Source organism: Halopelagius longus, assembly GCF_900100875.1.
Lineage (GTDB): Archaea > Halobacteriota > Halobacteria > Halobacteriales > Haloferacaceae > Halopelagius > Halopelagius longus.
In genome coordinates this window covers 276484-386574 of record NZ_FNKQ01000003.1, presented here as the reverse complement: position 1 = coordinate 386574, position 110091 = coordinate 276484, and the positions used below count along the sequence as shown (strand labels likewise).

Here is a 110091-nt window from a genome sequence, read left to right as displayed (position 1 = left end):
CCTCGACCGAGACGTCGCCGTCACGAAGGAGGCGGGAGACGTGGTGGACGCGCGCATCGGCGGCCGCGCCCAACGCGTCCTCGTCTGCGTCCACCCCGCGGCGACGCTGTACGACCGGAGTCAGGAGGAGACGTTCACCGACACCATCGCGAAGGCCGCCGACCTCGCGGACCTGACGGACGGCGCGGGCGGGCAGGCGAACCTCGGCGACTTCTGATCCGTCTCGCCGCCCCGCGCCCCGTCGAAATCGCCCGGAGGGAAAGTCACTTTGCCGCCCTTTGCGGACTGTTCGGTATGAGCGCGCCGAACCCCGCCGCGGCCGAACAGTCGCTCGCCTCGGTGGTCATGGTCGATTACGGACTCGGGAACCTGCGGAGCGCACAGCGCGGCCTCGAACGCGCGGGCGCGGACGTGACGATAACCGACGACCCCGACGAGTTCGCCGACGCCGACGGCATCGTCCTGCCGGGCGTCGGCGCTTTCAGCGAGGGGATGGAGAACGCCGGCCCGTTCCGCGAACCCCTCGCGGCGGCGGCCGACCGCGGCCAACCCGTCTTCGGCATCTGCCTCGGCATGCAGATGCTTCTGACGACCAGCGAGGAGGCCGACTACGAGGGCGAGGGCGAGGTGACGGGCCTCGACTTCGTCCCCGGGACGAACGTCAAGTTCTCGCAGGGCCAGAAGGTGCCGCACATGGGCTGGAACGAACTGAACGTCGAACGCGACCACCCCCTCGTCGAGGGAGTCGACGGCGAGCACGCCTACTTCGTCCACTCGTACTACGCGGTACCGGACGACGAGGACGCCGTCGTCGCGACGGCAGACTACGAGGTGGAGTTCCCGGCCATCGTCGCCAACGAGGCGGGCAACGTGTTCGGCACGCAGTTCCACCCCGAGAAGAGCGGCGAGACGGGACTGCGGATTCTCCGCAACTTCGTGGAACTCTGCGCCGAGCAGTGATCGGACGGGACGTTCGTCCCCGACGACGGGCTTTTCAAACTCGGGACTGAACGTCGCCGCATGCAGGCAGTTACGCTGGGTCCCGCCGGCACGTACTCCCACCGCGCCGCCCGGGCCGTCGCCGACGACGTCGAGTTCCGCGAGTCCGTCTCCGCCATCATCGACGCGGTGGAGGACGGCGCGTACGACCGAGGGGTCGTCCCCATCGAGAACAGCATCGAGGGGAGCGTCACGGAGACGTTGGACGCCATCGCCGAGACCGACGTGGCGGTCACTCAGGAGATAGTCACGCCGATTCGCCACGCCCTCCTCGCGCAGACCGAGGAGTTCTCGGTGGTCGCCTCCCACTCGCAGGCCCTCGCGCAGTGTCGGTCGTACCTCGAAGAGAACTATCCGAACGCGAAACTCGAAGCCGTCGCCAGCACCGCCCGCGGCGTCGAACGCGCCCGCGACGACCCGAACGTCGCCGGCATCGGCCACCCGGACAACGCCGGCGGAACGCTCAACGTCCTCGCGGAGGACATCCAAGACCGCTCTTCGAACGCGACGCGCTTCTTCGTCATCGCGCCCGCGAGCGAACGCTCCGACGCGGGCGGGAAGTCCACCATCGTCGTCTACCCGAACGCCAACTATCCGGGGCTCCTGTTGGAACTGCTCGAGGCGTTTGCGGACCACGACATCAACCTCTCGCGCATCGAGTCCCGCCCCAGCGGAAACCGCCTCGGCGACTACCTGTTCCACATCGACTTCGAGGCCGGCCTGTACGAGGACAGGGCCAAGGACGCCCTCGAAGACGTCGAGGAGATAGCCTCCCGCGGGTGGGTCAAGCGCCTCGGGTCCTACGACATGCAGCACGTCCTCTACTAGGCGTTCGCCCTCGACCCGTCGGGCGGCCGCGAAAATCTTGAAGGTCTGAGAGACCGAACTTCGGACCGATCATGGCGCAGTCGAACCCCTTCGAGGACGTAGAGAAACTGCTCGAACGGCTGAACGGCGAGTTCGAGGCGAACGTCGGACGCCGCGAAGTCGACGTCGACGTGGCCGACCGCGGCGACGAGTTCGTCGTCGTCGCCGACCTTCCGGGCTACGAGAAGGCGGACATCGACGTTTCGCTGGCGGACCGACGGCTCACCGTCTCGACGGAGCGAACCGCCGTCCACGACGCCTCCGACGCGCAGTTCCTCCGGCAGGAACGGACGCGGGAGGCCGTCTCCCGGAGCGTCACGCTCCCGAACGCCGTCGTCGCAACGGAAGCGACGGCGACGTACGAGAACGGCGTCCTCACCGTCACGCTCCCGAAGGCGTCGCCGACGCCCGGAGACGAGGGGACGGAAATCGAAGTCGAGTGACCGTTCGGCGAGGTGCGGGTCGGGGTGACGCCCCCGTTCGATAGGAGGTCGTCGCCCCTCGCCGGTGAGACTCCCGTCGGCGACTCTCCCGTTCCGTCGCGTCCTCTCCCGCGGCGTCCGTCCCGCCTCGACCCCTCTCGGCGAGACGCCGACGCCGCACACCGTGTCGGCGGCCACCGGGTCGACTGCGCCGAGGACGTGCGGTCGGGCGGTGAACTGTCCCCGTGCGTTCGTGGAACCGAGAGCGTCGATTTCGGACGAGATACGCTTTGTACCGTGCGTACTGCGCACCTAGTTACAACTAGTTTATGCTCTCGGGCGACGTTAGTAGTAGTCGGAGACTATCACATGATGCCACGTTCTTCCCCCTTCGACGATGTCGAGACGCTGTTCGAGCGAATGTCCAAGCAGTTCGACGACGTGAGCCGCCAGTTCGAGCGTTCGAACGTGGCCGGCATGACCTCCGGCGTCGACGTAGACGTCGCCGACGAGGGCGACGAGTTCGTCGTCGTCGCCGACCTCCCGGGCTACGAGAAGGAGGACATCGACCTCGCGGTGACGGAACGCGTCCTCACCATCGAGGCGACGCACGAGACGAGCGCGGAACACGACTCCGAGGAGTACATCCGCCGCGAACGCCGCCACGAGTCCGTGCGGCGCGACGTCCGCCTCCCGGAGGCCGTCGTCTCGGACGAGGCGTCCGCCTCGTACAACAACGGCGTCCTCACCGTCACCCTCCCCAAGGAGACGACGGACGATGACGACGACTCCCACCGAATCGACGTCGAGTGAGGGCGATAGCCCGCCGACGCTGACGCCGACGCGACGCAGACTCTACCGACGACGTAGTAAGCTCACGTTCGTTTCTCTCCTCCGTTTTTCCGTCTCCCGCCCGCCGAGCGGTTCGCTCCCCCGGCAGAGTACTTCCCTCTCCGCTTCGAAACTGACCGTATGGCTCCCTCGAACGTGTTGGTCCCGCTGGACGGCTCTCCGCTTTCGGACGACGCCTTGGTCCACGCGCTCGAAACGTTCGACTGTCCCGTCGCGGTGTTGAACGTGGTGACGCCGCTCGACGCGTCGATGAGCGAAGGCGGTATCCTCGACCCCGGCGAAGAGCGACGGGACGAGGCGAGAGCGAGAGCGGACGAGGTGGTCGCGCGCGCGGAGCACCGGGCGGCGGAAACGGGCCGGAGCGTCGACGTGACCGTAGAGACGGGGGACCCCGCCGAGACCATCCTCGACTACGTCGACGCGAACGACGTGGACCACGTGGTCATGGGCGGCCACGGGGGCGAGCGAAACGCACTCGCCCGCCGCCTCCTCGGAACCGTCGCGACGGTAGTCGTCGGCGAGGCTCCCGTGACGGTGACCGTCGTTCGGTAGTGCGCCTCGTTCGGTCCCTCTGAGGGGGGACTACCCGCCGAGAACCGCGGCGAGCGCCCTGTAGACCCCGAACCCGACCGCCACCGACGTGACGAGCGTGATTATCCAGAACGCGAGGGTCACTCCGATTTTCCGGCGAGAGACGCCGGCGGACCCGCCCGCGAGTCCGCCGCCGATGACGCCGGAGATGATGATGTTGTTGAACGAGATGGGGATACCGAGCGTGATGGCGAGTTGGGCGATGACGAAGCCGGGGACGAGGGCGGCGATGGACCGACGAATCCCGAGTTGCGCGTACTCGCGGGAGGTCGCTTGGAGCAGTCGCGGTGCGCCCATCCACGCGCCCGCGAGGATGCCCGTCGCGCCGATGGCCAAGAGCACGATTCCGGGGAGGCCGAGTTCGACTCGGTAGAGGTTCTCCAGCGGTCCGGTCGCCAGCCCGACCTGACTCCCGCCGCTCGAGAACGCGACGATGCTCCCGAGTGCGACGAGAAACGTTCTGACGCCGCCTTCGACCGACGCCTGCGTTCGGCGACGGATGAACTGGAAACTCGCGGCCGCGGCGAGTACCGACACGACGACGACGCCGAGTTCGACCCCGGCGACGGCCGGCGTGTCGACGAACCCCGAGAGGAACCTCGCGAGAGAGCTTTGTTCCTCGCCGGGCGGAGCGGGGATGACTCCCAGTTGGACGTTGGCGACGATACCGCCGACGAGAGCCGCCAACACCGGGACGCCGACCGTCTCGGGGATGTCGTCGCGGCGGAGTATCGTGGCGGTGAGGTACGCCAAACCGCCGGAGACGGGCGGGACGAGTACCCAGAACGTCGCGATTCTGCGGTACGTCTCGAACGCCGGCGTCCCGCCGAGAGCGAGTCCCACGCCCACCATCGCACCGGTCGTCGCGAACGCCGCCGGTACCGGATAGCCGGTGTAGACGCCGAACGCCATGAACGCCGTGGCGGTCAACAGGCCCGCCGTCGCGGCCAGCGAACTGAACGCGACGCCGTTTATCAGTCCGGACCCGACCGTCTCCGAGATACTGCCTCCCTGCGTGAGTGCTCCGAGCGCGGCGAGGAGACCGATGAGGAACGCGGCCCGCATCGTCGAGATGGCGTTCGCGCCGATGGCGGGGGCGAACGGCGGGGAGTTGCTGTTCGCGCCGAGCGCCCACGCGGTCAGGAGGCCGGTGACGGTGGCTAAGAGGACGAGAACCCAGAAGACGACGGCGGTCATCGTCGCAACAGTTCTCCGAGGCGGTGAATCGGACCGCCGACCACCGCACCGTCTCTGGCGAGGATAATCGTCTCGTCGGTCCGCCTGACGATTCGTCTCGCCACCGACCCGACGAGTCGACGCCGGAGTGCGCCGCGTCGGGTCGCACCCAATACGACCACGTCGTGGTTCGCCGCCTCCTCGCCGACGGCGTCCGTCGGGTTCGCGGCTTCGCGGACGACAGTCTCGACCGCCGGTTCGACGCCGGAGACGGTGGCGAGCGTTCTGTGACCCTCCTCGGCGAACTCCGTCGCCGCCGCCACGTCGGTATCCGCGTCGGCCACCGAGAAGACGACCACCCGAGCGTCGTTCCGAACGGCGATGGCCGCCGCCATCATCGCCGCTACGTCGACGTGTGGGCCGCCCGCGACGGGGAGGAGGACGGAGTCGACGCCGTCGGCTTCGCGGCCGACGCGTTCGACGTACAGGTCACACTCCGCCCGTTCGACGAGTGCGTCGACCGTCGTTCCGAGGACGGCGTCGCTCCGCCGCGAACGCTCCCGCCACCCGACGAGGAGCGCGGACGGATCGGTCTTCTCGACCGCTTTCAGGAGGCCGCGCGTCGGTGACCGCGCGACGACCACGTCGCGTTCGACGGTGACGTCCGCCGGAGCGTCCGCCCGTTCGACGAGTTCGCGGCTGTCGCCGCCGTACTCGCGGACGATGGTCTCGTCGTCGAACAGACCGAACGGCGAGTCGTGCGGCTTCACCACGACGGTCACGAGACGCACCGTGCCGTCACCGAGGCGAGCGAGGTCACCGGCGGTGCGAACTAACTGCTGGACGTGCGCCGGATCGTCGAGTCCGACCAGCACCGGGCCGCCAGTTCCGTCGTCGGCCATAGGCGCGTACCTTCGGCCCGGCCGAGCAAAAGTGTTCACACGGCTCTAGGGTCCGGGAGACGGTGAACGACCCGTCGGCGACTGCATCTGAGGCCCCCGAGAGGGACGCCCCGTCGAACGCAGTCGTCCTTCGCGCGGAGAATCGGCGGCGGAAGCGCCATCTGACAGTACGCGAGTCGGGTATAGGAGATATTTTAGGTCCGCACCCCTGACGACACAGACATGGAATACGACCCGCAGGAACTCGAAGAGCGATGGCGGGAGCGGTGGTCCGAGACGGGGCGGTACGAGGCCGAACCCTCCGAGGACGACGAGGACCCCACGTTCATCACGGTTCCGTACCCCTACCCCAGCGGCGGGATGCACATCGGGCACGCGAGGACGTACACGGTGCCCGACGTGTACGCGCGGTACCGACGCCAGCAGGGGGACAACGTCCTGTTTCCCATCGCGTGGCACGTCACGGGGACGCCCATCATCGGCGCGGTGGAGCGCCTGAAGAAGGGCGAAGAGAAGCAACTGTCCGTCCTCCGGGACACCTACGACGTGCCCGAGGAGACGCTTCAGGACCTGGAGACGCCGATGGGCTACGCCCGGTACTTCATCGAGGAGCACTACAAGAAGGGGATGAAGAACCTCGGGTTGTCCGTCGACTGGCGGCGCGAGTTCACCACGAACGACGAGCGCTACTCGAAGTTCATCACGTGGCAGTACGAGACGCTGAAGGACCGCGGCCTCCTGGAGAAGGGTCTGCACCCGGTGAAGTACTGCACGAACGAGGAGCAACCCGTCACGACCCACGACCTGTTGGAGGGCGAGGAGGCGGAGTTCCAAGAGTACACGCTCGTTCGATTCTCCCTCGGCGACACCGTCGTCCCGATGGCGACGCTCCGCCCGGAGACGGTCCGCGGCGTCACGAACGCATACATCGACCCCGACGCCGACTACGCCTACGCCGACGTGGACGGCGAGGAGTGGTTCGTCTCCGCCGCCGCCGTCGAGAAACTCGACCTGCAGGGCCACGACGTGACGGTCAAACGAACCGCCGCCGGCGAGGAACTCGTCGGCGAACGCGTCGAGAACCCCATCACGGGCGACGAGGTGCTCATCCTGCCCGCGTCGTTCGTGGACGCCGAGAACGCGACGGGCGTCGTCATGTCCGTGCCGGCGCACTCGCCGGACGACTACGTGGCGTTGCAGGAGGCGAAAGCCGACGACGACCGGATGCGCGAGTACGGCATCGACCCCGACGAAGTCGAGGCCATCGAACCCGTCCCCATCCTCTCCGTCGAGGGCTACGGCGAGATACCCGCGAAGTCCGCCGTCGAGGAGGCGGACGTCGAATCGTCCGAGGACCCCGCCTTGGAGAAAGCGACCAAGGACCTGTACAACAAGGAGTTCCACGCGGGCCGTCTCAACGACGAGTACGGCGAGTTCGCGGGCGAACTCGTCGAGGACGTCCGCACGAAGTTCCGCGACGCCCACCGCGACTCGGGGGCGTTCGGGACGATGCAGGAGTTCTCCGAACATGTCGTCTGCCGGTGCGGCGGCGACGTCGTCGTCGCCGAACAGGACACGTGGTTCCTGCGCTACAACGACGAGGCGTGGAAGCGGGAGGCCCACGAACTCGTCTCGCAGATGGAGGCCATCCCGTCGAACACCCGCGGCGAGTACGACCACACCATCGACTGGTTGAACGAGTGGCCGTGCATCCGTAACTACGGCCTCGGGACGCGCCTGCCGTGGGACGACGACTTCGTCATCGAGCCCCTGTCGGACTCGACCATCTACATGGCGTACTACACCATCGCCCACCGCCTGCAGGACGTTCCGGTCGAGGAGATGGACCGCGACTTCTTCGATACGCTGTTCTACGGCGCGGAGGCGACCGACGACCCCGACGAGACGGCCCTCGAACTGCGCGAGGAGTGGAACTACTGGTACCCCGTGAACTACCGGTTCTCCGCGAACGACCTCATCTCGAACCACCTCACGTTCTACCTGTTCCACCACGCGGAACTGTTCGACCCCGCCGAGTGGCCCGAAGGCATCGTCATCATGGGCATGGGCCTGTTGGAGGGGCAGGCGATGTCCTCCTCGAAGGGCCACGTCGTCCTCCCCGGCGAGGCCATCGAGAACTACGGGGCCGACACGGTTCGCTTCTTCCTGCTCAACTCCGCGGAACCGTGGCAGGACTACGACTGGCGGGCCGAACAGGTCGAGTCCGTCCGCGACCAGTTAGAGCGGTTCTGGAACCGAGCCGACGAGATTATCGAGGGCGAGGTGCCCGAGGAACGGCCGGAACTCGCCGGCGAGGACCGCTGGTTGCTGTCGAAGCTCCAAGGCACCGTCCGCACCGTCACCGAGGCGATGGAGCAGTCGGAGACGCGCACCGCCAGTCAGGCCGCCTTCTACAACTTCGAGGAGCACCTGCGCTGGTACCGACGGCGGACCGACTTGGACCGCCCGGCGGCGCGGTGGACGCTGGCGCACGTCTTGGAGACGCGCCTGCGACTCCTCGCGCCGTTCGTCCCGTTCATGACGAACGAACTCCACGAACGCCTCACCGGCACGCCCGCCGAGGACGCGCCGTGGCCCGAACCCGACGAGGAGTTCGAGAGCCTCGCCGTCGAAGTCGAGGAGGGGCAGGTCGAACGCCTCGTCGAGGACGTTCAGGGCATCCAGCAGTCACTGGCGAACGCCGACGAACCGATTCCGGAGGCCGACCCCGACCGGATTCGAATCACCGTCGCCGCCGACTGGAAGCGCGACGTCCTCGAAACCGTCGCCGACGTCGGCACCGACCAAGGGGCCGTCATGGGGAAGGTCATGCAGGACCCCGACCTGCGCGAACGCGGTAACGAGGTCAACGACCTCGTGCAGGAGCTCGTCGAGTTCGCCCGCGGACGCGACGAGGAACAGCTCCGAGCGCTCTCGCGGATAGACGAGGCGGCGACGTACGAACGCGCCGCGGCGTTCCTCGGCGAGGAGTTCGACGCCGACGTGGTCGTCGAGATCGAAGGCGAGGACGCCGAGGAGACGAAGCAGGCGATTCCGCTCCGCCCCGCGATAAACCTCGAAGTCGAGTAACTCGCGCCGCCTTCCGACGCCGCGACGCTCCGCTCTTTCTCCGCTTTCCGTCCTCCGCTCTCCGCCGCCGGCTTTCTCCCTCTCCGCCCTCCGCCTCCGTCCGACCTGATGCGCTTTCCGCGGGCTATCAGCCGTGATACTCCCGATGCTCCGACTCTCCGAACGGCGACCCGAGTCCCGAACTGTGTAGTTCGAAGTGAAATTCCCCTAGATTTACATTATCAGCCGAGAGAATGGATGCATGCACTGCCGTGACTGCGAGGTGGAGATGCGACGGGCGGACGACAAAGTCGGGTCCGACTGCGCGGACAGGCGGACGTACGAGTGTCCAGAGTGCGGCCAGACGCGGGAGGCCGCGCGGTGGCGTTCACTGTAGTTCGATAGCGGTCCGTCGGCCAGTTTTTTTCGTGCAACCGCCCGTAGCGACCGGTACGAGCGACGAAAACCGGCCCGGACTTCTGACGCGCGCGTACAGAACGGCCACGCCCGGTTACGCCTCCCACGAAGACAGAGAGATGGACTCGCTGGGGTGGACGATGTTCCTCCTCGTCGTCGTCCTCTTCATCCCCTTCTTACCGCTCCTCATCGCCGTCTGGCTGGTTACGAAGGTTCTCGACGCCGTCGCCGGGCGCGGCGGGGCGGAGGAGTAACCCGACTCAGTTCTCGCCCGCGAGGCCCAACAGGTCGAACGGGTAGCCGTTGTCGTTCTCGTCTGCGTGTTCGTAGACGACGTGGGCGGCCGCGACGTCCTGAATCGCAAGTCCCGTCGAGTCGAAGACGGTGATGCCGTCGTCGTCGGTGCGGCCCGCTTTGTCGCCGACGACTATCTCGCCGATAGCGCCGTAGATGTCGTCGTCGGTGAGGACGCCCTCGTTGTAGGGGACGTTTATCTCGCCGGAGTGGGTCGTCTGCTCGTGGTCGTCGATGACGAGTTTGGCGTCCAGCAGTATCTCGTCTTCGAGTTCGTGTTTCCCCTCGGCGTCCGCGCCCATCGCGTTGATGTGGGTCCGGTCGCCGACGGCGTCCCGCGGGACGATCGGCGATTCGACGGGCGTGACCGTCGAGAGTACGTCGCAGGCGGCCGCTTCCTCGATGGACCCCGCGCGCACGTCGAATCGGTCCTCGAAGGCGTCGATGAAGTTCGCGACGCGTTCCTCGTCGACGTCCGAGATTACGACGTCTTCGATGTCGCGGACCGTCGAGATGGCCTCCAACTGGGTGTACGACTGGACGCCCGCGCCGACGATGCCCATCGAGGTGGCGTCCTCGACGGCGAGGTGGTCGGTGGCGACGGCCGCCGCCGCGCCCGTTCGCTTCATCGTCAGTTCGGTGCCGTCCATGATGGCGAGGGGGAACGCCGTCTCCGGCGAGGAGTACACCATCGTTCCCATGACGGTGGGGAGGCCGTGTTCGTCGTTGTCGGTGTGGACGTTGACCCACTTGATGCCCGCGGCGTCCCAGTCGCCGGCGTCCATGTAGGCGGGCATCGACCGGAAGTCGCCGTTGTACCGCGGCAGGTCGATGTAGGACTTCGGCGGCATCTGCGCGTCGCCGCGTTCGAAGGCGGCGAACGCCTCCTCGACGGCGGGGATGAGGTCCGCCATGTTCGCGTTCTCGTGGACGTCGTCGCTGTTCAGGAGTAGCGTCTGCATGATGGCGTTCTGTTTCTGCGACCGCCACTTAGTTCATACCGAAATCGGACTCGGAGCCACAGAACCGGGAACTTTTCGAACACAGTCCGTATTCTATCGTGTACTTCGGATGGCGGACAAGGTGGTGTCCGCGGAGCGACGCGATTGCGCCACTCGACGCTGGCGGTGAGGAGTCGGCGAAAAAACGGTCGGTCGTACGGTCGGCGCGCGGTGCAGTGAGGGTCGGGAGTCGGCGTGTGAGTGTGGCTGTCGGCCTACTTCACATCGCGCCGCCCATGCCGCCCATGCCGCCCATGCCGCCGCCGGGCGCGCCGCCCTCGTCGTCGTCGCCGCCGGTGCTGAGGTCGCCCGCGGCGATGATGTCGTCGATTTTGAGGACGAGGTTCGCGGCCTCGGTGGCGGAGGAGACGGCCTGCTCCTTCGCGTGGGCGGGTTCGACGATGCCCGCCTCGAAGGTGTCTTCGACGTCGCCGCTGAAGACGTTCAGACCGGCGCGCTTCTCGCCGTCCTCGTGGGCCGCGCGGAGGTCCACGAGCGTGTCGATGGAGTCGAGACCGGCGTTCTCGGCGAGGACGCGGGGGACGAGTTCGACCGCGTCGGCGAACGCCTCGACCGCGAGCTGTTCGCGGCCGGAGACGGAGTCAGCGTAGTCGCGGAGGCGCGAGGCGAGTTCGACCTCGATTGCGCCGCCGCCCGCGAGGACGCGGCCGTCGGAGACGGTCGTCGCGACGACGTTGAGGGCGTCCTCGACGCCGCGTTCGAGTTCGTCGACGACGTGGTCGGTCGAACCGCGCAGCAGCATCGTGACGCCGTGGAAGTCGTCGCCGACGCCCTCGACGTAGAACAGTTCGTCCTCGTCGTCGCGGCGGACGCTGCCGGTGCCGAGGTCCGCGGCTTCGAGGCTGTCGAGGTCGGAGACGACGCTGCCGCCGACGATGTTCTTGAGGAAGCCGATGTCGGACTTCTTCGTCCGGCGGACCGCGAGGATGCCCTGCTTCGCGAGGTAGTGCTGGGCGAGGTCGTCGATGCCCTTCTGACAGAAGACGACGTCCGCGCCGGCCTCGGCTATCTTGTCGACCTTCTCCTTCAGCTGTTTTTCCTCTTGGTCGAGGAACTGCTGAAGCTGGTCGGGGCTCTCGATGCTGACCTGCGTGTCCACGTCCGTCTCCTCGACCTCGATGGGTTCGTTGAGGAGGAGGATGCTGGCGTCCTCGAAGGTGACGGGCATGTCGTCGTGGACGGGGTCCTTGTCGATGACCGCGCCGTTGAGCAGTTCGGACTCGGCGGCGGAGCGCCCCGTCTGCGTCTCGATGGAGACGTTCTCGAGGTCGACGACGTAGGACCCGTCGTCGGCTTCGACGGTGATCTGCTGGACCGCTTGGACGATGATGTCGGCGAGAAGCTCCTTGTTGAGTTCGGAGCTCTTGCCGGTCATCGACGTCTCGGCGACCTTCTTGATGAGTTCTTCGTCGTCGGGTTCGACGTCCTCGGCGATGTCGTCGATCTCCTCGCGGGCCTGCTGGCTGGCGAGGTGGAAGCCCTTGATGATCGCCGTCGGGTGGATGTCCTGTTCGAGGAGGTCCTGGGCGTTCTTCAGGAGTTCGCCCGCGATAGCGACGGCCGTCGTCGTCCCGTCGCCGGCCTCGTCCTCTTGGGTCTCGGCGACTTCGACGATCATCTCGGCCGTCGGGTTGTCGATGTCCATCTCCTTGAGGATGGTCACGCCGTCGTTCGTGATGGTGACGTCACCCATCGAGTCGACGAGCATCTTGTCCATCCCCTTCGGGCCGAGTGTCGAACGTACGGCCTCCGCCACAGCACGGGCGGCAGTGATGTTGTACTCCTGCGCGTCGCGGTCCTTGACGCGCTGGGCGTCCTCTCCCATGATGATCATGGGCTGACCCTGCTGCATTCGCTGACTCATAGTTCACCGAGAGATTGTTTGTGATTCTATATAAAATTTGGGTTTCGGATAACCGAGAGGGTTGTCACCACCGCGCACGGAGTATCGCAGAACCACTCCGTCGTCGTGGTTACCTCCCGATTCGACCGCCTCCGTCGTACTCGGCGACCGTTCGGTTCTCGCGAATGCGGGGGTAGATTTATGTACGAGAGTTCGAGTCGGCGGCGGGACGGGGCGGCGGCAAAAAGGTCGTGTGTCGGGGACGCGGCCTGCGGCCGGGCGGCCTCACTCCTCGTCCGGAAGATCGTCCGTCAGAAACGGCGTCTCGGGAGTCGCCTCGAACGGCGGGAGTTCCTCGTCGGACTCCACGGCCTCTATCTCGCGCGAGTAGAGACGCTCTTGGAGCTGATTCCTCTTGTTGCGGCCCTTCCGCTCCCGGCCATTCTTTGTGTCTGGCATTGTCAACCGTGGCAAGGACACCCGTGTTGATGAATGTTTGGGTGACCGACGCACACCTCCGCGAGAGGCGGCAGTTCGCGCGTTCGTCCCACCTCGTCCTCCCTTTCTGCCGTTCACCCGCACGTTCTCTGTCTCCGGAACGACAGGACTCGACGTTCGAACGGTTTTCGTGAGTAAGTAGATTTATTACGTATCTGATTTCGTATAGTTCTGTATCCTATGTTTGTACATTCCACCGGAATGTGCTTCAAACGTAGGATTTCGAACAACAAACCAAATGACAAACTCTAATCAACTCAGTCGTCGCCGGCTCCTCACACTCGCCGGCGCGGGAATCGGTATCGGAACTGCGGGGTCGGGCGTCGCAAGCGCGTCTCGGGGCCGTTTCGTCGTCGGCACCGCCTCGAAGGGGGCGGCCCGAGAGGCGCGCAGGCGCGCGTCGTCGGTGAAGCGCGTCTTCGACTTCGGCGACATCGGTCACGCCGTCGCGGGCACCTTCCCCGAAGAGGCCCTCCGCGGACTGTCTCGACGCCCCGACGTGCGCTACGTCGAACCCGACGGCGTCGTCCGCGCCATCTCCGGGCCCGCGGACATAGATGCGAGTTCGAGCGAAGTGCCGTGGGGCGTAGACCGGGTGGACGCCGAGAAGGTCGCCGACGCGACGACGGGGTCCGGGTCCCACGTCGCCGTCATCGACACCGGCATCGACAACGACCACCCCGACCTCGCGGAGAACCTCGGCGAGGGCGTCGCGTTCACCGTCGGGAAGGACTGGCGCAACGACTCCAGTACGGACCCGAGCGACTGGAACGACGGCAACGGGCACGGGACCCACGCCGCGGGCATCGCCGCCGCCGTCTCGAACGGCGAGGGCGTCGTCGGCGTCGCGTCCGGGGCGACGCTCCACGCGGTCAAAGTCCTCGAAGACGACGGTAGCGGAACGTACTCCGACGTGGCGGCCGGCATCGAGTACGTCGCCGACAACGGCTGGGACGTGGGCAGTCTGAGTCTCGGCGGGACGCTCTCCTCGACCATCGAGGACGCGTGCAACTACGCCGCCAACAATGGCGTGCTACTGGTCGCCGCGGCCGGAAACGAGGGCGCGGACGTCGCCCAAACGGCCCCCGCCGCGTACGACTCGGTCGTCGCGGTCAGCGCCACCGCCGACGACGACTCCGTTCCCGAGTGGTCGAACTACGGCGACGAAATCGAACTGGCGGCCCCCGGCGTCGAAATCACCTCGACGTACAGCGACGGCAGGTACGCGGTGCTCTCCGGCACGTCGATGGCTTGCCCGCACGTCGCGGGCGCGGCGGGCCTCCTGATGGCCGCCGGCCACTCGAACGCGGACGCCCGGACGCGCCTGCGCGACACGGCGGAGGACGCCGGTCGGACCGGACACGACGTGCGCTACGGGTACGGCATCCTCGACGTGGAGGCGGCGGTCGGCACGACGACGGACGACGGCACGACGGACGACGGAAGCGGCGACGACGGGTCCGCGGACACGTCGCCGCCGTCGGCGCCGGCGAACCTCTCGTCGCCGGCCCACACCGACGCGGCGGTCGAGTTGGCGTGGGACGCGGCGTCGGACGACACCGGCGTGGACCACTACGACGTCTACGCGGACGGGACGCGCCTCGGCGAGGTGGCCGATACCGCCTGTACGGTCACGGGACTCGACGCCGGGACGACGTACGAGTTCTTCGTCACGGCGACGGACGCGGCGGGCAACGAGTCCGACCCCAGCGAAACGATTACGGTCACGACGGACGCCGCGGGCGGGACGGCACCGGTCGTCGATACGTTCGCCGTCGCGTCGGCCAGTCCGAACAACCCCCACGCCGAAGTCGAAGTCGAGTGGGGCGTCTCGGGCGGCCCCGACTCCGTGACCGTCGAACTGTACCGCGGGAGCATCAGCACGGGCGAGTCGCCCCTCGCGCGGTGGTCCGGCGCGACGGGAAGTCGCTCCTTCACGGAGAAGTTCGGGTCGCCGGCGGAGTACACCGTCCGATTAGTCGCGTCGAACGCCGCGGGCGAATCCGTGGCGACGCGTCGCCTGACGGCCTGAACCGACCCTACAGCTCGCTCTGCGTCTCGTATTTTTCGATATGACGGATGCGTCCCGTCTCCGGGCGCTGCCCCGCCGCCATCTCAGATAGTAACTGCCGAGAGAACATCCGAGTAGTATTACTTTCTAATGTACTTAATAAACTATTATGGTATGTGGTTGCCATTTTCACCCATGGATGGGCAATCCAGAGAGAATGTAGACGTATCACGATTTGTCGAACAGACGCGGCGACAGTTCCTCGGCGTCGCCGGGGCCGGTCTCTTGGCCGCGGGGGGTGCCGGCGGCGTCGCCGCCGCGGACGACTCCGACGGGGATGGGGCGGACGTCGAGAGCCTCCTCGAATCGCTGTCGCTCGAACAGAAGGTCGGGCAGATGCTCCAAGTGAACGTCGGGAGTCTCGACCCCGCGGAGGTGGGCGACTATCTGACGAAGTACCACGCGGGGTCGCTCCTCTCCGGCGGGGCGAACCCGCCGACGAACGACCCCGAAGAACTCCGGAAGCAACTCGACGAACTCCAGCAGTTCGCCGCCGACAACACCGACCACGGGATTCCGTTCGCCTACGGTCTGGACGCCGTCCACGGGAACGTCACGGTGGACGGCGCGACGGCGTACCCCCACAACCTCGGATTAGGTGCGACACGAAACCCCGAACTGACGAGGAAGGCCGCAAAGCAGACGGGGAAGTCGGTCAGAGCGGTCGGGGCGCACTGGAACTTCGCGCCGGACGCTGACCTGCAACGCGACCCCCGGTGGGGTCGGTTCTACGAGGGATTCAGCGAGGACCCGCACCTCGCCTCGGAGATGGTCTCGGCGGCGACGGAGGGAATGCAGACGCGCGAGAACGGTTGCGTCACCGTCGGCGCGACGGTGAAGCACTTCGCGGGCTACTCCGAACCGGAGAACGGCAACGACCGCAGTCCGGCGCACATCCCGATGCGGATGCTCAGACAGAAGTTCTTCCCGCCGTTCCGCGCCGGCGTCCAGTCGCAAACGGAGAGCATCATGGTCAACAGCGGATCGGTCAACGGCGTCCCCGCGCACGCCTCTAAGTTCCTCCTCACCGAGGTGCTCCGCGAGTGGTGGGGGTTCGAGGGCGTCCTCATCTCCGATTGGGACGACTTCGACCGCATGATGACGATCCACGAGTACGTCCCGACGTTCCGCGACGCCGTCCGCGAGGGCATCAACGCCGGCGTGGACGTCTACATGGAACCGGAAGAGCCAGAGCGGTTCGTCACGACCCTCGTGGACCTCGTGGAGTCCGGCGAAGTCGAGACGTCCCGAATCGACGAGGCGGTAAAACGCGTCCTCCGGTTCAAGAAACACCTCGGCTTGCTTGACGATAGCGGGCCGGACTTCTCGGTGAGCGAGCAGGTCGGCGCGGGTCGAGACACGGCTCGGAAGGCGGCGACGGAGTCGATGACGCTCCTGAAGAACGCCGAGGAGACGCTCCCCATCTCGGACGCCGACACGGTCCTCGTGACGGGTCCCAACGCCGACAACGTCCGAAACCAGATGGGCGGGTGGACGCTCGGGTGGCAGGGGCTTCCCGAAGATTCGGAGGCTCAACCCGCCGCGGTGACCATCGTCGAGGGGATGAAGGAGGCGGCGTCCGACGGCACCGAAATCGTCTCCGTGCCGACCGGACACACGTTCAACCCGTTCGCGCCCGACGAGTTCCCCTTCGACAACGAGTCCGAAGTCGTGGACGCCGCCGAGAACGCCGACGTCGCCGTCGTCGTCGTCGGCGAAGGGCCTTACTCCGAGGGCTTCGGCGACACCGACACGCTCGAACTCCCCGGCGAACAGCCCGAAATCGTCGACGCGGTGGCCGAGACGAACACCCCCACCGTCGGCGTCGTCGTCGCCGGTCGCCCGCGCGGGCACCCGGAGACGATGGAGAAGTTCGACGCGGCCCTGATGGCGTACCAACCGGGGACGGAGGGCGGTACGGCGGTCGGTCGCACGCTCTTCGGCGACGTTGACCCCAGCGGGCGACTCCCGTTCACGTGGCCGCACACGACGGGCGACCTCATCAACGTCTACAACCACCTGCCGCCGGCGAATCGCGGCGACGAGGAGTCGCAGTTCCCGTTCGGCCACGGCCTGAGTTACACCTCCTTCGAGTACGAGAACCTCCAGATCAGTCCCGGCGAGTCCGCGGGCGACGGCAGTCTCGGCACCATCGAGGTGTCGGTGAAGGTGACGAACACTGGCGACAGGGCGGGCACCGACGTGGTGGAGGCGTACAACACCCAGTCGTTCGGGTCGGTCATCCACCCCGACGAGCGACTGATGGGGTACACGCGCGTCTCCCTCGACTCCGGCGAGAGCAAGACCGTCACCATCGACGCGCCGTTGGAGACGCTCTTGGTCCTCCCGGGCGACGTGCCGGGCAACGCGGACGAACTGACCATCGAGGACGGCCAGTACGCCGTCACCGTCGGCGAGATGACGGAGACGTTCACCGTCGGGTCCGGCGGCTACACCGACTGGAAGGTCGGAGTGATAGAGGAGATGCAGGAGTAGACGCGACTCGCACCCCACCGTCGCGAGTCGTCCGTCCGGTGCTTCGCGAACCACCCCGTTTTCTTTCGGCGCGGTCGGTCCGACGCGTCGCTCCGTCTCCGGTCGCCGGGTTGCATACTCGTGGTTGACATTTATTCCCCGCTCGCGTGTTGCGTGTCCGTATGGCGGACACGACCGAAGGCTCGGCCGACCACCGTCCGATTACGGGACTCACACGGTGGTTCCTGCTCTCGGGTGATCGACTCCTCGTTTCGCTCGTCTTACTCTTCGGGGTCGGCGCGGCGTTTTTCGCGGTCGGGATTCTCGACCTCGCCACGGTGACGACGCCGAACCGGGTGATGTGGTACCTCAACGGCACCGTCAACGGCCTCCTGACGCTCGTCCCGATTACGGTCGGCGTGAACCAGATCGTCCTCTCTCACGAGTTCGGCTCCGTACAGGACCTCTACGAACGCCGGACCGACATCACGGACTTTCGAGAGCGCGTCGAAGACCGAACCGGGACCTCGGTGAGTTCGCCGCACGCGTCACCCTTCTTCGGAACGCTCCTCTCCGCCGTCTCGGACGCCGCCGGAACGGCTCAGGACCGATTCGACCGCTCGCGGGCGGACGAGCGAGTGGCGAACGACGTCGCGGAGATAACCCAGTCGGTCATCGAAGAAGCGGAACGGACGAACGACGAGTTGGCGGCCGACGACACGAGCATGCTCCGGACGTTCCTCACGATGCTCGATTACCGTAATTCGGGGCAGTTCCACGACGTTCGACGAATTCAGGCGGAACTCTCCGATTCCGACGCGGAGACGGCCGAAGAGCTACAACGGATCACCGAACTGTTCGTCGAAGTCGACGCCGCGCGGCAGTTCCTCAAAACGGTGGTCGTCGAACGGCAGTTGGCGCGTCTCTCACGACTCCTCGTCTACACCGGCGTCCCCGCGGTGACCGTCGCCACGATAGGTATCTTCTCGTATCGAGACATCGCCGGTCTGACGCTGCCGCACGCCGCACTCGTCGGTGTCGCGGGGGCGATAATCGTCGCGACGCTCGTCCCCCTCGCGATACTGAGCGCGTACATCCTCCGCGTGGCGACGATCGCCCACCAAACGGCGGTGTACGGACCGTTCATCCCGGAATCCGACGACTGACTCGTCGCTTCGTTTTCGGCGAGACGCCTCGATCAGGGGTTAGAGAAGCGCCGGGACAGGGATTTGAACCTCACTCGCAAATCGAAGATCTGCTCGTTGGCTCAAATCCCGTCGTAACCGCTCGCAAACTTCTACTCGCGTACTCGCGGCGATGAAACGCCTCGCTGGGGAGTTAGAAGTGAGAGAAGCGCCGGGACAGGAATTTGAACTACGGTCGCTCCTTTCAGTCGCTCCCTAGTTCGAATCCGTCCGTAGACGTTCACCGAACTCGACCGGCGTCGCTCGGCGACGAGACGCCTCGCTCGGCGGTCAGTTTCCGAAGAAGCGCCGGGACAGGGATTTGAACCGAAACCAGACGTGCTCGCTCACTACGTTCGCTGCGCGCGACTGGTAGGGTTCAAATCCCGTCGTAATCGCTTGCAAACTTCTACCGCGTACGCTCGGCGATAAACGCCTCGCTCGGGGGTTAGAAGTTAGAGAAGCGCCGGGACAGGGATTTGAACCCTGGATCCCAAAGGGAACACGCTTTCCAGGCGTGCGCCTTACCACTCGGCCATCCCGGCTTACAGTTCAACGTATCCCGTTGAGTAGTTTAAGTCCTTCCTTTCGTGGCGATACGGCGCTCGGTGGCGTACGTCACGCCGGAGACGACGCCGCCGACGACGACGGCGACGACGAGAGAGCCGAGGACGCCGAACGACAACGGACCGACGAGGAGCCGATACCCCTGCAGGGCGGCGAGAAAGCTGAAACAGCCGATAGCGCCCCACAGGAGTGCGGACTTCGTTCGCGGCCGCACGTTCACTCGGCGTCGGCGATGGCCTCTATCTCGACGCCGACGCCCTTCGGCAGGTTCGCCACCTCGACTGCGCTTCGGGCCGGGGGCTCCTCCTCGAAGTAGCCCGCGTACGTCTCGTTCATCTCCTCGAAGTCCTCGATGTCGTCGAGGAAGACGCTCACCTTCAACACGTCCGCCGCCGTCGCGCCCTCGGCGTCGAGAATCGCCATCACGTTGTCGAGGGCCTGTTCCGTCTGCGTGGCGATGTCCTCGTCGTCCAGCAGTTCCCCGTCGGGCGTCAGCGGAATCTGTCCCGCCGTGAAGAGGAGCGACCCGTTCGTCGTCGCCTGACTGTACGCGCCCACCGCGGCGGGTGCCTCGTCCGTGCTGATGATGCGCTTCATGTCCGGGGCGTCGGCGTCGGGCGACTTAAATCCGGGAGAACCCTCAGGGGTGCGCTACTCTCCCTCGAAACCGAACGTCTCGGCTCCTGACGCGGCGACACGCTCAGATTGATACCGCTCTCGCCCGTCAGTGTCCCACATGGCGGACCCCGCTACGGTAGAGTTCGGCGCGGACGACGTACTGGTTTTAGAGGACGACCGCTTCGGCCCCGAGAGCGTCTGTCTCGTGACGGGCGCGGCGTCCGGTATCGGCCGGGCGACGGCCGCCGCGATGGCGACGAACGGCCTCACCGTCGTCGGAACCGACGTGGACGGCGACGGACTCGCCTCGATGAAGGCGTTGGTCGAAGACGAGATGGACGCGCCGGGCGAGGTGGTCACCGTCGAGGCGGACCTGACCGACGACGACGAGATGCGGGCGTTGGTGGAGGAGGCGGCGACGCACGGCGACGTGCGCTACCTCGCGAACATCGCCGGGATGCAGCACATCTCGCCCCTCGAGGAGTTCCCGATGGACGTCTACGACACGATGCACGAGGTGATGGTCCGCGCGCCGTTCCTCCTCTCGAAACTCGTGATGCCGCACGTTCGAGAGACGGACGACGGCGTCGGCGCGATAGGCAACATGTGTTCCATCCACGGTCACGTCGCCACGCAGGACAAAGCGGCGTACATCACCTCGAAGTTCGCCCTGCGCGGCCTCACGAAGTCCATCGCCGCCGAAGGCGAGGGGGCCCTCCGCGCGTTCACCGTCTCGACCAGTTACGTCTCGACGCCGTTGGTCGAAGGCCAGATTCCCGACACCGCGGAGGAACGCGGCATCTCCGAGGAGGAAGTCGTCGAGGACGTGATGCTCGGCGGGTCGCGCGTGAAAGACATGATGCGTCCGATTCAGGTGGCGAACCTGTTCGCCTTCGGGTTCTCGAAGCACGGCCAACATCTCGACGGCGCGGACATGACGTGGGACGGCGGCCACCTCGGCACGTACGAGTAGAGGCGAGGACGCGGAGCGTACGACCGGCGTTCAGGCGAGGACGTCCACCTCGTACCCCCGTTCGCGGAGGGCCGCGAGGAGTTCCTCGACGTGGTCGTGGCCCCGCGTCTCTAAGTCCAGTTCCACGTCCGCCTCGTTCATCGAGATGTTGCGCGAGGTACGGTCGTGCTGGATGGCGTAGATGTTCGCTCGGGTGTCCGCGAGGACGGAGACGAGTTCCTGTAGCGCCCCCGGGCGGTCCTTCAGCACGGTCCGAATCTTCAGGTACCGCCCCGTCTCCACGAGGCCGCGCATGACCACCGTCGTCAGTTGGTTGAGGTCGATGTTCCCGCCCGAGAGGAGGGGGACGACGGTTTCGCCCTCCTCGTAGTCGAACGCCTCGAACAGGAGGGCCGCGAGGGCGACGGCCCCCGCGCCCTCGACGAGCGTCTTCGACCGTTCGAGCAGGTACGTCAGCGTGACGGCTATCTCCTTGTCGGAGACGGTCACCACCTCGTCTACGTGCTCTCGAATGACCTCGAACGGCGTCTCGCCGACCCGTCGGGTGGCGATGCCGTCCGCGATGGTGTCGACGCTGTCGAGTTCGTAAATTGCGCCCTTCTGAAGCGAATCCGCCGCCGAGGAGGCACCGTCCGACTGCACGCCGACGACGCGCACGTCGGGGTTGCGGGCCTTCACCGCGGTTGCGATGCCGGCGATGAGGCCGCCGCCGCCGATGGGGACGACCACGGTGTCGAGTTCGGGGCAGTCCTCGACGATTTCGAGGCCGATGGTCCCCTGTCCGGCCATCACCGAGGGGTCGTCGAACGCGTGGACGTACGTCCGGTCCTCCGCGCGTTCTATCTCGTGGGCCTTCGCCTGCGCCTCGTCGTAGTCCGCGCCGTGGAGGACTGTCTCGCCGCCGTAGCGTTCCGTCGCCTTCACCTTCGAGATGGGGGCGTGCTCCGGCATCACTATCTTCGAGTTCACGCCCGCCCGCGTCGCCGCGAGTGCGACGCCCTGCGCGTGGTTCCCGGCACTCGCCGTCACCACCCCCGCGGCCTTCTGTTCCTCCGAGAGGGTGGCGATGCAGTTCATCGCGCCGCGAATCTTGAACGCCCCCGTCCGCTGGAAGTTCTCCAGTTTCAGGTACACCTCCGCGCCCGTCATCTCCGAGAACGTGTGCGAGTAGTCCAACGGTGTCCGCCTCGCCACGTCTTCGATTCGGTCGCGCGCCGCAGTAACATCCGAGAGCGAGAGCATGCTTGCGGTTCCCAGTGGTCTCGGTTAATCGTTTTGGGGCGTCGGGTCGGGGACGGGAACCCGCCTCCGCGCCGTCGGCCGCCTGGCCGAGACGAGGCCGCCGCTAAGGAGTGTAGAAGGGGGGAAAGGGGGGGAATGCACGCGTGTGACGTGCATCTGTTTTTCGTTCCGCGCACTATATAAACGTCATGTACCCGGAGCGAAAGTGAAATCGAAGGACGGCGTCGGGGCGAACGGGGCGTCTGACGGCTGTCGTTCACGCGTCGGATACTTTCTCTTCAGGGTGGACGACGACTCGCTCCTCGGCGACGAATCGGCGGACTCGGGAGGCGAAGTCCCCCGAATTCGGCCATTCGGCGTCCGCCTCGACGCCGAGGCGTGCGGGGTCGCCGACGTACACGATTGCGGAGTCGTCCGCGCCGCGGCGCGCGCCCGCCGAGTCGCCGTCGCCGCACGCGTCCCACCCGTCCGCGTAGGGGACGCTCACGCGGACGTAGAGGCCGGAGGCGACGCCCTCGTACCGGTCGAGCGTCGAGAGTTCGTCCGTCCGGAGGATGCGCCCCTCGACGGACCCGCCGGGGAGGAGCGTCGGGTACTCCCCCTCGACGCGGTGGAGTCCGCGGAGGCGGGCGCCCGGTCCGAACGACCACTCTTCGAGGAGCGATGCGACTCTGTCGGAGTCGGTCAGCGTCCCGTAGACGAACACGTCGGTCACGGCGGGGGCGTCGTCGTCGACGGACAAAGTTCGCTCGGCCTTCCCCTTTCGGTAGGGTCAAGCGTCCGACAGCACACGTTTCTCCATGGACTTCGAGCGACTCCGCGGCGTCTGGCGTCGCGTGTTCTCGCTCGCGTGGCCGGTGATGGCCGAACAGACCACGCGGACGCTGATGCGGACGGTGGACATCCTCGTCACCGCCGCGCTGTCGCCCGCCGCCGTCGTCGCCATCGGTCTGGCCGACCTGTTCGCGCGGTTCCCGCTCAGAATCGGCCTCGGACTCGGCGGGGCCGCCATCGCCCTCTCCAGTCAGGACACCGGAAGCGGTGCCGAGGCGAACCGCGACGAGGCGGTGACGCAGGGCCTCCTCATCGCCTTCCTCACCGGCGTCCCGTTCGTCGCCTTCGGCGTCCTCTTTTCGGAGTGGGCGGTGGGGCTGTTCCCCGCCAGCGACGAGGCGGTGCGCCTAGGCGGGACGTACCTCGCCGTCGTCTTCGCCACCGCGCCCGCGCGCCACGTCGCTCTCGTCGGCGCTCGCGCGTTGCAGGGGCTGGGCGACACCCGGACGCCGATGTACGTCAACGTCCTCGCCAACGGCGTCAACGTCGCTCTGTCGCTCGGACTCGGCTTCGGCGTCGCCGTCCTCCCGGCGTGGGGCGTCTTCGGCGTCGGCCTCGCCACCTCGGCGGCGAACGTCCTCTCTGCGGCACTGCTCGTCGCGGCCATCTACCGCCCGGACTCGCCCGTCGCCTTCGCGCGCCCCACCGACCGAACGGTGGCGGTGCAACTCGTCCGCGTCGCCGTCCCGCGGGCGGCGGAGGGGTTCGCCACCGAACTCGCGGAGTTCCCGTTCAACGCGCTGTTGCTCTCGTTAGGAAGTGCGAGCGCCGCAGTCTCGGGCGATGTCGTCAACGCCGGCTTTCAGGTCGGTCGCCGGGTGTACCAGCAGGTGACGAGTCCGCTCTCCCGCGGGTACAACGTCGCGGGGAGCATCCTCGTCGGGCAGGCGTTGGGACGCGGCGAGGAGTCCGTCGCCCGGTACGAGGGGTGGGCCACCGCCGCCCTCTCTCTGTGTTCCGTCGGCGGCATCGGACTCGTCCTCGCGGCGTTCGCGGACCCCGTCGTCTCCGTCCTCGGGTTCGGCGGGTCGCCCGGAGCGCTCACGTACGCGGCGGAGTTCGCCGTCGTCTACGGCCTCTCCGCGCCGATGCTCTCGGTGTTCGTCGCGCTCTCGGGCGCGCTACAGGGCGCGGGGGCGACTCGGCTCCCGTTCCTCGCCCGCGTCACCGGCATGTTCGGGTTCTTCGTCGGCTTCTCCTACCTCGCCGTCGAGTGGTTGGGACTCGGCCTGTTCGGCGTCTACGCCGGCGTCTTCCTCGCGTACTGCTGGATGGGCCTGTTCGCCGTCGCGGCGTTCGCCCGCGCGGACTGGGCCGGGACGGCCGCGGGACTCCTGCGCGAACGGGGGAGCGTCGACACCGACGACTGACGGCCGTCCGCCGGCCGTCGCCGTGGCTGTGATGATAACGGGGGCCGAGAGGCATTTTCCGCACGCGTCCGCACGGTGGAGTTGATGGCCGACGACACGCCGGAGAACGAGACGGTACGCGAGGCGATAGAACAGTCGAGGCGCGGCGCGCCCGCGGTGGGGAGTGTCGTCCGGGACCAGTTCGAGACCCACGAGGTGTTCCAGCGCATCGTCGCCGCCGCCGACGAGGAGGCCACGACCGGGCTTCGAGAACTGTTCTTCAGCGCACTCGCCGCCGGGTTCGCCATCACCGTCACCTACCTGCTGTACGCGTCGATGACGGCGGCCACCGGCCGCGACCCGGTTCTCAGCGCCCTGCTGTACCCGCTGGGGTTCGTCTTCATCATCCTCGGCGGCTACCAACTGTACACCGAGAACACGCTCCCGCCGGTCGTTCTCGTCTTGGAACGACTCGCCAGCGTCCCCCGACTGCTCACGATCTGGACCGTCGTCGTCCTCGGCAACTTCGCCGGCGGCGGACTGGGGGCGCTCGTCCTCGCGCGGGGCGGCGTCCTCTCTGCGGACGGCGCGGAGGCCGCCGCGTACCTCGCGACGAAGGGTATCGAGACGGCGTTCTGGAGCCTGTTCTTCAAGGCGGCGTTCGCCGGACTCATCGTCGCGGGCGTCGTCTGGTTGGTGTACGCCGTCAGCGACAACACCACGCGCCTGGTCGTCGTCTACATCGCGTTCTTGGCTATCCCGTTCGGCAACCTCTATCACTCGGTCGTCTCGTTCACCGAACTGATGTACCTCGTCTTCACCGGACGGGGGTCGCTCGTCGCCGGTCTGGGCGGGTTCGTGCTGCCCGTCCTCCTCGGGAACACCGTCGGCGGCGTCTTGCTGGTGACGGTGGTCAACTACTTCCAGACGACGGAGGAACGCCTCGACATCGCGCGCAAGGACGGGGCCGAGCGAAAACTGACGACGCGAGAGTGGGTTCTCGGCAGAGGTGCCGGGCGGTCGTACGTTCCGGTGCGGGAAGAAGACGAGTAGCGTCGGACCGACCGGACAGAGCGTCTCTTACCGCTCGTCCACGTCGGAGAACGTCTGGTCCGTCGGGCCGACGTAGCGCGCACGCGGGCGGATGAGTCGGTTGTCCTCGTACTGTTCGAGGACGTGCGCCGTCCACCCCGAGACGCGGGACATCGCGAAGATGGGCGTGTAGATGTCGACCGGAATGCCCATCTGGTAGTACGTCGACGCGGAGTAGAAGTCGACGTTCGGCGCGAGACCCTTCTCCTCGGTGATGTACTCCTCGATTGCGACCGAGTAGTCGTACCACTTCGTGTCGCCGGACGCCTCGGCGAGTTCCTCGGACTTCTCGCCGAGAATCTTCGCGCGCGGGTCCTTCACGTTGTAGACGCGGTGGCCGAACCCGGGGACGCGACGACCCTCGTCGAGGGCGTCTTTGACCCACTTCTTGGGGTCTTTGTCGCTTTCGTCTATCTCCTTGAGCATCTTCATCACGTTCGCGTTCGCCCCGCCGTGGAGCGACCCCGCGAGCGTGCCGACTGCGCTCGTGACGGCGCTGTGCATGTCCGACAGCGTGGAGGCGGTGACCATCGCCGAGAACGTCGAGGCGTTCAGGCCGTGGTCGGCGTGGAGGACAAGCGCCATGTCGAACGTCTCCGCGAGCACCTCGTCCGGCTCCTCGTCGTTGAGCATGTAGAGGAAGTTCGCGGCGTGGCCGAGGTCCTCGCGCGGTTCGACGGGCTCTTCGCCGTTGCGGAGCCGATTGAACGCGGCAAGCGCCGTCGGAATCTTCGAGGTGATGCGGCGGGCCTTCCGGATGTTGGCCTCCTCGTCCGTCACGCCCTCGAAGGTGGCGTCGTCGTCGTGCGCCGACAGCGACGAGACGACGGTCCGAAGCGCCGCCATCGGCACCTCGTCGGCGTCGGCGAGCTTCCGAATCTCGCCCAACACGTCGTCGTCGAGCGTCCGTTCGGCGCTCATCTGCTCTTCGAACGTCTCGAGCTCCGACCGTGTCGGGAGTTCCCCGTGCCACAGGAGGTAGACGACCTCCTCGTACGACGCGTTGCGGGCCAAGTCCTCGATGGTATAGCCCCGGTAGACGAGCTTCCCGGCATCACCGTCGATGTGACTGAGTTCCGACTCGGCGACGAGAACGCCTTCCAGCCCCCGCTTCAGGTCGTCTGACATACCCAAACGGTTCCCGTCCCTCTCAAAAAAGCGTTATCGTTCACCCCAAACTATTTCCTTTTGTCTCTTTTGGGTCATAGACCAACGTTAACTTATAGCACACAAAGGAGACGACGGCGACATCCCAACGTCCGTCCACCGCGCGGGGTGCGGGTAACGCGTCGCTACCAAGCCTTATCACGGTCCGCCGCCCATCCCGACACATGGACCCAGCGGACGTGGAGTACGAACCGGTCAGCGTGAAGGAGGTGCTCTCGGAGATGAAAGACACCGCAGAGCTCCTCATCGACCTCTCGTACTCCGCCGTCCTCAACGGGAGCGACGACATCGCGCGGGAGGTTCTCGCGCTCGAAGAGCGGATGGACATCCTCCAGTTGCAGGGGCGGATGAGCCTCCTGATGGCCGCGCGCAACCCCGAGGACGCCGAGCAACTCGCGCCCGTCCTCGGCGTCATCGGCGCGGCCGAGAAGATATCCAACGCGGCGGGCGACATCGCCAAGGTCGTCTTGGAGGACATCGGCCTCCCCGACGCCATCCGGGCGGCCCTGCCGGAGGCCGCCGAGATGCTGGTGCGCGCCACCGTCGCCGCCGACTCGCCGTACGACGGCCGCACCCTCGGCGACATCAACATGGAGACGGAGACGGGCGTCCGCGTCATCGCCATCCGCCGCCGTTCCGCGACGGGCAAGCGCCGGTGGATAACGAATCCCGACCGGGAGACCCAACTGCGAGAGAACGACGTGCTCCTCCTCCGCGGCGCGCAGGAGGGCGTCGCCGCCGTCTACGAGACGGTGGCCGGCGTCCCGTACGAACCGCCGGCGGTCGCCGACCCGCCCATCGAGGACCTCGAACGCGCCGTCGACTCGATAATCCTGATGAAGGACATGAGCGAACTCGCCGTGGACCTCGCGTACGGCGCGATTCTGTTCGACAGCGAGGGCGTCGCCGAGGAGGTAGACGAGTTGGAGGCGGAGGTGGACGCGCTGAAGTCGCGCTTCGAGGCGTGGGTGCTCCGGGCGGCGAGCCGCGTCGAAGACCCGGTTCAGCTCCGCGGACTCGTCCACCTCGCCTCCGCGACGGAGGTCATCTCCGACGCCGCACTCGAAATCAGCGAGGGCGTCCTCCGCGGACTCAACGCCCACCCCGTCGTCGCCGTCGCCGTCGAGGAGTCCGACGAGGTCATCGTCCGCCTCACCGTCGCCGAGGGGAGCACCCTCGCGAACGCGACGCTGGGAGAGAAGCGGGTGAAGACGGAGACGGGGATGCGCGTCATCGCCGTCCGGCGGGAACGCCCCCCGGCCGCCGACGCGCCGAACGACGCCGACGAGTGGGTGATTCAGCCCGGCCCGGAGACCGAACTGCTCCCCGGCGACGTGGTCATCGCGAAGGGCACCCGCGCCGGCGCCGAACGACTCGGCGAGGCCACCGGCGACCCGCAACTGTTCGACGAGTAATCGTCGCCTCGAACCGTTTTCGACGGCCCTTTCGTCGCCACTTCCGACCGTATCTTAAACACCTGGACATAGAAACGCCCAACTTATTGTAGCTCGTCTGCTTGCTCAGTACCAATGGACAGGGTGGATTCTTTCGTTACTCGCGGTCGGAGACAGGGACGGGCGTACCGCGCAGGACGACGCGGACGCGAGATGAGGTGTCGAGGCGAGTGACCGAACCCGGCGGCACGTCTTCGGGTACGAGCGGGGCGGACGACATCGGCGTGAGAATCGTCCGCGAAGTCGCCGCCGAACTCGACCGAAGTCCGATGGAGTTGGAACCGCTCGCGGGACTCGTCGATATCGACGCGCTCTCGTCGCTCACGACGACGCAGTCCGTGAACGTCTCGTTCGAGTACGAGGGTCTCCGCGTCACCGTCCACCGCGACGGGTCTGTCGGCGTCGAACGGCTCGACGACCGGTCGATGCGGTAACTCACACGTCTTTTGCGAGGCGGTAGACGGAGACGACGGTCAGAAGCGTCGTCACCAGAAGCGCCGTCGAGGTGGCGAGGACGAACGCGAGGATGCCGAACCAGCCTTCCGGCCCGAGAACCGGGTACGCTCTCGTCCCCGCGAAGGGGCCGAACAGTTCTAACACGCGGAACAGGTACGCGCCCGCCGCGAGGGTAACGCCGGCGGCGACGCCGACTGCGGCGTTCCGCGGCACGTCTAACGCCTCGACGAGTCCGCCCGACGGCGGACGCTCCGGAACCTCGTCACTCACGAGTGTGGGTTGTTCTCGGTCCGTCAAATCTCCATCGCCGTCGCCGCCGACGCCGTTCACGCGTACGCCGGGAACTCCCGGCCGAAGGCGAGGAAGTAGCCCGTCCCGAGGAGGCCCACCGCCGTCGCCGCGCCGAACGCCAACTCCGGCGACGCCGCGTACAACCATCCGCCGACGGCGGCGGAGGGGATGACGACGACGTTGCGGACGAGGTAGTACGAGCCGACGACGCGCCCGCCGGCGTTCTCTTCGGCCGGTCCGACGATGAGCGCCTTGTGCGCCGGGAGGCCGGCGAACCGGAGGCCGGAGAACGCAAAGAGGAGAGCGACGACGGCGGCGTTCGCGGGCGCGTTGACGAGCAGCACCGGGAATATCGCGTAGACGGCGAACCCGACGGCGACGACGGGTTTGAGGCCGACGCGCCGCGCGAGTTTGGCGACGGGCACCATCGTGAGGAGGGCGATAGCCATCTCGACGGCCAACAGGACGCCGAAGTACGCGTCCGGCGAGAGCGACCCCACGGCGGGGAGGGTGACGCCGACTTCGAGGAACTCGGTGACGACGATGACGAAGAAGACGTACACCATCCCGTTGGCGAAGCGGACGAGGGTGTCGCCGACCAGCAGGGGTCGAAGCTCCGGCGGCATCGACTGCAGGTCGTCGAGCACCGAGTCGAGGCCCTCGAAGGACTTCCCGAACGAGTCCCTGGACGCGTCGTAGAGGGCGTACTGCGCCGCCGTGGCGACGAGGCCGAACAGGGCGGCGACGGCCAAGACGACGCGGAAGCCGAACTCGAACTGATAGAGCGTCAACACGCCCGCGGCCAGGAGGGGCCCGAGCAGAAAGGCCGTCCGGCGGAACGTCTCCGTACTCGCAAAGCCCGTCGCCAGACGGTCCGCCGGGACGCTCTGTTTCACTATCGCGAACGTCGCGCCCAGCCCGAACGATTTCCACGCCTGCGCGAGCAGGAGGCCGAGGAAGATGCCGACGGGGAGGACGACCGGCTCCGCCGCGTACCGCCCCACCTCGAAGGCCGGTATCGTGAGGACGCCGAACGCGTCGGCGAACAACCAGACGACGAACCCGAGCGTCGAGGCGACGCCGAACGCCGTCAGCGCCGTCCGGGACCCGATGCGGTCCGAGAGCGCGCCGCCGGGGTACGGGTAGACGGCGCTGATGAGGTTGCCGAAACTCCCGTACAGCCCGATTGCGAGGCTCCCCGCGCCGAGGACGCTCATGTACCGCGGCATGTAGCGTCCGGTCATCTGGAACCCGAGGCTGAACGCGAACATCGCCGCCGAGAGAACCAGTACGTCGCCGTCGAGGGCGAAGAAGCGTCGGAACGACGAGAACGCGTCCGGTTCGGCCGTCTCCTCGCGCGCCATGTGCGTCCCCTCTCCTGCGTCCGTCAAATCAGTCCCGGTCGGCGGAACCGCCGAGGCCCCTCCGCGGCGGGTGACCCACTCGCGGCGGCGTACGTCGCCGTCTGCGGTGTCACAGACCGAACCCCTAAAGGGTGGGGGTGCCGACAGACGAGTAATGACCACGCTCGGAAGTGCGAGCGCGGCCCCGGGAGAGATTGCGACGGGTCGGCTCGAAGTGGGAGAGGCGCGAGACGGAAGCCCGGTCGCGCTCCCGGTCGCCGTGATAAACGGCGCGCGAGACGGCAAGACGCTCTACCTGCAGGCGGCGTCCGACGGCGACGAACTGAACGGTGTCGGCGTGATTCAGCGCGTCGTCCCCCAACTGGATCCGAACGACGTCGTCGGCGAGATACTCGTCGTCGGCATCGTCAACTACCACGCGTTTCAGGTCGCAGAGCACAGAAACCCCATCGACGACACGAAGATGAACCGCGCGTACCCCGGCGACGAGAACGGCACGTCCTCCGAGCGTATCGCCGCGGCGACGTACGACGTGGCCTCCCGCGCGGACATCATCGTGGACCTCCATCAGGGGTCGACGAGTCGGATGATAGACGAGGTTCGCGTCCGCTGCGGCCGCCACCACCGCCTCCACAGCGAGTGTCTCCGACTGGCGAAGACGTTCGGGTGCGGCTACATCCTCGACCAGAAGGGCCCGGACGGACAACTCGCCCGCGCCGGCCCGGACGACGGCATCCCGACCATCGACCCCGAACTCGGCGGGGCCGTCGGGTGGGACGAAGAGAGCATCCGGAAGGGCGTCGACGGCGTCTACAACGTCCTCCGCGGGTACGGCTTCCTCGACGGGTCGGTCGAATCCACGTCCCAGACCCGCGCGAAGGGGTTCGACCAGTACGGGTCGCCCTCGGGCGGTCTGGTGCGGTTCAAGAAGGACCTCGGCGACTCCGTCTCCGTCGGCGACGTGCTGTTCGAGGTGACGGACGTCTTCGGCGGCCTGAAGGCGCGCGTCACCGCCGACGGTCCCGGCATCTTCTGGCGGTGCCGCCGCCTCCCGCAGGTCGCCACCGGCGAGTACGTCTGCTCGGTCGGCACGGACATCGACACCGTCTGACGATGGCGCTGCCTCCCGAACTCCGACTCCGCTGTTCCGACTGCGGTAACGAACCCGCCGAGTGGACGTGGCGCTGTGACTGCGGCGCGCCGTTGGATTTCGCCGCCGACTTCCGACCCGACGGCCCCGCGCCCGCCCCCGACGCGTTCGACGCCCGCCGGGGACTGTGGTCGTTCGACGACTTTCTCCCGGTCGGTCCGAACGTCACCCTCGGCGAGGGACTGACGCCCCTCGTGGACGCGCCCGAGTGGGGCGCGTCGTTCAAACTGGAGTACGTCTTCCCCACGGGGTCGTTCAAGGACCGCGGGGCGACGGTGACGCTCTCCGTCGCCGACGAACTCGGCGTCGAACGAGTCGTCGAGGACTCCTCGGGCAACGCGGGGGCGGCCATCGCCACCTACGCCGCCCGCGCCGGCATCGACGCCGACGTGTACGTACCCGCGGCGGTCAAGGCGACGAAACTCCGCGCCGTCGAACGCGCGGGGGCGACGCCGGTCCGCGTCGAGGGGTCCCGCGAGGACGTGACCGACGCCTGCCTCGACGCCGTCCGCGCGGGCGACGGCTGGTACGCCTCCCACGCGTGGAACCCCGCCTTCTTCGCCGGGACGGCGACGTTCGCCTACGAAGTCGTCCTCCAGCGAGACTGGTCGGCCCCGGACGCCGTCGTCTCGCCCCTCGGCCACGGGACGCTGTTTCTCGGCGCCTACCGCGGCTTCCGTGCCCTCTCCGACGCTGGCTGGATAGACGAGATGCCGCGCTTCTTGGGCGCGCAGGCCGCCGGATACGCCCCTATCGCGGAGGCGTTGCACGGACGGGACGCGGCGGCGGGCGAGAACGACGCGGCCGACGGCATCCAGATACGAGAGCCCGTCCGCAAAGACCAGATTCTCGACGCCATCGAGGAGACGGGTGGCGACGCCATCGCCCTCTCGGAGGGTGCGGTGGAACGCGAACTCGACGCCCTCCACGGCCGCGGGTTCTACGTCGAATCCACCTCCGCCGTCGCGCCCGCGGCCCTCCGGGAGTACCGCGAACGGGGCGTCATCGACGCCACCGACGACGTGGTGATTCCGCTGACGGGAAGCGGGATGAAGACGTAGCGTCTGGCGACGGTACTCGCCGGGACGGGCTTCGTACACCGTTTCGGGGGAGTAAATTCTTAAGCGGGAGAAAGCGTATTTCGAGTATGGTCTCGCCGACGAAAGCGTTCCTCGTCTGCGGCGCGTTCCTTCTCGGCGCCGTCGGTCTCTTCGGACTAACGGTGTATCCGTTTCAGTACGGCCTCGTCGAGAGCGCCATCCTCGCGGGCGCGTTCGTCCTCGTGGCCCTCTTCGAGACGGCGCTGGACGACACGTCGTTCTGAGGAGGACTACCGCCGCCGCCGCTGTCGTCCGCTCAGCCGTTCGTCCCAGTCTATCCACTCCTGTTCCCACCCGCTCGGCGCGAAGTAGCCCGAGTCGGGTTGCGCCCGTTCGGCGTCCTCGCGTTCGGTGCGGTTGCGCGTGGGACCGCTCCGCTGTTCGCCCTCGACCAGGAGGGGTCGGAAGGCGACGGGTCCGTGTTTCTCCTCGATTTCGCCCTCGTGGGTGACGGAGACGAGCGTCTGCTCCGGGCCGCCCATCGGCATGACGAGGCGGCCGCCGTCGGCCAACTGCGCGACGAGTTTCCGCGGGGGGTTGATGGCCGCGGCTTCGACGAGGATGCGGTCGAACGGGGCGTACTCGGGGAGGCCGTCGGCGCCGTCGCGGCGGTCCACGAGGACGCCGCCGTAGCCCGCCGATTCGAGGTTCGAGCGGGCGGCGTAGACGAGTTGGCGGTCGATATCGACGGCGTGGACGTACCTCTCGCCGACGAGTTCGGCCAAGACGGCGGCGGTGTAGCCGACGCCCGCGCCGACGACCAACACCTCGTCGCCGTCGGTTGCGTTCAGTGCGGAGAGCATTCGCGCGGCGAGGGCGGGGGCCAGCACCGTCGTCCCCTCGTAGTCGGAGGCCCGGTTGTCGTACGGCGTCTCCTCGACGAACGGGTGTCGAGGGACAGTTCGCATCGCGAGGCTCACGGACTCGTCGACGTCCATCGAGTGTTCGATGCCGTCGACCATGTCCTCGCGCAATGCGGCGGTATCCATACTCGCCCTCGGGCGTGCGCCCTAATCAACCGCACGCTCCGGCCGGTGGGCGATAACCGCCGTCCGGGCGTCTCCCGGCACGGATTTACAAGCAACGCCCGCGAACCCGGCGTCCTCCAACCACTCGCGGTAGGTCGCCTCCGGGTAGGCGTCGCCCCGTCCGACGCCGAGGGCGCGCACCCGCGCGCCGACCGATTCGGGCGACCCGTCGCGGAGGACGTCCACGATGACGAGCGTCCCGCCCGGTTCGAGGGCGTCGAACGCCGCGTCGAACAGCGCGCGGTTCTCCGCGGGGTCGAGCCGACTCGTCGCGTCGGCGGCGAACGCGAGGCCGAACGACCCCGAGTCGAGGCCCAACTCGCCCGGAACGTCGGCGGCGACGGTTCGGACGCCGCGGTGGCGGACCATCGGTTCGACCGCCTCGACGCACGCTCCGTCGTCGACCAGCGTCGTCTCGAACCCGCGGGCGGCGAACTCCGTCGCGTACGTCCCCGACGCGCCGAGGAGGTCCGCGACTCGCTCTGCGTTGGGTCGTTCGCGCACCGCCGCGGTGACGCGGGCGCGCACCGCCGCGTCGTCCGTCGCGGCGTGCGCCCCGAGGCGGTTTCGCGTCCAGTCTTCGGGTAACTCGGGCGTCTCGCCCGTCGCCATCGTCTCCGGCAGGTCGCTCCAGAGGTCCAGCAGGTCCAACGCGTGCGGCAGACGACCGATGGAGCGCACGTCTCGCTTCGCTAAAAATCCGAGCGCGCGGTTCGTAATCTCGTACTCGCCGCCCACGTCGCGGACGAACCCGAGGTCCGCGAGCGATTCGACGACGACTGCGGCCGCCTCCTCCGTCACGTCCGCCGCCTCGGCCGCCTCCGCGGGCGTCCCGGCGGTGTCGAGAACGGCGTCGAGGACGCCGCTCCGGCGGGCGGCCCAAAGCAAGACGAGTTCCTCCACGTCGCGCGACGAACTGTCTCGGGTCGGCATGTCTCTCTCGACGCCGCCGACCGGCAAAGTCGGCCCGGTTTCCCCTACCAGCCGCTATCCGCCGCTCATCGTGACGAACCTGACGCCGCCGTGTTCGGACCGCTCGACCGTTCCGTCCTCCCGCTTCTCGACGGTGACGAGTCGCTGGCGGCCCCGCCCGACGGGCGCGACGACGACGCCGCCGGGTTCGACCTGTTCGCGGACGGCCGGCGGAACCTCCGGCGGCGCGCAGGTCAGGTACGCGCCGTCGTACGGGGCGTGTTCGGGCCACCCATCGTGGCCGTCGCCGGTGCGGACCGAGACGTTGTCGTAGCCCAGCGATTCGAGCGTCTCTCGGGCGCGTTCGGCCAGTTCGGGCTCGTACTCGACGCTGTAGACGCGGCCCTCGGGCACGAGTTCGGCGGTCACCGCGGCGTGGTAGCCGCACCCCGTCCCGATTTCGAGGACGCGGTCCGTCGGGTCCGGGTCCAGCAGGTCAGCCATCACGCCGACCATGTGGGGCGCGCTGATGGTCTGTCCCTGCCCGATGGAGAGCGGTCTGTCCGCGTACGCGGAGCGTCGGGACCCGTCGGGGACGAACTCGTGGCGGGGGACCGACCGCAGGGCGTCGAGCGTCCTCGGATTCTCGACGTGTCCCCGACGTTCGAGTCGTTCGACGAGTTGCCGTCGCTCGTCGGTTCTATCGTCGGTCATGCGTCGCAATTCGCGGCGAGAACAGTCGAACGTTGCGGCGGGTGGCGGATTCGACCCGGTAGTTCTCGGTTAGGTGTCTATCCAGCAAACGGGCGCTCTTCGTTCTTGCTTCCGGCTGACGAAACGACCGGTGGGTCGGGCTCCGTTCTAAGCAGAAATATTATCGATAGATGTTCCAATTATTGTCAGTATGATAGAGGAATATGGATACGTTGTGAACGTCGATGGTGTCGTCGTTCAAAACGACGAGTATCTGTTCATCGAACGCGGACCGGAGGAAGACCACGCCAGCGGGTCGTTAGCGTTTCCGGGTGGCAAAATTGAGCAGCCGCCCGGAGGTAATGATCCGATCGAGAAGACAGCCATCCGCGAGCTTGACGAAGAGGTCGGCATCGAGATCGGAGATGTCGAGTATGTCCTCAGCACGACGTTTGAGGCCGACGATGGGACTCAATGCATCAATATCGTCACGTTGTGCGAGCATGTGAATGGCGAAGCCTATCCGCGCGCGTCGGACGAAGTCGCTGCGATTCACTGGTTTTCCTACAAAGAGGTCAAAGAGCGTGATGATATTCCTTCGTACATCGAACGATTCGTGGATATAGTTGAGAATTTTCGCAAGTCCGATTGAGTATCCGCGAGCAAAGCGAGACGGCTTCGCCATCTCGCCGGCCATTCAGGTGGCTTAGAGCCCTCCCGAAGACGAAGCGAGCAGTTCACCGGCGACGAGTGGCCGAAGGCCGCGACGTCGGCGGCTTTTTCCCTCCAGGTTTTTCGAGGAGGGTACCCGCAGCGAACGCAGTGAGCGAGGAAACCCGACGACGAAAAAGGTGGATTACCAGGCCGACCACGCGGTGGACGTCTCGTCGCGGCCGTACAGGCGGTTGAGGTCCTTCGCGTACACCATGTCGCCGTCGTGGTCGAGTTTCCCGTGGCGGTACTCCGGGGCGTCCTCGCGGACGTGGAGGGCCTTGACGGTGAACTTCTCGTCGCCGAACTCCTCCGTCTCGCCGACGACGAACTCGTAGTCGCCGGGGACGTGGACCTTGAAACTCCGCGTCTTGTCGTGTTTACCGTCCTTCGGGTTGACGGTGACGTTGACGGAGACGTTGTCCACGGCGCGGGTCCAGATGGTCGTCGCGTCCTCCACCTCCGCGGACTCGGTTCGTTGCTCGGGGCCGACTTCGATGCCGGTGATGCGGACGAGCATGATGGCCTCCTCCGTATCGACGATGAACTCCTCGCCGACGGCTATCGTCTCCTCGGCGGGGGCGTCGACGGTGGTCTTGAACGACTCTTGGTCCTGCGAGACGATGACGTCCCGTTGGACTTCTCGCTCCTCCTCGATTCGAACCTTGTGGACGTGACTGCACTCCGTACAGCGAACGGTGGCCTGCCCGCCCGGTTTCAACACCTCGTGGACGGTCGGTTCCTCGGGCGAACAGGAGGGACACGCGACGGCGACGCGGTCCTGTGGCGTACTCATACCTCCATCTATCCGACGACGCCGTAAAAAGTCGCCCTTCCGCCCTCGGGCGCGTGATACCGCCCCGTGGGAGCCCGTGCCTCGACCGGTACGTTAGGGTTCTTATACGAAGCGGGCGCACTCCGTGACGATGCCCTCCCCTCGTGCGACCCCTTCCCGCCGCGCGTTCCTCGCCGCCCTCGGTAGCGCCGGCGTCGCGGCGACGGCCGGTTGCCTCTCGCTTTCGACCCCCTCCGCCGCCGGAACGTGGCCGCGACGGTCCTACGACGCGGCGAACACCGGCCACGCCGAGATAGCGGGGCCGACGACCGACCTCCACGCCGTCTGGCACGCACAGAGGCCGCGAGGCGGCGGGACGACGTGTTCGCCCGTCGTCGGCGACGGCCGACTCTACCTCGTCTACTCCGAGGAGGCGGGGACGCGCGACGGCCCCGGCGGGTCGTGGGTCGAGGCGTTCGACGCGGCGACGGGCGAGTCCGTCTGGACGACCGAACTGTGGCGCACCGACGAGTTCTACTACTTCTATCACTCGGACTCGGTGGTTCTCGATTCGGCGACGGACCGACTCTACGTCCAGACGCACGAGGGACTGAAGGCCGTCTCGACGGGCGGCGACGCCGACGCCGGCACCGTCGCGTGGACGTTCGACAACTTCGGTCCCACCCAACCCATCCCCGACGCGGTGCCGCCGATAGTTCGCGACGACGTCGTGGTCACGGGGTCTTACGAGACGCACGAGAACCACGGCGACGAGAGGACCGAACCCGAGGTACTGTACGGCGTCGACCCGACGGACGGGAGCGAACTGTGGCGGCGCGAATTCGCGGACGCGACGGGGATGTGGCAACTCGGCGCGTCCGACGGCACCGTCTACGTCCCGATGTTGGACGGCGACGGCGCACTCGTCGCCGTCGATAGCGCGACCGGCGAGGAACGGTGGCGTCGTCCGATATCGGCCGACGGGACGCCCGCCGTCGCGGACGGTACCCTGTTTCTCCCGCTCCGAATCGACGACGGCACCAGAATCGGACGGCAGTTCGTCGGCGCGTTCGACGCGGAGACGGGCGAGGAACGCTGGCGCGTGGAAGTAGGGCCGCGGTGGACCGACAGTTGCCTCGCCGTTTCGGACGGGAGGCTCTACTACGTCGCCGACCGGAGTCTCGTTGCCCGCGAGGCGGACACAGGCGAACGCCTCTGGCGAGCGTTCGGCCGGAACGCACGCGAGCAAGTCGGTCTGCGGACGACGCCGGTCGTTTCGGGCGGCGTCGTCTACGTCAACGGCCGTCGGGAACCCTCCGGCGACGAAGGCGGCGCACGGGGCCGACTGTTCGCCCTCGACGCCGAGACGGGCGAGAGGCTGGGAACGGCGAAACTGGGGGAGAACCAGAGCGCCACGAGTGCACCCGCCGTCACCGAGGAGTTGGTGTTTTCGCACCGGAACACGGGCGATTTGTACGCCATCGGCGAGTGCGAGGTGAGTGCGGCGGGGCGGTGCCTCATCGGCTGAGCGCGGTTCGCCTCCTCCGTCGGGCCTATCGGACGTACCGGAGAGGGCGGGTGAACGGAAGCGCGCGGTGACGAACCGCGGACTTCGGCCGTTACAAACCGGATAACCCCGTCTATCGAGGGAGTTCCACTTCCTCCCCGTCCGCGTACACGGTCGGGTCCTGAATGATGCCGTCCAGATGGAGAGGCGCGTCCGTGTCGCCGCCGATGCCCGCGTCGTCGCCGATGGCGATGTGGACCGTACCGGCGGCCTTCTCGTCCAACAAGACGGATCCCACGAGGTCCGTCACCCCGACGTTCGTCCCGATGCCGAGTTCCGCGAGGTTGTACGCGTCCCGCCCGACGTCCTCCGCTCCCGCCTCGACCTGTTCGCGCACGTCGTCGTCCGAGATGTCGGTCACGTAGCCGTCCTCCACCTCGAATCGGAGTTCCTCGCCGTCTAAGAGTCCGTGCGGCATCATCGTCCCGTCGACGACGTACGTGCCGTTCGCGTTCTCGGGGCTGACGAACACCTCGCCCGCGGGGAGGTTCGAGAACGCGCCCGCGTCGTGGACGATGCCGGTGTCCGAGAGCCAGTCCCTGTCGCCGGGTTCGAAGGTGATGTCCGTGCCGCGGTCCGTCGTGACGCGAACCTCCTCGGCGTCGTTGACCTGCTCTAACACCGACAGCGAGTGCGACGCGATGGCGTCGTAGTCGGCGTCTAACCCGGTGGTGAACACCTCCTCGGTGATGCCCGGAAGCGTCGCGCCGCGCGCGCCCGCCTCGCAGGCGTCGCCGCGGGCGCGGGTGTGACTGAGGCTCTTGGTCGTCGGTGCGAGGAACACGTCCGCCTCGGCCATCGCCGCGGCGACGGGCGCGGGCGGTTCCTCGCCGTGTTGGTTCCCCGGCGGGTACCGGAGCAACGTCGCGTCCTCCGTCACCGCCCGCGCCGCCTCGTAGAGTGCCTCCCCGATGGGCAGTCGCTTGTCGTCGGTGACGACGACGCACGACTCCGCGTCGTCGAGTGCCACGCACTGGCGCACCGCCGTCTCCGCGGCGGCCGCTACGTCACTGTCGCTCATACGTCCACGTGCGTCGCCGCGGGGTTAGGCGTTCCCATCGGCGTCCGGTCGGTCGGTTCCGCCGACTCCCTCGTACGGAGGCGGAAGTTACTCGCCCGCGTGGAAATCCGCCTCGTTACTCGGGATGGAGTTAATTTCTTAACTGTGAACGCCGAAATAACTATGGCGCTCCCCCTTCGACTGACGCGTAATGATACGAGTCGGTGTCAACGGCTACGGCACGATTGGTAAGCGCGTCGCCGATGCGGTCGATTCCCAACCCGACATGGAACTCGCCGGCGTCGCGAAGACCCAGCCGAACTTCGAGGCCCACACCGCCGTCGAACGCGGATACGACATGTACGCCGCCATCCCCGACCGCGCCCCCCTGTTCGCCGAAGCCGGCGTCGAAATCGCCGGCGTCGTCGACGAACTCGTCGCGGACGCGGACCTCATCGTCGACTGCACCCCCTCCGGTATCGGCGCGGAGAACAAGTCCCTCTACGAGTCCCACGACACGCCCGCCATCTTCCAAGGCGGCGAAGACGCCGACGTCGCCGACGTGAGTTTCAACGCCCGCGCGAACTTCGACGAGTGCGTCGGCGCCGACTACACCCGCGTCGTCTCCTGTAACACGACGGGGCTCTCGCGCATCATCGCACCGCTACAGGAGGCGTACGGCGTCGAGAAGGTGCGCGCGACGCTCGTCCGCCGCGGCGGCGACCCCGCGCAGAACTCCCGCGGTCCGATAAACGACATCCTGCCGAACCCGATAGAGATTCCGAGTCACCACGGCCCCGACGTGGAGACCATCTTCCCCGACCTCGACATCGACACGCTGGGACTGAAGGTCCCGGCGACGCTGATGCACGTCCACAGCCTCAACGTCACGCTCGAATCCGACGTGACCGCCGCGCACGTCCGGCAACTGCTGGAAGGCGAGGACCGCGTCTACGTCATCCCCGAGGGCCTCGGCATCGACGGCGCGGGGAAACTGAAGGACTTCGCACTCGACGCCGGCCGCCCGCGCGGCGACCTGTGGGAGAACTGCGTCTGGGGCGAGTCCATCGCCGTCGAGGGACGCGACCTGTACCTCTTCCAAGCCATCCACCAGGAGTCGGACGTCATCCCCGAGAACGTCGACGCCATCCGCGCGATGCTCGACGTGACCGACAAGGCGGAGAGCATGGCCCGGACGGACGAACACGTCGGCATCGGCATCGAGGGCGACCCCGCGGGATTTAGCCGCGAGGACGACCACGTCGAAGCCGAACTCGCCGACGACTGACGCGTCCCCCCGAACAGACCTCCGTTTTCGACCGCTGCGGCGTTCGCAGGGGCTTTATCCGCGGAGTTCGCGTGGTCGGACAGATGCCCGACGAGACGCCGCCGGAGGACCCGTTGGAGGACCCGCCGGAACGACTGGACCGACTGTTCGACGAGTTAGAGGAACTCGAAGACGCCGTCGAGACGCCGGAGGCCAGACAGCAGGTGCGCGAGGTGATGCGCGCCGCGATGCACGTCTCCCGCCCGCCCGGCGCGTTCGGCAACGTCGTCAAGGGGTTCGGTCGGGAGGACCTCGCGGAGGCCCTCCTCGGGAGCGTCCTCTTCGGCATCCCGATGTTCGTCGAGGGCGGCACCCAAGAGGTCGGCGAGTATCTGGCCGGCCATCCGCTCTCGTTCGTCGGGACGCTCTGTTTCGCCGTCGGGATGGTCGTCGGCATCCTCTACGTCGCCGACATTCAGGACGTCCGCGTCAGCAACCCCATCCTCGGCGTCGTCCCCCGACGACTCGTCGGCGTCGTCGGCGTCTCGTTTCTCACCGCACTCCTCCTGATGACCGGGTGGGGCCGCGTCGATTGGTCGACGCCGGGGTTGGCGATAGCGGACGTCGTCGTCGCGTTCGTCCCGATGAGCATCGGCGCGGCACTCGGCGACATCCTCCCCGGAACCTGACTCACACCTCGTGGAACGCCAGTTCGTCCGTGTCGGTGTCCAGCGTCGCGACGTAGTAGGCGTCGTCGGCCCCCGGAATCGGCAGGCCGCCGGGGTTGACGTGGACGGTGTCGCCCCACTCCTCTCGGTGTCGTTCGTGGGTGTGGCCCCGGAACACGTAGTCGTACGCGCCGCTTTCGAGCAACCCCTCGACCAACGTCTCGTTCGTCCCGTGGTAGACTGCCACCTCCGTCCCCTCGAACGAGAGGTCGGCCGCTTCGCCGTGGTACGTGCCGAACGTCGAGACGGCGTTCTGGAGGTTCCACTCGCCGTCGTTGTTCCCCCGAACCGCGTGGAACTCGAAGTCGGCGTCGAAGACGTTCGCCGTGAACGGCGCGACGATATCGCCGCAGTGAACGACGGCCTCTACGCCCTCGTCTTCGAACAGTTCGACCGCGCCCTCTGCGAGGTCGAGATTGTCGTGCGTGTCCGAACAGATGCCGAGTTTCATGGCTGTACGTTCGACGGAGGCTCGCAAGAAAGTACTCACTCGCCGAATCGGAGTCCTTATTCTGTTCGTGAGTAAGACGTGATAGAATGTCTACCGCTCGTCGAGCCTCCACAGAAATCGCCGTCGGAACCGCTCTCTCGGCGACTGCGGTGTTCTTTGCGTTAGAGTCGCTCGCGCTACTGGCCTCGGGAAGCGCCACAGTACCGTCGACGGCCGATTCGGTACTCTGGTTCCTCGCCGTCGTCACCGGCGTTCTGTTGTTCACCGACGGCGCGGCGACACTCGTCGCCGAACGGGTCCGCGTCGGGTGATCCGGACCGCTTAGTCCCGCGACAGCACTTCGACGCCGACGAGGGGTTCGCCCGTCAGCGCGCGGATGTACGCGCCGCCGGCGATGGAGACGTGCCCGAAGTCGTCCTCGCTGAGGCCGTACATCTCGATGGCGCGGGAGGTGTCGCCGCCGCCGACGACGGAGAAGCAGTCCGTCTCGGCGATGGCTTCGAGGACGCCGACAGTGCCCTCGGAGAAGCGTTCGTCCTCGAAGAGACCGAGTGCGCCCTTCACGAAGACGGCCTCCGAGTCTCGGATGACCGGGTCGTACTCGGAGACGGTCTCCGAACCGATGTCGAGGTAGCCGCGGTCCTTCTCGTCGATTTCGTCCACTGCTATCTCGGCCCGTTCGTCGTTCTCGTCCTCGTAGGCCAAGTCGGAGGCCAGCGTTATCTGGTCGCCGCGTTCCTCCAGAAGCGACTCGATGGTCTCGTGGTTCGCCTCCCACTGGTCGTCGAAGAGGTCCATGCCGCCGACGTCGTAGCCCACGTCGTGGCCCGCGGCGCGGAGGAACAGTTCGCCCGCGATGCCACCCAGCAAGAACTGGTCTACCTTCCCGCCGAGGTTGTTCATCACGTCGATGACGTCCGTCGCCTTCGTCCCGCCGACGACCATCGTCACCTGCCCGTCGAACTCGCGGGAGGCGATGGCGGTGTTTGCCTCGTACTCCGACTCCATGACGCGCCCCGCGTAGGCGGGCAGTTCGAGGGGGAACCCGACCAAGGAGGCGTGCGACCGGTGGGCCGCCGAGTAGGCGTCGTTGACGTACGCGTCGAAAAGCGGCGAGAGGGTCTTGACGAACTCCGTCTCGGCCTTCTCCTCGGGCGACTCCTCGGGCAGTTCGTCGTCTGTCATCCGCGTGTTCTCCAACAGGAGCGCCTCGCCGTCGGAGAGCGATTCGATGGCCTCGACGGCGGACTCGCCGTACGTGGAGTCGACGAAGCCGACGTCGCGGCCGACGTGCTCCGCGAGGATGTCGGCGTGCTGCCGAAGGGAGACGAAGTCGTCGTCGCCGGGGCGGCCCTGATGGGCCATGCAGACGACGCGGTGGCCCGCCTCCATCAGTTCCCGAACCGTCGTCGCGTGACGGTCGAAGCGGCGGTTGTCTCGCACCTCGCCGTCTTCGACCGGCGAGTTCAGGTCGAGGCGGACGAGGACGCGCTGTCCGGATTCGAGGTCGTCGAGCGTGTTGAACGTGGACATATGTCTGGTGAGTGGGATATCGAAGAGAGGTTACTTCATACTCCCGTCTGTCCGCCGAACGTCGCCCGGTCGTACGCCGTCGTGCGACCGGATGAGTGAACTCGGCGCAGACGAGCGTACGCCGTGTTCCGGTGTGGGTGTAGCTTAGCCGTGGATGATGTAGTCGGCGACGTCGAGCAGGCGGTTCGAGAAGCCGTACTCGTTGTCGTACCACGTCAGGACCTTGTACATGCCGCCGTCGTTGACCGAGTCCGTCGAGTTCAGGTCGACGGTCGAGGAGAACGGCAGACCGACGATGTCCGAGGAGACGACTTCGTCGTCCGTGTACGCGAGGACGCCCGCGAGGGGGCCGTCGTCCGCGGCGTCACGGAAGGCCTGATTGACCTCCTCGACGGACGGCGACTCCTCCAGAGAGACGGTGAAGTCGGTGATAGAGCCGTTCGGGACGGGGACGCGCATCGCCATGCCGTCGAGTTTCCCGTCGAGTTGCGGCAGAATCTCGGTGGTGGCCTGCGCCGCGCCCGTCGAGGTGGGGACGATGTTCTCGGCGGCGGCGCGCCCGCGGCGTTGCTTCGCCTTCGGGCCGTCGATGAGGTTCTGGCTGCCGGTGTAGGCGTGCACCGTCGTCAGGAGACCGTTCTCGATGCCGAACTCGTCGTCGAGAACCTTCGCGACGGGCGAGATGGAGTTCGTCGTACAGGAGGCGTTCGAGACGACGTCTTCGCCGTCGTACTCGTCGTGGTTGACGCCGTAGACGATCTGCTTGACCGGTTCCTCGCCCTTCGGCGGCGCGGAGATGACGACCTTCTCCGCGCCCGCTTCGAGATGTGCGGAGGCGTCCTCCTTCGTCCGGAAGATGCCCGTACACTCGAGGGCGACGTCCACGTCGAGTTCGTCCCACGGGAGTTCGGCGGGACTCTGGACGTTGAACACGTCCACGGAGGAGTCGCCGACGACGAGTTTCTCGCCGTCGAGGGACACCTCGTCGAGGGTGCCCTGCACGGTGTCGTACTTCGCGAGGTACTCCATGTCCTCGAAGTCCATCACGTCGTTGATGCCGACGAGTTCGACGTTCGGATGGTCAATCACCGCGCGGAACACGTTGCGACCGATGCGGCCGAAGCCGTTCAGCCCCACACGTACGACTTCGGAGTCGTCCACGTCGGTACCCGCGTCGAGATACGACTTTTCACTCATGTTCGAGTAGTGGTGGCGCGGACACTTGAATCCCTGTGTAACGATTTCGCCCTCGAACGCCCGAATTATCGATTCTCGTTGACGTTCGCCGAAAAATTCTCCTAAAGATAATGGAGAATGTGGAAAGTCGCCACCGCGGACGCGCTCCGACTTCGAACAGATTCGTTCGGAACCGTGCACGAACGAACAGAGCTATCGGTAGGGGTGACGACCGGAGCGACTCGCGTCGTCCCGCGCCTCGACGCCGCCCGGACGTGTCGGCGGTTCTACCACTCCGTCGCGGAACGGGCGCCCGTCCCGACGGTTCCGGGGGGAGAAGGCTTTTGAGCGGAAACGTCCAATGGAGGTACGTATGAGAGATGAACGCGACGATCCGTTCGACAACATCTTCGACGAAATCGAACGGATGATGAACGAGATGACCGGTAGCGACTCTACCGGATTCGCCTCGGAGACGCACGTCGACGTCTACGATGAGGGCGAGACCATTCGACTCGTCGCGGACCTACCGGGCGTGGAGAAGGACGGTATCGACCTGAAGTGCGACGGCGAGATGCTCACGATTAGCGCGGCCAGCGACCGCCGGGAGTTCGACGAACGCATCCGCCTCCCCGTCAGGGTGGACGAACACTCCGCGGACGCCTCCTTCAACAACGGCGTCCTCCAAGTCACGTTCGCGAAGGCGGAAGACTCCGCACCCATCGACGTCGAGTAACCGGCGTCGTCCGAGGCGCATCTCGTTCGATTCGCTCTTCTCCGTCAGTTTCTACCGTCTCGTTCGTCGGCCGTCTTTCGTATCAGTGCCGCCAGTCGGTCCCAGAAGTCCGCTTCGTACTTCGTCGCGTCGTCTATCGTCGGCCGGGCGTTCGTCTCCGAGACGACGGTCCGCCCCTCGGACTCCAAGAGGTCCACGCCGAGGTAGGGGATATCGAGCGTCTCGGCCACCGAGACGGCGAGTTCGCGGTGCTCGGGTCGCACGTCCACGCCGACGGCTTCCGCGCCGCGGTGGACGTTGTGCTTCCACCGCCCCTCCGCCAAGGCCGCTGCCGACAGTCGGCGTTCGACGCCGCCGACCACCTCGCCCTCGACGACCATGACGCGGTAATCGCGCGCCTCCGGGAGGAACTCCTGAATCAGGTACGACTTATCGCCCGTCGCGCGGTAGTCGTGGACGAGGTCGAGGTAATCGACGACGCCGAGGAGCGAATCGAGGTCCGCCGCCTTCGCGACGCCGACGCCGCGCGTCGTCGAGTTCGGCTTGACGACGACGGGGAAGTCGAGTCCGGAGACGGCGTCGCGCACGTCGCTCTCGTCTGCGGGGTTCGACACCATGCGCGTCTCGGGCACCGGAAGCCCCGCCCGCGAGAGTCGCGCGACGACGCCGGCTTTGTTCCGGGAGGTGAGCACCGCCTCGCGGCCGTTGACCCACGGAACGTCGTACAGGGCCGAGAGCGCTCCGCCCTCCATCAGTCGCGGCGGGTAGACGAACCCGACGTCGAACTCCCGCGTCGGCGCGTCGGTGAGCCGAATCGCCCGTTCCTTCGCCGGAAGGTGGGCCACGTCGATGCCGCGGGCCCCGAGGGGGTCGCGCATTCGCTCGAACGTCCGGCGCTCCGTGGCGACCGCGAGTCGAAGCATCGGGCGAGGAGAGGGACCGACGGACGAAAAATCGCCCGACTCGCGAGGAGAGAGGCCGGCCCGCGGGAGACGGCGGCGTGGCCGTCGCTCGGGAGCGTCGGTCGGCGGAAAAGCGACGAGAGAAGGTTCGCTCGATTACGCGACGAGCAGTTCTTCGCCCTTCTCGACGTCGATGCGGCACGGCGGCGAAATCTTGTTGTAGGAGCGGCGGAGCGCGTCCTTCGCGATGTCCGCGTCCTCAGGACTGCAGTAGATGGTGAACACGCGGTCGTTGCGCTTGATGCGCGCGGCGGTTCCGACGGGCTTCCCGAACGCCTGCCGCATTCCGTCGGAGACACGGTCCGCACCCGCACCGGTCGCCTGCTTGTTCTCGCGGATGACGTGGTGGGGGAACTTCCGGAGCACCATCTTGTAGTTCTCCTGTCCGACCTGCTTCAGCATCACGCGGTTCGCGGAGAGACGTGCGGATTCGAGCGCACCGTGGCGAATCTGGCACTCTTCCTCGACGCGGAGGCTAATCTGGACCTCGTAGTCCTGCGGGCCGGTCTGGAGGTTGCCCATATTGTGCTGTGCAATCTTCGAGCCGGGGATCCCCGTGATGTACTCCCGTCGGGTGTACGCCGCCTTGGAGATCTCCCGGTACATGGAGGCCGGTTTGTCTGCCATAGTTACTTGTGGTGAATAACGCCCATCCGGGGTAAAAGCGCTTCGAAGCCTCCGCCCGACGCCGTGAGAACCCCTCGCACGAGAATTCCGGTCCTCGAGACGCGGACGGCGCCCGACGGTCGACGGGACGGCAGAAACTCTCTGTAAAGTGATAGATATCCCACCACCGGAGCCATTATGTCACTCCTTCCGGGTTCGTTGAACGACACGGAAACTGACGAAATGTGCCGTTTCGTGGCCCATATCGACAATTTATCCGTTGAGATACGTTCTCCATCGCTCGACTTCCACGTTTTTGGCAGACTGCTAACATATATGTGGTATTCGTCCGACGTACCACTCGCCGAGTTGTAACTCGGCTATCACCATGGACGACACTAACGACAGAGATGAGCGAGCGAGCGAGGAATCGAGCGACGGAATCGGACCGGAGACGTCTCGCCGGACGTTCTTGTCCGCGTCGGCGGTCGGACTGACGACGGCGGGTATCGCCGCGTCGAGTGCGGGCGTCGCCGCAGAGGGCGACGATTCGAACGGCGACGACACGAGTTGCGACGGCAACGGTCACGACGAGGAGGACGAACCGTTCGCCGCCGTCGAGTTCAGCAACCAGATGGCGGACGAAAACACCGTCGTCGTCGACTCGACGGTCCTCTCGGAGGGCGGATTCGTCGCCATCCACGACGAACGACTGTTCGAGGGAAGCGCCGTAGAGAGCGTCGTCGGCGTCTCGGAGTACCTCGAACCCGGCGCGCACTACGCGGTCGAAGTCAACCTGTTCGACGTGCCGGGGGCGGACTTCGGCGACGAAGAGCAGAGCCTGAGCGAGGGACAACCCCTCGTCGCGATGCCGCACTACGACACCAACGGCAACGAGACGTACGACTTCGTCTCCTCGGGCGGCGAGGAGGACGGCCCCTACGTCGACGACAAACGGGCCGTCGTCGACCTCGGCCTCGTGGGGATGGAAGACGACGAGGACTCCTTCGCCCTCCTCGACTTCGAGAACCAGTACTCCGAGGGCGAGGAGATAGACATCGACGAAGTCACGCTCTCCGAAGGCGGATTCGTCGCCATCCACGACGCCCGACTCCTCGAAGGGAAGGTCACCGAGAGCGTCATCGGCGTCTCCGAGTACCTCGAAGCGGGCGAACACGAGGAGGTCGAGGTGAAACTGTTCGACGTCGAGGGTGCGGACTTCGACGACGACAGACTGCACTCGGACCAACCGCTCATCCCGATGCCGCACTACGACACTAACGGCAACGAGACGTACGACTTCGTCTCCTCGGGCGGCGAGGAGGACGGCCCGTTCACGGAGAACGGACAGCCCGTCGTGGACCTCGGGTTCGTCCTCGTGGTGGACGACGAAGACGAGCACAAGGACGAAGACGACAAGGACAACGGCGACGACGGCAACGGACACGACGCCTGCAACGGTAACGGCGACGACGGCAACGGTAACGGCAACGGACACGAAAACAACGGAAACGGTGGCAACGGAAACGGTGGCAACGGAAACGGTAACGGCGACGACACTACCGGAAATACAACCACCACCACGACCACAACCGCCGACTCCGGCGGCAGCAACTGAGACGCCACCCTCTCTTTTTCGGCCGATTGGCGCGTCCGGCCGTCGCCGCGGTTCAGTCGCCCGCGCCGTCCGCCGCCTCCCGCGCGAGTGGTTCGAGGGCGACGAACCCGAGTCCGTTCTCTTCGAGCAACTCGCTCGTCCGGTCGGTGACCGAGGGGGCGACCAAGATACCCCGCACGTCGTCCGCCGCGAACTCCGTTTCGAGGGCCTCGACGTACCGTTGGAGTTGGCTCGCGGCCGACGGGCCCACGCGCCGGCGCTTCAACTCCACGACGAGGGGGCGTCCCTCGGCGTCCTCGCCGAAGATGTCCACCGGTCCGGCCGCGGTTTCGCGCTCCGTCGCCGACGGTTCGAACCCCTCCTCGACGAGTGCGGGGTCTTCGAGGATGCGCTGTCTGAGGTCCTCCTCGCTCCCCTGTAGGCTCAGGTCGCTCCGGTCGTTCACCTCGTAGGCCGTCACTTGGTCGAGACGCTCGAACCGCACGTCGAGCGTCTCGTCGGGCGTCGTGCGCGAACTCCGGATGCGGAGGCGTCCGTCGCGGACGCTCGCGCGGTGGGTGCACCCCGGCGGTTGCCAGTTCACCGGCTTCCGATTTTGATCCGTGTGGACGAGAATCGTCCCGTCGGGTTTGCAGACGACGAGTCTGTCGCCGGCCCCGAGGGTGGACGACGCGCGCCCGTCGTACTCCACCGTGCACCGGCCGAACACCGTGACGAGGCGTCCGTCGCCGAACGCCGCTTCGAGGAGGGACAACGCGTCGCGGTGCGTCGGGCGGTGGAGGGTGGTGGCCGTCATGGGACTCCGAACTACCCGACGCTTGGGCGTCTGCGGGTAAAAATGGCGCGTCGGCGGCCGCTCTCCGGCGTCGCCGCGACGGAACGACGGAGCGAGAGGGGGTGACTCACCCGCCGTTGCCCTCTCGACGCCCGCCTCTCGCGCCTCGGACGCGCCGCCCGACGACGTACGTCGCCGCCCCGAGAACCGCGCCGACGCCGTTGACCGCCGCGTCGGCGATGTCGAACGCACGCGCGGGAAGCGTCGCCTGCACGAGTTCGACGCCCGCCCCGAGGGCGACGCCGAACGCGACGGCGAGAACGAGCGCTCGTCGCCGTCGCGACCCGAACGCGGCGGCGACGAGGAGCGTCACTGCCCAGTACGCCCCGAGGTGAAGCCACTTGTCCGCGCCGACTCCGAACGGTCCCGTCGCGGAGAGGACGTTCGACGGCGGCGTCACGACCGAGGCGGCCACGACCACCGCAACCGAGAGGAGGACCACTGCGGCGCGGCGGAGGCGTCTTCGGTCGAGTCCGTCCGTACTCATAGTTGCGTCTCGCACGCGTCGAACCTGAGCGTTCGCCTTCGCGGTCGGGTTCGCCCGGGGCGACCGCTGGTCGTCTCGACGGCCCGAAGAATGTGCGATCGGTCCACCGTCGGTGGCGGCGCAATCGCTGTATGAATAGTGAGTAGTTTGGAGAACTGCCGCATCCGGATCGAACTCAATCGCCGCGACGCCGCAAGCCTCCGTTCGCTACCGTATTTCGCGTCTCAGAAGTCCGCTTTACAGACGGGTGACGTTCTTCGCGCGGGGGCCCTTGGGGGCGTCTTCGATCTCGAACTCGATCTCCGTGCCCTCTTCGAGGTCGGGACCGCCGACGTCTTCCATGTGGAAGAACACGTCGTCGTCCGCATCCTCAGTCTCGATGAAACCGTAGCCGCCCGTGTCGTTGAAGAAGTCAACCTTACCAGTTGCCATTGCCTCTGTATGGAGTAGTGCCCTATAAATAACGCTTGCGCGACTACGGTTACCACGGTAGTCGTCGCCACGACCTCCGGCGGAGTTGCGACTCCCTCGTACGTTCGCGTCGCCCGTCGTCGTCGGAGGGACCCGCCGGTCGCGGCGGTACTTCCGTCCAAAAGTGTGTTCGTCCGTCGGTACTCGATCCGCGGCGTTACCTTAGAGTCGGGTAACGTTCTTCGCGCGGGGGCCTTTCGGCGCGTCTTCGATCTCGAATTCGACTTCCGTCCCCTCTTCGAGGTCCGGGCCGCCGACATCCTCCATGTGGAAGAACACGTCGTCGTCCGCATCCTCAGTCTCGATGAAACCGTAGCCGCCCGTGTCGTTGAAGAAGTCAACCTTACCAGTTGCCATTACGACCGTATCTGGCGAGGAGGACGGTTAACCCTTCCGAGAGGCGTGCGAGCGTCTGGTTTCGCACGCGTACATTCTTTAAATACGCACGCTCTCCGTCGGGTGAACTGTTCCGTCCCGAACGGACGCCGTCGCTGCCGAGTAGTTGTCGTCGGTATCGAGTAGAAGCCGTCGCTCGCCCGTCGAATCCCAGAAAATCCAGAGACGTCCCGCCTCCCGGTGTGAATCGGGGCGCGGCCGCGTCCGCTCTGTCGGAAACGCGATGAATCGGTTAGTTACCGTCGTCGCCGACGGTCAGTACCGGTAGTTAGAGTCGGGTGACGTTCGCCGCGCGGGGGCCCTTGGGGGAGGACTCGATGCTGAATTCGAGCTCCTGCCCCTCTTCGAGGTCGTCGCCGCCGACATCGTCCATGTGGAAGAACACGTCGTCGTCCGAGTCGTCCGTCGAGATGAAACCGTAGCCGCCTGTGTCGTTGAAGAAGTCAACGTTTCCTTTCGCCATTGCAAATTAACGTATGACCACCACACGGAAAAGGGTTGCGAGTGTCGTGGTACCACGGACGGGATTGGATGGACATTTGTCCTCGAAGGGAGCGAAATAGTAGATGAAGGTGACTGATCGGTCGGTCCGAGGGTGAATCGGCGACGCATCCGACGCCGATGTCGGTTCTTTCTGTGGAGACGGCAGTTCTCCCCGCGGCGGGGGTTCGCGACTGCACCGGCCGCGGAGGCGGTGCGACGGGTTCGAGCGCACCTTTATATCGTCGCGGAACCGTCGGACGCCGACAGTCCATGGCGCGAGATAGAACGTACGGGTGGCCCGAGTGCCGGGAACGAGTGGTCGATGGGTGCGTCGAACTGTACGACGCGGACGACGAGAACGCGTGGATTCGCTCCGACGCGGCGGTTCGCCTCCTCGCGTATCGGTAACCGCGCCGAGTCGGGTTCCGCCCGCGCGTCGCGGTTACAGTCGCTTGTCTATCTCCGCTATCGCCTTCGAGTGCGCCTCCTCGAAGTCCGCGGAGAACTTATCGAGGTACTCCCACGACAGTTCCTCGTGCGACGTTCGCTCGAAGTAGAGGGTGATGCTGTCGATTTTGCTGTACACCGTGACTATCGCCTCGATCTCGTCGCTCGACAGTTGGCCGATTTGGCCCGCGTTCGCGTGATACACCGCCGTCGGAAGCAGTTGGCTCAGGTTCCCCGCCTCGGTGAACTCCGCGAGGACGTCCACGTGCAGTTCGTGGAGGAAGATCTGGTTTATCTCCGACCTAAGGGCCAGTCGGAGGTTCTTTCGCCTGTTTCGGACACGAATCTGCTGCGGCACGATGGCCCCCACTAACGCGCCGAACAGCGAGGCACTCGCGGTCAAGAGCGACCCCATCAACGTAGGTTGAATATCGAACATATGGTCGCTTACTCTGACCCCCTCTATCCATCTCATCGTTAAAAGTCTGGAGGTACAGCGCTACTGACGGGGTCGATAATGACGTATCCGATGGGTGCTATTTCTGATAGGTACTGCGAGTCGGAGGCGTGAACCGAAGAATATTCGGCCGCGGACTCGACTCCGTCGGCCGCCTCACTCCTCGCTCTCGTCGTCGTCGTTGGCGTCGACCATCTCCGTCTGCTCGACGGCGTCGATGTCGCCCTCGGATTCGCCGCCGTACTGGTTGTCGTCCTGCGTCCCTTCGTCGTCAGCCTCCTCTTCTTCGTCGTCCGCCGTCTCTTCTTCCTCCTCTTCTTCTTCCTCCTCCTCTATCGCTTCTTCGTCCATCGGTGCTCGTTCGCCCTCGGGCGCGCCGCTTTCGGCGTTCTGCGTCCCCAGACTCTCGCTTCCCTCCTTCACTTGGTCCGGGTCTTGGTCCACGCGCTTCATCTCGGATTCGATTTCGGCTTCGCGCTCTGCGTCCGCCTCGCGCGTTCGGTTTTGGTCATCGTCGGCCATGGTAATTCACCACCCGTGATTCGGATTCGACTCACTTCAACGACGTGGCAAAAACGACGGTACACTCCCGAAAACCCTCGTTTTGGTGGAGTATTCCGTTTCGACGACTTCCGAGAATAGCGACCGGAGACGCCGCTTTCGGGTACGGTGTGATGGGGGAGTCATCCGGTGCTCCAGCGGAGAACGCGACGTATCTCGCAAGTACCGAGCGAAAACGGACGCCGCCTCGAATCCGCCGTCCGTCGCGCGCGGGGCTCGAATCACCCCGGCGTCCGGTCGCGTAGACGGCGGACGGGTCGCTTTAGAAGGAGAGGCCCTGCTTGAACTTCCGCGCGATGTCCTTCTGCTGGACGTAACTCGCCGCCGCGAGTAGCGTCGGAGCCCACAGGCCCACGAAGATGCCGCTCTCTTTGTCGCCTTTCACGTAGAACTGGTACCACGAGAGCAGCACCGACCCCGCGGCGAGCGTCGCGACCGGGTCTCCGGCCGACATCGGCGTCTCCTCCATCATCTTCTCGCCTTTTTCTTCGATGCCCGACTCCTGCTGGGATCCTTGCTGGAATAGTGCCATTGCATTCGGATGTTGGCTTATATTCACTTCCGTATTCTGCCGTCGTGTGCAGGCCGACGTTCGGTTTCTATCCGATTACGGTGGAAGTTCGTCGGGAGAAACGGGTACGAACCGATGAGTGTTCGCAAAGCGACCAACTCGGCCGAATATCTTTCATTCCTCCGCGCGTCGTATCTGTTCGTCTCGACTACCTCGCCCGCCTCCACCGAATCCCGTACGAGCAACTACGGAGTCCGGGTCCCGTCCGCGAGAGTGAGTGCGTCAGGTCTCGAAGACGCGGACTCCGAACGGAGACAGAGAGAGCGTCGCCCCCTCCTCCTCGGGGACGAACTCGGGGGCGGGCGCCCCTCGGAGGGGGTCGCCGCGTTCGGTGATTCGGTCGGTGTCCGTCCACGGCCACGGGATATCGAACGCCTCGAACCCCTCGGGGCCGAGGTTGGCGACGACGACGACCTGACCGTCGCTCCCCAACTCCCGGCCGCCGGTCCGACAGTACGCGAACGCGCGCGCGCCGTCATCGTCGTCTATCGTCGGGTGTTCGTAGAAGAACTCCACCTCGTTTCGCTGTAGCGCCTCGGTCGAGGTGCGCAGGTCTATCAGGTCGCCGACGCTCTCTCTGAGGGCGTCGTGGCCGGGGTACTCGCGCCGACTCCAGTCCACCGGGTCCTCCATCTTCAGTTGCCAGTCCGTGTAGTCTAAGTCGTGCACGTCGCCGAACTCCTCGCCCGTGAGGAACATCGGGATGCCCACCGACGTCAAAAGCAGGGCGAACGAGCCGCGAACCCGGTCTACCGCCTCCTCGTGGGCGTCTATCCGCACCTCCGGCGCGGCGGAGACGAGGTCGTCGAGCAGGTACCGCACGTTCTCCACCGACCCGTCTCCCAACCCCCTCTCGCGGACGAGTTCGCCGAACAGGTAGTTCATCAACCGCTGTTCGCCCTTCTCGCCCATGTCGTGGGAGGTGACGTAGTTGACCGCCTGCGAGAGGTCGGTGAACCCCTCCTCGAACTGCCGGTCCATGTCGTCCCACGTCCGGTCGCCCGAAATCAGCGCCCGGATTCGGTCGCTCCGGGACGGTTCCCCCGGTTCGGTGTCGAGTTCGTCGCGGAGCAACCGCCGGGACTCGTCACGGAAGTCGAAGTTCCACATGCCGTCTACGACCGTGCGGTCCTCCGGGTTCCCCTCCACGTCGCGGACGATTCGGGTGCGCCCCCACGAGTCCTCGGCGACGACGAGGAACGGACGGTCCGGGAACGCCTCCTCGTGCGCCGCCCGCGTCCGGTCGCGGAACTCCTGGACGAACTCCCACTCGTCCATCCCTTTGAACTCGTCTATGCGGAACCCGTCGACGTGGTACTCCCGAATCCAGAACTCGGCCATCCGGTGGAGGAACTCCCGGGCGGGGTGGTAGCCGTCGACGAACGCCTCGTAGTCGAAGCGACGTCCGCCCCAGTCGGGACGGTCCGGTTTCTCCTCGGGGTCGAGGAAGAACGTCTCGCCCGCCAACTCCTCCAGCGGACACTCCCTGGCGTGGTTCATCACCACGTCCATCAGGACGCGAATCCCGCGCTTGTGGCACTCCTTGACGAGGAACTTCGCGTCTATCGGGTCGCCGAAGTCGAGGTCCGGCGCGAAGAAAAAGCGCGTCCCGTACCCCCAATCGAGGGTGACCGCGGCGTCTTGAATCGGCAGGAGTTCGATGGCGTTGACGCCGAGTTCGGCGAGTTCGTCGAGGTGTTCCGTCAGGAGGTGTTCGAAGTCGCCGTCGGGCACGTTCCGCTTCTCGTTGGTCGGCGAGGCGGGCGCGGCCCACCGAAGCGGTAACTCGTAGATGACCAACTCGTGGTTCGCCGGCAAGCCGTCGTCCGGGAGTTCGTCGTCCCACGAGAACGACGGCCGAAACCGCTCTCCGTCCCGGATTCGGAACGTGCCGCGGTGACCGCGAAAGCGGGTAATCTCCTCGGCGAACGGATCGGCGGCGACGACGGGGTCCTCGTCGCCGCGGTGGACGACGAACTCGTACTCGTATCGACCGTCCTGCAGTTCGAGGCCGTCCAAATCGACCTCGTACCAGTCCGTGGCGTCCGGGACGGGTTCGAGCGTCTCCGTCCGCCAGTCGTTCGGGTCGAACCGGTCGCGCGAGAGCACCGGCGCGAACCGGAGTTCGACTCGGTCGGCGTCCGTCGCGGGGACGCGGAGCGTTCCGCCTTCTCGAACGTCGGGGAATCCGTCCACCATAGGGCGAGGGTACGGACCGATGCGGGGGGAGCGCGCGAAAAGGCTCCGGCCGTCGCGACGCCGAGCGTCTCCGTCCCGCTCCGCTCTCTCCCGCCTCGCCCTATCGGGGCGTTTTAGGCGCGCACGGCCGAACCCGCGGGCGTCGTGGTTTCGCTCTCCCACCTCGGCTATCTCGCGACGGCCGTCGCCACGCACGCACTCGTCGGCTACACCCTCGGGACGCTCGCGTTCGACGCGCCGCGCGCCGGCGTCCTCGGCGGCGTCGTCGCCGACGTGGACCTGTTTTTCCCCCTCGCGTGGGAGTTTCCGCTGACGCACCGCGGCCTCACGCACACGGGACTCGCCGTCGGTGCGGCCCTCGCAGTCGCGGCGGTCCGAAGTCGCGCCGCGGCGGGCGGCGTCGGCGTTGACGAGACGCAGAGCGTCTCGTCCGCACGACGGACGATGTCCGTCGGCGTCGGGTACGCCTCGCACCTCCTCATCGACAGCACGACGCCGATGGGCGTCCCGCTCTTCTATCCGCTCTCGACGGCGCGCGTCGGCGTTCAGATGGGCGGGCACTCCGGCCCCGCGACTGCGGCGCTGTGGCTCTGCTGTCTCGCGGCGCTTTGGACTCGAAGGCGCTCTGGCCGCCTCGACGAGCAGACATGACTGAACTCACGGACGTCGGTTCGAGATTGCCGCACTGACGGCGACGCGAACGGTCGTGCGGCGGTGACGTTCACGGGCGAAAGGCAGTACGTACGTCTATTGTCCCCGTGGTACGATTCGGTTCGATACGTTCGTCTCTGCCGATATCTATCTATCAAATATATAAGATTAACACCGCGTTCGGGGTACGTCGTCCCGTCGATGTCCCAACTGGACTTTACGCGGCGAGAGGCGATTCTCGCGCTCATCACGTCGGGGGTAACGTACAACAGCAACGCTCAGGGTAACGGGCGCGGCAACGGCAAGGGCGAGAAGAAGGGTCACGAGGACGGCCACCACGAGGAAGGGGGGCCGACGCTCAACCGGTTCGCGACGTCCATCATCGGGTCTGAGGTCACCGGCATCTTCGTCACCGAGTCGGGTCGCTTCTTCTTCAACATCCAGCACCCCGACCGGGACCTGATAGACGGGTCGGAGGCGGCCATCGTCGGAGCGCTCTCGGGGTTCAACTTCCACGACCTGCCCGAGGACTTCCCCTCCGTGCAGATTCCCGCGAGCGACGACTTCGACTACGACGACGAACTCGGCGACGGCGTCGCCGAATCCTACGATTCGATGGTGCAGACGGCGTACGGCGGCTATCAACCGCTCATGGAGGGCGGTGCCGACATCGGTAACGGCGAGGAACTCGGCGTTCCGTTGACCCCAGACGGCGAACTCGCCGACGCCGAGGAGTACATCACCTCGAAAGCGGACTACAACGGCTTCGTTCCCCTCGAAGACGGGAACTCGAAGGACAGACGCAACGAGGGCTACCTGTTCACCAACTGGGAGACGCGCCCCGGCATGGTCAGTCGGATGCACATCTCCTCGCGCGGCGACGGCCCGTGGCAGGTTCACGACGTGGAGAATCTGGAGTTCCGCGACGTGGGCGGGACGTACAACAACTGCTTCGGTACGGTGTCGCCGTGGGGAACGCCCCTCACCTCCGAGGAGAACTACGAGGTTCCCTCGACGGATCAGTGGAACAACCCCGACTCCGACGTGTCCGACGAAGCCGTCAACGTGGCGCGCCACCTCGGCCACGAACCGAACGACGACGGCATCTACGACGAGGAGTACCCGAACCCGTTCCGCTACGGCTACATCGTCGAGATTCAAGAGCCGACCGCCGAGACGCCGACGCCGGTGAAACACTTCACCCTCGGCCGGGCGACCCACGAGAACGCCGTCGTCATGCCCGACGGGAAGACGGCGTACACCACCTCCGACGGCACCGGCGAGGGGTTCTTCAAGTTCGTCGCCGACGAGGCGGAGGACCTCTCCTCGGGGACGCTCTACGCGGCGAAAGCCTCCCAGAAGGGTCCCGTCGGCGGCGATCCCGCCGACGTGAGTTTCGGCATCGAGTGGATAGAACTCGGCCACGCCACGAACGAGGAGATAGAGTCGTGGATCGCCGAGTACGACGACATCACGCAGGCCGACTACACGGAGGGCGAGACGAGTTACATCTCGGACGCCGAGGTGAAGGAGTGGGCCGCCGGCAACGCCGAGGACGACCGGGTCGCGTTCCTCGAATCGACCCGCGCCGCGGGCGCGGTCGGCGCGACCGACGAGTTCCGCAAGATGGAGGGCATCAACATCCGCCGCGGTGCCGAACCCGGCGACTTCGCCTACGTCGCCATGTCCGAGACGACCAAGACGTTCCTCCCGAACGAGGAGGCCGGCGAGGGTAACACCGACCCCGAGGACCACTTCCAGATAAACGGCGACGACTGGGGCGTCGTCTACCGCCTGCAACTCCGCGAGGAGGGCGAAACCGTCGAGGGACGCTCCGCGGCCCACGACTACGACGTCCTCGACATGGTCCCGGTCGTCGCCGGCGGTCCGAACGCCAACATCTGCGGCGGATGTCCCTACGACGCCCGACCGGACTCCGCGAGCACCGTCTGTCAGGACTGCTCGTTCAACCCGACCAACGAGAGCGAAGAAGGGTTCGCGGGCGTCGGTCTGGAGAAGATCAAGTCCGTCTTCGACAAGCACGGGTTCGACCCGACGACGACCATCGCCAACCCCGACAACATCGTCGTGATGGACGACGGGCGCGTCATCATCGGCGAGGACAGCAGTAACGTCGGTCACGAGAACAACATGATCTGGATATACAACCCCGGCGAGGACGGGAAACCCGGAAAGCGGCGCGGGCAGTCGTAGAGACGCTCCCGCCCGCCTCCGGACCGGCCGTCTCCGGACCCGACCGCCGTCGCACCGACTTCCACCGGCGAACAAGTTGATGTATCCGGGGAGTGTTCACGAATATCCGAATGTCTGGTTCCGACTCGTCCGACCGCTCCCCGCCGACGCCGAAGGACGCCGGCGAATCTCTCTACGAGAGTACGCTCGACGTGCTGATGACGGGCGTCGGTATCATCATCCCGTTCATCGTCACGCTGTACATCTTAGACGTCGCCTTGGAGTTCGTCAGGTCGGCGCTCCGCCCGATCATCGACCTCCTGCGGTGGATGGGGGTCTTCGAGTTCGTCGAGAGCGCAGGCTTCGTCCTGTTTCTCGTCGAGTTGAACGTCTACTCGACGGTGATCGATTTCCTCTCGGAACTGATCGCGATTCTCGTGTTGCTCGGCGTCGTCGTCGTCGTCGGATCCGTCGGGCAGAACCGCCACGGCGAGCGAATCATCGACCTCGTCGATCTGGCGATAACGTCGATTCCCGGCGTCGGCACCGTCTACAAGAGTTTCCGCCGGATGGGCGACGTGATGCTCGACCAGGAGGCCGAGAACTTCCAAGAGATCAAACTCGTCGAACTACTCGGCGACGACGTCTACGTCATCGGCTTCGAGACGAGTCGCTCCCCGGAGACGGTGTCGGCGGCGACGGGCCACGACGAGATGGTGACGGTGTTCGTCCCCCTCGCCCCGAACCCCGTGACCGGCGGCTTTCTCACTCACGTCCCCAGAGAGAACGTCCACGACGTGGATATGACCATCGAGGAGGGCGTCCGGAGCATCCTCACGAGCGGCGTCGCGGCCGGCGAGAGCGCCAACGAGGCGACCGAACTCACGATGGGCGACTTAGAGAAGATAACCGACATCGACCGACTGCAGGACGCCATCTCCCCGGACGAGTCCGCCGACGACGACTCCCCGCGGTAGGTTCTCTCCCTCTCGATTACTCTCGCCCGCGCCTAACTGTGAGCGGCGTCGGACTTTCTGAAATCCCCCACCCAGCCGTTTTCCGCGTCGAACTCGGAGGTGGACGCGATGACCGAAGCACGCGCACACGTCTTCATCTCCGGCGACGTTCAGGAGGTTCACTTCCGCGACAACGTCCACGAAACCGCTCGCGCGCACGACGTCGAGGGGTGGGTGCGGAACCTGGACGACGGACGGGTCGAAGCCCTCTTCGAGGGGAGCGAGGAGGACGTCGAGACGATGATCGAGTGGTGCAAGCGGGGACCTATCAAAGCCGACGTGACCGACGTCGAAGTCGAAGAAGGCAAACCGCAGGGCGACCTCGAGGATTTCGAGAAGCACTGAACCGGCAGTAAGAGCGTTTTCTACCCGCAGAACGCCGGTTTTCGGCCGACGTTCCTTCGAAAGGGGAGGCGTCCGGTCGGCGGTGACTTACAAGGGCTCGCGGCCCGATTCGCCACTATGGACCTCCGCGAAACCATCGAGGACCGAGAACCACTCGTTCGAGTACTCCTCGCCGCTGGCCTCGCAGCCGTGGCTATCAGTTCCCTCAGAAGGGGCCGACGGCTGAGCGGACTGTTGGCCGGCGGCGGCGCACTCGCACTCGGGTACACCATGACGGCCGAACCCGAGGAGTTAGAGGAGTTGACGGAGGCCGTCGGCGTCGACGCGTCCGAGGAACTGGGGGGTCTGACGGAGACTGTCGGTCTCGGCACCGCCGACGGCGATTCCAAACTCGACTGTGCGGTCTGCGGCGAACCCATCGCCGCGGGGGAAGCGCGCGGTCCGAACGAGGACAACGAAATCGTCCACCGGACCTGCAGGTAATCCCGGACGAACGCCCCTGCGAACTCGTTTCTCGCCGCGATTCGACTCCGATTCGGACCCGCTCGTACGCCCGTCAGTGTCCTGCGCCGCCGTCCGCCGGGTCTCACCGCGGACGTTCACCTACGAGAGATCGACCGACCGAGACCTCGCTCAAAGATTTGCGTGGATCAGACAGTCGTCTTTGTACACGACATATTCGACATCTTCTCCGGCTATCCCGATCCCGCCCGCGATCATCCTCAAGCACTTTTTTCTCCTCATCTCAACTCAAATATATGTACAAATGTATTAATAACTCATCTAGAGATGTAATCACATTCGGGTTATCCGTTCGAGTGCATCAGTAGGGCATTTGACGCGCTCACCGTTGGGCGGCGGAGGGCGGACTCGAGGACCCCTCCGACCTGACGGTCGTGCCACTTCGGAACGTACCGAGGTGTAGCCGCCGCTTTCGCCACATCGTAGAACGGGAAACGACGCGAGAGGACGAGTAGTCGCTCTCGAAAGTCGTTACGGCAGTTGAATCGAGAAGGGTGTGTCGCCTCCCGGTACATTGCGGTGTTCGGAGAGGCAAACGACCGGGAAATCGCTCGCGCTCACGGTGCTGACGTTGATGCGGAGGAGAGCAACCCGATCGCTTCCCTCACCTGTCCGCGATGCCAGCAGCAGTCGCCCAGAGACGAGTCTTCTGTGTGTGATGTGGGTAGGCGATCGAACGCAGTGCGGTCGAAGAACTCGACGAGGAACAGCGAGAGATGCGAACCGAACTGCTCCGAATCGCTCGGGAGGATCCGGAGCTGCTCGACGACATCGAACGTTTCGAGCAGATGGTTCGGTTCGTCGACTCCAGTCCCGAACTGTTCCGTGACGCGCAGAAGTTCGCTGACGCCACTGGTGACTGAACTCAAGCGCTGTCACCTCCTTCCTCGCCTCCTGCTCGCTCGACTTCCTGCTGTAGGACTTGAAGACTAGGGTCGCTTCCGTACCTGACGAGCGCTTTCAGACAGATCGCTCTCACGAACGGGTCATCCGAATGCTCGAGTATCCGGACCAAGGTCTCCCGATTCTCTCGAACGAAATCGTCGGGATCACTGTTCGAAGTCGTACCAGGACTCCCCTCCGGGACCGCGGGTCAGACCAGCATCTTCGGGGTCGTATACGTTAACGAGGTTTACGGAGGTGTGACACCCATCGGGTAGTGAAGTCGACAGTTACTACAGAATACTGCGCGGATGGCTATAGATAACCGTTGTTGGATGTAGAGCTTCCACTCATAGTTGCCTACCCATCAAATATTTATCATGATGGTGTATAGAAACTCTTATTGATTGAGTAGTTAATTGACGGCAGGGTTTACTCATGAATGGACTAGATGGGAATACAGCTGTCGTAACGGGAGCCGCATCAGGAATTGGACGCGCATCGGCACGCCGCTTCGCTGAGGAAGGAGCGAACGTCGTCGCCGCGGACATCGACGTGACGGCTGGTCGTGAGACAGTCGATCTGATCGAGGATGCCGGCGGTAACGCGACGTTTGTCGAGGTCGATGTTTCCGATTCCAAGTCGGTCGAGCGAATGGTCGACATCGCGGTCGATACCTACGGAAGCCTCGATTTCGCGCACAACAACGCGGGAATCCTCACCGGCTTTTCGGGGGTCACTGACATCACGGACGAACAGTGGGAACGGATCATCGCTATCAACCTGAAAGGCATCTGGACCTGCATGAAGGCAGAGCTCCCCGTCATGGAGAGTCAGGGCGGTGGCGCGATCGTCAACACGGCCTCCGAGGCCGGCTTAGTGGGGATGGGCGGACTCTCCAGTTATTCAGCCAGCAAACACGGCGTTGTTGGCCTGACGAAATCAGCAGCCCTCGAGTACGCCAGTCGTGACATCCGGATCAACGCGATCGCTCCGGGCCCTACAAAGACGAACATTCAATCAGGTCTTTTGGGCGGAACAGGCGGGTCATCGATACCGCTGTTGAACCGGATCGGGACGGCAATCGAACTAGTCCGAATGGCGATCCGGACGATCCGGGCCGACTACGATACGTCCGCCATGCGGGACGTACCGATGGACCGCATCGCTGAACCCGAAGAGATGGCCGGTGCGGTCGCATTCCTTTGTTCGTCCGATGCATCGTACATTACGGGTCACACGCTGCCCGTCGACGGCGGTCAGGCGGCCGATTGAGGACAAATTAGCTGGGCTTGGAATCCGCTTTTCGTGAGTATCTCTGCGAGGTACTGTCGATTTCCCCGTAGTAGATGACGATCGTTCTGCACGCAGAGATCGATCGAGGACACAGCCAACCGAAAGACCTACACGCCTAATTAATCACTTAATTAACGTGAGCCAGCAAAATCCTGGGCCTGATATGCGACCACCGGACGAACTCACCACGGAAGAGCGGTTGATGGATCCATTTCCGTGGTACGAGACGATGCGCGAGACCGAACCCGTACGGTACGACGGGAGTCGCGACTGTTGGGACGTTTTTCGCTACGATGACGTCAAGCGGGCGCTCTCCGACCACGAGACATTCACCTCGAAGGGCGCATCTGACTTCGATCCGAACGGAAACCTGGGGACGCTTCTCATCGATGAGGACCCGCCGGAACACGACCGGCTTCGGGGCGTCGTCGAGGAGTACTTCCAACCAGGAAACCTCGATGAGCTTCGCCCGTCGATTCGGTCGATCGTGGATGACCGCCTCGATCGAGCGCTCGAAGATGGAAGGGAGATCGACGCTATCGGCGAACTAACCGCCCCGGTGACCGTCTCAACCATCTCCCGTCTCTTGGGCGTTCCCGAGGACGACTGGGATCTGGTCAGACAGTGGTCCGGAGCGATGACTGGCGACGAGGCTGGACGCGATGCCATCATGGAAGGGGTGGGAAAGATGTACGAATACTTCGGTAACCTCCTAGGTGAGCGTCGCCAGAACCCGGAAAGCGACCTGATCTCGGTCATCGCGGGTTCGGAGTCGGACGACGAACCGACGCTTTCGCCATCCGAACAGCGAGCGTTCTGTGTCTTCCTCTTTCTAGCCGGCCACTCGACGACGACCCACGCCGTCGGGAACGCCCTTTGGACGCTCGAGGAAACCGGGGAGTACGAACGACTCCGCGAGGGCGAGCTCGACCGGCGGACAGTGTTCAACGAGGTTCTCCGGTATCGGGGACCGGTACAGTCGATCTCCGGGCGACGAACGACTGAAGCGGTCGAACTCAGCGGAACGGAGATTCCCGAAGGTGAACGGATCGTCTCCTGGATCGGGTCGGCCAATCGGGACCCCGACGCTTTCGACGATCCGGATCTGTTCCGTCCCGATCGGAGGCCGAACCGCCACATCGCGTTCGGATTCGGTCCTCACTACTGTCTTGGCGCGCCGCTCGCGAAGCTAGAGGGCGACGTCATCCTTGATGCTGTCACGGACCGCGTCGAACGACTCGAGGTCGACGAGGGTCCATCTGAGCCCGTCGAGCTGGCAACCAGCTACGGATTCGATCGCCTCCCGATGACGTTTCATCCGCGTAACTAGCTCCGATCGGATTACGTTGGTTTTGTTCCTCCCTGTACACAACTGGCGGATGTCGCGTTGGCTATTACGGAGGTCGAATACGGTCGCCCTTCAATCGGCCACTTGACTACCGTCGATCGACAGTACAGGACTGTGATATAGGAGGTGCCAAACAGAGGCGAGAGGACACTATTCACTGACGGCTACCGAGCACCCGAGTAACCGGTTGCCTGTCACTCGGTGACCCCAGATCCATTACGTAGATACGCGAACATAACAATGGGCGATATCAGCCTATCTTTCGGAATGAGCGTTCACGCTCACCTCACAGGGGAGTGATTCAAGACCGTAGAGGCTACTCAACGGCTGAAGATCCGATAGATCCGCGTCCAGCCGATCAAAGCGCTCAAGTAACTGCTCTATGGCTACGTCTGCTTCCATCCGCGCGAGATGAGCTCCCAGACAGAAGTGGACTCCCGTTCCGAACGCGATGTGCCGGTTGGGCCCTCGCTCGGGTCGGAACTTCTCGGGGTCGTCGAAGATCTCCGGATCACGGTTTACAGCACCCAACCAGAGTGTCAGGACGTCCCCGGTCTGGATCTGTTGGCCGTTCAGCTCGACGTTCTCTGTAGCGATTCGTTTTAATGACTGGATCGGGGATCGATATCGAAGCACCTCTTCGATAGCCTGTTCGTGATCGATCGCCCCCGTTCGAACGTCGTTTATGATTCCCTCTTCCTCGAACGACCAGATCGTATTCGTGAGGAGGTTCGTCGTCGTGATGTTGCCTGCGAGAAGGAGGAGGATACAGAATCCGACCTTCTCTCCTCTGGATAGATCTTCTGCGTTCGCTGCGAGCGTAACGAGATCATCGCCGTCACCCCCCCGGCGCTCTTCCAGTAACTTTGCGAAGTACCTGCCCATCTCCTGTTGGGCCTGTTGCTGTCCTCGCTGGACCCGTTGAATCTCCTCTTCTGTGTCGTCTTCGGGCCGCGCAACGAGTGCATCCGACCACTCCTTGAACTGCTCGCGGCGGTCAGCGGGGATCCCTAGCAACTCGGCGATGACGATGACCGGAACCGGAACTGCGAACTCGTCGACAAAATCGAATTGCTGCTTGTTTTCGAGGTCGTCTAGCAACTCCGCCGTTACCTTCTCCACTTGGGGCTGGTACTCCCGTATCGCTCCCGGTTGGAACTGTTCGTCGATAAATCCCCGAAGTCGGTTGTGTTCCGGCGGGTCTGTTGTGATCATCGTCTGCAACATCGGCATCTCATCACTGCCGCCGTTCGAGGATTCGTTGTCCTCCAGTGTACGATTAGCTGTGAACGCATCATGGTTTTTGAGAACGTGGTTTACGTCTTCGTATCGGAACACGTCCCACGTTTCCCGTTGTTCGTCGTAACAAACGGGAGTTTTCTGACGCATCTCAGCGTACCACTCGAACGGCGAGAGCTGCCTCTCGCGGCTTCGAATGGCTTCCGGTGCCTGACCCACTCCAACGGCTGATCCAGAGGACTGCATACATTAATTAATTGATTAATTAACATAGGTCTTGTGATACCGTCGTCGGCCAGTAGCACTGCGGCGAGAGTAACGTAGGAAGCGGTCGCCGAAACGAGAACAGCAGCCCTCTGACTAACTCTCGACGGAAATATCGTCTATTACGCCATCGATGATCGTTTGACCGCGCTCCGTGGCGTCATCTCGGTTTGTCGTCGTACGAGTGTGGATCGTTTGCTTCAGCAGAAAGAGAAGATGATCTGCCGTCTGCTCCGGTTCCACCGGTTGGAACTGATCAAGTTCGATACCGGCACGGAGGATCTCAATGACCGTGTCTCTGAGTCGGTTTTCCACTTGTGTAGTTTCTGCTCGGAATTCGTCATCCCACGTCGCATGCGCCCACAGTTCGACAAACACTCGCGAAACCCCTTGTTGGATATCGGGTGGTGGAGAGAACAGGACTTGCTCGACTTGCTCTGGTTGAGGAGAGAGAACTTGATCAATGAACTGTCGTAGTTCCGCTTCCGGGTCAGTGATCGGCTGCTCAGCTCGTTGGCCGGCAAAAATCTCGACGAAGACATCGAGCATCGAAAGCAGTAATTCGTCTTTGCTATCGAAGTAATGGTATATCAGGGATGGGTTTTGACCGAGTTCGTCGCCTATATCTTTGATCGAGAGATCCGCGTATCCGTGTCTAGTAAGTGCACGGAAGGCAGCTTCTCTGATTCGTTGTTCAGTCTCAGGATAGTTACTCATCGTATCGATAGTATGTAGAGTAACGGTTCATAAGCCTCTCTTTCGCAATCAGTGACAGACAGTCCCCTAAGTAGCACGTCCATGTTGGTGTGAGAGATCGCGTTCTGTTAGAGGCCCTAATCGCTCTGCTAAAACGTTCTGTATCGACCGACTATCGCTTCTAGCGTTTCAGGTCGAGTTCGCCGAGAGCCTGAGCCTCAGTGCGTATCGACCGTTGAATTTAGTAACTCTTTGGTTGTCACCACGTTCGTCACCGGTATGGGATACCCACGTGGATATATCCCATCAAACCCTCCTGCCTGAGTTGAAAACTGCTGGGAAGCTTGACTGGTGGGATCTCACACCGTTCGGAGAGCTCTCCACCCCGACGTTACTGCTCGTCGGGAGTGAGAGCCCCCACAAAAGCATGGCCGAACGACTCCACGAAATGATGCCAAACAGTCGACTCGCTTACCTTGGAGGGATACGGACGTGCGGTGCATCTCGTCGCCCCAGACCGTTACACCGACGAGGTGCTGTCCTTCATCAGCGAAGTAGATTGAGGCGAATCTCGTGCCGCATTCGCACGTCCTACCTCGGGGTTAGTTCAGCTCCGATCAGACGGAATAAACGAGATCTCTGCGAGAGATGTATCCTCTGTATTCAGCCCTACGGTCACGACAGACACCGCCTCGCCGCGTGCAGTACGCAACGCTTCCTGAGACGATCGGCCGTGCAATTACGAGACGGAAGGAGACGCAGTAACAACTCTCGACTTATCAAGGAACGGAAAACGACGCGAGAGGACGAGTAGTCGCTCTCGAAGGTCGTTACGGCAGCTGAATCGAGAAGGGTGTGCCGCCTCCCGGATTTGAACCTCACTCGCTGACGCTCGCTGGTTCAGAATCCGGTCGGGTACCACTTACAGAACCCGCCGTGCTCGCTTCGCTCGGCGGTCGGGTTCAGAGAAGTGCCGCCTCCCGGATTTGAACCGGGGACAGCTCGATCTTCAGTCGAGTGCTCTCCCAGTCTGAGCTAAGGCGGCGCGCATTCTGTGGGATGCTGGTTATACAAAAAAGGATTTCGAAGTGATTCGACCCGCCCTACGTCACTTTTCGACGCTCGCTGAACGACTCGTTGCCCGAGTTCCACGTCACGTTCGTCTCTGCGGTCACGTAGCCGCCGTTCCCTCTGACCTGCGCCGCCTCGACGAGGCCCAGGTTCACGCGCTTCGTCGTCGTCTTGGTCTCGCCCGGTTCGACCTTCCGGAACGTCTCGTTTCCGCGCCAAACGAGGGTGTCGCCGGCGTACATCTTCGTCACGAAGGTGACGTTCCGCGCCGTCGTGCTCTTCGTGTTCGTCGCCGCGACGGTCACGTCGCGACACGTCAGGCCGCACCGCTCTATGCTCTGAATCCGGAAGTCGAACCGCAAGTTACCGTTCCGACTGTCGCCTTTGACTTGGGCCGCCGCGGAACGGTCGTTCTGTCCCGCGGGCGCCGCCTGCGAGGTGTCGGCCGTTCCGCTTGCGAACGACGACCCGGCGGCGTCTGCGGCGACGACTCCTCCCGCCCCCGAGACGAGGACGACGAGGACTGCTCCGAAGGTGAGTACACGACTCATGTTCTCTCAACTCGGGGCGAGACGCCCCTGTGACTGATGCCTTCGTGTGCGCGGTGTCCCGTTAGGGGCACCCCGCGGCTGACTCGTTGTTATCTCCGTAGTCACAGAATCGATAAATGTCGCGCACGGCAACGGGAACAGCGAACGATGGACGTGAAGGTGTCCTGCGAGAACTGCTCTAGTTGGATCGAGGGGGATTCCGAAGACAGATACTTAGAGTGCGGATGCGGACGCCAGTACATGCTATCCGTTCTGGCGGTCAACGCGCCGAAGACGTCCGATAGCTGATTCTCCCGCGCCGCGCGACGGTGAACGGCTTCATTCGACCGTAGTCGTTCGACCGAGAGACGGCGGCGTCGCTCTCTCCTTTCGACCGTCCCCCCGCCGCCGCGAGGAGGTGCCGTAGGTGTGTTACGGCGTCGCCGCGTACACCGTGTATGGTGGACCTGACGGACGTGGCGCTTCGATTCGTACGTCTGTACGGACCGCTCGCGTTACTCCTCTTTACCTTCCTCGAGACGTCGATGCTCTTTCCGTTCCTCCCGAGCGAAGTCGTCGTCCCCGTCGCGGCCGCACTCATCATCACCGACCCCGCGTCGTTCGCCGTGTTCGTCCTCGCCGCTACCGTCGGCGGGACGGCCGGCGCGTACGTGCCGTTCTACGTGTTTCGCGGCGACCGAGTCGGGGGGAGCGACTGGATTCGGGACCGCGTGAACGTCTCCGAGGAGCGTATCGAACGCGGCAGAGAGTGGTTCCGACGGTGGGGGCGGTCGTCGGTCCTCTGGGGGCGGTTCTTCCCGGCGTTACGCTCCGTGGTCTCCATCCCGGCCGGTCTCGCGGGGATGGACCCTCGGCAGTTCGGCGCGTTCACTGCGGTCGGGTCCGTCGGCTTCTACGCCGCCACCGGCGGTGTCGTCTACTACGGCCGCCAGCGGTCGCTGTTTTCGGCGGCGCTCGCCGTCACAGCGGAGAGACCGGTCCTCGTCGCGGGCGCGATACTTGCGCTCCTCGTCGTCGGAGCGGCCGTCAGAAACCGGTTCCGCGGCGGGGGAGTACTGGGCCGATCGTAACGGAGTTACGGTGACTTTCGGGGCTCTCTTAGTCGGCCTCGCTCTCTCGGACGTCCCCCGGCCGCTCTTTGGTCGGTTCCTCCAGGAGCATCGGACCGGTCGTCGCGGTTCGCCGAGTCACCGTCGCGGTCCGCAGGATGTAGCTGGCGAGTAACGCTAACGGGACGAACACGACCGTCGCGAGGAACGACGTGACGTACGGGAGCAGCTGCACGTTTATCGCCGCGCCTCCGGCGTCGCCGTACAGAAGTGCAATCAGCGCCGCCGCGAGTACCGCGGGGATGCCGCAGTAGATGGTCAACTGCGAGAACCGCGTCAGTTCGCGCTGGAGGTAGACCGTCTTGAAATGCTCCTGTGTTGTGCTGAACAGCCGTAGGGTGCCGATGAGGTCCTCGAACGCCGCCGACGTCTCGTCCGTCAGCGCCGGCGCGTCGTTTCGGAGGGAGCGTGCGGCGGATATCTGCCACCCGTCGTCGTACTCGACCGCCACCGAGAGCGCGTCGAACGCCTCCACGCTCGACCGGTCTATCTGCTCGTTTATCCACTCGGTGTCCGACCGGAGGCGGTCGGTGTACCGCAGGACTTCCCGCTCGAACTCCTCGTCCCGGTGGCCCTCGACCGCGTCGGCTAACTCGTCGCCCCGACGGACGATGGCGTCGGCGATTACAGCGACGATCCGTGCCGGCTCTATCGGGGCCGTCGATACGCTGCTCCGTTCTTCGATGTCCCGTCGGAAGTCCATCACGCCGGCGTACTGATCCCGGTGCTTCCCGGCGGGGGAGAACTCCTGAGAGAGGATCAACTGGTTGACGGAGACGACGAGCGTGACGAGCGAGAACGACCCCGCTATCATCCCGCTGGCCATCCGCGTGATCGAGTTCTGATTCTCGAACGCTATCACGTCGAGGAAGTAGAGGGCGAGGACGAACGCGAAGATTATCGCCGCGATGCCGAACGTGACGACCAGTCGGTCGCCGTCTATCTTCACCCACTCCACGAACCGACTCAGCGACCCCGTCTGCTCTCGTCTCTTGGTCCCGGACGTATCTCCCGTATCGGTAGACCCGACAGAACCCATACGTCGCATACGACACCACCGCCCAAAGTACGTTGGGCCAACCGGTTCGCTCCCGGTCGGCGTCGGGCCGGTCGGCGTCGGGCCGTTCGACGGTCCCGGAGGGAGCGGCTCTGCGATCATATTCAAATGTCTCCCAACCGTCTGTTCGGCCGTGTCAGCTTCCAGTCGGGACCCGAGGACGGTGGAGAGAGGATGAACGGTTCGGACCACATCACGCGCCGCCGCTTCGTGGCCGCCTGTAGCGGCGGTGCCGTGGCGGCCCTGTCCGGGTGTGCGGGGGCGAGCGACGAACCGACGTACCAGGAGGGGCAGGCGAACCAGACGAACGCCAGTCAGCGCACGGCCGAACAGATGCTCGTCGCGGAAGCCCTCGCGACGACGGAGACGAACCAGCGGGCGAACCCCCTCCAATCGCTCACGCTGGAGACGCACGAGTACGTGGTTCAGGACGGGTACAAAGGACCGACCGTGCAGGGCGTCGTCTCCAACACGGACGACTCCCCGATAGAGTACGCGGAGGTCCGCGTCCGAGTGTACAACGCCGACGGCGCGCACCTCGGCCAGTACCTGTCTACCACGCGGGACATCGCACCCAACTCGCGGTGGAAGTTCGGAGTGATTATCCTGAGTTCGGCGTCGGACATCGCGGCCTACGACATCGCCGTCGTCGGAATCCCCGAGTAGCCGTCGGTCCGGTTTCGCGCTGCCCACGGGAGATGGCGCGAGACGACGACTACCGCCCGGAAACGAGAGTAAGCCGCGCCGTTATTCGCTCCGCCGCGACGGCCAGTACCACGCGTCGGCCTCGACCGCCCCGAGCAGTTTTCGCCGCGACTCGTTCATCTCTTCGAGGGCCTCGGCGAACTCCGCGTCGGAGACGGTCGGGATACCCGCCCGGCGGAGGCGATCGAGGTCCGGCGGGGGCGGGGTCTCTCCGGCGGGTTCGATGAACGCGTTGTCGAGCGTCTGGAGGTAGTCTTTGGTACTCGACCGGGTGCTCTTGATGAGGGTGCCGTTCGGCCCGTACTCCTCCGGGATCCCCTCGGCGAGAATCGTCGTCGACTCGGCCAACACCGCGACGGCCATCGCCGACGCCTCGGCTTCACCCTCGCTGTGGTAGTAGTGGAGTATCGGATACGACTTGTGCTGCTCGGAGAGTTGGTTGAGGTTCGAAGAGACCGTATCCAACATGAGGTCGACGTCGTGGAAGTCCTCGCCGTTCCACGACGACCGGATGAACTCCTCGCTCTCCTGCCCTATTCCGGTCACGCTGTTTGCGAACGCGCGCTTCTCGGCGACCGCCCCGAGGACGGCGAGCACGTAGGACACGCCCATCGTCACGAACAGCATCCCGCTGGCCGTCGTGAAGGACGAGGCCATCTGCCAGACGCTCCCGTTGGGCGTGAAGTCGCCGTTCCCGTCGGTGAACATCGTGTAAGCCACGTAGTAGAGCCGACTGGTCCAATCGACGGGGCCGCCGTCTCGCGTGTCGATAAGCGCGTTCTCGCCGCCCGCGAAGACGAACGTCCACCCGAACCAGATGAGTCCGACCCACGTGGCGAGGGTGAGCGTCAGGATGAGGGGGCCGGCGAGACTCAGCAGTCGAGAGTGTCGCTCGCCGACCCGCCGGAGGAGACGCCACACCCACTTCGACAGGCGAGACGAGAGGGGGCCCGCGCCGCCGTCGACCCACAGCGTCGTCCACAGGAGGTCGACGATTACGAGGAGCAACATCGCCGCACCTAAGAGGAGATATAGCGGGTTCACGCTGCGTTCGAAATTCGGTTCGTTCCGTCGCCCCTCGCCTCGAAACTCCGACGTCCGCTCGCGAACGAGTCGTTCGACATAGACTCCATTGCGGGCCAAATGGTAACTTCCTTCGGATAGGTCGAGATGCTTCCAATACGCTCTCTGCTGTATGTCTCTGGGAGCGACGGATGGGAGTGGATTTGAGGACGCTCAGACTAGGACAGTTCTGCTAGACTCGGGCGGATTCGAACCTCGGTCGCTCACTCCGTTCGCTCCCTGCTTCGAATTGCCCTCGGTAGATGATTCTCAGCTCACTTCGTTCGCCGCAGAATCATGGGCTCGGGCGGATTCGAACCACGCCGACTTCGTTCGCTACGCTCACTCGTCGTCAGGTTCTAACCGCCCTCTCGTCACGAAAATACCGTTCGCTGTCGCTCACGGATTTTAGTGGGCTCGGGCGGATTCGAACCTCGGTCGCTCACTCCGTTCGCTCCCTGCTTCGAATCGCCCTCGATAGATGTTTCTCGGCTCACTTCGTTCGCCGAAGAAACATGGGCTCGGGCGGATTCGAACCACCGATCTCGTCCTTGTAAGGGACGCGTCATAACCCCTAGACTACGAGCCCGCATCTCGATTCTACTTCCACGTCGGGATAACGGTTTCCAATTCGCTCGCCGGAATCCTTAGGCGCACTCCGTCCTATCTTCGGGTATGGTCTCGCGGCAGACGCTCACAATCGCCGCGTTCGCGGTGTTGGTCCTCGCCTCCGTCACCGGTGCCGTCTACGCGTTCAACCCGTCGGCGTTCCCGACGAGCGAGTACGAACGGACGACGGTCACCGTCCTCGACGAGGCGGACAACGAGACGCTGGCGACCGTCGACGTTCGCATCGCGGACACCCACCAGAAGCGCTACACCGGACTCAGCGAAACCGAGTCGCTCGGCGAGGACGAGGGGATGCTGTTCGTCCACGACGACGAGGGCGAACACGCGTACGTGATGCGCGAGATGTCCTTCCCCCTCGACATCGTCTTCGTGGACGAGAACGGCACCATCACGCAGATTCACCACGCCGAACTCCCGCCGGAGGGCACCTCCGGAGAGGACCTGACGAAGTACAGGGGCACCGGGAAGTACGTCCTCGAAGTCCCCTACGGCTACACGAACGAGTCGTGCATCGAGGAGGGCGACCGGATCCGAATCGGCGACTACGGGTCCGAAGGCGAAACAACGACGTAAGGTAGCCCCGAAACCGGAGGCATGGGCGAACACGTCGAGGCACTCGCGGAGTTGGAGGGGTGGCGCGCCGAGGGGTTCGCGGCGAGAGTCCACTACCGGGGCGCCGACGACCACTACAGCGTCGAGTTCTACGAACCCTCCGAGTGCGTCCTCTACTGGAAGGTGAAAGACGACGGCGAGACGGCGGTTCCCGTCGGACGGAACACCGTCCCCGACCCCCTCCGGGCGCGCATCCGCGAGGACCTCTCCGAGGCGTCCGTCGACCCGGACGTGGAGGACAGAGTGCTGTAGGCCGTCGCGGGTCCGCGTCGCTCTCGCCGCGCTGACTGTTTCGGTTCGTATCAAACGGTTTAGTGTGCTGGGCCCCCGAAGACGGTGTAATGGCTACCTCCCCGAGCGACGACGACCCCTTCGAGGAACAACGGGAGCAAGCCGAGAATCCGATGCGGCGTCTGTTCGTCGAGTACGGGCGACGGAACCTGCCGCAGTTCTCGGTCGGCGTCCTCGCGAGCGTGGGCGCGCGACTGCTCGACCTCCTGCCGCCGTTGCTCCTCGGCATCGCCGTCGACGCCATCTTCCTCGACGAACGCGCGTTCGACCTCCCCATCGTCCCGCAGGCGTGGCTCCCGGGGGCGCGAGACGCGCAACTGTGGTTCACCATCGGCCTCATCGCCGTCGCGTTCTTCGGCGGGGCGGCGTTCCACTGGACGCGCAACTGGGGGTGGAACTCCTTCGCGCAGAACATCCAACACGACGTTCGGACGGACACGTACGACAAGATGCAGCGGCTGAACATGGAGTTCTTCGCCGACAAGCAGACCGGCGAGATGATGTCCATCCTCTCGAACGACGTGAACCGCCTCGAACGGTTCCTCAACGACGGGATGAACTCCGCGTTCCGCCTCGGCGTCATGGTCCTCGGCATCGCGGGCATCCTCTTTTGGCTGAACTGGCAACTCGCCCTCGTCGCCCTGCTTCCGGTGCCCCTCATCGCCCTCTTCACCTACTACTTCATCAAGACCATCCAGCCGAAGTACGCCGAAGTCCGCTCGTCCGTCGGGCGGGTCAACTCCCGGTTGGAGAACAACCTCGGCGGCATCTCCGTCATCAAGACGTCGAACACGGAGACGTACGAGTCAGAACGCGTAGAGGACGTGTCGATGGACTACTTCGACGCGAACTGGGACGCCATCGACACCCGCATCAAGTTCTTCCCCGGCCTGCGCATCCTCGCGGGCATCGGCTTCGTCCTGACGTTCACCGTCGGCGGCCTCTGGGTGCTGAACGAGACGGGACCGTGGTTCTTCACCGGGACGCTCGCGCCCGGGGAGTTCGTCACGTTCATCCTCTTCACCCAGCGGTTCATCTGGCCGATGGCGCAGTTCGGGCAGATTATCAACATGTACCAGCGGGCGCACGCCTCCAGCGCTCGGATGTTCGGCCTGATGGACGAACCGTCGCGCATCGAGGAGGACCCCGGCGCGGAGGAGTTGGTCGTCCGCGACGGCCGCGTCGAGTACGACGACGTGACGTTCGGCTACGACGAGAGCGAGACCATCGTCGAGGACGTCTCGTTCGAGGTTCCGGGCGGCGACACCCTCGCGCTCGTCGGCCCGACCGGCGCAGGGAAATCGACGGTCCTGAAGCTCCTCCTTCGGATGTACGACGTGGACGAGGGGTCGGTTCGAGTGGACGGTACCGACGTGCGCGACGTGACGATTCCGAGTCTCAGGCAGGCCATCGGCTACGTCGGGCAGGACACGTTCATGTTCTACGGAACGGTCGAGGAGAACATCCGCTACGGGTCGTTCGACGCCGACCACGAGGACGTGGTCGAGGCCGCCAAAGCCGCCGAGGCCCACGATTTCATCCGGAACCTCCCGGAGGGCTACGACACCGAAATCGGCGAACGCGGCGTGAAGCTCTCCGGCGGGCAGCGTCAGCGTCTCTCCATCGCCCGCGCCATCCTCAGGGACCCCGACATCCTCATCTTGGACGAGGCCACCTCCGACGTCGACACCGAGACGGAGATGCTCATCCAACGCTCCCTCGACCGCCTGACGGAGGACCGGACGACGTTCAGCATCGCTCACCGCCTCTCGACCATCAAGGACGCAGACCAGATAGTCGTCCTCGAAGACGGGCAAATCGTCGAGCGCGGCACCCACGAGGAACTCATCGGCGAGGACGGCCTGTACGCCCACCTCTGGGGCGTCCAAGCGGGCGAGATAGACGAACTCCCCGACGAGTTCGTCGAACGGGCGAGTCGCCGCGCCTCCCGGACCGAAGTCGGGGACGACGACGACTGAGGCGGGGCGCTGTAACGCGCCGGTCCGACGGCGCTTCCATCCGGCGGTTACAAGCCGCCCGAGCCCACACCGCCGTGTATGCGACTCTCGGAGGCGACGTGGACCGACGTGTCGAATCTCGCCGCGGAGACGAACCTCGCGCTGTTGCCCGTCGGCAGCACCGAACAGCACGGTCCCCACGCTCCCCTCGGAACCGACGCGTTCACCGCCGAGGCGGTGGCCGAGGCCGGCGCGGAGGCGTACGACGGCGACGCGGCAGTCGCTCCGACCCTCCCCGTCGGCGTCGCCGCCGAACACCGGCAGTTCCCCGGCACGCTGTGGTTCTCTCCGGAGACGTTCCGCTCGGCCGTCCGCGAGACGGTCGGTAGCCTCGCGGAACACGGGTTCGACCGCGTCGTAATCGTCAACGGCCACGGCGGCAACGTGGACGCGTTGAACGAGGTGGCGGGGACGATAACCCGCGAGGACGACGCCTACGCGGTGGCGTTCACGTGGTTCGACGCCGTCGGCGACCACGCCGCGAAGATGGGCCACGGCGGACCCTTAGAGACCGCGTTCCTCAGACACCTCCGGCCGGAACTCGTCCGCGAGGAGCGAGTAGAAGCGGCCGCGGAAGGCGGGAGCGACCGCTGGGGCGAGTGGGTATCGGGGGTGAACCTCTCGCACGACTCCGCTGAGTTCACCGAGAACGGCGTGGTGGGCGACCCGAGACAGGGCGACGCGTCGCTGGGGGAAGCACTACTCGACCTGTCGGCCGAGTCGTTGGCCGAACTCCTCGACGCCGTCGCCGAACGCGACGTCGACCGGCCGCGTCGGCGCGACTGAAATCACTCTTCGTCTTCTTCGGCTTCCTCTTCGGCGTCGGCGTCCGCTTCGTCCGTATCTTCGCCGTCGTCGGCGTCCGCATCGGCGTCCGCGTCGGATGCGGCGTCCCGTTCCTCGGCGGCGTCTGCGGCCTCCTGCAGTTGACTCCGCAGTTGCGGCATGGTGCTCGTCAGTTCGCCGACGAGTTCCTCCGCGTCGCTCACCGTCTCCAACAGTTCTTGGACGGACGCTATCTCCGATTCGAGGGAGTCGGGGTCCTCGAACGCGTCGGCGCGTTGGCCGACGATGAACGTCTTCTTCGCCTGCCGGAGGTTCTCCTCGGCTTCCTCGACGTCCAGCGCCGACTTGAGACCGTTGAGTACGCCGAGGACGTTCTGCGCCTCGGTGTCCCAGATGGCGTCGGCGTCGGGCAGGGAACCCCGCACGGCGTCGAGGTGCTCCTCGACCTCAGAGCGCATCTCTTCGGCGGCCTCTCCGAACAGGTCGTCGTCCCCGAGCGTGCTTTGACTACTCATGCCTCTCCCTTCGGCTCCCGGTAGTTTAAATACACGCCCGAAAGTGAAAGTGAAATCTCGTCTCGGAGCGGCTCTGACGCCCGTTCAGTCCTCGACGGAGACGAGTCGCATCATGGGGTAGTCGTCCTCCATCTCCATTCGCGTCCGGACGCGCGTCCCCTCGTACTCCACGAGCATCTCGACTTCTATGAACCGCCCCGTCAACTCCGCGTAGTCCGCCGTCGATTCGGCGAGTTCGGAGGCGAGGTCGTCCACGAGGACGTCCACTTCGACCGACTCGCAGTGGGGTTGGTTCTCGATGGCGTCCTCCATCGCGGTGGCGAGAGAGTCCGCGCTGGAGGGGCTGACCGGCGTCCCGGCGAACTGGTGGTACAGCGACCCGAACTTGATACCCGCCTCGAAGCAAGCCGTCTCTGCCGTACTCGGCATGGGGTCTCTCGCGCCCGCCCGAAGATAGACGTGTCGGCTCGCTTCCTCGCAGACGCGAATCGGGTCTTTCTTAGCCATCCTTCGCCCAGTAACGACCGAATGGACGACCCGGTTCTCTTGACAGGGGCGGGTGGGCGCGTCGGTCAGGCTATTCTCCGCCACATCGGGACCGACTACGACTGGCGATTGCTCGACCGCGAACCGCTGTCTGACGACAAGATTCCAGAGAGGGTCGGCGACGAGGCGGTGTACGCCGCGGACATCACCGACAGAGAGGCCGTCGAAGAAGCCGTCGCCGGCGTCCGCGCGGTCATCCACCTCGCGGGCGACCCGCGGCCGGAAGCGCCGTGGAACAGCGTCCTGCAGAACAACATCGACGGGACGCACACCGTTCTCGAGGCCGCCGCCGAGGCGGGCGTCGAGAAGTTCGCCTTCGCCTCGTCGAACCACGCCGTCGGCAGCTACGAGACGGAGGACCGCACGCCCGACATGTACCGCTCGCACGACAAGTTCCGACTCGACGGAACGGAACTCCCCCGTCCGAGCAACCTCTACGGCGTCAGCAAGGCGACGGGCGAGATTCTCACCCGCTACTACCACGACGAGTACGGTATCTCCGTCGTCAACGTGCGCATCGGCAACCTGACGGAGGGGCACCCGCCCATCGACTACGAACGCGGACAGGCGATGTGGCTCTCGTATCGGGACTGCGCGCACCTCTTCTCGCGGTGCATCGAGGCCGACTACGACTTCGAAATCGTCTACGGCATCAGCAACAACGACCGGAAGTACTACTCCATCGACCGCGCGAAGGAGGTTCTCGGCTTCGACCCGATAGACAACTCCGCGGAGTTCGAAGACGAGGACGGAGACGGCGAGTGACGGTGGCTCACTCGAACAGTCCGGTCGCGTCGCGTTCCCGCGCGCGTTCTCGCTCGACGTGCGCGAACAACCGTTCGTAGAGGATATCTCTGTTCTCCCTGTCGCCGACGAAGTCGAACAGGAACGCGACGTACCTCGTGCCCGCCCGTCCGCCGCCCACACCCGGTTCGTCTTCTTGCACTTCCTCGGTCGCGTACTCCACCGCGCGTTCGATTACCTCCTCGTCGTAGGCGTCGTAGTCCTCGGCGACGACTCTCGCGGCGTCGGCGACGTCCTCGAACGGCAGGTCGTCGGCCCGGACGACTCGCCCCTCGATGCGCAACGGGAGCGGACGCGCGCGTTCGGCGAACTCCGGGTCCGCCTCGAGGCGACCCAGATACCGCCGCACCGCGGCGACGTTCACCCCCCGGTAGTTTCCGTCTCCGTCGGCCACCTCCCCGAGGTACTCGCGCGCACTCGTCGCCAACCCGACCGCACCGCTCCAGTTTCGGTTCCGCGCGTGGTGGACGGCCGCCGTGTACTGGATGAGGCCGTGGAGCAGTCGTTCGTCCGGCGTCCCGTCCGCCAGTTCGAGCCACCGAGGCTCCCACGCGTCGTGGGCGGCGTGGTGGTCGCCCGCGTTGAACACCGCCGCTCCGACGCGGAGTATTCGTTCCATACTTCGAACACGTCGTCCGCATCCTAAATAGCCGACGTTCGCCCGTTCGGGCTTCAGCACGCCGGTGATACGCTTATACGTATCCGTACCGTAGGGCCCGTGATAGCACATGAAAATAGTCGGTAATCCGACCATTTCGGAGGTGGCCGAGTGAAGCGAACGCACGAACCGGTCTGCGTCGCCTGCGGCACCGAATATTCGTTCACCGGGACGTACAAGGGTAACTACTGCCCGGACTGTCACGAGAAGTGGGTCGGGTCGCCGAAGGACGACTCCTCCCGTGACCCGTCGCCGCGGCCGATTCGGAAGCGCCGCACCCCGTCGGTTCGCCCCATCGAGGAGAGCGACGACGAGGAGGACGTTCCGTCGCGGTACGACGAGGAGTAGTCCGCACCGGATACGAAATATCTAATTCCTTCAGTCACTCTCCCACAGTTCATTTATCTTGAATTACTAAATTCCCCGAATATTTATACTCTCCAAAGAGCAATATGCTATTAATCGCTGGTAGAGGGACAACGTGGTGCGCTGAGACCGAGGTTCGACTCCTCGGGGAGGTCTCTGGCAAGAGCGAAATGCACCATCAAAGACCTCATACTATCAGTGTTAGCGACCGTAACCGCGAAAGGCCTCGTAGGAACCGCACTTTCAGTTTCGGGCGTGGCGCTCCCGGCAATATTGGCGCTCGTGCTTACTGCCGTTCTCGGCAGTTTGCTCGCCTCCATCGGCAGACTCCTCTTGCCCTGTACACGCTGAGGAACACCTCTGTCACACGTGATGCAGACGACTCGCTTCGCTCACCGCGTAGTACCAGAAGTCTCTCGCCGTCTTGCCTCGGTAGAATGGCGTCCTGACGGAGTCCCCCGTGAACACCGTGAACGGGGGCACGTGAGGCCTTTGGGCCTCACGGAGTCCCACGCGAGTGGACGCGAGCGTGGGGCAAGTCAGGGCGCTCATTTCATTCGCGACCTGACGGAGATTTGAACTCGCCGAAACTCGCGTTGCTCGTCTCGTCTGCTCAAATCACCTCGGAGGAGTTTCACGAGGCGCAGGCTCCTCGCTTCGCTCGTCGCGTAGCGTCTCGCAGAAACGTCCTGACGGAGATTTGAACTCCGGTCCCTGGCTCCGCAAGCCAAGAGGATAGTCCACTACCCTATCAGGACTCATCCTTCGCTACACCTCGTTTGCTTAAGACGGTTACGATGTGTGCGGGTGGCCGCCTCCTCGATGTCGCCACTGTGAGACTACTTCAACTGTATTGATGCAGACTCCGCAAACAGGTAGACGACGCTCAGCGCGCACGGGGAGCAAGTCGGGTCGCGAGTGAAATGAGCGCCCTGACGGAGATTTGAACTCGCCGAGACTCGCGTTGCTCGTCTCGTCTGCTCAAATCACCTCGGAGGAGTTTCACGAGGCGCAGGCTCCTCGCTTCGCTCGTCGCGTAGCGCCTCGCAGAAACGTCCTGACGGAGATTTGAACTCCGGTCCCTGGCTCCGCAAGCCAAGAGGATAGTCCACTACCCTATCAGGACTCACTCCTGGATTGGCGTCACCCCTTGAAATGGTTTGCGATGCGGCCACTCCCTCGCGGTGTGCCACCCCGTCGCGCGGAAAGCACCAAGGACTGTTTGTGCCTACGATACGACTATTTCCCGACGGCGCGACTGTCAGGTATGAACCGCCGAACGGTCCTCACCGGAACTGCCGCGCTCCTCCCTCTCGCCCTCGCCGGTTGTCTCGGGGGCTCCGCCGGGTCCGACGGGGAGACGGACACCGAGACGGAGCAGACCGAGACGGAAACGACCGGAACCGACGAACTACCGACGACAGGCGACGGCACGTCGGGGACGCACCCCCGCTTCACCGAGTCGTCGCTCACCCCCCGCGACGAGTGTTCGTCGCCGGGCGAAGCCAGCGTCGCCTTCGACGACGAGGGTGTGACCGTCACCGGGTGCATCGTCGGCAAGAACGGCTGTACGGTCCCCTCGATGGAAGACCTCACCTACGACGGCCGCGAAGGGCTGGTGACGCTCGTCGTCGCCGCCGTGGAGGAACGCGACGACGACGAGATGTGCACCGAGGCGCTGGAGAACCTCGGCTACGAGGCGCGCGTCGCACTCGACGGCACCGTCCCCTCCGCCGTCGCCGTCGTCCACGACGACGTGAACGGAAAGCGGGAAGTCGCCCGCGAGGAGCGCTGACCACGGCTTCCGAGCGCAGTCGCCGCCGAGACGAGACTTTTTGTACGAACGCGCGGCCACCGAAGCACGTGTTCCGACCCGCCGACCTAATCGCCCGACTGCGACGGGGTACTCCCGCGAAGACAACGCTTAAGCGCGGGCCTACCTTGGACGATGATAGGATTATGGCCGCTATCGCCCGAACCACGGGTTTCTCTCTTCGCAGCGTCGGACGCGGACGACGGGACGGAGGTGTCGCGTAGATGGGTGCGATCGAAGACGTCTACGAGGACCTCGAAACCGACGTGTCGTTCGAGAAGTTCGAGGCCGCCGTGGAAGACAAGGTCGAACAGATGGGCGGACTCGCCGACGAGGAGACGGCGGCGATGCTCATCGCGCACGAACTCCGCGACGAGGAGGTCGAGGGTGTCGCCGACATCGAACCCGGCATGGAGGACGTGAAGTTCCTCGCGAAGGTGATGAGCATCGGCGAACTCCGGACCTTCGAACGCGACGGCGAGGACGAGGACGGCCGCGTCCTCAACGTCGAAGTCGCAGACGAGACGGGACGCATCCGCATCTCGCTTTGGGACAACGTCGCCGTGGACGCCCTCGAAAGCCTCGAAGCGGGGGACGTGCTCCGCATCGCGGGGCGACCCAAGGAGGGGTACAACGGCGTCGAGGTCAGCGTCGACAAGGTCGAACCCGACCCGGACGCCGAGGTGGACGTCCAGATGCAGGACTCCTACCGCGTCGAGGACCTCTCGCTCGGCCTCTCGGACGTGAACCTGAAGGGCCGCGTCCTCAGCACCGACTCGGTGCGGACGTTCGACCGCGACGACGGGTCCGAGGGTCGCGTCGCCAACCTGACGCTCGGCGACCCCACCGGCCGCATCCGCGTCACCCTCTGGGACGAGAAGGCCGACCTCGCGGACGAGTACGAACCGGACGACACCGTCGAAGTCGTCGACGGGTACGTCCGCGAACGCGACGGGTCGCTCGAACTCCACGTCGGCAACCGCGGCGCGGTGGAGGAACTCGACGAAGATATCGAGTACGTCCCCGAGACGACCGACATCGCTGAGTTGGAACTCGGCGAGACGGTCGATATCGCGGGCGGCGTCATCGAGACGGACCCCAAGCGCACGTTCGACCGAGACGACGGGTCCGAGGGGCAGGTCCGGAACATCCGCGTCAAGGACGACACCGGCGACATCCGCGTCGCCATGTGGGGCGAGAAGGCCGACACCGACGTGGACCTCGCGGACTACGTCGTCCTCACGGACGTCGAGATAAAGGACGGCTGGCAGGAGGACCTCGAAGCCTCCGCCGGGTGGCGGTCCACTATCAGCGTGATGGACGAGGCTCCCGACGGCGCGAACGCCGGGAACGCCGCGGGCGGTGCAGACGAGGCGCAGGCGGAGTCACAATCGCAGGGACTCGGCGCGTTCGAGGACGCGGGCGACGCCGAGGGGTCGTCCGACTCGTCCGCGGCGAACGGCGCTTCGTCGTCCGGCGGTTCCTCGGAGTCGAACGCCGACGACGGCGAGATAGAGGAGTTCACCGGAACCGTCGTTCAGGCCGGCGACCCCGTCGTCCTCGACGACGGCACCGAGACGCGGAGCGTGGAGACGAACGAGTCGCTCAAACTCGGCCAAGAGGTCACGGTTCGCGGCGCGGTTCGCGACGGGCGCATCGAGGCGACCGAAGTCGCCTTGGAGAACCGCTGAACGTCGGACGACGCTTCTCTTTCGGCGAACCGAACGGCGCGCGTAGTCGCGACACCGGCCTCGTGGCGTCGAGAAGGGCCGAGAGATGCCGAGAACCCACGAGAGCCGCTACGGAAAGGATTATACGCCGCACGGACGGCATATGAGGGTATGAGCGTCGAGTTACCGTTCGCCCCGGTCGATACGATTATCCGGCGCAACGCCGGCGAGCTCCGGGTCAGCGCCGACGCGTCCGAGGAACTCGCCCGGCGCATCCAGCGCCGCGGCTCAGACCTCGCGGCCGACGCGGCCGAACGCGCCGAGGAGGACGGCCGAAAGACCCTGATGGCCGAGGACTTCGGCGTCGAACAGGTAGTCGAACGGGAGGAGCTGGAACTGCCCATCGCCCCCGTGGACCGCATCGCCCGACTCGACATCGACGACCGGTATCGTGTGTCGATGGGTGCGCGCATCGCACTCGCCGACATCTTGGAGGACTACGCCGACAACGTCGCGAGCGCCGCCGCGAAGCTCGCGCGCCACGCCGACCGGCGGACGATACAGGCCGAAGACATCGAGACGTACTTCGCCCTCTTCGAGTAGACCGATGCAGTTCGGCTACAGCGAGACCTGCCTCGCGCACGACACCGGTCAACGACACCCGGAGACGGCCGACCGACTCCGCGCCATCAGGCGCGCCCTCGCGAAGCGCCACGGGGCCGACTACGTGGACGCGCCCCCCGCCACCGACGACGACGTCGAATCGGTCCACGACGCCGACTACGTCGCCGAAATCCGCGAGTTCTGCGAGGACGGCGGCGGGAGCTGGGACCCCGACACCGTCGCCTCCGAGGAGACGTGGGACGCCGCCCTCGCGTCGGCGGGACTCGCGCAGTGGGCCGCCCGGCAAGCGGTGGAAGGCGCGGACGCGAGAGACACCGCGTTCTCCCTCGGACGCCCGCCGGGGCACCACGCCGTCGAAGACGACGCCATGGGGTTTTGCTTCGTCAACAACGCCGCCGTCGCGGCCCAGACGGTACTCGACGACGACGAACTCGACGCCGAACGCGTCGCTATCTTCGATTGGGACGTTCACCACGGCAACGGCACGCAGGACATCTTCTACGACCGGGACGACGTGTTCTACGCGTCCGTCCACGAGGACGGTCTCTACCCCGGCACCGGCGAAATCGAGGAGACGGGCGAGGGCGACGGCGAGAACGCGACGCTGAACGCTCCTCTCGCGGCGGGCGCGGGCGACTCCGATTACCTCCTCGTCGTCGACGAACTCCTCCGACCGGCGCTCGAACGGTTCGACCCCGACCTCCTGTTGATCAGCGCGGGGTTCGACGCGCACCGACACGACCCCATCTCCCGGATGCGCGTCTCGACGGAGGGGTACGCGCTGATGACCGACCGGATCAGACAACTCTGCGACGACGTGGACGCTGGGCTGGCGTTCGTCTTAGAGGGCGGTTACGGCCTCGATACGCTCTCGGAGGGCGTCGCGATAGTCCACGAGACGTTCGACGGTCGCTCGCCCATGGAACCTGACGACGAACCGAACGAGAAGACGGAGACGCTCGTCTCGGACGTGCGCGAGGCTCACGGACTCGGTTCGAAGTAACGGGCGAACTCGACGCCGAACGCCTCCGTCTCCGCGAGTTCCGCCACCGCCTCGCCGACGAGCACCTCGTACGATTCTTCGAGCTTCGACTCCACCCGAGAGCCGAGTCCGACGTCGAAGATGGCGTCGCTTTCGAGGAACGCCGACGCTTCGGCGTACTCCCGGTCCCGTTCGACGACGTACCGGTCGCCGTCGAGGAACGGGCCGTAGTCGCCGCTGTCGGCGTAGGCGTCGTAGAACCCCTCCGCGTGGTTGCGAACGTGCACCGGCGGGCCCTCGTGGCGGGAGATGGTCGGAAGCGTCGCGTGCGCCAGTTCGACGAAGAGGACCGCTCGGTCCTCGGCGAACGTCGTCGCCCGGAGGGGGCCGAATCCGCGGCGGTCGAGTTCCGACCGCACGCCCGACAGCGACTTGCGGAGTTGCGGGTACAGTTGGTCCGCCACGATATCGGGCGCGTCGAAGACGACTGCGACGGGCGTCGTCCCGCGCCGTTCGACGTGCGAGCGAACCTCGTCGGGCGAGAGGGGGTCGGGGGCCGGCGAGAAGAAGAACGACTCGTCGGGGCCTGCGAGGAACGCGCGGGCGTAGTGTTGGAGCCGGGCGACGTTCTCCGCGGAGCAGACGGCCGCCACGTTCCGCGCCGGGTCGGTCGGGTCGACGACGACGAGGGGGTGGTCGAACGACCGTTCGCCGTGGTCCTCGGGGTCGAAGACGACCGGCGGGTGCCAGTCGGCGGCGGCCCGCAGGAGTTCCTCGAACCCCCCGTACTCCAAGACCAACAGTTCGGTGAGGTAACCCGAGAACCCCCTCGTTCGGAGGTCGCTGCCGTACGCGCCGATGCCTTTCAGGAAGCGCTTGAACACGCGCACGTCGGCGGCGAGTTCGTCGTCGATGCGTTCTCGGAGGTAGGCGTTGTGGTGCGGCGTCCGGTCCACCGCCGACCGGAGCGAGGAGCCGTCTTCCACGTCGTAACAGGGTACCAAATCGACGTCGAAGCCGCGGAACTCGCCGGTGACGTACGGGTGTTCGGCGTACTCCTCCTGTCCGTCCGGGAGGACGGCGCGACCGATTTCGAGGCCGTAGGACTCCAGCGACTCCCTGTCGAGGCCCTCGGGGAAGCGAACGAACAGGTCGATGTCCCTGTCGCCGGAGAGCCACGTCCCGCGGGCGGTAGAGCCGACGCGAATCGCGTCGGCGTCGACCGGGAGGTCCGCGAGTTCCTCCTCCACGCGGGCGGTCAGCGCGGATGCGGCCTCGCGAAGCGCGGTCCGTTCGTCCTCGTCCGGATCGATTCGCTCCCGGACGCGTTCGACGACGCGCGAGATGTCCTCCGAGTCGGCCATGTTCGTCCCGGCTTGACCGCGGGCGGGCGAAAGGGTGTCGGTGCGTCCGCCGCCGGACGCACGGTGACAAGTCGCACTATGGCTCCAAAACGAAAGCCCTACAAACAACCTCGGTGTACGAAGGAGTGCGGAGAACGCCCGAGCCGTCGTAGCTCAGTTGGTAGAGCACCTCGCTGTTAACGAGGTGGTCCCAGGTTCGAGTCCTGGCGACGGCGCTTCCACTTCCTCTCGTCTCCGACCGCCGAGTCGTCACTCCGTCCGCCGGTTCGCCCGACGGACAACGACAACGCTAAAGAGGTGCCCGCGGGAAGTGGTGAACGCACGAGGGCCCTTAGCTCAGCCTGGTTAGAGCGCTCGGCTCATAACCGAGTGGTCGATGGTTCGAATCCGTCAGGGCCCATCGATTTTCTGCGAACGAAGTGAGCAGTAAAATCGACACGCTCTGACGGTTCGAATCCAGAGAACGAGCAACGCGAGTTCTCGCGGTTCGAATCCGTCAGGGCCCACGAAGAAACCCGCGAGCGTAAGCGAGCGGTGTTTCGACTCTGTCGTGACGGAATCGAACTCGGGAGTGAAACGAGCGAAGCGAGTGGAACGGCCAAAGTTCGAATCCGTCAGGGCCCATCGATTTCTGCGGACGAACTATGGAGCGGATGTGAGATACACCGTTCGGCATCGGCCATTCCCGACTTCGACCGTTGAGTATCCCTACCGCCACGAGTACCACCTCTCGAAAAACCTCACAAAATCCGGGAGAGCGCGGGACCGTTAGTTCGTATCGACCGTTTTTGTGAGCGTCGCTGCCGTTTTCAGGTCGTCGGTCGGAACGACGCGGTGGTCCTCGGGAGAGTACTCGAGAACACCCGCATCGTCCAACTTCGGGAGGTGGTTGTGGTGGAGGGTTATCTCCGCTCGTTCGATATCTTGCTCGGGTATCTTCCCTTGCTCGACGCCTCGGAGTTCCCCGGCAACCCCTTCTGCGAGATCCGAGAGGGTGACTGAGCGGTCTTCTGCTGCGAGGATACCGACCACGGTGAGTCGGTGCTTGTCGTCAAGGACGGCGAGAGAGTCGGTAGTTGAACGCCCGGACGGAATGCCGTCTTGTTTGACTGCCATCTCTACTTCTACGGATGTACTCTACCCACGAAATATATCGCCCTAAAGAGTTTGGTGAATTGGAGAATGTATGTCATCTGATCCGGTTCTCCCGACTGATATCGGGACGATCGCAATCACTCGCCGGGACTGACTGCCCGGGGGTGGTGTGAACTGACCCACGCTATCCCGCTTCGTCATCCTCCACGAGGAAAGTGTCGACCGGCTCGCCACTCGCGGACTCACTCGCTGCGGTCGTCCGCCGCCGGAAGTGTAAACGAGAACGTCGATCCCTCGCCCGGTTCGGATTCGACCCAGATGTCGCCGCCGTGACGTTCGACGATCCGCTCGCACAGTGCCAGGCCGATGCCCGAGCCCTCGTACTCGTCGGGAGCGTGGAGCCGTTGGAACACCTCGAAGATGCGGTCTTGCTCGTCCGGTTCGATTCCGATTCCCTCGTCCCGAACCGACACCTCCCACGTCGAACTGTTCCGCTCGGCGGAAATACGCACCTGCGGCGGGTCGTTCCCGCTGTACTCGAGCGCGTTGCTTATCAAGTTCTGAAACACCTGCCGCAACTGCCCTTTGTCTCCCATCACGCGAGGCAACTCCTCGATTTCTATGTCGGGGCCACTTTCGGTTATCTGTACGTCGAGATCCTCGAGCACGTCCCCGACCACTTCGTTGAGGTCCACCGGTTCGAGCGGTTCTCCCTTGGTCTCGACGCGCGAGTACGCCAGTAGTCCGTAGATCATGTCGCGCATGCGATCGGCTCCGTCCACGGCGAACTCGAGGAACTCTCGGGCGTCTTCGTCGAGGTCATCGCTGTACCGACGTTCGAGGAGTCGAAGGTAACTCGAGACCATCCGGAGGGGCTCTTGGAGATCGTGGGAGGCAGCGTAGGCGAACTGCTCTAAGCGCTCGTTGGACTCTTTGAGCCGCCGTTCGCGTTCGACCCGGTCCGTAACGTCGCGCCCGATACCGGCCAAAACAGGGTCTCCGGACGTGTCCTCGAGCGTGGACCCAACGAACTCGAAGGGGACGGTATCGCCGTCCTTGGTGCGTATACTGATCTCTACGTTCACCGAACCACTCTCGAAGCCGTTTCGGACCGCAGCCGTAGCAACATCGCTGTCCTCGTCGAAGAAGTCGGCTACAGTCATCGAGGATATCTCCTCGTCCGTGTAGCCAGTAACCTTCGAGAGGCTCCGGTTCCACCGCTTGAGAGATCCACTTTCGTCTAACACGTAGAACACGTCGTCGATTGCGTCGAGAATATCGTCGGTGTACTGCCGGTGTCGTTCTAGGCGCTCGTTCGAGGTTTCGAGTTGATCAACCGTCTCTTGGAGTTCGAGTCGCCGCGTTTTGGCTCGCGCATCGTAACGACCTGCGCCGAAGCCCGCGAAACTACCTAATGCCGTGAGCAAGAGCGTATTTCCGACGATATCTGGATCGTCACTAGCAAGAACGATAGGAATCACGATGGCGAGACCGACCAGAATACCCCGGAGACACCACTCACCGACGGTGGGATAGAGTTCGGGACGGATGTCAGACTGGGGCAACTGATAGCCTCCGTACAACAGGGCGAGACCGGGGATACCGACCAGAACACCGAGTACGATCCAGAGGTTAGACGAGGCATCGGTAACGACGGGGAGATACGGATAGCTGACTACGAGCGCGACGAAAATTCCGCCGAGGGCTACGACGAATCTCCTTCCAACAACGTCGGAATAGGTCCAACCCCTTAGGCCCATTATCCGCAATCCGTAAGGGGACCCCTATAGCGTTACTATGCGGAATCCGGTGAGATGGTTCGTCTGGCTTGGGTCAGTCCGACTCGGTGTGTTCACACTCGAAGAGGAGAATTCTTTGCCAGTTACTAACGCACCGTTGGACTGGCGATAAGTCCTCTCCAGCCCGCCTTGGGGGATCTGCGAACGAAGCGAGCAGTAAAACCGCACACGTGCTGACGGATTCGAACCTCGGTCGCTCCCTCCGTTCGCTCCCCGGTTCGAGCCGTCGGGCCCCAAGAGACGACGGAGGTTCGTCGAGAACCTCTTATCGTCCTCTTTACGTTTGCCGTCGCCGCCGAACCAGGACCACCTGCCAGAGTCCCCGACTACCGAGTACCGCGATGGACAACCCCATCGCCGTGAACGCCAGCAACTCCACCAAACCGCTCCACGAGGACCACTCCCGCAACGTCGGCGTTGTGAGGGTGTCCCAGAGCCACGCTCCGAACAGACACGTCACGCAAACTCCGACTAACAGCAACACCGCCCCCGAAACGACGTCCGCGACCGGATTCGTACCGTCGGAATACCTCCACACCGCACCGGCGCCGAGCACCGTAACCGCCAATCCAGCCCCCATCGCCAAGAGCATCGAATTTCGCGACTGCTCGTCCGTCTGACAGTCCTCCTGTACCACTTCACCGTCAACCTTCGTTTGCATACACGTCGTTGTCGGTTCCATCGTGGCACAGACAACTCCCGCGACGCCGACGAGAATCAGGGCGGTCGCAACTACAGTTTTCACAGCCGGGGACACCATCGTATTCAGTAGTCCACCCCTTCCCCAAATAATTTCTCTCGCCCTTTTGCGGCCGCACGGATCTTCTTCGGAGCGTACAGCCAGTCGCTACCGTCCGTTGACCGACGGAGGACCGCGGTTACAGACCGTCGTCCCGTCGCGGACGGCCGCCGGCCCGAAAGCCCTCGACCGAGATTACGCGAGGTCGAAGCGGTCGAGTTTCATCACCTTGTTCCACGTGTCCGCGAAGTCGCGCACGAACTCCTCCTCCGCGTCGTCGGCGGCGTAGACCTCCGCGATGGCTCGAAGCTCGGCGTTCGATCCGAAGACGAGATCCACGCGGGTTCCCGCCCACTCGACGTCGCCCGTCTCGCGGTCGCGCAACTCGTAGATGTCGTTTCCGTCCCCCTCGGGGGACTCCCACTCCATGATGTCTTTGTCCTGCGAGCCCGACACCGGTTCCCACTCGTAACGCATGTCGAGCAGGTTCGCGAAGAAGTCGTTGGTCAGCGTCCCCGGCCGGTCGGTGAAGACACCGAGGTCGGATCCTTTGAAGTTCGCGCCCAGCGCGCGCATGCCGCCGACCAGAACCGTCATCTGGGCGGGCGTCAGGTCCAGCAGGTCGGCCTTGTCGACCAGCAACTCCTCCGCCGAACGGTCGTGGCCGTCGCCGAGGTAGTTGCGGAACCCGTCGGCTTGCGGTTCGAGCGCCTCGAAGGACTCCACGTTGGTTTGGTCCTGCGTGGCGTCGGTACGGCCCGGTTCGAAGGGAACCTCCACGTCGTACCCGGCGTCCTTCGCGGCCTTCTCGACGGCCGCGTTACCGCCCAGCACGATGAGGTCGGCCAGCGAGACGCGCACGTCGTCGGAGCGCGAGTTGTTGAACTCCTCTCGAATCTCTTCGTAGGTCGAAAGCACCGCTTCGAGTTCCTCGGGCTCGTTGACCTCCCAGCTCTTCTGGGGTTCGAGGCGGATGCGAGCGCCGTTCGCACCGCCGCGCTTGTCGCTGTCGCGGTACGTCGACGCCGCCGCCCACGCCGTCTTGACGAGTTGGGAGACCGAGAGGTCCGAGTCGAGAATCTCGTCTTCGAGCTCGGCTATCTCCTCGTCCCCGACGAGTTCGTGGTCGACGTCGGGGACGGGGTCCTGCCAGATCATCTCCTCGTCGGGGACCTCGGGGCCGAGGAACCGGGACGGCGGGCCGAGGTCGCGGTGGATGAGTTTGTACCACGCCTTCGCGAACGCGTCTTGGAACTCCGCGGGGTTCTCTTGGAAGCGCTCGATTATCTCCCGGTACTCGGGGTCCCGCTTGAGGGCGATGTCCGTCGTCAGCATCATCACGTCTTCCTTCTCCGAGGGGTCCTCGGTGCCCGGTGCGACGCCGTCGAGCGAATCGTCCGTCGTCGTCCACTGCCACGCACCGCCGGGACCCCGCTCCGGTTCCCACTCGTGGTCGAGCAGGTTGTCGAGGTAGCCCATGTCCCACTGCGTCGGCGTGGCGTTCCACGGCCCCTCGATTCCGCTCGTTATCGCGTCGCTCCCTTTGCCGGAGCCGTGACTGCTCTTCCAGCCGAGGCCCTGTTGCTCGATTGGGGCCGCTTCGGGTTCGGGACCCATATGCACATCGGCGTCCGCGGCGCCGTGGACCTTCCCGAAGGTGTGTCCGCCGGCGATGAGCGCGGCCGTCTCCTCGTCGTTCATCGCCATCTGGCCGAACGACGCTCGGATGTTCTCCGCCGATGCCATCGGGTCGGGATTGCCGTTCGGTCCCTCCGGGTTCACGTAGATGAGGCCCATCACGGTGGCCGCGAGCGGTTCTTCGAGTTCTCCCTCCTCGTCGAAGCGGTCGGACTCCTCCCACTCCGTCTCGGGCCCCCAGTCGACGGCCTCGTCGGGTTCGAACTTGTCTTCCCGCCCGCCGGCGAACCCGAACGTCTCGAACCCCATCGACTCTAAGGCGACGTTCCCGGTCAGGACTATCAGGTCGGCCCACGAGAGTTTGCGGCCGTACTTCTGCTTGACCGGCCAGAGCAGTCGGCGCGCCTTGTCGAGGTTGGCGTTGTCGGGCCAACTGTTCAAGGGTGCAAAGCGCTGCGTGCCGCCGGACGCGCCGCCGCGACCGTCGGAGGTGCGGTACGTGCCGGCGCTGTGCCACGCCATCCGAATGAAGAGCGGTCCGTAGTGGCCGTAGTCGGCCGGCCACCAGTCCTGCGATGTCGTCATCACCTCTTCGATGTCCGCTTTCACCTCTTCGAGGTCGAGTTTCCGGAACTCCTCGGCGTAGTCGAACTCCTCGCCCATCGGATCGGCGCTACGAGCGTTCTGGCGGAGAATATCCAAATTCAGCCTGTTCGGCCACCAGTCTCGGTTGGACTTTCCCATCGCCCGACAGTTGCGGCCCTTCGCGTGTTAAGATTGACTAATCGGCAAATATATTCTCGGTTCAGAAACGAAGTCTTTGCAATAATGGAATAATTTATACAGCATGTGAAAGTCATCCGAAGTGTATTATCGTCGTGCATCTCGTAGACTCAGACGCGCACCGTCGCCTGCGCGAGTCGAAACACCGTCACGGTGTTTCGAGGTGTCTCCGGTCCCGTGTCCCACGCAGAGTCGACACGCGGCGCTCACACGCCGTCGAGAACCGCCCGCGCTCTTATCCGACTCAACCTCTTATCGCGAGGTATGCCGGACGACAAAAAAGGCCGAAACAAGCAGGCGGACGACAGAGAGAAACGCCAGCGAAAGCGGGAGATGGAGGAGGCGCGCGACCGCGCCGACGAGGAGGAACCGATGAGCGGCGACGCCGACGACCGACTGGGCGACTTAGACGACGCGCTCGAATCGCACGAGTATCCGACCACGACCGACGAGTTGGTCGAGGCCTACGGCGACTACGAGGTTCAAACCCGGGACGGGAAGGAGTCCGTCGAATCGGTGCTCGATTCGACCGGCGAACAGGCGTACGACTCTCCCGACGACGTTCGAAGCCGGATACTCGGGTTAATTCACCGCTGAGTCCGAGCGACCGCTGTTTTCGCTGCTCCGCGAACGAGAGTCGCTACTCTTCTTCCGCGGAGGGCCACTCCCGCCCGCCGCTTTCGACGAACGCGAGTAGCGTCCGCCGTCGTTCGTTCAGGTCGTCGTCGAGGGCGTCGGCGAACCGTTCGTCGGAGACGGTCGGAAGCCCCCGTTCGCGAAGGGAGTCGAGGTCCGGCGGAGGCGGGTCGCTGTCGACGGACTGCGCCGACGTGCTGAGTGCGCTGAGCGTGTCGAGGTAGTCCCCGACGCTCGAACGCGTCCCATCGAGGAGCGCCTCGCTCAGTCGGTTCCGTTCCGCGAGCCCGAATCGGAGGAGCGTCAGCGTCTCGTCGAGGACGACGACGGCCGCGATGGGGTCGTTCTCCCTCTGTTCGCTGTGAAAGTAGTGGAGAATCGGGTACGCTTTGTGGTTCGCCGTGAGCGTATTGACCTGCGCGGAGAACGTATCGAGTTGGTGGTCGAGGCCGCGGAACCCGTCGCCGTCCCAGAACGCCCGTACGACGGTGTCGGCGTCCGTCCCGAGTCCGGTCACGCCGCCGGCGAACGCGTGCTTCTGGGTGACCGCACTGAGAACCGAGAGGAGGTAGGTGGCGCTCAGCGTGACGAACAGCATCCCGCTCGCCGTCGCCAGCACCGTGGCCATCTGCCACACGCCCTCTCTGGGCGAGAACCCGCCGTTCCCGAGGGTGAAGACGGTGTATCCGGCGAAGTATATCGTGTCGGCCAACGAAACCGCCCGCCCGGTACTCGTGTTGTAGATGGCGTCCGCCCCGCCGGCGAAGAGCAACGCCCACCCCAGCCAGATGAACAGGAGCCAGAACGCGAGGGTGAGCGTCAGAATGACCGGTCCGGCGAGGGTGAGGACGCGCGACCGTCCGCCGCTTCCCCGCTCTAAGGCGCTCCACGTCCACCGCATCATCTTCGAGGTGAACGGCCCCGCGCCGCCCTCCGCCCAGAGCGTCGTCCAGAGGATGTCGACGACGGTGCCGACGAGGAGGAGTCCGCCCAGTGCGAGAGACGCCGGGTTCACGGGGAGTCCTCCGCGCGAAAACGTGGAACCATCGCGTGGTACACACGCCGGTGCGACACTCAAAGATTATGTCCGTCCGAGCGCCGAGACGCCCGCCCGAACTGGCGTCGGGGACCGACGCGTCGGCGCGACACGGGGATATCTGACCGACCGAACGCTTATCTACCAACGAGTTGTCGTCCGACCGATGGAGTTCGCTCCCCTGCTACTCGTCCTCGTCGGCCTCGCGGGGTTTCTCCGACCGGAACGGACGCTCCGGTTTTCGTTCCTCGGGTCGCTGACGGAGGGGGCGTCGACGGAACGCGGACTGTGGTTCTTCCGCGGCTTGGGGCTACTGTGCGTTGTCTCCGGCGCGTGGATGGCGCTCTTCTTCTGACCGCCGCGAGGGCGAGTCGTCGCACCGCCTCTCACTGCAACTCGAACGTCCCCGTGTCGAGAAACGCCGTCTCGTAGCCCTCGTGGCGGGCGACTTGCGGCGGCACGTCCACGGAGACGGTCGCGTCGGCGTCGCCGGAGAGGCCCGCCGCCGACGCGCCGTAGTGGAAGCCGAGTTCGGGGTCGAGGCCGGGCGTCAACCGGCCGCTGTACGTCTCACCGCCGTCCGCCTCCGCCGAGAGCGCCATCCCCGGTATCGTCAGGGCGTTGTGCGGCGTCCGCGCGGAGACGACGAGGTAGGGGTCCTCGCCGAACCGGTCGGCTTCCACGACGCTCCCGACGAACGCCGCGTCACCGCTGGTTCCGCGCCCGAGCGACGTTCCCGGCAGAGAGTCGGGCGCGTCGCCCGTCGGAACCATCTCCATCTCCATCTCCATCGGTCTGAGCGCGCCGCGTTGGCCCTGCTTGTCTTCGAGCAGTTTGTACGGGATGTCGTTCAGGTCACGGGTGGAGAACTCGAACTCGACGGTTCCGGCCGCGCCGTCCTCGAACTCCCCCGCCAGAGCGCCGAACCGCGCGGCGTCTATCCCGCCGACGCTCACCCGAACCTCGTACGTCCCGTCGCCGTCGAGGGGGAAGTTCGCGCCGTAGTGAAAGCCCATGCGCTGAGAGAGCATCGGATAGATGACCTCCTCGGACACCAAAGAGCCGTCCCGCGTGATTTCCAGCGACATGCCGGTGTTCGGGACGACGGTTCCGGTTTCGGGGTCCCACGGCGTCGCCATCAGGTGGACAGAATCGTCGTCCTCGATGGGCGTCTGCTTGACCACGTACTCGCCGCCCTCGTTATCGACGGTCCAGAAGCGGTGGGGGTACGAGTAGAACAGTCCGACCTTCAGGTCGCCCGCGTCCGTCGTTCCGACCATGTTCATCCCCTCGCGGTGCGTCGGGACGTACACCGCGTCGGGGCGGTTCTCGACCAACGGCGGTTCCTCGTTGTTCGTCGTCTCGAAGAGGCTCGCTGCGCCGCCCAGACACCCCGCGAGGGACCCCGAGGCCGCGGCACCGAACGCACCGAGAACGCGGCGTCGCTGCATGGTCGAATTCGAGAGATGCGAGGGGATACCGGTTCTGGTGCACCCGTCGAACGGCGTTACGGACCCGGCGACTCCGACGCCTCGTACTCGAGGCGGACGACTCGGCCGTCGGCGTAGACGACGTACGCCTCCGCCGCACCGTCGCCGTTCTCGTCCGAGAGCGTCGCCGGGGCGAAAATCGGCGCGTCTCGGGCGTACGTCGCCAGTACGTCGCCCGTTTCGGGGTCGAGGACGGTGACGCTCCCGTCGTTTCCGGGCGCGACGAGTTCCTCGTCGCCGTCGCCGTCCACGTCGCCGACGCTCGGCGGCGGCATCATCTGGACGCGTTCGGTGACGATTTCGGTCGTCCACTCGACGGCCCCCGTCTCGGCGTCGAGTGCCCGTACGCTGCCGTCCTTCGACGTGGCGTACACGACCGCAGCGCCGTCGGACCCGCCCGCAGAGAGCGCGTTCACGGCGGCGAACTCCCCGACGTTCCGCCGCCACTCGACGCTCCCGTCTGCCCCGTCCACCGCCACCACGTCGCCGTCGACGGTGGAGAAGACGGCTTCGACGGCGTCGTCGCCGTCGGCCTGTCCGGTCGTCGCCCACGTGACCGAATCGCCGTCTGCGACCGGGCTTCGCCACTCGACGCTCCCGTTCCCGGAGAAGAGGACGGCCGTTCCGCTCCGCCCGGCGACGAGCAGTTCCGCCCGCCCGTCGGAGTCGAAGTCGTCGACGGCCGGTCGCGCCCACACGTACTCCTCGAAGGCGTACGTCCACCGCTCGGACCCGTCCGCGCCGACGACGAACACCGTCCCCGTCACGTCGACGACGACGAGTTCCTCGCCCGGCGCGGGCGCGATGTCGGCGACGACGGGCTTGGTGTAGCCGTAGTCCGACAGTTCGTGTCGGAACGCCACGTCGCCGTCCTCGGGGTCGAATCCGGTCACCTCCTTCTCCGTCGTCGCGGCGACCACCTCGGGCGCGCCGTCGCCCGTCACGTCCGCGACGGCGGGGTCGGCCACCGAGTGAATCGTGCAGTTGGCCGGGGGAATCCCGTGCTGCCACCTCGTCTCGCCGCGTTCGGCGTCGATGGCGACGAGGGCGCACCCGTCGCTCCCGTCGGCGCCGCTAATCGGGGCGTACACCGTCCCGTCTGCCACCGCGGCGGAGTGGTGGTTGGAAGATATCTGGCGGCCGGTGTCGCTCACCCACGTCGCAGAGAGGGTGCCGCCGTCCGCGCCGACGAGTCCGTACCCGGCGACGGCGAGGAGTCCCCCGACGACGACGAGTGCTACGAGGGCCGTGACGACTCTCATCGCTCCGTCTACGCGGGGGAACGGAGATAAGCGCCCGCATCTCGGTCGGCGTTCGGCCGTCGCACCACCTCGCTCACCCCGCGACGGGAAGCGAGACGACCCAAAGCGAGAGGGCGGTGTACCCTACCATCAGGGCGACGAGGGGCGCGTGCGCGAGGAGTGCCCACCGCTTCGACGGGGCGCGGCGCCGCGTCCCGTCGCCGGACTGTATCCGACCGACGGTCAGCCTTCGCCTGACGGCGGCGTCGGCGGCGACGACGGCGACGACGTGCCCCGCCACGATGAGTACGACCTGCGAGATCCAGAACGCCGGAATCGACAGCCACCAGAGGGGGTCCGCGGAGTCGAATCCCGCGAGCGTCGGAAGGCGGCCGACGTACGTCGCCACGAACGCGTAGTTGTGCGCGACTTCGTACCCCGCGGCGATGGGGAGGAGCGTCCCGCCGAACGCGAGTGCGGCGGACGGCGGGGGAGACACCGAGTCGGACGCGCGGCCCCCGCCGCCGTCGGCTTTGGCTTCCGGGTCCCCCCGCGAACCGTCACCCTCGCTCCCGGACCGGCCTCGCGCGAGGCGGGTGAGTCGGTCCACGGCGACGACGACGAGGACGTACGCGAGGAGGAAGCCGAACAGCCCGGCCTCGTAGAGGACGACGCTCACCGACGGCCCGACGCCGAACGCCTCCCGGACACCGAAGTAGAGACTCTGATACAGCGGCGACTCCGCGAAGCCGTCGAACGTGACCGTGTACACCATCGCCACGACGAAGGCGGTCAGCGTCCGCGTCGAGAGCGGTGCCGAACAGTCGCGCCACGGCGCGCGGAGTCCGACGACCCACCCCCCGCCGTCGCGGGGCGTCGCCGACAGGGGAGCGGTTCGGCCGAGCAAGTCGTACAACACCTCAAAGACGTCGCCGCGTTCGAACCACTCGCGGCCGAACAGGAGCGCTCCGGCGAGGGTGACGAGGGCGTAGACGGCGACGACGACGGCCGTCGCCGTCGGTAACTGCGGGACCTGCGTGAGGTTCTCCGCGACGCCGACGAGGACGACGAACCACGCGAGTGCGGGCCAGTGCCCCAGTCCGGCGGGGTACGCCCGAAGTCGTATCTCCCCGCCTTCGAGTCGGCACAGCGCGTCGTACAGCGTCCGCCACGGCGACAGCGCCCACCACGGGCTCCCCGCGGCGATAGCGACGAGTCCGACGCCCTTCACCCATATCGACCACGTGAAGAGCGTCGCGAAGTTCTCCGCGGCGGCCCTCGGGCCGACGAGGCCGGCGACCAACACGCCGACGAACGCGAGGAAGAACGCCGCCCGCGCCGCCGCCGACGCCGCGCGTCCGACCGACCGCGGCACCGCGAACAGTCGCCGCCGGAGCGTCGGCGTCTCGTCCACCGCCGCGAGGAGTACGGCCGTCGCCCCGACGGCGACGGCCGCCCCGCCGTAGAGGAGTTCCAGCGGAATCGGGGCGTCGAACCGCGAGGAGAACTGGTGTGCGGCGACGGGGCGGGCGGCGAGCGAAAGGACGACTGCGACGAGTAGCGTCCGCGCTACGGTCCGTGCGCCCGTCGTCGCTCCCGTCCGCGTCCGTAGCCGTCTCCCCGTGCTCATACGGCTTGCGTTGCCGCGCGAGTCACAAAACGGAGTCGGTACAGTTCGCTAACGGCGCGAGGTTGAGAGCGGACACCCCAAGGACGTACCCCGAAGAGGGGAGACGTCTCGACGGCCGCCCGCCGACGCGACGCCGACTCCAGCAGGAGAGCCGAACGCCGCGCCGGACCGGGGCGGCCGCCGCCCGGCGCGACCGGTAGTCGTTCCGTCGGGCGGGTTCGGGGACGAAATACCGACGGTGCGGTGGTGGAGGAGACGACTGACCCGACTACTCGCGCCGCGCCGACGCCGCTTTCGCGGCACGTCCGACTTTCGCCGGTTTTCCTATAGTCTTTTTCCACCGAGAAATCTGATGAAACAGCCGGCAACGACTAAGTGATTGTCGAGGGGTGGGCGTCGTCGCCGGCGGACGAACGGAACAGTCTTATTGTTCGCCCGGGCCGACCCCGGAGACGGCGAGACAATGTGTAAAGTGGACGTGGTGACGGACCGGTACGGCCTCGCCGCGCCGTCGCCGGAGTACGATTCGCTCGACGGGTACCTCCTCGCTCGGTGGACCGGGCGAGGGGAGGCCGAAAGCGAGGGGTACAAATCCCTGACCGAGTGGTTCAACCGTCGTCTGCTGGCCCGGATATACGAGGAACACGGCCGGACGGCGACGGACGTTCGCATCGAAAGCGAGTACGAGGCTCTTCAAGGGGCCGACGACGAACGTCGGGCGGAGGTGGCCGACGACCTGCGGCGGGACGGCATCGACCCCGAGACGGTCGGGCGGTCGTTCGTCTCGTGGAGCACGATGCGTCGGCACCTCACCGACTGCCTCGACGGCGAGAAACCCCGCGCGGGCGCGACGACGGAGTGGGAGGTAAACAGCGTGGACGTGGCGCGGGGGCGCCTCGAGGAGAAAGTCCGGGCCGCGTTGCGCTCTCTCTCCTCGAAGGACCGACTCCGCGGCGCCGAGGACGCCGCAGTCGCGGTGGACGTGACGCTCTCGTGTCCCGACTGCGACGCCGCCGTCTCGATGGCGGACGCCGTCGAACGGGGGTACATCTGCGACGACCACTCGACAGACGAGGCGGCGGACGGCGACTCCGACGCCTCCGAACGGGAGTCGTCGCTCGGCGTCCTCCCCGCCGAGACGGCGTTCGGCCTCCTCACGCCCGCGTCGGAGCAGTTCCCCTTCCTGTTCGACGTACTCGCGTCGTTCGGCGTCGCCTGACGGGCGACCTTACGCCGTCGTGATGGCGGTGAAGTCGTCCACGGGCATCACGGAGTAATCGACGCTCAGCGTGTCCTTCGTCGCCCGGATGCGCCCGACGAAGTTGGAGATGTCTTCGAGTTCGCCCTCGAGGACGAACAGTTCCATGCAGTAGTGGTTCCCCACGTGGTTGTGGAAGTTCGAGGCGACCAGTCCCTCGTACTCGTGGCGGAGTTTCATCATCTTCTCTTCGACGGCCGTCGTCTCGAAGTCGAAGATGACCGTGACGACGGCCATCAGTTCCCTGTCTTCGAGACGCTTGTCCTCGAACTCGCCGAGGAGGTTTCGGGCCGCCTCGCGGACGACTTCGCTCCGCCCGGTGTAGCCGTGTTCGCCGGCGAAAGAGTCGATGCGTTCCAACAACTCCTCCGGCATGGAGACACTGACAACGGTCATGTATTAATCGAGGGCGCTTTCGGTATTAAATACTGGTATCCCCGCCGTCGGACCCGTACGGGGGCGCTTCCCTCGATTCGGCGCCTCCTCCTTTCGCCCCCGGCCCCGGGACGCCTCAGGCGTAGGTGTCCCGAACCGTCCGCGCGAGCATCCCGTCGCGCCGGAACGCGATGTAGACGGCGATGAACGGTTCGTCCGCCGGGCGGAGGACGAACACCGCGCGGGGTTGTTCGGCCTCCGGAGCGCGCTCTTCGCCCTCGTTCGCCCGTTCGACGAGGGGTTCCAACGGGGTGACGCCGCTTTTGAACTCCGCGAACAGGTCGCGGGCCCCCGACTGCTTCGCGAAGACGTAGAGCGCGCCGTTCGGTTCGCCGTCGGTGTCTCTCGTCACCCGACTGTTCATCGCCTCGCCGTCGGCCTCGGCCGCCCACCACGTCTCCTTGGCCGCCTCGAACATCCCGGTGACGCCGTCGAGGAACTCGAACGTCGTCTCGGCGACCACCTCGACGGACTCGAACCGCGGGTCGCCGTCCCTCCACGAGAGGCGGGCGTCCACGAGGTTCCCCGCCTCCAGCGACGCGACTTCCTCGCCGAGTTCGCCGTCGTACCCCGTCGCCGCGACGTACGTCGGGCCGAACGCCTCGGAGTCGGCCTCCGAATCGGTCTCGGCGTCGCCCTCGGCGTCGATATCGACATCTATGAGGAGGAGTTCCTCCGGGTCGCGCGGCCGCCCCAGCACGCGGTATCGACCCGTCGTCGTCAGGTCCATGCGCGACGCTTACGGCCGGCGGCGAATAAGCCGGACGGTTCCGACGGAAAACTCTGTGCGCGGACGAAATAGAAAACCGGAGCGTGTGTGGGTGCCTCTGACGATGGTCCCCCGTGCCGACGGCCCCCCGCGCCGACGGTTACGAACCACCGACTGTGTATCGCACCTCTACGGGATTGAGCGCGCGGCCTCCATAATTCGTGTATTTATATACTCACGCGGCGGACGGCCGTCAGCGCAGAATCGTGTTCTCGACGAGGTTCTTCGTGCCGCGCCGGAGGCGCGCGCTGACCGAAGCGGTGGAGACGCCCAACACGTCGGCGAGTTCCCGTATCGACGTCTCCCTGGGCACCTCCAGATATCCTCGTTCGTAGGCGGCGACGAGCGTCTCGCGCTGGACGGGGGAGAGGTCGTACTCCGCGCCGCCTCGGTCCTTCGGATGATAGAGGCGTTTCACCCTCATCGCCACGTCTCGCTCGGCGCAGTGCGACCGAAACGCCCTGAGCGTCTCCATCTCGGGCACCTCCAGCGTGGCGAGCCACCCGCTCTCACCGCTTTCGGCGGTGAGTATCCGCATTCCCAACTCGGCGGCCTTCGGCAGCACCAGTCGCTCAGTCGAGGTCAGCGTCATCCGGTAGACGCGGAACTCCGGCGCGTCGATTATCACCCTGCTGTCGGACACCGTCGGGTCCTCCGCGACGGCGGCGTCGAACGCGTCGAAGTCGCCGCCGTGCGCCTCGAAGAACAGGTAGTACGTCCCCGGTTCGGCGACGGTCTGATACTCTAACTCCGTCTTCATCGCCGGAACCGCCTCTATCGTCCGCGTGAGAACCAAATCCGGGTGGGTGAGTTCGATTTCGGCGATGACCGTCGGCGTGGTCATACCCTCGCTTCGCTCCCGAAGCGTATGAACTGCTCCCCGAGCGTCTGGTCCTGCGCCGTTCGACGGCCGGACGAAGCGTTCGAGCGGGTCGCTGCCGGTGCTTATCGTCGGTCGTCAGTCGTCGCTCAGCGACTCGACCGCACCCTTGATGCCCGCCTGCGTCTCCTCGCTCTGCTTCGTGATGCGCCACCCGGTGAAGCCCATGATGATGAGGACGGCCGGCGAGAGGTAGCCGAGGAAGTAGTACGGCGCGTACTGAAGCGTCGGCACGCCGAGCACCGTCGCCATGTACACCCCGCCCGCGTTCCACGGGACGAGCGCGCTCGTCGTCGTCCCCGCGGCTTCGACGGCCCGCGAGAGGTTCCGGCTGTCCAAGTCGAAGTCGTCGTACAGGCCGCGGAGGCTCATCCCCGGGACGACGATGGACATGTACTGCTCGGCGGCGAGGACGTTCATCCCGAACGCAGACAGCGCCGTTCCCGCCGTGAGGCTCCCGACGCTGTTCAGCGACCGCCCGATGCGGTAAGCGATGACCGCGAGGATGCCCGTCCGTTCGAGGATGCCGCCGAGCGCAAGCGCCGCGACGACGACGGTTATCGTCCACGAGGACCCGATGAGGCCGTCGGTGGCCATCAGCTCGTTCACGAGGGTGACGCCCGTCTCGACGGAGGTTCCGGACTGCGCGACGTTCATCGCGGCGACCAGCCCCTCGGAGGTGAGCGGGCCCTGCACGAGAATCTGCGTCGCGACACCGGCGAAGACGCCGGACGTGATGGCCGGCAGCGCCGGGTACCCCCGGAGCGCCAGCGCGAACGTCAACACGAGGGGCGCGAACGTCACCGGCGAGACGACGTAGCTGTTCGCGATGGCCGACTGAATCGTCTCGATTCGGCCCGGCGGGATGGTGCCCGTCGCCGAGAATCCGAGGTAGGTGTACAGTACCAACGAGGCGAGGAGCGCGATGCCCGTCCCGACGCGCATCGTCCTCACGTGGGTCATCAGGTCGGTGTTCGTCACCGCCGCCGCGAGGTTCGTCGTGTCCGACAGCGGCGATATCTTGTCGCCGGTGTACGCGCCGGTGAGTATCGCACCCGCCGTCATCGGTTCGGGCACGCCGAGGCCCGCGCCGATGCCGATGAACGCGACGCCGAGCGTCCCGGCGGTCGTCCAGGACGACCCGATGGCGAACGCGACGACCGCCGCGAGAAGCGTCGCCACCGGCAGGAACACCGTCGGCGTGAGCAGTTCCAGCCCGTAGTAGATGAGCGAGGGGATGGTGCCCGCCCCGGTCCACGTGGAGATGAGCATGTAGATGACGAAGATGATGAGAATCGCCTGCATCCCCATCAGGAGTCCGTCGGCGATGCCCTCGTACATCGACTGCCACGACTTTCCGAGCCAGTACCGGCCCACGAGACCGGTCAGCGCGATACCGAACAGAAGCGGTATCTGGGGGTCGAGGCCGAGCAGAACCGCGCCGACGCTGAGGAAGACGAGCATCCCGACGACGGGAACGAGCGCCTGCCCGAGCGTCGGTCGCTCGTCCTCGGGGATGTCTTCGTACGTCAGCGGTTCGAACGATAATGTCGCCATGTACAGGTCGAATATGCCGATGGCGAGTTTGTATTCGTCGGTGTACCGCTTCCTCGGTACCAAATCTCGTGGGTCGCGGTACCCAACGTCGCCTCCGCCGCGACGAAACCCTAATGCGACGTGAACGAACAGATGGGGTAGAATGGCGACGACCCCCCGACTCTCGCGGTACGGCCCGGCGATACTCTGGGCCGTCGGGGGGGTTCTGACCCTCGTCCACGTCGTCCACCTCGTCGACGACGCGGGGGGACACACGCACAGTTACGCGTCGCTCGTGTTCGCCACGCTCGGCCCCCTCGTCGCGTCGGCGGCGTTCCTCGTCGCGACGGGGTGGCTCCTCCGGACCGGCGTAGGTCGCGACTACGTCGCCCACCTCGTCCGCTGGACGCTCGCCGCCGTCGTCGTCGTCGGCGCTCTCGGCGTCCTCACGGTGCTGTACCTCCGCGCCGAGGGAATCGACCTCGAACGGTGGTGGTACCTCGTCGCCAACGCGGCGACCGGCGGCGCGTTCGTCGGCCTCCTCGTCGGCGTCTACGACGCCCGCGCGGCCCGAACCGCGGCGCGCCTCCGGTCGGAGCGACGCCGCGCGGAGTGGTTGAGTCAGCGACTGCACGTCCTGAACCGCGTCCTCCGCCACGACTTGCGCAACGAGGTGAACGTCGTCCAAGGGTACGCCTCGCTCATCGCCGAGGGCGAGGCCGAGGGGGCGGACGCCCGACGCCGCGCGGCCGTCATCGAACGGAAGTCCGAGGAGATTCTCCGCCTCAGCGAGAAGGCGCGCCAACTCGAACAGTTGCTCGCGGAGAACGAGGACGTGTCGTCGATGCGCTCGGACCTCGCGGCGGTCGTCCGCGACAGCGTCGACGCCCTCCGGGTGGACCACCCGGAGGCCGCCGTCACCGTCGACCTCCCGGAGGCGGCGTACGTCTCGAGCGTCCCCCTCCTCGATGCGATGGTGGACGACTTGGTCGAGAACGCCGTCGTCCACAACCCCTCCTCGGAACCCTCCGTCTCCGTCGAGGTGCGCGTCCGCCCCGACGCGGTCCTCCTGCGCGTCGCGGACGACGGTCCCGGAATTCCGGACGAGGAACTGGCCGTCCTCGATTCGGGCGTCGAGACGCCCCTACAGCACTCCAACGGTCTCGGTCTCTGGTTCGTCCGGTGGGTCGTCGCCGAGTCCGGCGGTCGACTCGACTTCGAGGAACGGCCGGTCGGAACGGTCGTCACCGTCTCGCTTCCGCGCGCGTCCGACCCCGAGTCGGGGTCCGACGACGCCGCGACGACGCCGCACGGCGACTGCGGGGACGGAGGCTCCGTCGCCGTCTCCGGCGCGGACCCCGACGTCTGAACCCGGCCGTCGCGCCGGGGGTCACGCCCGCTCTACTTTCTCGGCCGCCTCTCGAATCAGCCCGTCGAGAATCTCCGGCGTCGTCGGATGGTACGCCCTGTCGGGAATCGTCCGGACGTCCATCCCGCGTTCGACCACCACCTGCATCGTCTTCGCCATCGCGTCGGCGTGGTAGTGCAACCCCTGATAGCCGAGGACGGTGCCGTCGGTTCCGGCCACGAGCGTCGCCCGCCCGCGGGGTGCGGCTTTCGTCTTGAACACGCCGTCGTCGGACGCCTCCCTGCGAGCGACCACGTGATCGAGGCCCGCCGCCGCCGCGGACGCCTCCGAGTGGCCGACCCTGGCGTACGGGTAGACGGACGCCCCGGAGAAGACGACGTGGTGGTGGACGTTCTCGTACGCTTCGAGCGATTCGCCGCGGAGGTCCGCGAGGATGTTCTCCGCGACGAGGTACCCCTGCTCCTTGGCGACGTGGAGGATGGGCTCTTTGCCGTTCGCGTCGCCCGGGACGAACACGCGCGGGTCGTCCACCGACCGCATCGTCTCCGTCACCGACTTCGGTCCGACGGACAGTCCGGCGCGTTCGAGGCCGAGTCCCCGGGCGTTCGGTCGCCGCCCCGTGAAGCAGAACAACCCCTCGGCGTCCACCGCGGACCGCCCGCCGTCCGGCCCTTCGACGTGCAGTCGCACGCCCTCGTCGGTCGGTTCGACCCGCGTTTCGTACGTCTCCGTCAGCACCTCGATGCCGAACTCCTCGCGGTACATCGACAGTATCTCGTCGCCGAAGGCGGGGTCCGCCTCGTCCAACGGCCGTTCGTCGTGTTCGACGACGGTCACGTCCACCCCCGCCTCCGCGAGGTACGGCGCGAGTTCCACGCCGACGAAGCCGAACCCCATCACGACGGCGGAGTCGGGCAACTCCGTGGCGTCTAACGTGTCCGCGCTCCCGTAGTACTCCACTTCGTCCATGCCGGGGATGTCGGGGACGACGGGTTCCGACCCCGTGGCGACGACGACGTAGTCCGCTTCGATCCTGTCGTCGCCGACGCGAAGCGTCCGTTCGCCGACGAACTCCGCGCGTTCGTGGCGGAACTCGACTCCGGGGCGGTCGGCCATCTCGTGGACCGCGCCGCGGCGGTGCGCCGCGAAGTCGGAGACGTGTTCGTCCTTCCGTTCGACGATTCGTTCGAGGTCCATCTCCGGCGGGTCGCCGACGAGTCTGTCGTCGTGTCGCGCCTCGTACCTGTGGGCCGCCGCCGACAGCACCTCCTTCGACGGCATGCACCCCCGGAGGATGCAGAGTCCCCCGCCCGGTTCGCCGTCGTCCGCCAGCGTCAGGCGGTCGATGTCCTCGCCCACCGCGTCGAGCAACCCCTCCGCGGCGGCGACGCCGGCGCTTCCGTACGCGCCCACGACGAGTACGTGCGTCATACTGACACAGTGGCGCGCGGACGGATAGTGGTTCGGGAGAACCGAGGAGTTCGAAAGAACGAGTAGCGGTTCGGGGGGCTCAGACCCTCCCGGGCGGTTCGTCACGACTTCGGGACGCCTCCGGTGCGGTCCGGGGCGTCTCGGACGTTACCGGCGGAGGGCGGCGAGTGCCGCACCGAGGAGTGCGACGACGGAGACGGCCGCGCCGAATCCGGGCGCGGACGTGGACGACGTCTCCTCACCGTGGTCGGTCTCGGACGCGTCGGACGACTCCGTCGTCTCGGAGGCGTCGGTCGTCTCCTCGGAGGCGTCGGTCGATTCGTCCGTAGCCGTGGCGGCGGCCGTCTCGGTCTCGCTCGACGTTTCGGTGGCCGTCTCGGTCGTCTCGTTCTCCGACTGCATCGTCACGGTGCGCTCGGAGAAGTGGTTGAGCGCCACGTACACGTCGGTCTGACCCTCCGCGCTGGCGTCGGCGGACTCGTTCGCGACGAGGAACGCCGACCGCTCGCCGTCGTTCGCCGCGGACGCCAGTTCCGCGTAGGTGGAGGCTTCCGCGGCCGCTTCACCGTCCACGGAGACGTTCAGGTCGCCCGAGGAGTTCACCACGGCGTCGGAGACGCTGGTGAGCACCACGGTGCCGTTGTGGACGGGTCGATCGACGGTCATGGTGACGCTCTCGTCGGAACTCTCCTCGAACTCGACGGTGGTGTTCGAACCGTAGTTCACCACGTCGGTCGTCCGGGAGCCGTTCCGTTCGTCGACGTACACCTGCGCCGTCGCGGTTCCGTTGGCGATGAACGCTTCGGCGCGTTCGTCGCTCTCGGAGCGCTCTCCGGCGTACGCGCGGAAGACGACGCGGCCGTCCTCCTCGACCTGCGCGCTCACGTCGCCGTCGTCGGTGACGTTCACGGAAGCGTTCCCGACGGCGACGAACACGCCCGTCGAGTTGTCGCGTTCGACGACGACGCGGGAGTCGCCCTCGGCGGACGCCGTCGCGCCGTCGCTGACGTTCGCGCGGACGACCTGCGTCCCGTTACCGCTCTCGACGACGAGGCTCCCCTTCGGGTTGTCGTGCGCCCGGAGGGTCGCGCCGCTTTCGGTTTCGACGGTGGCGTTCGCCTCCGCCGTCGTCGTCACGGAGACGGCGCTTCCGCCGGCGTCCGCCTCAACCGAGAGCGAGGCTTCGCCGTCGAGGCCGGTGCTACCGGACGATTCGGACTCGCTCGCCGCTTCGACGCGGAGCGAATCCATCATCACCGCGCCGTCGACGCTGTAGTTCGTCACCGCGTTCGACTCGGTGTCGAAGGCGACGTGCGTTCCGGCGTACGCCGACGCCGAACTCTCCTGTGCTTCGGTCGCCGTCGCGGCGCCCGCGGCGGGCGCGACTGCGGCGACGACGAGCATCGCTGCCAACACCACTGCTACGCGTTTCATTGCGTTTCGGCCCACAATCGCCACTCACTGATATTCTTTGCGGATGACTTGTGAAAGAGTTCAGAGAAAGCGGCGACTAATTTAGAAAAATTACGATAATTCGGCTGAATCCGGGCTCATCTGGATATCCCGCCGGCCTCCCGTTGGACGACGGCGTCCACCTCCTCGGGCGAGATGACGGCCAAGTCGCCGTTGATGGTGCGTTTCAGCGAGGCGGTGGCGGAGCCGTATTCGAGCGCTTCGCCCACGCCGCCGCCGTCGAGTCGCTTCGCGAGGAACCCGCCGACGAAGGCGTCGCCCGTGCCGATGGCGTCCACCGTCTCCGCGCGGTAGACGTCCTGTTCGAACACCGTGCCCTCGTGGAGGGCGACGGACCCGTTCTCGCCGCGGGTGACGACCACCGTCTCGAACCCGAAGTCGTCGGCGAGTCCGCGGGCGAGTTCGGTCGCCTCGCCCTCGCGTTCGAGCACCGACCGCACGTCGCGTTCCGCCGCGACGAGGACGTCGATGGCCGGGAACAGCGACTCGAACTCCTCGCGCGCCTCCGCGGGCGACCAGAGCTTCGACCGGTAGTTCAGGTCGAACACCGTCGTCGTGGACTCGCCGTCCTGCGCGGCGGCGAGGACGCGTTCCGTGGTGGCCGAAAGCGTCTCCGAGAGGGCGGGGGTGATTCCGCTCGTGTAGAACACCTCGGAGTTGCGAATCGCGCCCAACGGGAGTTCCTCCGGTACCGTCGTCGTCACGGCGGAGTCGGCCCGGTCGTAGATGACGTCGGTGCCGCGGGGTTCGGTCCCGGGTTCGAGGTAGTAGGTGCCGATGCGCGACTCTGCGGGGTCGTCCCAGACGATGCCGGTCCGGACGCCGTGACTCCGAAGTTCCGAGACGACGCGCCGGCCCAGCGAGGAGTCCGGCAGTTTCGACAACCACACCGCGTCCACGCCGAGACGCGCGGCGGCCACGGCGACGTTACTCTCCGCGCCGCCGGCTTGGACGTCGAGCGTGCGGGTCCGTTCCAATCGCTCGCCGTGCGGCGGCGACAACCGAAGCATCGTCTCCCCGAACGTGACGAGGTCGCTCATAAATCACCGTTCATCGGACCGGTACATAAGTTCGGGAGGTCTGCCCGACGGACGGGGGCTACTCCGCCCGCCGTCCGCCGTGACCGGGGTAGTCTCGCTCGAAGCGGTCGCCGATCTCCTCGCGGTCGAACTCGATGACCACCGGCCGCCCGTGCGGACAGGCGTAGGGGTTCTCGCAGTCGTCGAGCGCCGAGAGCAGGTCGACGACGGACCCCTCGGTGAGCGAGGTGTTGCCCGTCACGGAGGGGTAACACGCCAGGTCGGCCAGCAGTTCGTCCGCCACGTTCGCCACCGTCTCGCGCCCGCCGTCGTCGCCCTCGGCGACGAACGCCGTCAGGGCGTCTCGGAGCAGTTCCGGGTCCAACGCCGACGCGAACACCGCGGGGACGCTCCGAACCTCGACGGTTCGCTCGCCCGTCCGTTCGGCGCGGAAGCCGACGTCCGCGAGGGCGTCGCGGTACTCCGAGAAGAGGGCCGCCTCCCGCGCGGTCAGTTCGAGTTCAACCGGGTCCGCCAGCGTCTGCGTCGCCACGTCGCCGTCCAGTTCGGCCCGCAGACGCTCGTAGTTCACCCGCTCGTCGGCGGCGTGTTGGTCCACGAGGACGAGGCCCTCCGCAGTCTCCGCGACGATGTACGTGTCGTGCAGTTGCCCGAGGACGCGCATCGACGGTAGACTGTCGAACTCGGGTTCCAGCGACGCCTCGCCGCCGCCCAAGTCCCGTTGCACCGTCGGTCCCTCGACGCCGCCGAACTCCGTCCGGGGTCGGGGTGTCGAAGAACGCGATTCGGTATCGAGGGCGTCGTCCCCGCCGGACGGGCCGACGTTCGAGTGCGATACGTCCCGCCCCGTCGGCGACGACGCCGGGCGGCCGGACCCGCGCTTCGACCGACCGCCCCCGTCGTCCGACGCGGTTCCGGATCCGGTCGAGACTGTCCACGCGTCGTCGTCGCTCGGGTCCGTCCGACCGGCCGTCGAGGGGGTCTCCGCGGCGTCGGCGGTGCGGTCCGCCGAGTCGGTCCATCCGCCGTCGTCGTCGAGGGAGTCGTCCCCGCCGGTCGACCCGTCTCCCGTCCCGTCCGCCGCCTCGGCGACGCCCTCGAACGACGCCTGCGTCGAGTCGTCGGCCCGGTTCGATTCCGGACCGTCCGCGGCGGACGCAGACCCCGCGTCGCTCCCGGTGTGCGTCGACCGTCCGGCGTCCCCGTCGAGCGAACGGGAACGCGAACGCGTCGTCCGTCCGCCGGACGATTCGGGTTGGGGGCTGTGTCCCGCGCCGCCGGTCACCTCCTCGGTCGGCGACTCCGGCGAGACGGCGGTTTCGTCCGGCGCGGACCGCCCCCGCGGCGCGGACGTTCGAATCAGCCCTTCCTCCAAGAGCGCGGACCGTACGGCCTCCTCGACGGCGTCTTTCACCGCGCTCTCGTCGTCGAACCGCACCTCCATCTTCCGGGGGTGGACGTTGACGTCTATCGCGTCCGCCGGAAGGTCCACGAAAAGCACCGCGAAGGGGTAGCGGTCCGAGGCGAGTTGCCCGCCGTAGGCGTCGAGGACGGACTCCCGGAGGACGCGCGCGGTGACGTACCGGCCGTTGACGAACGTCGAGAGGTACTCGCGGGTGCTCCGGGTCGTCTCGGGGTGACTGACGAGTCCCGACACCGACGCTATCGGCCCCGCCTCGGGTTCGTGTTCGACGCGAATCATCGACTCCGCGACTTCGCGGCCGTACACGGAGAGCACCGTCGATTCGAGGCTCCCGCGGCCTTCGGTGGCGAACACCTCCCTGTCGTCGTGTTCCAGGGAGATGGCCACGTCGGGGTTCGCCAACGCGTAGTGGGTGACGACGGTGTTGACGTGGTCGAACTCCGTCGCCGTCGTCTTCAGGAACTTCCGCCGCGCGGGCGTGTTGTAGAACAGGTCTTCGACTTCCACGACGGTTCCCTCCGGACACCCCGCCGGGCGCACGTCGGTCACCTCGCCGCCTTCGACGCGGAGTTCCGTCCCCGCCTCGCCGCCCTGCGGTTTCGTCCGGATGGTCGTCCGCGACACCGCCGTAATCGTGTGCAACGCCTCGCCGCGGAAGCCGAGGGTACCGACCCCGGACTCCAAGTCGTCGATGTCGGCTATCTTGCTCGTCGTGTGCTCCTCGACTGCGAGTTGCACCTCCGATTCGGTCATGCCGCGCCCGTCGTCGCGGACGCGGACGCCCTCGGTGCCGCCCGAGTCCACGGCGACGGAGACGCGACTCGCGCCCGCGTCGAGGCTGTTCTCGACGAGTTCCTTCACGACGGAGGCGGGACGCTCGACCACCTCGCCCGCCGCGATCTGTCGTATCGTGCGGTCGTCGAGGGCCGTGATGGTCGGTGCGTCCGCCTCCGTCCGGTCGGTGCCGTCCCCGTCCGTCTCCGTTTCTCTGTCGCTCACTGGTCGTGTTCCTCTAGTGCGCGCCTAACAGCCTTTCCCTGCGCGTCGCTGAGACGCTTGGCGGCGTTCCGCGGCGACATCCACTCGAAGTCGGTGTGCTCGTGGCTGAGCGACACCTCCGTCTCGGGGGTCAGACAGTGGTAGTAGACGCCGAACCGCCCGTCGTCGTCGTCGTTGCGCCACGAGATGGCGTGGACCGGTCGGCGCACGTCGACGTCCAGACCGGTCTCTTCCTTTATCTCGCGGTAGACGCCGTCGATGGCGTCCTCCTGCGCGCCGAGTCGCCCGCCGGGGAGTTCCCACCCGCCGTCGGTGGCGCGCTTGACGACGAGAACGTCGTCCTGCGGGCCGAACAGCACCCCGCGGAGACTCACCGTGGCGCAGAGCGGTCGTTCGGTCACGCTCCGTCACCGCCGAGTCGGTCCTGCCACTCCTGTACTCGTTGCATCAGTTCCAGCGGTGACGTCTGGTTCACGTCCGTCGATTCGAGTTCGTCGAGTATCGCTTCCATCTCGGGGTCCATGGTTTCTCCTGTCTTGCGCTCTTCTCCCACTGCGGCGTCGCCGGACGCCGTCCGGCCGCCCGCCGAACTCCCTTCGGCGCTTCCGTTCGACGGCGACCCCTCTCGAGACGGCGTCCGACCGCCGTCGCCCGCCGTCGCGGACTCGGAGTCGCCGTTCGCCGCGGCGAACTGGC

Annotated in this window: 109 protein-coding genes, 7 tRNA genes and 3 pseudogenes (2 of these 119 cut by a window edge); 54 read left to right on the top strand and 65 right to left on the bottom strand. The window is 65.7% G+C overall.

Annotated elements, in window-relative coordinates; translation table 11 throughout:
• The 6 genes from BLS11_RS12645 to BLS11_RS12620 form a co-directional block, all read left to right on the top strand.
• A protein-coding gene (locus tag BLS11_RS12645; RefSeq protein ID WP_092537977.1) for a uracil-DNA glycosylase crosses the window boundary here: on the top strand, positions 1-217 show its 3' end. 395 nt of this gene lie to the left of the window's left edge; the window shows 217 of its 612 coding nt (coding positions 396-612); its start codon lies off the left edge, out of view; the stop codon is at positions 215-217.
• A 77-nt stretch (positions 218-294) separates the two neighbouring features.
• Positions 295-960 carry an imidazole glycerol phosphate synthase subunit HisH gene (gene hisH / locus BLS11_RS12640; protein ID WP_092537975.1) on the top strand — a complete coding sequence of 222 codons (666 nt, stop codon included), beginning with the start codon at positions 295-297 and terminating at the stop codon, positions 958-960.
• 60 nt (positions 961-1020) lie between these two features.
• Positions 1021-1827, top strand: coding sequence for a prephenate dehydratase (pheA, locus tag BLS11_RS12635; RefSeq protein WP_092537973.1), 807 nt, complete (start codon positions 1021-1023; stop codon positions 1825-1827).
• Between the two features lie 71 nt (positions 1828-1898).
• Complete coding sequence (locus BLS11_RS12630) at positions 1899-2309, top strand: Hsp20/alpha crystallin family protein (RefSeq protein WP_092537971.1); 411 nt, start codon at positions 1899-1901, stop codon at positions 2307-2309.
• Between the two features lie 348 nt (positions 2310-2657).
• Positions 2658-3101: an archaeal heat shock protein Hsp14 gene (gene hsp14, locus BLS11_RS12625; RefSeq protein WP_092537969.1), complete on the top strand. Its 444-nt coding sequence runs from the start codon at positions 2658-2660 to the stop codon at positions 3099-3101.
• 159 nt (positions 3102-3260) lie between these two features.
• Entirely contained in the window at positions 3261-3692 is a 432-nt protein-coding gene (locus BLS11_RS12620) for a universal stress protein (RefSeq protein ID WP_092537967.1), read from the top strand.
• 30 nt (positions 3693-3722) lie between these two features.
• Here the strand turns inward: BLS11_RS12620 and BLS11_RS12615 are convergent, their stop codons facing one another.
• Complete coding sequence (locus tag BLS11_RS12615) at positions 3723-4928, bottom strand: inorganic phosphate transporter (RefSeq protein ID WP_092537965.1); 1206 nt, start codon at positions 4926-4928, stop codon at positions 3723-3725.
• The gene (locus BLS11_RS12610; RefSeq protein WP_092537963.1) at positions 4925-5809 is read right to left on the bottom strand and encodes a universal stress protein; all 885 of its coding nucleotides are present in this window, start codon (positions 5807-5809) and stop codon (positions 4925-4927) included. Before BLS11_RS12610 ends, BLS11_RS12615 begins: the two co-directional genes overlap by 4 nt.
• A 222-nt stretch (positions 5810-6031) precedes the next feature.
• Here BLS11_RS12610 and leuS point away from each other — a divergent pair, with 222 nt between their 5' ends.
• The 3 genes from leuS to BLS11_RS12600 all read left to right on the top strand — a co-directional run bounded on the left by leuS (position 6032) and on the right by BLS11_RS12600 (position 9549).
• Complete coding sequence (leuS, locus tag BLS11_RS12605; RefSeq protein WP_092537961.1) at positions 6032-8899, top strand: leucine--tRNA ligase; 2868 nt, start codon at positions 6032-6034, stop codon at positions 8897-8899.
• A 241-nt stretch (positions 8900-9140) separates the two neighbouring features.
• Positions 9141-9275: a hypothetical protein gene (locus BLS11_RS19870; protein WP_258555460.1), complete on the top strand. Its 135-nt coding sequence runs from the start codon at positions 9141-9143 to the stop codon at positions 9273-9275.
• A gap of 31 nt (positions 9276-9306) precedes the next feature.
• Entirely contained in the window at positions 9307-9549 is a 243-nt protein-coding gene (locus tag BLS11_RS12600) for a DUF7535 family protein (protein ID WP_092537959.1), read from the top strand.
• Positions 9550-9555: 6 nt separating this feature from the next.
• Here BLS11_RS12600 and BLS11_RS12595 read toward each other — a convergent pair whose 3' ends face one another.
• The 3 genes from BLS11_RS12595 to BLS11_RS19445 all read right to left on the bottom strand — a co-directional run bounded on the left by BLS11_RS12595 (position 9556) and on the right by BLS11_RS19445 (position 12913).
• On the bottom strand, positions 9556-10554 hold the full coding sequence (locus BLS11_RS12595; RefSeq protein WP_092537957.1) for an ornithine cyclodeaminase family protein: 999 nt from the start codon (positions 10552-10554) through the stop codon (positions 9556-9558).
• A 256-nt stretch (positions 10555-10810) separates the two neighbouring features.
• A complete protein-coding gene (thsB, locus tag BLS11_RS12590) occupies positions 10811-12445 on the bottom strand; it encodes a thermosome subunit beta (RefSeq protein WP_175454469.1) in 1635 nt (544 codons plus the stop codon).
• 294 nt (positions 12446-12739) lie between these two features.
• Positions 12740-12913 carry a hypothetical protein gene (locus tag BLS11_RS19445; RefSeq protein ID WP_175454449.1) on the bottom strand — a complete coding sequence of 58 codons (174 nt, stop codon included), beginning with the start codon at positions 12911-12913 and terminating at the stop codon, positions 12740-12742.
• Positions 12914-13190: 277 nt separating this feature from the next.
• Between BLS11_RS19445 and BLS11_RS12585 the strand changes: the two genes are divergently transcribed.
• The 3 genes from BLS11_RS12585 (at position 13191) to BLS11_RS12575 (ending at position 18664) form a co-directional block, all read left to right on the top strand.
• A complete protein-coding gene (locus tag BLS11_RS12585) occupies positions 13191-14984 on the top strand; it encodes a S8 family serine peptidase (RefSeq protein ID WP_092537955.1) in 1794 nt (597 codons plus the stop codon).
• Between the two features lie 174 nt (positions 14985-15158).
• The gene (locus BLS11_RS12580) at positions 15159-17519 is read left to right on the top strand and encodes a beta-glucosidase (protein WP_175454448.1); all 2361 of its coding nucleotides are present in this window, start codon (positions 15159-15161) and stop codon (positions 17517-17519) included.
• Between the two features lie 161 nt (positions 17520-17680).
• Positions 17681-18664 carry a DUF7972 family membrane protein gene (locus BLS11_RS12575; protein WP_092537951.1) on the top strand — a complete coding sequence of 328 codons (984 nt, stop codon included), beginning with the start codon at positions 17681-17683 and terminating at the stop codon, positions 18662-18664.
• A 482-nt stretch (positions 18665-19146) separates the two neighbouring features.
• Here BLS11_RS12575 and BLS11_RS12570 read toward each other — a convergent pair.
• The 3 genes from BLS11_RS12570 to BLS11_RS12560 form a co-directional block, all read right to left on the bottom strand.
• A tRNA-Ser gene (locus BLS11_RS12570) sits at positions 19147-19227 on the bottom strand.
• Positions 19228-19256: 29 nt separating this feature from the next.
• Positions 19257-19463, bottom strand: a complete 207-nt coding sequence (locus tag BLS11_RS12565; protein ID WP_092538603.1) for a DUF7981 family protein — start codon at positions 19461-19463, stop codon at positions 19257-19259.
• A gap of 2 nt (positions 19464-19465) precedes the next feature.
• A complete protein-coding gene (locus tag BLS11_RS12560) occupies positions 19466-19846 on the bottom strand; it encodes a Rid family detoxifying hydrolase (protein WP_092537949.1) in 381 nt (126 codons plus the stop codon).
• Positions 19847-19985: 139 nt separating this feature from the next.
• Here BLS11_RS12560 and BLS11_RS12555 point away from each other — a divergent pair, with 139 nt between their 5' ends.
• On the top strand, positions 19986-20840 hold the full coding sequence (locus BLS11_RS12555; RefSeq protein WP_092537947.1) for an SDR family NAD(P)-dependent oxidoreductase: 855 nt from the start codon (positions 19986-19988) through the stop codon (positions 20838-20840).
• Between the two features lie 30 nt (positions 20841-20870).
• On the opposite strand, the gene ilvA is transcribed toward BLS11_RS12555, so the two are convergent.
• Entirely contained in the window at positions 20871-22082 is a 1212-nt protein-coding gene (gene ilvA / locus BLS11_RS12550; RefSeq protein WP_092537945.1) for a threonine ammonia-lyase, read from the bottom strand.
• Between the two features lie 256 nt (positions 22083-22338).
• Positions 22339-22824 (bottom strand): gamma-glutamylcyclotransferase family protein, encoded by a 486-nt coding sequence (locus tag BLS11_RS12545; RefSeq protein WP_245698901.1) that lies wholly within the window; start codon positions 22822-22824, stop codon positions 22339-22341.
• Positions 22825-22882: 58 nt separating this feature from the next.
• Here BLS11_RS12545 and BLS11_RS12540 point away from each other — a divergent pair, with 58 nt between their 5' ends.
• Together BLS11_RS12540 and BLS11_RS12535 are read left to right on the top strand one after the other, a co-directional pair.
• Positions 22883-24286 (top strand): MATE family efflux transporter, encoded by a 1404-nt coding sequence (locus BLS11_RS12540; RefSeq protein ID WP_092537943.1) that lies wholly within the window; start codon positions 22883-22885, stop codon positions 24284-24286.
• 84 nt (positions 24287-24370) lie between these two features.
• Positions 24371-25315, top strand: a pseudogene (locus BLS11_RS12535) (formate/nitrite transporter family protein); the annotation flags it as partial.
• Positions 25316-25345: 30 nt separating this feature from the next.
• Here BLS11_RS12535 and citZ read toward each other — a convergent pair.
• Positions 25346-26485, bottom strand: coding sequence for a citrate synthase (gene citZ, locus BLS11_RS12530; RefSeq protein WP_092537939.1), 1140 nt, complete (start codon positions 26483-26485; stop codon positions 25346-25348).
• A gap of 203 nt (positions 26486-26688) precedes the next feature.
• On the opposite strand from citZ, the gene BLS11_RS12525 reads away from it, so the two are divergent.
• The gene (locus BLS11_RS12525) at positions 26689-27939 is read left to right on the top strand and encodes a potassium channel family protein (protein ID WP_092537937.1); all 1251 of its coding nucleotides are present in this window, start codon (positions 26689-26691) and stop codon (positions 27937-27939) included.
• Between the two features lie 209 nt (positions 27940-28148).
• Positions 28149-28412, top strand: coding sequence for a HalOD1 output domain-containing protein (locus BLS11_RS12520; RefSeq protein ID WP_092537935.1), 264 nt, complete (start codon positions 28149-28151; stop codon positions 28410-28412).
• A 1-nt stretch (position 28413) separates the two neighbouring features.
• Here the strand turns inward: BLS11_RS12520 and BLS11_RS12515 are convergent, their stop codons facing one another.
• Complete coding sequence (locus tag BLS11_RS12515) at positions 28414-28731, bottom strand: DUF7536 family protein (RefSeq protein ID WP_394327398.1); 318 nt, start codon at positions 28729-28731, stop codon at positions 28414-28416.
• A gap of 29 nt (positions 28732-28760) precedes the next feature.
• A complete protein-coding gene (locus tag BLS11_RS12510; RefSeq protein ID WP_092537933.1) occupies positions 28761-30089 on the bottom strand; it encodes an MFS transporter in 1329 nt (442 codons plus the stop codon).
• Positions 30090-30243: 154 nt separating this feature from the next.
• Between BLS11_RS12510 and BLS11_RS12505 the strand changes: the two genes are divergently transcribed.
• From BLS11_RS12505 to BLS11_RS19440, 3 genes are all read left to right on the top strand, one after another.
• A complete protein-coding gene (locus tag BLS11_RS12505; RefSeq protein WP_092537931.1) occupies positions 30244-31200 on the top strand; it encodes a succinylglutamate desuccinylase/aspartoacylase family protein in 957 nt (318 codons plus the stop codon).
• Positions 31201-31202: 2 nt separating this feature from the next.
• Positions 31203-32300 (top strand): pyridoxal-phosphate dependent enzyme, encoded by a 1098-nt coding sequence (locus BLS11_RS12500; protein WP_092537929.1) that lies wholly within the window; start codon positions 31203-31205, stop codon positions 32298-32300.
• Between the two features lie 86 nt (positions 32301-32386).
• Complete coding sequence (locus tag BLS11_RS19440; protein WP_175454447.1) at positions 32387-32563, top strand: hypothetical protein; 177 nt, start codon at positions 32387-32389, stop codon at positions 32561-32563.
• Positions 32564-32569: 6 nt separating this feature from the next.
• Here BLS11_RS19440 and BLS11_RS12495 read toward each other — a convergent pair whose 3' ends face one another.
• From BLS11_RS12495 to BLS11_RS12485, 3 genes are read right to left on the bottom strand one after another with little or no spacing between them, the layout of a single operon-like run.
• The gene (locus tag BLS11_RS12495; protein ID WP_092537927.1) at positions 32570-33328 is read right to left on the bottom strand and encodes a protein-L-isoaspartate O-methyltransferase family protein; all 759 of its coding nucleotides are present in this window, start codon (positions 33326-33328) and stop codon (positions 32570-32572) included.
• 21 nt (positions 33329-33349) lie between these two features.
• A complete protein-coding gene (locus BLS11_RS12490) occupies positions 33350-34300 on the bottom strand; it encodes a methyltransferase domain-containing protein (RefSeq protein ID WP_092537925.1) in 951 nt (316 codons plus the stop codon).
• 54 nt (positions 34301-34354) lie between these two features.
• On the bottom strand, positions 34355-34993 hold the full coding sequence (locus BLS11_RS12485) for a protein-L-isoaspartate(D-aspartate) O-methyltransferase (RefSeq protein ID WP_092537923.1): 639 nt from the start codon (positions 34991-34993) through the stop codon (positions 34355-34357).
• 190 nt (positions 34994-35183) lie between these two features.
• Here BLS11_RS12485 and BLS11_RS12480 point away from each other — a divergent pair, with 190 nt between their 5' ends.
• The gene (locus BLS11_RS12480; protein WP_245698899.1) at positions 35184-35624 is read left to right on the top strand and encodes an NUDIX hydrolase; all 441 of its coding nucleotides are present in this window, start codon (positions 35184-35186) and stop codon (positions 35622-35624) included.
• Between the two features lie 204 nt (positions 35625-35828).
• On the opposite strand, the gene BLS11_RS12475 is transcribed toward BLS11_RS12480, so the two are convergent.
• A complete protein-coding gene (locus BLS11_RS12475; RefSeq protein ID WP_092537921.1) occupies positions 35829-36479 on the bottom strand; it encodes an HVO_0476 family zinc finger protein in 651 nt (216 codons plus the stop codon).
• A 130-nt stretch (positions 36480-36609) separates the two neighbouring features.
• On the opposite strand from BLS11_RS12475, the gene BLS11_RS12470 reads away from it, so the two are divergent.
• Complete coding sequence (locus BLS11_RS12470; RefSeq protein ID WP_092537919.1) at positions 36610-37986, top strand: PQQ-binding-like beta-propeller repeat protein; 1377 nt, start codon at positions 36610-36612, stop codon at positions 37984-37986.
• A gap of 112 nt (positions 37987-38098) precedes the next feature.
• Here BLS11_RS12470 and BLS11_RS12465 read toward each other — a convergent pair whose 3' ends face one another.
• Complete coding sequence (locus tag BLS11_RS12465) at positions 38099-39046, bottom strand: aminopeptidase (RefSeq protein WP_092537917.1); 948 nt, start codon at positions 39044-39046, stop codon at positions 38099-38101.
• Between the two features lie 190 nt (positions 39047-39236).
• On the opposite strand from BLS11_RS12465, the gene BLS11_RS12460 reads away from it, so the two are divergent.
• Positions 39237-40313, top strand: a complete 1077-nt coding sequence (locus BLS11_RS12460) for a type II glyceraldehyde-3-phosphate dehydrogenase (RefSeq protein WP_092537915.1) — start codon at positions 39237-39239, stop codon at positions 40311-40313.
• 83 nt (positions 40314-40396) lie between these two features.
• A complete protein-coding gene (locus BLS11_RS12455; protein WP_092537913.1) occupies positions 40397-40981 on the top strand; it encodes a DUF2391 family protein in 585 nt (194 codons plus the stop codon).
• 1 nt (position 40982) lies between these two features.
• Here BLS11_RS12455 and BLS11_RS12450 read toward each other — a convergent pair whose 3' ends face one another.
• A complete protein-coding gene (locus tag BLS11_RS12450; RefSeq protein ID WP_092537911.1) occupies positions 40983-41471 on the bottom strand; it encodes a metallophosphoesterase in 489 nt (162 codons plus the stop codon).
• An 86-nt stretch (positions 41472-41557) separates the two neighbouring features.
• Here BLS11_RS12450 and BLS11_RS12445 point away from each other — a divergent pair, with 86 nt between their 5' ends.
• Positions 41558-41782 (top strand): hypothetical protein, encoded by a 225-nt coding sequence (locus tag BLS11_RS12445; RefSeq protein ID WP_092537909.1) that lies wholly within the window; start codon positions 41558-41560, stop codon positions 41780-41782.
• A gap of 10 nt (positions 41783-41792) precedes the next feature.
• Here the strand turns inward: BLS11_RS12445 and BLS11_RS12440 are convergent, their stop codons facing one another.
• Positions 41793-43004: a phosphoglycerate kinase gene (locus tag BLS11_RS12440; RefSeq protein WP_092537907.1), complete on the bottom strand. Its 1212-nt coding sequence runs from the start codon at positions 43002-43004 to the stop codon at positions 41793-41795.
• A gap of 144 nt (positions 43005-43148) precedes the next feature.
• Positions 43149-44201, bottom strand: a complete 1053-nt coding sequence (gap, locus tag BLS11_RS12435) for a type I glyceraldehyde-3-phosphate dehydrogenase (RefSeq protein ID WP_092537905.1) — start codon at positions 44199-44201, stop codon at positions 43149-43151.
• 352 nt (positions 44202-44553) lie between these two features.
• Here gap and BLS11_RS12425 point away from each other — a divergent pair, with 352 nt between their 5' ends.
• Complete coding sequence (locus BLS11_RS12425; protein ID WP_092537901.1) at positions 44554-44916, top strand: Hsp20/alpha crystallin family protein; 363 nt, start codon at positions 44554-44556, stop codon at positions 44914-44916.
• 44 nt (positions 44917-44960) lie between these two features.
• Here the strand turns inward: BLS11_RS12425 and BLS11_RS12420 are convergent, their stop codons facing one another.
• Together BLS11_RS12420 and BLS11_RS12415 are read right to left on the bottom strand one after the other, a co-directional pair.
• On the bottom strand, positions 44961-45839 hold the full coding sequence (locus BLS11_RS12420) for an ATP-grasp domain-containing protein (protein WP_092537899.1): 879 nt from the start codon (positions 45837-45839) through the stop codon (positions 44961-44963).
• A gap of 135 nt (positions 45840-45974) precedes the next feature.
• Positions 45975-46505: a 50S ribosomal protein L16 gene (locus tag BLS11_RS12415; RefSeq protein ID WP_092537897.1), complete on the bottom strand. Its 531-nt coding sequence runs from the start codon at positions 46503-46505 to the stop codon at positions 45975-45977.
• A 601-nt stretch (positions 46506-47106) separates the two neighbouring features.
• Here BLS11_RS12415 and BLS11_RS20090 point away from each other — a divergent pair.
• Positions 47107-47442 (top strand): annotated as a pseudogene (locus tag BLS11_RS20090) (DUF7282 domain-containing protein); the annotation flags it as partial.
• 27 nt (positions 47443-47469) lie between these two features.
• Positions 47470-48102 carry a DUF7282 domain-containing protein gene (locus BLS11_RS20085; protein WP_449404960.1) on the top strand — a complete coding sequence of 211 codons (633 nt, stop codon included), beginning with the start codon at positions 47470-47472 and terminating at the stop codon, positions 48100-48102.
• Positions 48103-48154: 52 nt separating this feature from the next.
• Here BLS11_RS20085 and nucS read toward each other — a convergent pair whose 3' ends face one another.
• The 5 genes from nucS to BLS11_RS12385 form a co-directional block, all read right to left on the bottom strand.
• Positions 48155-48898, bottom strand: a complete 744-nt coding sequence (nucS, locus tag BLS11_RS12405) for an endonuclease NucS (protein ID WP_092537895.1) — start codon at positions 48896-48898, stop codon at positions 48155-48157.
• 106 nt (positions 48899-49004) lie between these two features.
• Positions 49005-49424, bottom strand: coding sequence for a VanZ family protein (locus BLS11_RS12400; RefSeq protein WP_092537893.1), 420 nt, complete (start codon positions 49422-49424; stop codon positions 49005-49007).
• Between the two features lie 237 nt (positions 49425-49661).
• A complete protein-coding gene (locus tag BLS11_RS12395; RefSeq protein ID WP_092537891.1) occupies positions 49662-49856 on the bottom strand; it encodes a cold-shock protein in 195 nt (64 codons plus the stop codon).
• A 201-nt stretch (positions 49857-50057) separates the two neighbouring features.
• Entirely contained in the window at positions 50058-50252 is a 195-nt protein-coding gene (locus BLS11_RS12390; RefSeq protein WP_092537889.1) for a cold-shock protein, read from the bottom strand.
• A 307-nt stretch (positions 50253-50559) separates the two neighbouring features.
• Positions 50560-50754, bottom strand: a complete 195-nt coding sequence (locus BLS11_RS12385) for a cold-shock protein (RefSeq protein WP_092537887.1) — start codon at positions 50752-50754, stop codon at positions 50560-50562.
• Positions 50755-51044: 290 nt separating this feature from the next.
• On the opposite strand from BLS11_RS12385, the gene BLS11_RS19435 reads away from it, so the two are divergent.
• The gene (locus BLS11_RS19435) at positions 51045-51182 is read left to right on the top strand and encodes a hypothetical protein (protein ID WP_175454446.1); all 138 of its coding nucleotides are present in this window, start codon (positions 51045-51047) and stop codon (positions 51180-51182) included.
• Between the two features lie 34 nt (positions 51183-51216).
• Here the strand turns inward: BLS11_RS19435 and BLS11_RS12380 are convergent, their stop codons facing one another.
• The 4 genes from BLS11_RS12380 to BLS11_RS12365 form a co-directional block, all read right to left on the bottom strand.
• On the bottom strand, positions 51217-51636 hold the full coding sequence (locus BLS11_RS12380) for a hypothetical protein (protein ID WP_092537885.1): 420 nt from the start codon (positions 51634-51636) through the stop codon (positions 51217-51219).
• Positions 51637-51834: 198 nt separating this feature from the next.
• Entirely contained in the window at positions 51835-52200 is a 366-nt protein-coding gene (locus tag BLS11_RS12375) for a hypothetical protein (protein WP_092537883.1), read from the bottom strand.
• A gap of 301 nt (positions 52201-52501) precedes the next feature.
• Complete coding sequence (locus BLS11_RS12370; RefSeq protein ID WP_245698897.1) at positions 52502-52771, bottom strand: hypothetical protein; 270 nt, start codon at positions 52769-52771, stop codon at positions 52502-52504.
• A 261-nt stretch (positions 52772-53032) separates the two neighbouring features.
• Positions 53033-55009: an alpha-amylase family glycosyl hydrolase gene (locus tag BLS11_RS12365; protein ID WP_092537881.1), complete on the bottom strand. Its 1977-nt coding sequence runs from the start codon at positions 55007-55009 to the stop codon at positions 53033-53035.
• Between the two features lie 144 nt (positions 55010-55153).
• On the opposite strand from BLS11_RS12365, the gene BLS11_RS12360 reads away from it, so the two are divergent.
• The 5 genes from BLS11_RS12360 (at position 55154) to BLS11_RS12340 (ending at position 59697) form a co-directional block, all read left to right on the top strand.
• Positions 55154-55660 (top strand): metal-dependent hydrolase, encoded by a 507-nt coding sequence (locus BLS11_RS12360; protein WP_092537879.1) that lies wholly within the window; start codon positions 55154-55156, stop codon positions 55658-55660.
• Positions 55661-55861: 201 nt separating this feature from the next.
• On the top strand, positions 55862-57874 hold the full coding sequence (locus BLS11_RS12355; RefSeq protein ID WP_092537877.1) for an alkaline phosphatase PhoX: 2013 nt from the start codon (positions 55862-55864) through the stop codon (positions 57872-57874).
• A 110-nt stretch (positions 57875-57984) separates the two neighbouring features.
• Positions 57985-58830 (top strand): DUF502 domain-containing protein, encoded by an 846-nt coding sequence (locus tag BLS11_RS12350; RefSeq protein ID WP_245698895.1) that lies wholly within the window; start codon positions 57985-57987, stop codon positions 58828-58830.
• Positions 58831-58938: 108 nt separating this feature from the next.
• Complete coding sequence (locus BLS11_RS12345) at positions 58939-59214, top strand: acylphosphatase (RefSeq protein ID WP_092537875.1); 276 nt, start codon at positions 58939-58941, stop codon at positions 59212-59214.
• 117 nt (positions 59215-59331) lie between these two features.
• Positions 59332-59697, top strand: a complete 366-nt coding sequence (locus BLS11_RS12340; protein WP_092537873.1) for a hypothetical protein — start codon at positions 59332-59334, stop codon at positions 59695-59697.
• 596 nt (positions 59698-60293) lie between these two features.
• Here BLS11_RS12340 and BLS11_RS19070 read toward each other — a convergent pair.
• Positions 60294-60605 (bottom strand): hypothetical protein, encoded by a 312-nt coding sequence (locus BLS11_RS19070; RefSeq protein WP_139172798.1) that lies wholly within the window; start codon positions 60603-60605, stop codon positions 60294-60296.
• Positions 60606-61056: 451 nt separating this feature from the next.
• On the opposite strand from BLS11_RS19070, the gene BLS11_RS12335 reads away from it, so the two are divergent.
• Positions 61057-61893, top strand: a complete 837-nt coding sequence (locus tag BLS11_RS12335) for an SDR family NAD(P)-dependent oxidoreductase (RefSeq protein WP_092537871.1) — start codon at positions 61057-61059, stop codon at positions 61891-61893.
• Between the two features lie 157 nt (positions 61894-62050).
• Complete coding sequence (locus tag BLS11_RS12330) at positions 62051-63244, top strand: cytochrome P450 (protein ID WP_217629018.1); 1194 nt, start codon at positions 62051-62053, stop codon at positions 63242-63244.
• Between the two features lie 273 nt (positions 63245-63517).
• Here BLS11_RS12330 and BLS11_RS12325 read toward each other — a convergent pair whose 3' ends face one another.
• From BLS11_RS12325 to BLS11_RS12310, 4 genes are all read right to left on the bottom strand, one after another.
• Positions 63518-64747: a cytochrome P450 gene (locus tag BLS11_RS12325; protein WP_092537869.1), complete on the bottom strand. Its 1230-nt coding sequence runs from the start codon at positions 64745-64747 to the stop codon at positions 63518-63520.
• A gap of 114 nt (positions 64748-64861) precedes the next feature.
• Positions 64862-65482, bottom strand: coding sequence for a TetR/AcrR family transcriptional regulator (locus tag BLS11_RS12320; protein ID WP_092537867.1), 621 nt, complete (start codon positions 65480-65482; stop codon positions 64862-64864).
• A 950-nt stretch (positions 65483-66432) separates the two neighbouring features.
• Positions 66433-66506, bottom strand: a tRNA-Phe gene (locus BLS11_RS12315).
• 58 nt (positions 66507-66564) lie between these two features.
• A complete protein-coding gene (locus BLS11_RS12310) occupies positions 66565-67083 on the bottom strand; it encodes a hypothetical protein (protein WP_092537865.1) in 519 nt (172 codons plus the stop codon).
• A gap of 437 nt (positions 67084-67520) precedes the next feature.
• Here BLS11_RS12310 and BLS11_RS12305 point away from each other — a divergent pair, with 437 nt between their 5' ends.
• Entirely contained in the window at positions 67521-68153 is a 633-nt protein-coding gene (locus tag BLS11_RS12305) for a DedA family protein (protein ID WP_092537863.1), read from the top strand.
• Positions 68154-68181: 28 nt separating this feature from the next.
• Here BLS11_RS12305 and BLS11_RS12300 read toward each other — a convergent pair whose 3' ends face one another.
• Positions 68182-69231: a DUF7972 family membrane protein gene (locus BLS11_RS12300; protein WP_092537861.1), complete on the bottom strand. Its 1050-nt coding sequence runs from the start codon at positions 69229-69231 to the stop codon at positions 68182-68184.
• Positions 69232-69423: 192 nt separating this feature from the next.
• On the opposite strand from BLS11_RS12300, the gene BLS11_RS12295 reads away from it, so the two are divergent.
• A complete protein-coding gene (locus BLS11_RS12295; protein WP_139172797.1) occupies positions 69424-69915 on the top strand; it encodes an FxLYD domain-containing protein in 492 nt (163 codons plus the stop codon).
• Between the two features lie 81 nt (positions 69916-69996).
• Here the strand turns inward: BLS11_RS12295 and BLS11_RS12290 are convergent, their stop codons facing one another.
• Complete coding sequence (locus BLS11_RS12290; RefSeq protein WP_245698893.1) at positions 69997-70965, bottom strand: potassium channel family protein; 969 nt, start codon at positions 70963-70965, stop codon at positions 69997-69999.
• A gap of 567 nt (positions 70966-71532) precedes the next feature.
• Positions 71533-71605 (bottom strand) — tRNA-Val (locus BLS11_RS12285).
• An 86-nt stretch (positions 71606-71691) separates the two neighbouring features.
• On the opposite strand from BLS11_RS12285, the gene BLS11_RS12280 reads away from it, so the two are divergent.
• From BLS11_RS12280 to BLS11_RS12265, 4 genes are all read left to right on the top strand, one after another.
• On the top strand, positions 71692-72219 hold the full coding sequence (locus tag BLS11_RS12280; protein WP_092537855.1) for a DUF192 domain-containing protein: 528 nt from the start codon (positions 71692-71694) through the stop codon (positions 72217-72219).
• Between the two features lie 21 nt (positions 72220-72240).
• Positions 72241-72510, top strand: a complete 270-nt coding sequence (locus BLS11_RS12275; protein WP_092537853.1) for a DUF7538 family protein — start codon at positions 72241-72243, stop codon at positions 72508-72510.
• A gap of 89 nt (positions 72511-72599) precedes the next feature.
• A complete protein-coding gene (locus tag BLS11_RS12270; RefSeq protein WP_092537851.1) occupies positions 72600-74528 on the top strand; it encodes an ABC transporter ATP-binding protein in 1929 nt (642 codons plus the stop codon).
• A 78-nt stretch (positions 74529-74606) separates the two neighbouring features.
• Complete coding sequence (locus BLS11_RS12265) at positions 74607-75353, top strand: creatininase family protein (protein ID WP_092537849.1); 747 nt, start codon at positions 74607-74609, stop codon at positions 75351-75353.
• Between the two features lie 2 nt (positions 75354-75355).
• Here the strand turns inward: BLS11_RS12265 and BLS11_RS12260 are convergent, their stop codons facing one another.
• On the bottom strand, positions 75356-75868 hold the full coding sequence (locus BLS11_RS12260) for a DUF5790 family protein (protein WP_092537847.1): 513 nt from the start codon (positions 75866-75868) through the stop codon (positions 75356-75358).
• An 84-nt stretch (positions 75869-75952) separates the two neighbouring features.
• Positions 75953-76297: a dihydroneopterin aldolase family protein gene (locus BLS11_RS12255; RefSeq protein WP_092538596.1), complete on the bottom strand. Its 345-nt coding sequence runs from the start codon at positions 76295-76297 to the stop codon at positions 75953-75955.
• 99 nt (positions 76298-76396) lie between these two features.
• Here BLS11_RS12255 and azf point away from each other — a divergent pair, with 99 nt between their 5' ends.
• A complete protein-coding gene (azf, locus tag BLS11_RS12250; RefSeq protein WP_092537845.1) occupies positions 76397-77179 on the top strand; it encodes an NAD-dependent glucose-6-phosphate dehydrogenase Azf in 783 nt (260 codons plus the stop codon).
• A gap of 7 nt (positions 77180-77186) precedes the next feature.
• On the opposite strand, the gene BLS11_RS12245 is transcribed toward azf, so the two are convergent.
• The gene (locus BLS11_RS12245; protein ID WP_092537843.1) at positions 77187-77837 is read right to left on the bottom strand and encodes a DUF309 domain-containing protein; all 651 of its coding nucleotides are present in this window, start codon (positions 77835-77837) and stop codon (positions 77187-77189) included.
• 150 nt (positions 77838-77987) lie between these two features.
• Between BLS11_RS12245 and BLS11_RS12240 the strand changes: the two genes are divergently transcribed.
• A complete protein-coding gene (locus BLS11_RS12240) occupies positions 77988-78224 on the top strand; it encodes a DUF7564 family protein (RefSeq protein WP_092537841.1) in 237 nt (78 codons plus the stop codon).
• A 703-nt stretch (positions 78225-78927) separates the two neighbouring features.
• On the opposite strand, the gene BLS11_RS12230 is transcribed toward BLS11_RS12240, so the two are convergent.
• Both BLS11_RS12230 and BLS11_RS12225 read right to left on the bottom strand, forming a co-directional pair.
• Positions 78928-79000 (bottom strand) — tRNA-Arg (locus BLS11_RS12230).
• Positions 79001-79295: 295 nt separating this feature from the next.
• Positions 79296-79368: transfer RNA gene (locus BLS11_RS12225), tRNA-Arg, on the bottom strand.
• 141 nt (positions 79369-79509) lie between these two features.
• Between BLS11_RS12225 and BLS11_RS12220 the strand changes: the two genes are divergently transcribed.
• The 4 genes from BLS11_RS12220 to BLS11_RS12205 all read left to right on the top strand — a co-directional run bounded on the left by BLS11_RS12220 (position 79510) and on the right by BLS11_RS12205 (position 83352).
• Entirely contained in the window at positions 79510-80037 is a 528-nt protein-coding gene (locus tag BLS11_RS12220) for a hypothetical protein (RefSeq protein WP_092537837.1), read from the top strand.
• A 242-nt stretch (positions 80038-80279) separates the two neighbouring features.
• Positions 80280-81746: a single-stranded DNA binding protein gene (locus BLS11_RS12215; RefSeq protein ID WP_092537835.1), complete on the top strand. Its 1467-nt coding sequence runs from the start codon at positions 80280-80282 to the stop codon at positions 81744-81746.
• Positions 81747-81896: 150 nt separating this feature from the next.
• The gene (locus BLS11_RS12210) at positions 81897-82328 is read left to right on the top strand and encodes a histone (RefSeq protein WP_092537833.1); all 432 of its coding nucleotides are present in this window, start codon (positions 81897-81899) and stop codon (positions 82326-82328) included.
• Positions 82329-82332: 4 nt separating this feature from the next.
• Positions 82333-83352, top strand: coding sequence for a histone deacetylase family protein (locus BLS11_RS12205; RefSeq protein ID WP_092537831.1), 1020 nt, complete (start codon positions 82333-82335; stop codon positions 83350-83352).
• Here the strand turns inward: BLS11_RS12205 and cca are convergent.
• Positions 83331-84695, bottom strand: coding sequence for a CCA tRNA nucleotidyltransferase (gene cca / locus BLS11_RS12200; RefSeq protein WP_092537829.1), 1365 nt, complete (start codon positions 84693-84695; stop codon positions 83331-83333). The two genes, BLS11_RS12205 and cca, sit on opposite strands and share 22 nt — an antisense overlap.
• Positions 84696-84837: 142 nt before the next feature.
• Here cca and BLS11_RS12195 point away from each other — a divergent pair.
• A tRNA-Asn gene (locus tag BLS11_RS12195) sits at positions 84838-84910 on the top strand.
• A 110-nt stretch (positions 84911-85020) separates the two neighbouring features.
• Positions 85021-85095: transfer RNA gene (locus BLS11_RS12190), tRNA-Ile, on the top strand.
• Between the two features lie 368 nt (positions 85096-85463).
• On the opposite strand, the gene BLS11_RS12185 is transcribed toward BLS11_RS12190, so the two are convergent.
• The 4 genes from BLS11_RS12185 to katG form a co-directional block, all read right to left on the bottom strand.
• Complete coding sequence (locus tag BLS11_RS12185) at positions 85464-85811, bottom strand: DUF7344 domain-containing protein (RefSeq protein ID WP_092537827.1); 348 nt, start codon at positions 85809-85811, stop codon at positions 85464-85466.
• A 221-nt stretch (positions 85812-86032) separates the two neighbouring features.
• Positions 86033-87550, bottom strand: coding sequence for a sensor histidine kinase (locus BLS11_RS12180; RefSeq protein ID WP_092537825.1), 1518 nt, complete (start codon positions 87548-87550; stop codon positions 86033-86035).
• Between the two features lie 316 nt (positions 87551-87866).
• Positions 87867-88250, bottom strand: a complete 384-nt coding sequence (locus BLS11_RS12175) for a hypothetical protein (protein WP_139172796.1) — start codon at positions 88248-88250, stop codon at positions 87867-87869.
• A gap of 273 nt (positions 88251-88523) precedes the next feature.
• The gene (gene katG / locus BLS11_RS12170) at positions 88524-90710 is read right to left on the bottom strand and encodes a catalase/peroxidase HPI (RefSeq protein ID WP_092537821.1); all 2187 of its coding nucleotides are present in this window, start codon (positions 90708-90710) and stop codon (positions 88524-88526) included.
• A gap of 303 nt (positions 90711-91013) precedes the next feature.
• Between katG and BLS11_RS12165 the strand changes: the two genes are divergently transcribed.
• Entirely contained in the window at positions 91014-91346 is a 333-nt protein-coding gene (locus BLS11_RS12165) for a DUF5789 family protein (RefSeq protein WP_092537819.1), read from the top strand.
• A gap of 43 nt (positions 91347-91389) precedes the next feature.
• On the opposite strand, the gene BLS11_RS12160 is transcribed toward BLS11_RS12165, so the two are convergent.
• Positions 91390-92400, bottom strand: coding sequence for an ion channel (locus tag BLS11_RS12160; protein WP_092537817.1), 1011 nt, complete (start codon positions 92398-92400; stop codon positions 91390-91392).
• 187 nt (positions 92401-92587) lie between these two features.
• On the opposite strand from BLS11_RS12160, the gene BLS11_RS12155 reads away from it, so the two are divergent.
• Positions 92588-92776: a hypothetical protein gene (locus tag BLS11_RS12155; protein ID WP_092537815.1), complete on the top strand. Its 189-nt coding sequence runs from the start codon at positions 92588-92590 to the stop codon at positions 92774-92776.
• Between the two features lie 31 nt (positions 92777-92807).
• On the opposite strand, the gene BLS11_RS12150 is transcribed toward BLS11_RS12155, so the two are convergent.
• The 4 genes and pseudogenes from BLS11_RS12150 to BLS11_RS12140 all read right to left on the bottom strand — a co-directional run bounded on the left by BLS11_RS12150 (position 92808) and on the right by BLS11_RS12140 (position 96782).
• Entirely contained in the window at positions 92808-93872 is a 1065-nt protein-coding gene (locus tag BLS11_RS12150) for an iron transporter (RefSeq protein ID WP_092537813.1), read from the bottom strand.
• Between the two features lie 56 nt (positions 93873-93928).
• Positions 93929-94831, bottom strand: coding sequence for an outer membrane protein assembly factor BamB family protein (locus BLS11_RS12145; protein ID WP_342701725.1), 903 nt, complete (start codon positions 94829-94831; stop codon positions 93929-93931).
• Positions 94829-95179 (bottom strand): annotated as a pseudogene (locus tag BLS11_RS19925) (PQQ-binding-like beta-propeller repeat protein); the annotation flags it as partial. The gene BLS11_RS12145 and the pseudogene BLS11_RS19925, both read right to left, overlap by 3 nt.
• Positions 95180-95246: 67 nt before the next feature.
• Positions 95247-96782: a hypothetical protein gene (locus tag BLS11_RS12140; protein WP_092537809.1), complete on the bottom strand. Its 1536-nt coding sequence runs from the start codon at positions 96780-96782 to the stop codon at positions 95247-95249.
• Between the two features lie 463 nt (positions 96783-97245).
• Here BLS11_RS12140 and rdfA point away from each other — a divergent pair, with 463 nt between their 5' ends.
• On the top strand, positions 97246-98001 hold the full coding sequence (rdfA, locus tag BLS11_RS12135; protein ID WP_245698891.1) for a rod-determining factor RdfA: 756 nt from the start codon (positions 97246-97248) through the stop codon (positions 97999-98001).
• A 9-nt stretch (positions 98002-98010) separates the two neighbouring features.
• On the opposite strand, the gene BLS11_RS12130 is transcribed toward rdfA, so the two are convergent.
• The 4 genes from BLS11_RS12130 to arcD form a co-directional block, all read right to left on the bottom strand.
• Complete coding sequence (locus tag BLS11_RS12130; protein WP_092537807.1) at positions 98011-98436, bottom strand: CopG family ribbon-helix-helix protein; 426 nt, start codon at positions 98434-98436, stop codon at positions 98011-98013.
• Positions 98437-98551: 115 nt separating this feature from the next.
• A complete protein-coding gene (locus BLS11_RS12125; protein WP_092537805.1) occupies positions 98552-99205 on the bottom strand; it encodes a DUF6663 family protein in 654 nt (217 codons plus the stop codon).
• Positions 99206-99437: 232 nt separating this feature from the next.
• Entirely contained in the window at positions 99438-100088 is a 651-nt protein-coding gene (locus BLS11_RS12120) for a helix-turn-helix domain-containing protein (protein WP_092537803.1), read from the bottom strand.
• A gap of 114 nt (positions 100089-100202) precedes the next feature.
• Entirely contained in the window at positions 100203-101681 is a 1479-nt protein-coding gene (gene arcD / locus BLS11_RS12115) for an arginine/ornithine antiporter ArcD (protein ID WP_092538595.1), read from the bottom strand.
• Between the two features lie 142 nt (positions 101682-101823).
• Here arcD and BLS11_RS12110 point away from each other — a divergent pair, with 142 nt between their 5' ends.
• A complete protein-coding gene (locus BLS11_RS12110; RefSeq protein WP_092537801.1) occupies positions 101824-103029 on the top strand; it encodes a sensor histidine kinase in 1206 nt (401 codons plus the stop codon).
• A gap of 21 nt (positions 103030-103050) precedes the next feature.
• On the opposite strand, the gene BLS11_RS12105 is transcribed toward BLS11_RS12110, so the two are convergent.
• From BLS11_RS12105 to mutS, 6 genes are all read right to left on the bottom strand, one after another.
• Positions 103051-104460, bottom strand: coding sequence for a dihydrolipoyl dehydrogenase family protein (locus tag BLS11_RS12105; RefSeq protein WP_092537799.1), 1410 nt, complete (start codon positions 104458-104460; stop codon positions 103051-103053).
• A 147-nt stretch (positions 104461-104607) separates the two neighbouring features.
• The gene (locus BLS11_RS12100) at positions 104608-105894 is read right to left on the bottom strand and encodes a PGF-CTERM sorting domain-containing protein (RefSeq protein ID WP_175454445.1); all 1287 of its coding nucleotides are present in this window, start codon (positions 105892-105894) and stop codon (positions 104608-104610) included.
• A 116-nt stretch (positions 105895-106010) separates the two neighbouring features.
• Positions 106011-106973: a bifunctional 2-dehydro-3-deoxygluconokinase/2-dehydro-3-deoxygalactonokinase gene (kdgK1, locus tag BLS11_RS12095; RefSeq protein WP_092537797.1), complete on the bottom strand. Its 963-nt coding sequence runs from the start codon at positions 106971-106973 to the stop codon at positions 106011-106013.
• Between the two features lie 58 nt (positions 106974-107031).
• Positions 107032-109329, bottom strand: coding sequence for a DNA mismatch repair endonuclease MutL (gene mutL, locus BLS11_RS12090; protein WP_175454467.1), 2298 nt, complete (start codon positions 109327-109329; stop codon positions 107032-107034).
• A gap of 62 nt (positions 109330-109391) precedes the next feature.
• Positions 109392-109796, bottom strand: coding sequence for an NUDIX hydrolase (locus tag BLS11_RS12085; RefSeq protein WP_092537793.1), 405 nt, complete (start codon positions 109794-109796; stop codon positions 109392-109394).
• Positions 109793-110091 carry the end of a DNA mismatch repair protein MutS gene (gene mutS, locus BLS11_RS12080; protein WP_092537791.1) on the bottom strand. The gene runs 2464 nt beyond the window's last position, so only the last 299 of its 2763 coding nucleotides appear in the window; the start codon falls outside the window, past its right edge; the stop codon is at positions 109793-109795. Before mutS ends, BLS11_RS12085 begins: the two co-directional genes overlap by 4 nt.

What these genes read in the sequence shown, in the direction of transcription:
- BLS11_RS12205 (WP_092537831.1), top strand. Translation starts at nt 82,333, where the DNA reads ATGCAGTTCGGCTACAGCGAGACCTGCCTCGCGCACGACACCGGTCAA.
- hisH (WP_092537975.1), top strand. Translation starts at nt 295, where the DNA reads ATGAGCGCGCCGAACCCCGCCGCGGCCGAACAGTCGCTCGCCTCGGTG.
- BLS11_RS12480 (WP_245698899.1), top strand. Translation starts at nt 35,184, where the DNA reads ATGATAGAGGAATATGGATACGTTGTGAACGTCGATGGTGTCGTCGTT.
- BLS11_RS12375 (WP_092537883.1), bottom strand. Translation starts at nt 52,200, where the DNA reads ATGGCCGACGATGACCAAAACCGAACGCGCGAGGCGGACGCAGAGCGC.
- BLS11_RS12260 (WP_092537847.1), bottom strand. Translation starts at nt 75,868, where the DNA reads ATGAGTAGTCAAAGCACGCTCGGGGACGACGACCTGTTCGGAGAGGCC.
- citZ (WP_092537939.1), bottom strand. Translation starts at nt 26,485, where the DNA reads ATGTCAGACGACCTGAAGCGGGGGCTGGAAGGCGTTCTCGTCGCCGAG.
- BLS11_RS12610 (WP_092537963.1), bottom strand. Translation starts at nt 5,809, where the DNA reads ATGGCCGACGACGGAACTGGCGGCCCGGTGCTGGTCGGACTCGACGAT.
- BLS11_RS12370 (WP_245698897.1), bottom strand. Translation starts at nt 52,771, where the DNA reads ATGGCACTATTCCAGCAAGGATCCCAGCAGGAGTCGGGCATCGAAGAA.
- BLS11_RS12440 (WP_092537907.1), bottom strand. Translation starts at nt 43,004, where the DNA reads ATGTCCACGTTCAACACGCTCGACGACCTCGAATCCGGACAGCGCGTC.
- pheA (WP_092537973.1), top strand. Translation starts at nt 1,021, where the DNA reads ATGCAGGCAGTTACGCTGGGTCCCGCCGGCACGTACTCCCACCGCGCC.
- hsp14 (WP_092537969.1), top strand. Translation starts at nt 2,658, where the DNA reads ATGATGCCACGTTCTTCCCCCTTCGACGATGTCGAGACGCTGTTCGAG.
- BLS11_RS12465 (WP_092537917.1), bottom strand. Translation starts at nt 39,046, where the DNA reads ATGAGCGACAGTGACGTAGCGGCCGCCGCGGAGACGGCGGTGCGCCAG.
- BLS11_RS12300 (WP_092537861.1), bottom strand. Translation starts at nt 69,231, where the DNA reads ATGGGTTCTGTCGGGTCTACCGATACGGGAGATACGTCCGGGACCAAG.
- BLS11_RS12180 (WP_092537825.1), bottom strand. Translation starts at nt 87,550, where the DNA reads ATGGGCCTAAGGGGTTGGACCTATTCCGACGTTGTTGGAAGGAGATTC.
- BLS11_RS12325 (WP_092537869.1), bottom strand. Translation starts at nt 64,747, where the DNA reads ATGCAGTCCTCTGGATCAGCCGTTGGAGTGGGTCAGGCACCGGAAGCC.
- BLS11_RS12320 (WP_092537867.1), bottom strand. Translation starts at nt 65,482, where the DNA reads ATGAGTAACTATCCTGAGACTGAACAACGAATCAGAGAAGCTGCCTTC.
- BLS11_RS12345 (WP_092537875.1), top strand. Translation starts at nt 58,939, where the DNA reads ATGACCGAAGCACGCGCACACGTCTTCATCTCCGGCGACGTTCAGGAG.
- BLS11_RS12470 (WP_092537919.1), top strand. Translation starts at nt 36,610, where the DNA reads ATGCCCTCCCCTCGTGCGACCCCTTCCCGCCGCGCGTTCCTCGCCGCC.
- arcD (WP_092538595.1), bottom strand. Translation starts at nt 101,681, where the DNA reads ATGGCGACATTATCGTTCGAACCGCTGACGTACGAAGACATCCCCGAG.
- BLS11_RS12615 (WP_092537965.1), bottom strand. Translation starts at nt 4,928, where the DNA reads ATGACCGCCGTCGTCTTCTGGGTTCTCGTCCTCTTAGCCACCGTCACC.
- rdfA (WP_245698891.1), top strand. Translation starts at nt 97,246, where the DNA reads ATGTGTAAAGTGGACGTGGTGACGGACCGGTACGGCCTCGCCGCGCCG.
- azf (WP_092537845.1), top strand. Translation starts at nt 76,397, where the DNA reads ATGGACGACCCGGTTCTCTTGACAGGGGCGGGTGGGCGCGTCGGTCAG.
- BLS11_RS12155 (WP_092537815.1), top strand. Translation starts at nt 92,588, where the DNA reads ATGGAGTTCGCTCCCCTGCTACTCGTCCTCGTCGGCCTCGCGGGGTTT.
- BLS11_RS12105 (WP_092537799.1), bottom strand. Translation starts at nt 104,460, where the DNA reads ATGACGCACGTACTCGTCGTGGGCGCGTACGGAAGCGCCGGCGTCGCC.
- BLS11_RS12175 (WP_139172796.1), bottom strand. Translation starts at nt 88,250, where the DNA reads ATGCAAACGAAGGTTGACGGTGAAGTGGTACAGGAGGACTGTCAGACG.
- kdgK1 (WP_092537797.1), bottom strand. Translation starts at nt 106,973, where the DNA reads ATGAGCGACCTCGTCACGTTCGGGGAGACGATGCTTCGGTTGTCGCCG.
- BLS11_RS12445 (WP_092537909.1), top strand. Translation starts at nt 41,558, where the DNA reads ATGTCTACCGCTCGTCGAGCCTCCACAGAAATCGCCGTCGGAACCGCT.
- BLS11_RS12100 (WP_175454445.1), bottom strand. Translation starts at nt 105,894, where the DNA reads ATGAAACGCGTAGCAGTGGTGTTGGCAGCGATGCTCGTCGTCGCCGCA.
- BLS11_RS12415 (WP_092537897.1), bottom strand. Translation starts at nt 46,505, where the DNA reads ATGGCAGACAAACCGGCCTCCATGTACCGGGAGATCTCCAAGGCGGCG.
- BLS11_RS12490 (WP_092537925.1), bottom strand. Translation starts at nt 34,300, where the DNA reads ATGCCGACCCGAGACAGTTCGTCGCGCGACGTGGAGGAACTCGTCTTG.
- BLS11_RS12280 (WP_092537855.1), top strand. Translation starts at nt 71,692, where the DNA reads ATGGTCTCGCGGCAGACGCTCACAATCGCCGCGTTCGCGGTGTTGGTC.
- BLS11_RS12210 (WP_092537833.1), top strand. Translation starts at nt 81,897, where the DNA reads ATGAGCGTCGAGTTACCGTTCGCCCCGGTCGATACGATTATCCGGCGC.
- BLS11_RS12460 (WP_092537915.1), top strand. Translation starts at nt 39,237, where the DNA reads ATGATACGAGTCGGTGTCAACGGCTACGGCACGATTGGTAAGCGCGTC.
- BLS11_RS12255 (WP_092538596.1), bottom strand. Translation starts at nt 76,297, where the DNA reads ATGCCGAGTACGGCAGAGACGGCTTGCTTCGAGGCGGGTATCAAGTTC.
- BLS11_RS12385 (WP_092537887.1), bottom strand. Translation starts at nt 50,754, where the DNA reads ATGGCGAAAGGAAACGTTGACTTCTTCAACGACACAGGCGGCTACGGT.
- BLS11_RS12485 (WP_092537923.1), bottom strand. Translation starts at nt 34,993, where the DNA reads ATGACCGACGATAGAACCGACGAGCGACGGCAACTCGTCGAACGACTC.
- BLS11_RS12340 (WP_092537873.1), top strand. Translation starts at nt 59,332, where the DNA reads ATGGACCTCCGCGAAACCATCGAGGACCGAGAACCACTCGTTCGAGTA.
- BLS11_RS12110 (WP_092537801.1), top strand. Translation starts at nt 101,824, where the DNA reads ATGGCGACGACCCCCCGACTCTCGCGGTACGGCCCGGCGATACTCTGG.
- BLS11_RS12450 (WP_092537911.1), bottom strand. Translation starts at nt 41,471, where the DNA reads ATGAAACTCGGCATCTGTTCGGACACGCACGACAATCTCGACCTCGCA.
- BLS11_RS12585 (WP_092537955.1), top strand. Translation starts at nt 13,191, where the DNA reads ATGACAAACTCTAATCAACTCAGTCGTCGCCGGCTCCTCACACTCGCC.
- BLS11_RS20085 (WP_449404960.1), top strand. Translation starts at nt 47,470, where the DNA reads ATGGAAGACGACGAGGACTCCTTCGCCCTCCTCGACTTCGAGAACCAG.
- BLS11_RS12400 (WP_092537893.1), bottom strand. Translation starts at nt 49,424, where the DNA reads ATGAGTACGGACGGACTCGACCGAAGACGCCTCCGCCGCGCCGCAGTG.
- BLS11_RS12220 (WP_092537837.1), top strand. Translation starts at nt 79,510, where the DNA reads ATGAACCGCCGAACGGTCCTCACCGGAACTGCCGCGCTCCTCCCTCTC.
- thsB (WP_175454469.1), bottom strand. Translation starts at nt 12,445, where the DNA reads ATGATCATCATGGGAGAGGACGCCCAGCGCGTCAAGGACCGCGACGCG.
- BLS11_RS12270 (WP_092537851.1), top strand. Translation starts at nt 72,600, where the DNA reads ATGGCTACCTCCCCGAGCGACGACGACCCCTTCGAGGAACAACGGGAG.
- BLS11_RS12125 (WP_092537805.1), bottom strand. Translation starts at nt 99,205, where the DNA reads ATGGACCTGACGACGACGGGTCGATACCGCGTGCTGGGGCGGCCGCGC.
- BLS11_RS12310 (WP_092537865.1), bottom strand. Translation starts at nt 67,083, where the DNA reads ATGAGTCGTGTACTCACCTTCGGAGCAGTCCTCGTCGTCCTCGTCTCG.
- BLS11_RS12140 (WP_092537809.1), bottom strand. Translation starts at nt 96,782, where the DNA reads ATGAGCACGGGGAGACGGCTACGGACGCGGACGGGAGCGACGACGGGC.
- BLS11_RS12185 (WP_092537827.1), bottom strand. Translation starts at nt 85,811, where the DNA reads ATGGCAGTCAAACAAGACGGCATTCCGTCCGGGCGTTCAACTACCGAC.
- BLS11_RS12475 (WP_092537921.1), bottom strand. Translation starts at nt 36,479, where the DNA reads ATGAGTACGCCACAGGACCGCGTCGCCGTCGCGTGTCCCTCCTGTTCG.
- BLS11_RS19870 (WP_258555460.1), top strand. Translation starts at nt 9,141, where the DNA reads ATGCACTGCCGTGACTGCGAGGTGGAGATGCGACGGGCGGACGACAAA.
- BLS11_RS12130 (WP_092537807.1), bottom strand. Translation starts at nt 98,436, where the DNA reads ATGACCGTTGTCAGTGTCTCCATGCCGGAGGAGTTGTTGGAACGCATC.
- BLS11_RS12555 (WP_092537947.1), top strand. Translation starts at nt 19,986, where the DNA reads ATGGCGGACCCCGCTACGGTAGAGTTCGGCGCGGACGACGTACTGGTT.
- BLS11_RS12575 (WP_092537951.1), top strand. Translation starts at nt 17,681, where the DNA reads ATGGCGGACACGACCGAAGGCTCGGCCGACCACCGTCCGATTACGGGA.
- cca (WP_092537829.1), bottom strand. Translation starts at nt 84,695, where the DNA reads ATGGCCGACTCGGAGGACATCTCGCGCGTCGTCGAACGCGTCCGGGAG.
- BLS11_RS12365 (WP_092537881.1), bottom strand. Translation starts at nt 55,009, where the DNA reads ATGGTGGACGGATTCCCCGACGTTCGAGAAGGCGGAACGCTCCGCGTC.
- leuS (WP_092537961.1), top strand. Translation starts at nt 6,032, where the DNA reads ATGGAATACGACCCGCAGGAACTCGAAGAGCGATGGCGGGAGCGGTGG.
- BLS11_RS12290 (WP_245698893.1), bottom strand. Translation starts at nt 70,965, where the DNA reads ATGTTGCTCCTCGTAATCGTCGACCTCCTGTGGACGACGCTGTGGGTC.
- BLS11_RS12120 (WP_092537803.1), bottom strand. Translation starts at nt 100,088, where the DNA reads ATGACCACGCCGACGGTCATCGCCGAAATCGAACTCACCCACCCGGAT.
- BLS11_RS12335 (WP_092537871.1), top strand. Translation starts at nt 61,057, where the DNA reads ATGAATGGACTAGATGGGAATACAGCTGTCGTAACGGGAGCCGCATCA.
- BLS11_RS12455 (WP_092537913.1), top strand. Translation starts at nt 40,397, where the DNA reads ATGCCCGACGAGACGCCGCCGGAGGACCCGTTGGAGGACCCGCCGGAA.
- katG (WP_092537821.1), bottom strand. Translation starts at nt 90,710, where the DNA reads ATGGGAAAGTCCAACCGAGACTGGTGGCCGAACAGGCTGAATTTGGAT.
- BLS11_RS12620 (WP_092537967.1), top strand. Translation starts at nt 3,261, where the DNA reads ATGGCTCCCTCGAACGTGTTGGTCCCGCTGGACGGCTCTCCGCTTTCG.
- BLS11_RS12580 (WP_175454448.1), top strand. Translation starts at nt 15,159, where the DNA reads ATGGATGGGCAATCCAGAGAGAATGTAGACGTATCACGATTTGTCGAA.
- BLS11_RS12540 (WP_092537943.1), top strand. Translation starts at nt 22,883, where the DNA reads ATGGACTTCGAGCGACTCCGCGGCGTCTGGCGTCGCGTGTTCTCGCTC.
- BLS11_RS12495 (WP_092537927.1), bottom strand. Translation starts at nt 33,328, where the DNA reads ATGGATACCGCCGCATTGCGCGAGGACATGGTCGACGGCATCGAACAC.
- BLS11_RS12275 (WP_092537853.1), top strand. Translation starts at nt 72,241, where the DNA reads ATGGGCGAACACGTCGAGGCACTCGCGGAGTTGGAGGGGTGGCGCGCC.
- BLS11_RS12425 (WP_092537901.1), top strand. Translation starts at nt 44,554, where the DNA reads ATGAGAGATGAACGCGACGATCCGTTCGACAACATCTTCGACGAAATC.
- BLS11_RS12505 (WP_092537931.1), top strand. Translation starts at nt 30,244, where the DNA reads ATGACCACGCTCGGAAGTGCGAGCGCGGCCCCGGGAGAGATTGCGACG.
- BLS11_RS12560 (WP_092537949.1), bottom strand. Translation starts at nt 19,846, where the DNA reads ATGAAGCGCATCATCAGCACGGACGAGGCACCCGCCGCGGTGGGCGCG.
- gap (WP_092537905.1), bottom strand. Translation starts at nt 44,201, where the DNA reads ATGAGTGAAAAGTCGTATCTCGACGCGGGTACCGACGTGGACGACTCC.
- BLS11_RS12215 (WP_092537835.1), top strand. Translation starts at nt 80,280, where the DNA reads ATGGGTGCGATCGAAGACGTCTACGAGGACCTCGAAACCGACGTGTCG.
- BLS11_RS19445 (WP_175454449.1), bottom strand. Translation starts at nt 12,913, where the DNA reads ATGCCAGACACAAAGAATGGCCGGGAGCGGAAGGGCCGCAACAAGAGG.
- BLS11_RS12380 (WP_092537885.1), bottom strand. Translation starts at nt 51,636, where the DNA reads ATGGGGTCGCTCTTGACCGCGAGTGCCTCGCTGTTCGGCGCGTTAGTG.
- BLS11_RS12245 (WP_092537843.1), bottom strand. Translation starts at nt 77,837, where the DNA reads ATGGAACGAATACTCCGCGTCGGAGCGGCGGTGTTCAACGCGGGCGAC.
- BLS11_RS19440 (WP_175454447.1), top strand. Translation starts at nt 32,387, where the DNA reads ATGGTCTCGCCGACGAAAGCGTTCCTCGTCTGCGGCGCGTTCCTTCTC.
- BLS11_RS12510 (WP_092537933.1), bottom strand. Translation starts at nt 30,089, where the DNA reads ATGGCGCGCGAGGAGACGGCCGAACCGGACGCGTTCTCGTCGTTCCGA.
- nucS (WP_092537895.1), bottom strand. Translation starts at nt 48,898, where the DNA reads ATGACGGCCACCACCCTCCACCGCCCGACGCACCGCGACGCGTTGTCC.
- BLS11_RS12525 (WP_092537937.1), top strand. Translation starts at nt 26,689, where the DNA reads ATGGACCCAGCGGACGTGGAGTACGAACCGGTCAGCGTGAAGGAGGTG.
- BLS11_RS12500 (WP_092537929.1), top strand. Translation starts at nt 31,203, where the DNA reads ATGGCGCTGCCTCCCGAACTCCGACTCCGCTGTTCCGACTGCGGTAAC.
- BLS11_RS12355 (WP_092537877.1), top strand. Translation starts at nt 55,862, where the DNA reads ATGTCCCAACTGGACTTTACGCGGCGAGAGGCGATTCTCGCGCTCATC.
- BLS11_RS12165 (WP_092537819.1), top strand. Translation starts at nt 91,014, where the DNA reads ATGCCGGACGACAAAAAAGGCCGAAACAAGCAGGCGGACGACAGAGAG.
- BLS11_RS12395 (WP_092537891.1), bottom strand. Translation starts at nt 49,856, where the DNA reads ATGGCAACTGGTAAGGTTGACTTCTTCAACGACACGGGCGGCTACGGT.
- BLS11_RS12350 (WP_245698895.1), top strand. Translation starts at nt 57,985, where the DNA reads ATGTCTGGTTCCGACTCGTCCGACCGCTCCCCGCCGACGCCGAAGGAC.
- BLS11_RS12390 (WP_092537889.1), bottom strand. Translation starts at nt 50,252, where the DNA reads ATGGCAACTGGTAAGGTTGACTTCTTCAACGACACGGGCGGCTACGGT.
- BLS11_RS12630 (WP_092537971.1), top strand. Translation starts at nt 1,899, where the DNA reads ATGGCGCAGTCGAACCCCTTCGAGGACGTAGAGAAACTGCTCGAACGG.
- BLS11_RS12150 (WP_092537813.1), bottom strand. Translation starts at nt 93,872, where the DNA reads ATGCAGCGACGCCGCGTTCTCGGTGCGTTCGGTGCCGCGGCCTCGGGG.
- ilvA (WP_092537945.1), bottom strand. Translation starts at nt 22,082, where the DNA reads ATGCTCTCGCTCTCGGATGTTACTGCGGCGCGCGACCGAATCGAAGAC.
- BLS11_RS12420 (WP_092537899.1), bottom strand. Translation starts at nt 45,839, where the DNA reads ATGCTTCGACTCGCGGTCGCCACGGAGCGCCGGACGTTCGAGCGAATG.
- BLS11_RS12265 (WP_092537849.1), top strand. Translation starts at nt 74,607, where the DNA reads ATGCGACTCTCGGAGGCGACGTGGACCGACGTGTCGAATCTCGCCGCG.
- BLS11_RS12305 (WP_092537863.1), top strand. Translation starts at nt 67,521, where the DNA reads ATGGTGGACCTGACGGACGTGGCGCTTCGATTCGTACGTCTGTACGGA.
- BLS11_RS12295 (WP_139172797.1), top strand. Translation starts at nt 69,424, where the DNA reads ATGAACGGTTCGGACCACATCACGCGCCGCCGCTTCGTGGCCGCCTGT.
- BLS11_RS19435 (WP_175454446.1), top strand. Translation starts at nt 51,045, where the DNA reads ATGGCGCGAGATAGAACGTACGGGTGGCCCGAGTGCCGGGAACGAGTG.